The organism is Dermabacter sp. HSID17554 (assembly GCF_003989295.1).
In the GTDB taxonomy this organism is placed as follows: domain Bacteria; phylum Actinomycetota; class Actinomycetes; order Actinomycetales; family Dermabacteraceae; genus Dermabacter; species Dermabacter vaginalis.
In genome coordinates, this window is the sequence record NZ_RBLW01000005.1 from 1 (window position 1) to 115,343 (window position 115,343).

General features: G+C 63.0%; 96 protein-coding genes, 2 tRNA genes and 1 other RNA gene. 50 read left to right on the plus strand and 49 right to left on the minus strand.

Annotated elements, in window-relative coordinates:
- A partial coding sequence (locus tag D8M36_RS10490; protein ID WP_126848193.1) for an LPXTG cell wall anchor domain-containing protein occupies positions 1-113 on the plus strand: 113 nt, incomplete at its 5' end.
- Positions 114-201: 88 nt separating this feature from the next.
- Entirely contained in the window at positions 202-1,050 is an 849-nt protein-coding gene (locus tag D8M36_RS08360) for a GNAT family N-acetyltransferase (protein WP_126848195.1), read from the plus strand.
- A 78-nt stretch (positions 1,051-1,128) separates the two neighbouring features.
- On the opposite strand, the gene groL is transcribed toward D8M36_RS08360, so the two are convergent.
- The 3 genes from groL to D8M36_RS08375 all read right to left on the minus strand — a co-directional run bounded on the left by groL (position 1,129) and on the right by D8M36_RS08375 (position 4,029).
- Entirely contained in the window at positions 1,129-2,763 is a 1,635-nt protein-coding gene (gene groL, locus D8M36_RS08365; RefSeq protein ID WP_126848197.1) for a chaperonin GroEL, read from the minus strand.
- A gap of 281 nt (positions 2,764-3,044) precedes the next feature.
- Entirely contained in the window at positions 3,045-3,704 is a 660-nt protein-coding gene (locus D8M36_RS08370; protein WP_126848199.1) for a LytR C-terminal domain-containing protein, read from the minus strand.
- Positions 3,705-3,777: 73 nt separating this feature from the next.
- Positions 3,778-4,029 (minus strand): DUF3263 domain-containing protein, encoded by a 252-nt coding sequence (locus D8M36_RS08375; protein WP_126848201.1) that lies wholly within the window; start codon positions 4,027-4,029, stop codon positions 3,778-3,780.
- Between the two features lie 36 nt (positions 4,030-4,065).
- Between D8M36_RS08375 and D8M36_RS08380 the strand changes: the two genes are divergently transcribed.
- Both D8M36_RS08380 and D8M36_RS08385 read left to right on the plus strand, forming a co-directional pair.
- On the plus strand, positions 4,066-4,758 hold the full coding sequence (locus D8M36_RS08380; protein ID WP_126848203.1) for a uracil-DNA glycosylase: 693 nt from the start codon (positions 4,066-4,068) through the stop codon (positions 4,756-4,758).
- 250 nt (positions 4,759-5,008) lie between these two features.
- Positions 5,009-5,728 carry a TetR/AcrR family transcriptional regulator gene (locus D8M36_RS08385; protein ID WP_161970241.1) on the plus strand — a complete coding sequence of 240 codons (720 nt, stop codon included), beginning with the start codon at positions 5,009-5,011 and terminating at the stop codon, positions 5,726-5,728.
- Positions 5,729-6,028: 300 nt separating this feature from the next.
- Here the strand turns inward: D8M36_RS08385 and D8M36_RS10100 are convergent, their stop codons facing one another.
- The 5 genes from D8M36_RS10100 to D8M36_RS08410 form a co-directional block, all read right to left on the minus strand.
- On the minus strand, positions 6,029-6,403 hold the full coding sequence (locus D8M36_RS10100; RefSeq protein ID WP_161970242.1) for an endonuclease domain-containing protein: 375 nt from the start codon (positions 6,401-6,403) through the stop codon (positions 6,029-6,031).
- Positions 6,404-7,247: 844 nt separating this feature from the next.
- Positions 7,248-9,212 (minus strand): NAD(P)/FAD-dependent oxidoreductase, encoded by a 1,965-nt coding sequence (locus D8M36_RS08395; protein WP_126848209.1) that lies wholly within the window; start codon positions 9,210-9,212, stop codon positions 7,248-7,250.
- Between the two features lie 199 nt (positions 9,213-9,411).
- A tRNA-Thr gene (locus D8M36_RS08400) sits at positions 9,412-9,487 on the minus strand.
- Positions 9,488-9,525: 38 nt separating this feature from the next.
- Positions 9,526-10,338, minus strand: a complete 813-nt coding sequence (locus D8M36_RS08405; protein ID WP_126848211.1) for a DsbA family protein — start codon at positions 10,336-10,338, stop codon at positions 9,526-9,528.
- Between the two features lie 81 nt (positions 10,339-10,419).
- Entirely contained in the window at positions 10,420-12,513 is a 2,094-nt protein-coding gene (locus D8M36_RS08410) for a protein kinase domain-containing protein (protein ID WP_161970243.1), read from the minus strand.
- A gap of 146 nt (positions 12,514-12,659) precedes the next feature.
- On the opposite strand from D8M36_RS08410, the gene D8M36_RS08415 reads away from it, so the two are divergent.
- The 4 genes from D8M36_RS08415 (at position 12,660) to D8M36_RS08430 (ending at position 17,697) form a co-directional block, all read left to right on the plus strand.
- Positions 12,660-12,881: a heavy-metal-associated domain-containing protein gene (locus D8M36_RS08415; protein WP_016663815.1), complete on the plus strand. Its 222-nt coding sequence runs from the start codon at positions 12,660-12,662 to the stop codon at positions 12,879-12,881.
- Between the two features lie 47 nt (positions 12,882-12,928).
- Positions 12,929-15,262, plus strand: coding sequence for a heavy metal translocating P-type ATPase (locus D8M36_RS08420; protein ID WP_126848215.1), 2,334 nt, complete (start codon positions 12,929-12,931; stop codon positions 15,260-15,262).
- 61 nt (positions 15,263-15,323) lie between these two features.
- Positions 15,324-15,989, plus strand: coding sequence for an AIM24 family protein (locus D8M36_RS08425; RefSeq protein ID WP_126848216.1), 666 nt, complete (start codon positions 15,324-15,326; stop codon positions 15,987-15,989).
- A gap of 256 nt (positions 15,990-16,245) precedes the next feature.
- On the plus strand, positions 16,246-17,697 hold the full coding sequence (locus D8M36_RS08430) for an FAD-dependent oxidoreductase (RefSeq protein WP_126848218.1): 1,452 nt from the start codon (positions 16,246-16,248) through the stop codon (positions 17,695-17,697).
- A 29-nt stretch (positions 17,698-17,726) separates the two neighbouring features.
- Here D8M36_RS08430 and D8M36_RS08435 read toward each other — a convergent pair whose 3' ends face one another.
- A complete protein-coding gene (locus D8M36_RS08435; protein ID WP_126848220.1) occupies positions 17,727-18,938 on the minus strand; it encodes a pyridoxal phosphate-dependent aminotransferase in 1,212 nt (403 codons plus the stop codon).
- A gap of 211 nt (positions 18,939-19,149) precedes the next feature.
- Between D8M36_RS08435 and D8M36_RS08440 the strand changes: the two genes are divergently transcribed.
- Both D8M36_RS08440 and D8M36_RS08445 read left to right on the plus strand, forming a co-directional pair.
- Positions 19,150-21,468 (plus strand): alpha-galactosidase, encoded by a 2,319-nt coding sequence (locus tag D8M36_RS08440; protein ID WP_126848222.1) that lies wholly within the window; start codon positions 19,150-19,152, stop codon positions 21,466-21,468.
- 122 nt (positions 21,469-21,590) lie between these two features.
- Positions 21,591-23,636, plus strand: coding sequence for a M3 family metallopeptidase (locus D8M36_RS08445; protein WP_126848224.1), 2,046 nt, complete (start codon positions 21,591-21,593; stop codon positions 23,634-23,636).
- 3 nt (positions 23,637-23,639) lie between these two features.
- On the opposite strand, the gene D8M36_RS08450 is transcribed toward D8M36_RS08445, so the two are convergent.
- Positions 23,640-24,248 carry a DUF4126 domain-containing protein gene (locus tag D8M36_RS08450; RefSeq protein WP_126848225.1) on the minus strand — a complete coding sequence of 203 codons (609 nt, stop codon included), beginning with the start codon at positions 24,246-24,248 and terminating at the stop codon, positions 23,640-23,642.
- Positions 24,249-24,360: 112 nt separating this feature from the next.
- Here D8M36_RS08450 and D8M36_RS08455 point away from each other — a divergent pair, with 112 nt between their 5' ends.
- The 6 genes from D8M36_RS08455 (at position 24,361) to D8M36_RS08480 (ending at position 31,096) form a co-directional block, all read left to right on the plus strand.
- Positions 24,361-25,008: a hypothetical protein gene (locus D8M36_RS08455; RefSeq protein ID WP_126848227.1), complete on the plus strand. Its 648-nt coding sequence runs from the start codon at positions 24,361-24,363 to the stop codon at positions 25,006-25,008.
- A gap of 247 nt (positions 25,009-25,255) precedes the next feature.
- Entirely contained in the window at positions 25,256-25,885 is a 630-nt protein-coding gene (locus tag D8M36_RS08460; protein ID WP_126848229.1) for a DUF47 domain-containing protein, read from the plus strand.
- Entirely contained in the window at positions 25,885-26,952 is a 1,068-nt protein-coding gene (locus D8M36_RS08465) for an inorganic phosphate transporter (RefSeq protein ID WP_126848231.1), read from the plus strand. Before D8M36_RS08460 ends, D8M36_RS08465 begins: the two co-directional genes overlap by 1 nt.
- A gap of 118 nt (positions 26,953-27,070) precedes the next feature.
- Entirely contained in the window at positions 27,071-27,916 is an 846-nt protein-coding gene (locus D8M36_RS08470; protein ID WP_126848233.1) for a hypothetical protein, read from the plus strand.
- Positions 27,917-27,954: 38 nt separating this feature from the next.
- Positions 27,955-29,595: a phosphoglucomutase (alpha-D-glucose-1,6-bisphosphate-dependent) gene (gene pgm / locus D8M36_RS08475; protein WP_126848235.1), complete on the plus strand. Its 1,641-nt coding sequence runs from the start codon at positions 27,955-27,957 to the stop codon at positions 29,593-29,595.
- Between the two features lie 229 nt (positions 29,596-29,824).
- A complete protein-coding gene (locus tag D8M36_RS08480) occupies positions 29,825-31,096 on the plus strand; it encodes a hypothetical protein (RefSeq protein ID WP_126848237.1) in 1,272 nt (423 codons plus the stop codon).
- Positions 31,097-31,113: 17 nt separating this feature from the next.
- Here D8M36_RS08480 and D8M36_RS08485 read toward each other — a convergent pair whose 3' ends face one another.
- Entirely contained in the window at positions 31,114-31,641 is a 528-nt protein-coding gene (locus D8M36_RS08485) for an arsenate reductase/protein-tyrosine-phosphatase family protein (protein WP_223845720.1), read from the minus strand.
- A 224-nt stretch (positions 31,642-31,865) separates the two neighbouring features.
- Between D8M36_RS08485 and D8M36_RS08490 the strand changes: the two genes are divergently transcribed.
- From D8M36_RS08490 to D8M36_RS08500, 3 genes are all read left to right on the plus strand, one after another.
- Positions 31,866-33,032, plus strand: a complete 1,167-nt coding sequence (locus D8M36_RS08490) for an App1 family protein (protein ID WP_238638433.1) — start codon at positions 31,866-31,868, stop codon at positions 33,030-33,032.
- A gap of 62 nt (positions 33,033-33,094) precedes the next feature.
- Positions 33,095-33,694 (plus strand): hypothetical protein, encoded by a 600-nt coding sequence (locus D8M36_RS08495; protein ID WP_126848240.1) that lies wholly within the window; start codon positions 33,095-33,097, stop codon positions 33,692-33,694.
- Between the two features lie 95 nt (positions 33,695-33,789).
- The gene (locus D8M36_RS08500; RefSeq protein ID WP_126848242.1) at positions 33,790-34,575 is read left to right on the plus strand and encodes a hypothetical protein; all 786 of its coding nucleotides are present in this window, start codon (positions 33,790-33,792) and stop codon (positions 34,573-34,575) included.
- Here the strand turns inward: D8M36_RS08500 and D8M36_RS08505 are convergent.
- The 3 genes from D8M36_RS08505 to D8M36_RS08515 are packed head-to-tail and all read right to left on the minus strand — an operon-like array spanning position 34,572 to position 37,317.
- Positions 34,572-35,348: an amino acid ABC transporter ATP-binding protein gene (locus tag D8M36_RS08505; RefSeq protein WP_148110247.1), complete on the minus strand. Its 777-nt coding sequence runs from the start codon at positions 35,346-35,348 to the stop codon at positions 34,572-34,574. The genes D8M36_RS08500 and D8M36_RS08505 overlap by 4 nt on opposite strands.
- A 56-nt stretch (positions 35,349-35,404) precedes the next feature.
- Positions 35,405-36,358, minus strand: a complete 954-nt coding sequence (locus D8M36_RS08510; protein ID WP_074298892.1) for an amino acid ABC transporter permease — start codon at positions 36,356-36,358, stop codon at positions 35,405-35,407.
- Positions 36,355-37,317 carry an ABC transporter substrate-binding protein gene (locus D8M36_RS08515; protein WP_126848244.1) on the minus strand — a complete coding sequence of 321 codons (963 nt, stop codon included), beginning with the start codon at positions 37,315-37,317 and terminating at the stop codon, positions 36,355-36,357. Before D8M36_RS08515 ends, D8M36_RS08510 begins: the two co-directional genes overlap by 4 nt.
- 126 nt (positions 37,318-37,443) lie before the next feature.
- On the opposite strand from D8M36_RS08515, the gene D8M36_RS08520 reads away from it, so the two are divergent.
- A complete protein-coding gene (locus D8M36_RS08520) occupies positions 37,444-38,565 on the plus strand; it encodes an aldo/keto reductase (protein ID WP_126848245.1) in 1,122 nt (373 codons plus the stop codon).
- On the opposite strand, the gene D8M36_RS08525 is transcribed toward D8M36_RS08520, so the two are convergent.
- A complete protein-coding gene (locus D8M36_RS08525; RefSeq protein ID WP_126848247.1) occupies positions 38,562-40,565 on the minus strand; it encodes an ABC transporter ATP-binding protein in 2,004 nt (667 codons plus the stop codon). The genes D8M36_RS08520 and D8M36_RS08525 overlap by 4 nt on opposite strands.
- A complete protein-coding gene (locus D8M36_RS08530; RefSeq protein ID WP_126848249.1) occupies positions 40,562-42,331 on the minus strand; it encodes an ABC transporter ATP-binding protein in 1,770 nt (589 codons plus the stop codon). The genes D8M36_RS08525 and D8M36_RS08530 overlap by 4 nt, the downstream gene beginning before the upstream one ends.
- A gap of 162 nt (positions 42,332-42,493) precedes the next feature.
- Here D8M36_RS08530 and D8M36_RS08535 point away from each other — a divergent pair, with 162 nt between their 5' ends.
- A complete protein-coding gene (locus tag D8M36_RS08535; RefSeq protein ID WP_126848251.1) occupies positions 42,494-43,123 on the plus strand; it encodes a DUF6318 family protein in 630 nt (209 codons plus the stop codon).
- A gap of 9 nt (positions 43,124-43,132) precedes the next feature.
- Here the strand turns inward: D8M36_RS08535 and D8M36_RS08540 are convergent, their stop codons facing one another.
- Positions 43,133-43,972, minus strand: coding sequence for a class I SAM-dependent methyltransferase (locus tag D8M36_RS08540; protein WP_126848253.1), 840 nt, complete (start codon positions 43,970-43,972; stop codon positions 43,133-43,135).
- 124 nt (positions 43,973-44,096) lie between these two features.
- On the minus strand, positions 44,097-44,462 hold the full coding sequence (locus tag D8M36_RS08545) for a VOC family protein (protein ID WP_065247172.1): 366 nt from the start codon (positions 44,460-44,462) through the stop codon (positions 44,097-44,099).
- Between the two features lie 106 nt (positions 44,463-44,568).
- Between D8M36_RS08545 and D8M36_RS08550 the strand changes: the two genes are divergently transcribed.
- The gene (locus D8M36_RS08550; protein ID WP_274542648.1) at positions 44,569-45,534 is read left to right on the plus strand and encodes a helix-turn-helix transcriptional regulator; all 966 of its coding nucleotides are present in this window, start codon (positions 44,569-44,571) and stop codon (positions 45,532-45,534) included.
- On the opposite strand, the gene D8M36_RS08555 is transcribed toward D8M36_RS08550, so the two are convergent.
- The 3 genes from D8M36_RS08555 to D8M36_RS08565 form a co-directional block, all read right to left on the minus strand.
- Positions 45,531-46,037, minus strand: coding sequence for a DUF456 domain-containing protein (locus D8M36_RS08555; RefSeq protein WP_126848256.1), 507 nt, complete (start codon positions 46,035-46,037; stop codon positions 45,531-45,533). The two genes, D8M36_RS08550 and D8M36_RS08555, sit on opposite strands and share 4 nt — an antisense overlap.
- Before the next feature lie 63 nt (positions 46,038-46,100).
- Positions 46,101-49,241, minus strand: coding sequence for an AAA family ATPase (locus tag D8M36_RS08560; protein ID WP_161970244.1), 3,141 nt, complete (start codon positions 49,239-49,241; stop codon positions 46,101-46,103).
- 4 nt (positions 49,242-49,245) lie between these two features.
- Positions 49,246-50,439 (minus strand): exonuclease SbcCD subunit D, encoded by a 1,194-nt coding sequence (locus D8M36_RS08565; protein WP_126848260.1) that lies wholly within the window; start codon positions 50,437-50,439, stop codon positions 49,246-49,248.
- A 42-nt stretch (positions 50,440-50,481) separates the two neighbouring features.
- On the opposite strand from D8M36_RS08565, the gene D8M36_RS08570 reads away from it, so the two are divergent.
- Positions 50,482-50,952 (plus strand): VanZ family protein, encoded by a 471-nt coding sequence (locus tag D8M36_RS08570; RefSeq protein ID WP_126848262.1) that lies wholly within the window; start codon positions 50,482-50,484, stop codon positions 50,950-50,952.
- 67 nt (positions 50,953-51,019) lie between these two features.
- Here D8M36_RS08570 and D8M36_RS08575 read toward each other — a convergent pair whose 3' ends face one another.
- Positions 51,020-53,269, minus strand: coding sequence for a 5'-nucleotidase C-terminal domain-containing protein (locus tag D8M36_RS08575; protein WP_126848264.1), 2,250 nt, complete (start codon positions 53,267-53,269; stop codon positions 51,020-51,022).
- 260 nt (positions 53,270-53,529) lie between these two features.
- On the opposite strand from D8M36_RS08575, the gene D8M36_RS08580 reads away from it, so the two are divergent.
- Positions 53,530-54,939, plus strand: coding sequence for an NAD(P)/FAD-dependent oxidoreductase (locus D8M36_RS08580; RefSeq protein ID WP_126848266.1), 1,410 nt, complete (start codon positions 53,530-53,532; stop codon positions 54,937-54,939).
- Positions 54,940-55,072: 133 nt separating this feature from the next.
- Complete coding sequence (locus tag D8M36_RS08585; protein ID WP_126848268.1) at positions 55,073-56,353, plus strand: hypothetical protein; 1,281 nt, start codon at positions 55,073-55,075, stop codon at positions 56,351-56,353.
- Here D8M36_RS08585 and D8M36_RS08590 read toward each other — a convergent pair.
- The 9 genes from D8M36_RS08590 to recR all read right to left on the minus strand — a co-directional run bounded on the left by D8M36_RS08590 (position 56,350) and on the right by recR (position 65,935).
- Complete coding sequence (locus D8M36_RS08590) at positions 56,350-57,255, minus strand: SDR family oxidoreductase (protein WP_238638435.1); 906 nt, start codon at positions 57,253-57,255, stop codon at positions 56,350-56,352. The two genes, D8M36_RS08585 and D8M36_RS08590, sit on opposite strands and share 4 nt — an antisense overlap.
- 9 nt (positions 57,256-57,264) lie before the next feature.
- Complete coding sequence (rfbB, locus tag D8M36_RS08595) at positions 57,265-58,281, minus strand: dTDP-glucose 4,6-dehydratase (protein WP_126848272.1); 1,017 nt, start codon at positions 58,279-58,281, stop codon at positions 57,265-57,267.
- Positions 58,282-58,317: 36 nt separating this feature from the next.
- Entirely contained in the window at positions 58,318-59,652 is a 1,335-nt protein-coding gene (locus D8M36_RS08600) for a UDP-glucose dehydrogenase family protein (protein WP_126848274.1), read from the minus strand.
- Positions 59,653-59,845: 193 nt separating this feature from the next.
- On the minus strand, positions 59,846-60,190 hold the full coding sequence (locus D8M36_RS08605) for a PRC-barrel domain-containing protein (protein WP_065247160.1): 345 nt from the start codon (positions 60,188-60,190) through the stop codon (positions 59,846-59,848).
- A gap of 5 nt (positions 60,191-60,195) precedes the next feature.
- Positions 60,196-60,864, minus strand: a complete 669-nt coding sequence (locus tag D8M36_RS08610; protein ID WP_126848276.1) for a TetR/AcrR family transcriptional regulator — start codon at positions 60,862-60,864, stop codon at positions 60,196-60,198.
- A gap of 187 nt (positions 60,865-61,051) precedes the next feature.
- A complete protein-coding gene (locus D8M36_RS08615) occupies positions 61,052-62,122 on the minus strand; it encodes an aspartate-semialdehyde dehydrogenase (RefSeq protein WP_126848278.1) in 1,071 nt (356 codons plus the stop codon).
- Positions 62,123-62,144: 22 nt separating this feature from the next.
- Positions 62,145-63,509, minus strand: coding sequence for an aspartate kinase (locus tag D8M36_RS08620; RefSeq protein ID WP_126848280.1), 1,365 nt, complete (start codon positions 63,507-63,509; stop codon positions 62,145-62,147).
- A gap of 112 nt (positions 63,510-63,621) precedes the next feature.
- Positions 63,622-65,229 (minus strand): hypothetical protein, encoded by a 1,608-nt coding sequence (locus tag D8M36_RS08625; RefSeq protein WP_126848282.1) that lies wholly within the window; start codon positions 65,227-65,229, stop codon positions 63,622-63,624.
- 112 nt (positions 65,230-65,341) lie between these two features.
- A complete protein-coding gene (recR, locus tag D8M36_RS08630) occupies positions 65,342-65,935 on the minus strand; it encodes a recombination mediator RecR (protein WP_126848284.1) in 594 nt (197 codons plus the stop codon).
- A gap of 78 nt (positions 65,936-66,013) precedes the next feature.
- Between recR and D8M36_RS08635 the strand changes: the two genes are divergently transcribed.
- Complete coding sequence (locus tag D8M36_RS08635; protein ID WP_126848286.1) at positions 66,014-66,589, plus strand: hypothetical protein; 576 nt, start codon at positions 66,014-66,016, stop codon at positions 66,587-66,589.
- A 7-nt stretch (positions 66,590-66,596) separates the two neighbouring features.
- Positions 66,597-68,102: an amidase gene (locus tag D8M36_RS08640; RefSeq protein WP_126848288.1), complete on the plus strand. Its 1,506-nt coding sequence runs from the start codon at positions 66,597-66,599 to the stop codon at positions 68,100-68,102.
- A gap of 207 nt (positions 68,103-68,309) precedes the next feature.
- Here D8M36_RS08640 and D8M36_RS08645 read toward each other — a convergent pair whose 3' ends face one another.
- Positions 68,310-71,213 carry a DNA polymerase III subunit gamma and tau gene (locus D8M36_RS08645; RefSeq protein ID WP_126848290.1) on the minus strand — a complete coding sequence of 968 codons (2,904 nt, stop codon included), beginning with the start codon at positions 71,211-71,213 and terminating at the stop codon, positions 68,310-68,312.
- Between the two features lie 59 nt (positions 71,214-71,272).
- On the opposite strand from D8M36_RS08645, the gene D8M36_RS08650 reads away from it, so the two are divergent.
- A complete protein-coding gene (locus D8M36_RS08650; RefSeq protein WP_126848292.1) occupies positions 71,273-71,863 on the plus strand; it encodes a DUF421 domain-containing protein in 591 nt (196 codons plus the stop codon).
- Positions 71,864-71,882: 19 nt separating this feature from the next.
- Here D8M36_RS08650 and ffs read toward each other — a convergent pair.
- An RNA gene (ffs, locus tag D8M36_RS08655) (signal recognition particle sRNA small type) lies at positions 71,883-71,978 on the minus strand.
- Positions 71,979-72,155: 177 nt separating this feature from the next.
- Here ffs and D8M36_RS08660 point away from each other — a divergent pair.
- From D8M36_RS08660 to D8M36_RS08695, 8 genes are all read left to right on the plus strand, one after another.
- On the plus strand, positions 72,156-73,946 hold the full coding sequence (locus D8M36_RS08660; protein ID WP_126848294.1) for a sodium-dependent transporter: 1,791 nt from the start codon (positions 72,156-72,158) through the stop codon (positions 73,944-73,946).
- Positions 73,943-74,059: a methionine/alanine import family NSS transporter small subunit gene (locus tag D8M36_RS08665; RefSeq protein ID WP_074298932.1), complete on the plus strand. Its 117-nt coding sequence runs from the start codon at positions 73,943-73,945 to the stop codon at positions 74,057-74,059. Before D8M36_RS08660 ends, D8M36_RS08665 begins: the two co-directional genes overlap by 4 nt.
- A 125-nt stretch (positions 74,060-74,184) precedes the next feature.
- Positions 74,185-74,269 (plus strand) — tRNA-Ser (locus D8M36_RS08670).
- Positions 74,270-74,421: 152 nt separating this feature from the next.
- Positions 74,422-75,594 (plus strand): hypothetical protein, encoded by a 1,173-nt coding sequence (locus D8M36_RS08675; protein WP_126848296.1) that lies wholly within the window; start codon positions 74,422-74,424, stop codon positions 75,592-75,594.
- 528 nt (positions 75,595-76,122) lie between these two features.
- Positions 76,123-77,064 carry a metal ABC transporter substrate-binding protein gene (locus D8M36_RS08680; RefSeq protein ID WP_126848297.1) on the plus strand — a complete coding sequence of 314 codons (942 nt, stop codon included), beginning with the start codon at positions 76,123-76,125 and terminating at the stop codon, positions 77,062-77,064.
- A 53-nt stretch (positions 77,065-77,117) separates the two neighbouring features.
- Positions 77,118-77,846: a metal ABC transporter ATP-binding protein gene (locus D8M36_RS08685; protein ID WP_051120618.1), complete on the plus strand. Its 729-nt coding sequence runs from the start codon at positions 77,118-77,120 to the stop codon at positions 77,844-77,846.
- Positions 77,843-78,775: a metal ABC transporter permease gene (locus D8M36_RS08690; RefSeq protein WP_055088895.1), complete on the plus strand. Its 933-nt coding sequence runs from the start codon at positions 77,843-77,845 to the stop codon at positions 78,773-78,775. The genes D8M36_RS08685 and D8M36_RS08690 overlap by 4 nt, the downstream gene beginning before the upstream one ends.
- On the plus strand, positions 78,772-79,638 hold the full coding sequence (locus tag D8M36_RS08695; RefSeq protein ID WP_065247147.1) for a metal ABC transporter permease: 867 nt from the start codon (positions 78,772-78,774) through the stop codon (positions 79,636-79,638). Before D8M36_RS08690 ends, D8M36_RS08695 begins: the two co-directional genes overlap by 4 nt.
- On the opposite strand, the gene D8M36_RS08700 is transcribed toward D8M36_RS08695, so the two are convergent.
- Genes D8M36_RS08700 through D8M36_RS08720 form a run of 5 tightly spaced genes read right to left on the minus strand, consistent with a single transcriptional unit; the run spans position 79,622 to position 86,793 of the window.
- Positions 79,622-80,299: a metal-dependent transcriptional regulator gene (locus tag D8M36_RS08700; protein WP_065247146.1), complete on the minus strand. Its 678-nt coding sequence runs from the start codon at positions 80,297-80,299 to the stop codon at positions 79,622-79,624. The genes D8M36_RS08695 and D8M36_RS08700 overlap by 17 nt on opposite strands.
- 59 nt (positions 80,300-80,358) lie before the next feature.
- A complete protein-coding gene (locus D8M36_RS08705; RefSeq protein ID WP_082991013.1) occupies positions 80,359-81,882 on the minus strand; it encodes a beta-N-acetylhexosaminidase in 1,524 nt (507 codons plus the stop codon).
- Positions 81,879-82,553, minus strand: a complete 675-nt coding sequence (locus tag D8M36_RS08710) for an HAD family hydrolase (protein ID WP_126848299.1) — start codon at positions 82,551-82,553, stop codon at positions 81,879-81,881. Before D8M36_RS08710 ends, D8M36_RS08705 begins: the two co-directional genes overlap by 4 nt.
- The gene (locus D8M36_RS08715; protein ID WP_126848301.1) at positions 82,550-83,605 is read right to left on the minus strand and encodes an alkaline phosphatase family protein; all 1,056 of its coding nucleotides are present in this window, start codon (positions 83,603-83,605) and stop codon (positions 82,550-82,552) included. The genes D8M36_RS08710 and D8M36_RS08715 overlap by 4 nt, the downstream gene beginning before the upstream one ends.
- Positions 83,602-86,793 carry an alpha-mannosidase gene (locus tag D8M36_RS08720; RefSeq protein WP_126848302.1) on the minus strand — a complete coding sequence of 1,064 codons (3,192 nt, stop codon included), beginning with the start codon at positions 86,791-86,793 and terminating at the stop codon, positions 83,602-83,604. The genes D8M36_RS08715 and D8M36_RS08720 overlap by 4 nt, the downstream gene beginning before the upstream one ends.
- 393 nt (positions 86,794-87,186) lie before the next feature.
- On the opposite strand from D8M36_RS08720, the gene D8M36_RS08725 reads away from it, so the two are divergent.
- Genes D8M36_RS08725 through D8M36_RS08735 form a run of 3 tightly spaced genes read left to right on the plus strand, consistent with a single transcriptional unit; the run spans position 87,187 to position 90,287 of the window.
- Positions 87,187-88,473: an ABC transporter substrate-binding protein gene (locus D8M36_RS08725; RefSeq protein WP_126848304.1), complete on the plus strand. Its 1,287-nt coding sequence runs from the start codon at positions 87,187-87,189 to the stop codon at positions 88,471-88,473.
- Positions 88,474-88,478: 5 nt separating this feature from the next.
- Positions 88,479-89,399, plus strand: coding sequence for a carbohydrate ABC transporter permease (locus D8M36_RS08730; protein WP_202974885.1), 921 nt, complete (start codon positions 88,479-88,481; stop codon positions 89,397-89,399).
- 12 nt (positions 89,400-89,411) lie between these two features.
- Positions 89,412-90,287: a carbohydrate ABC transporter permease gene (locus D8M36_RS08735; protein WP_082738837.1), complete on the plus strand. Its 876-nt coding sequence runs from the start codon at positions 89,412-89,414 to the stop codon at positions 90,285-90,287.
- Positions 90,288-90,387: 100 nt separating this feature from the next.
- On the opposite strand, the gene D8M36_RS08740 is transcribed toward D8M36_RS08735, so the two are convergent.
- Positions 90,388-90,897, minus strand: a complete 510-nt coding sequence (locus tag D8M36_RS08740) for an NUDIX domain-containing protein (RefSeq protein WP_223845724.1) — start codon at positions 90,895-90,897, stop codon at positions 90,388-90,390.
- 377 nt (positions 90,898-91,274) lie between these two features.
- On the opposite strand from D8M36_RS08740, the gene D8M36_RS08745 reads away from it, so the two are divergent.
- From D8M36_RS08745 to D8M36_RS08755, 3 genes are read left to right on the plus strand one after another with little or no spacing between them, the layout of a single operon-like run.
- The gene (locus D8M36_RS08745) at positions 91,275-92,573 is read left to right on the plus strand and encodes an extracellular solute-binding protein (RefSeq protein WP_126848306.1); all 1,299 of its coding nucleotides are present in this window, start codon (positions 91,275-91,277) and stop codon (positions 92,571-92,573) included.
- A 5-nt stretch (positions 92,574-92,578) separates the two neighbouring features.
- Positions 92,579-93,499 (plus strand): carbohydrate ABC transporter permease, encoded by a 921-nt coding sequence (locus tag D8M36_RS08750; protein ID WP_202974886.1) that lies wholly within the window; start codon positions 92,579-92,581, stop codon positions 93,497-93,499.
- A gap of 13 nt (positions 93,500-93,512) precedes the next feature.
- Positions 93,513-94,379 (plus strand): carbohydrate ABC transporter permease, encoded by an 867-nt coding sequence (locus D8M36_RS08755; RefSeq protein ID WP_126848307.1) that lies wholly within the window; start codon positions 93,513-93,515, stop codon positions 94,377-94,379.
- Positions 94,380-94,419: 40 nt separating this feature from the next.
- On the opposite strand, the gene D8M36_RS08760 is transcribed toward D8M36_RS08755, so the two are convergent.
- From D8M36_RS08760 to D8M36_RS08785, 6 genes are all read right to left on the minus strand, one after another.
- Positions 94,420-95,808 carry an extracellular solute-binding protein gene (locus D8M36_RS08760; protein ID WP_126848309.1) on the minus strand — a complete coding sequence of 463 codons (1,389 nt, stop codon included), beginning with the start codon at positions 95,806-95,808 and terminating at the stop codon, positions 94,420-94,422.
- A 150-nt stretch (positions 95,809-95,958) separates the two neighbouring features.
- Positions 95,959-96,900: a carbohydrate ABC transporter permease gene (locus tag D8M36_RS08765; protein WP_126848311.1), complete on the minus strand. Its 942-nt coding sequence runs from the start codon at positions 96,898-96,900 to the stop codon at positions 95,959-95,961.
- A gap of 13 nt (positions 96,901-96,913) precedes the next feature.
- Complete coding sequence (locus D8M36_RS08770; protein ID WP_126848313.1) at positions 96,914-97,798, minus strand: carbohydrate ABC transporter permease; 885 nt, start codon at positions 97,796-97,798, stop codon at positions 96,914-96,916.
- A 76-nt stretch (positions 97,799-97,874) separates the two neighbouring features.
- Entirely contained in the window at positions 97,875-99,155 is a 1,281-nt protein-coding gene (locus D8M36_RS08775; protein WP_126848315.1) for an ABC transporter substrate-binding protein, read from the minus strand.
- A gap of 166 nt (positions 99,156-99,321) precedes the next feature.
- Positions 99,322-102,381, minus strand: a complete 3,060-nt coding sequence (locus tag D8M36_RS08780) for an alpha-mannosidase (RefSeq protein WP_126848317.1) — start codon at positions 102,379-102,381, stop codon at positions 99,322-99,324.
- 89 nt (positions 102,382-102,470) lie between these two features.
- Entirely contained in the window at positions 102,471-103,661 is a 1,191-nt protein-coding gene (locus tag D8M36_RS08785; protein ID WP_126848319.1) for a glycoside hydrolase 5 family protein, read from the minus strand.
- A gap of 71 nt (positions 103,662-103,732) precedes the next feature.
- On the opposite strand from D8M36_RS08785, the gene D8M36_RS08790 reads away from it, so the two are divergent.
- Positions 103,733-104,752, plus strand: a complete 1,020-nt coding sequence (locus D8M36_RS08790) for a LacI family DNA-binding transcriptional regulator (RefSeq protein WP_126848321.1) — start codon at positions 103,733-103,735, stop codon at positions 104,750-104,752.
- Here D8M36_RS08790 and D8M36_RS08795 read toward each other — a convergent pair.
- Entirely contained in the window at positions 104,749-106,128 is a 1,380-nt protein-coding gene (locus tag D8M36_RS08795) for a glycoside hydrolase family 125 protein (RefSeq protein WP_126848322.1), read from the minus strand. The genes D8M36_RS08790 and D8M36_RS08795 overlap by 4 nt on opposite strands.
- A gap of 210 nt (positions 106,129-106,338) precedes the next feature.
- Between D8M36_RS08795 and D8M36_RS08800 the strand changes: the two genes are divergently transcribed.
- Genes D8M36_RS08800 through D8M36_RS08815 form a run of 4 tightly spaced genes read left to right on the plus strand, consistent with a single transcriptional unit; the run spans position 106,339 to position 110,495 of the window.
- Positions 106,339-107,271, plus strand: coding sequence for an endo-beta-N-acetylglucosaminidase H (locus D8M36_RS08800; RefSeq protein ID WP_074297902.1), 933 nt, complete (start codon positions 106,339-106,341; stop codon positions 107,269-107,271).
- A gap of 13 nt (positions 107,272-107,284) precedes the next feature.
- Positions 107,285-108,673 carry an extracellular solute-binding protein gene (locus tag D8M36_RS08805; protein ID WP_126848324.1) on the plus strand — a complete coding sequence of 463 codons (1,389 nt, stop codon included), beginning with the start codon at positions 107,285-107,287 and terminating at the stop codon, positions 108,671-108,673.
- Positions 108,670-109,614: a carbohydrate ABC transporter permease gene (locus D8M36_RS08810; protein WP_126848326.1), complete on the plus strand. Its 945-nt coding sequence runs from the start codon at positions 108,670-108,672 to the stop codon at positions 109,612-109,614. The genes D8M36_RS08805 and D8M36_RS08810 overlap by 4 nt, the downstream gene beginning before the upstream one ends.
- The gene (locus tag D8M36_RS08815; protein WP_126848328.1) at positions 109,611-110,495 is read left to right on the plus strand and encodes a carbohydrate ABC transporter permease; all 885 of its coding nucleotides are present in this window, start codon (positions 109,611-109,613) and stop codon (positions 110,493-110,495) included. Before D8M36_RS08810 ends, D8M36_RS08815 begins: the two co-directional genes overlap by 4 nt.
- Before the next feature lie 94 nt (positions 110,496-110,589).
- Here the strand turns inward: D8M36_RS08815 and D8M36_RS08820 are convergent, their stop codons facing one another.
- Entirely contained in the window at positions 110,590-110,970 is a 381-nt protein-coding gene (locus tag D8M36_RS08820) for a hypothetical protein (RefSeq protein ID WP_065247128.1), read from the minus strand.
- A gap of 70 nt (positions 110,971-111,040) precedes the next feature.
- Entirely contained in the window at positions 111,041-111,913 is an 873-nt protein-coding gene (fdhD, locus tag D8M36_RS08825; protein ID WP_126848330.1) for a formate dehydrogenase accessory sulfurtransferase FdhD, read from the minus strand.
- Positions 111,914-111,966: 53 nt separating this feature from the next.
- Between fdhD and D8M36_RS08830 the strand changes: the two genes are divergently transcribed.
- The 3 genes from D8M36_RS08830 (at position 111,967) to D8M36_RS08840 (ending at position 113,444) form a co-directional block, all read left to right on the plus strand.
- On the plus strand, positions 111,967-112,452 hold the full coding sequence (locus tag D8M36_RS08830) for a GtrA family protein (RefSeq protein WP_126848332.1): 486 nt from the start codon (positions 111,967-111,969) through the stop codon (positions 112,450-112,452).
- Between the two features lie 35 nt (positions 112,453-112,487).
- Complete coding sequence (locus D8M36_RS08835; protein WP_074297938.1) at positions 112,488-113,048, plus strand: PTS sugar transporter subunit IIA; 561 nt, start codon at positions 112,488-112,490, stop codon at positions 113,046-113,048.
- 123 nt (positions 113,049-113,171) lie between these two features.
- Positions 113,172-113,444 carry an HPr family phosphocarrier protein gene (locus D8M36_RS08840; protein WP_065247125.1) on the plus strand — a complete coding sequence of 91 codons (273 nt, stop codon included), beginning with the start codon at positions 113,172-113,174 and terminating at the stop codon, positions 113,442-113,444.
- A gap of 76 nt (positions 113,445-113,520) precedes the next feature.
- On the opposite strand, the gene ptsP is transcribed toward D8M36_RS08840, so the two are convergent.
- Positions 113,521-115,239 carry a phosphoenolpyruvate--protein phosphotransferase gene (gene ptsP / locus D8M36_RS08845; RefSeq protein ID WP_074297940.1) on the minus strand — a complete coding sequence of 573 codons (1,719 nt, stop codon included), beginning with the start codon at positions 115,237-115,239 and terminating at the stop codon, positions 113,521-113,523.
- Positions 115,240-115,343: the final 104 nt, after the last annotated feature.

The following is a 115,343-nucleotide window of genomic DNA, read 5'->3' on the forward strand; positions in this document are numbered from 1 at the left end:
GGCACGCCCTCCCGCGCACCGGTGCTGAGACCGGCGGCCTCCTCGCCGCTGCGGCCTCGCTCCTCGCTGGTGGTGCGGCTCTCGTGACCCGCCGCCGCAAGAACGAGCAGTGAGCTCACACCTCACCAGCGTTCAGTAGCTAAAAAACGGTGTGGCCCCCGCTCCTTCGGGAGTGGGGGCCACCCCCGTTAACATCGAAATATGAGCGAACAAGTGCGCATCATCCGGGCCCGCTACGACGACCCGCGCGTCACGGCGCTCCACGCCGAGAAAGACGCCGAACTCGAACCTCGTTACAGCGCCTACTACGCTGCTCATCCCGAATACCAGGGCCGCAGCGATGAAGCCTTCGACCCGGAAACCATTCTCACCGTACTCCTCGCTGTCCACGGCAACACTGCCGTCGGTACAGTCATGCTTCGCGCACTACCGGACCGTCTCGAGGTCAAACGACTTATCGTCGGAAAAAAATACCGAGGCCGCGGCATCGCCACAGCACTCATGCAGCACATCGAACGGGACGCCGCCGCCCGTGGCGCAACCGAGCTCTACCTCCACACCGGCAGCCTCCAACACGATGCCATCGCGCTCTACGAGAAAACCGGATGGCACCGCCTCCCCTACCTCTTCGCCCCCTACAAAGACGACGGTGTCTCCCAGTGCTACGTCAAACACTCATGCCACACTAAAGCCATGAATATTAACGCCGCTCCCGAAGAGCACACCCCCGAACAAAAGGCCGCCCTCGAACGCCTTTCCGTGGCTCAAGAGAACCTTGTAAAATCCCGCGAAGCCTACGAAAAAGCCGTTGAAGGGCTCGAAGCCATTAAGGCGTACAACGAGGCTATGAAGCCCCTCATGGCGTACTACGACAACGGCTGGCTCGCCGACGTCACCACGACCGAATCGATCTACGAGCGCCCCGAAGCAGCCGGCGAAGATGAAATCTGGGATATGCACGGCGGCCAATTTGAACTCATGCGCGAACTCCTCGCGATCTCCTCAGAGTTCTTCACCCGCGTGCCAGGCGAAGAGGAGCAGGAAGGCTAACTATCCCACCGAGGCATAAAGGAACCCTCGCACCACCCGAAAAGGTCGGTGCGAGGGTTCTCTTCCGTTAGGGGGCGATCACATCATGCCGCCCATGCCTCCCATGGCGTCCATGTCGCCACCGGCAGGAGCCTTCACCGGCTCCGGCTTATCGGCAACAACGGCCTCCGTGGTGAGGAACAGGCCCGCGATCGACGCGGCGTTCTGAAGAGCCGAGCGGGTCACCTTGACCGGGTCGAGCACGCCAGCCTCGATGAGGTTCTGGTACTCGCCGCTTGCAGCGTTGAGGCCCTCGCCCACGGGGAGCTGCTTGACCTTCGATGCCACAACGCCGCCCTCGAGGCCAGCGTTCGAGGCGATCTGCTTGAGCGGAGCCTCAATCGCGACCTGCACGATCGATGCGCCGGTCGCCTCGTCGCCCTCGAGGGAAAGCGACGCGAACGCGTCCTTGCCGGCCTGGATCAGAGCCACGCCGCCACCGGCGACGATGCCCTCTTCGACGGCAGCCTTCGCGTTGCGCACGGCATCCTCGATGCGGTGCTTGCGCTCGTTGAGCTCAACCTCGGTTGCGGCACCCGCCTTGATGACAGCCACGCCGCCGGCGAGCTTCGCGAGGCGCTCCTGGAGCTTCTCGCGGTCGTAATCCGAATCTGAAACTTCGATTTCGCTGCGGATCTGCTTGACGCGACCGGCGATCTGGTCGCCGTCGCCAGCGCCCTCAACGATGGTCGTCTCATCCTTCGTGACAACAACCTTGCGGGCACGGCCGAGCACGTTGAGGTCAGCGGTCTCGAGCGACAGGCCAACCTCTTCCGAGATCACGGTGCCGCCGGTGAGGATCGCCATGTCCTGGAGCATGGCCTTGCGGCGATCGCCGAAGCCGGGGGCCTTCACGGCAACCGACTTGAACACGCCGCGCAGCTTGTTGACGACGAGCGCGGGAAGCGCCTCACCGTCGACGTCCTCGGCGATGATCACGAGCGGCTTGTTCGCCTGGATGACCTTGTCGAGAAGCGGCAGCAGGTCCTTGAGCTGCGACACCTTCGACGAGGTGAGCAGGATGTACGGGTCCTCAAGAACAGCTTCCTGGCGCTCCGGATCGGTCACAAAGTAGGGCGAGATGAAGCCCTTGTCGAAACGCATGCCCTCGGTGAGCTCGAGCTCGAGGCCAGTCGTGTTCGACTCCTCAACCGTGATGACGCCTTCCTTGCCGACCTTGTCGAGAGCCTCGGCAATGAGTTCGCCGATTGCCGGGTCAGCGGCGGAGATCGCGGCGGTGTTCGCGATCTGCTCCTTGGACTCGATCTCGACGGCCTGCGCGATGAGCTTCTCGCTCACGGCGGCAACAGCCTTGTCGATGCCGCGCTTGAGGGCGATCGGGTTGGCGCCCGCGGCAACGTTGCGGAGGCCTTCCTTCACGAGGGCCTGCGCGAGAACGGTTGCGGTGGTCGTGCCGTCGCCGGCAACGTCGTCTGTCTTCTTCGCGACCTCTTTGACGAGTTCCGCGCCGATCTTCTCGTACGGATCCTCGAGTTCAATTTCCTTCGCGATCGACACGCCATCGTTGGTGATGGTCGGTGCGCCCCAGGACTTTTCGAGGACGACGTTGCGTCCCTTCGGTCCAAGGGTCACCTTCACGGCGTCAGCGAGCTGGTTCATGCCCCGCTCGAGGCCGCGGCGTGCTTCTTCGTCAAATGCGATGAGCTTTGCCATGAGTGGTAACTCCCAAAGTGTATGAGTGTGCTCCAGCCAGGTGCCCGCGACGGACGAGCCTTGCCCTCCCCTTCACGTCTGGGTTGGTGGGGCTCTCACCTCACTGAAATGCTCGCGGCGGCGCGGGTGGCGGTGGGTCCGACGGTTGCCGGAATCCGTTGTCACTCACGCCATGCGAGTGCTAAACCATCATAAGCACTCTGAGGCGAAGAGTGCTAACGCTCGCTGGGAATTTCTCTGGGAGCGTGACGGCCTGCGCGGCGGGGCCGTCACGGAGGGCGCTATTCGCCGTCGTCGCCCTCGTGATCCTCGCCTTCAATCTCGGCAAGGTCGCCCGGCTCGTCGATGATGACCACCGTGATGTTCGCCTTGTACTTATCGGTCTTTTCGGCTTCAACACCCACGTACTTCGCGAGAGCTTCGGCGGTGGCCTGATCCTCGTCGTTCTTGTAGTACACGCCGGCGTTCTTCGAGCGCTTACCGGTGTCGGTATCGATCTTGGTCCAGCCCTGCTCTTCGAGGGCCTTCTGCCAGCGGCCAGCCATGCCCTGCACGCGCTTACCGTTGAGCACGAGCACGGGGGCTTCTTTATTGACCTCGGGGGCGGGCTCCTCGGAGGGCTCCTCGCTCGCCTCTTCGATGGGCTGCTCACCTTCGTCGGTGCTCTCACTGCTCGGAGCACGAGCGCTTTCACTGGAATCTGCCGGCGCAGAAGTGGAGGATTCCGCCGGGGCAGGGGCGTTCTCGCTCCCCTTACCGAGACCCGAAACAGCCCAGAGCACGAGCGCAAGCGCCACAAGTGCCGCGACGATCACGATGATCGTCGAAAGATTCCGCTTGAAGAACGGCTCCTCAGCACGGTGCGCGCCGTGGGCGCCCACCTGATCGGCCTCGCGGTCAAACTGGTCCGGTTCGTACGGGTACGTGCTCTGATCTGCCACGAGAACATGCTATCGGCAGTAGCGCACCGAACGCGCGATTGCGCCCGCGGCGCGCCGCACTCCGGTCATCACGTCAGGAACGCGTACGCCCCAGCAAGCGTCGGACCACACCGGGTGCATACCGCACCGCTGCCGGATCCCGCATGAGCCGCACGAGCCGCGTATGATAGCGGGCCGGCGTAAGGCCCGTGAGACGCAAGATGTCGCGCTCCTTCGCTCCCACACTGCGATAGACACGCGCCTCGAGGTCGAGGATCGCGCGATCGGTTTCGCTTAGCTGCGGTTCATCGGTCAGCGACTCATCGGTTAGCGACTCATCGGTCATGGGTTCAAGTCTAGGCACACCCCTTACCCTGGGGGCATGAACGAGACCGCGCCACCTCCCCTGACCGACGTTATGGCCGCCGACTGGGCCGAGGCCCTCGCGGGCGTCGAGCCGAATATCCGCGCCATGGGGGCTTTCTTGCGCGCCGAACTCGCCGCGGGGCGCCACTACCTCCCCTCCGGCGATCGCATCTTTCGCGCCTTCGAAACGCCGCTTGCCGACGTTCGCGTGCTGATCGTTGGCCAAGATCCCTACCCCACACCGGGTCACCCCATCGGGTTGAGCTTCGCCGTCGAACGCCACGTGCGCCCGCTGCCGCGGTCACTTCAAAACATTTATCTCGAGCGCGAGGCTGACCTCGGCATCCCGCCGAGCGAACACGGGGACCTTTCGGCGTGGCAAAGCCAGGGCGTCATGCTCCTCAACAGAGCACTCACAGTTGCACCGGGGGCTCCCGCCTCGCATCGTGGCAAAGGCTGGGAGCAGATCACGATGCGGGCGATCAACGCACTCATCGAGCGTGGCGGTCCACTCGTCGCAATTCTGTGGGGGCGCGACGCTCGTTCTCTTGCGCCAATGCTCAATGCGGGTGGCGTGGGCACTGTCGAGTCGGCACACCCTTCGCCACTGTCGGCGCGCCGCGGGTTCTTTGGGTCACGGCCGTTCTCGCGCGCGAACGCGCTGCTCGCCGACCGTGGCGCCGAGCCTGTGGACTGGAGCACGCCGTAACCATCACTACAGGACTCAAACCCGACCCTCGAGAGTGACATCCGTCACCCTCGCACGGGTCTAGACTTCTACGAAACTGCACCAACCATTAAAGTTTTGGCAAAACCCCAGGTTAAAGCTCTTAAATGACTGCGCTACGCGTGCCGTACGCCGGGACTTTCGGGGTTGCATTCATGGAATTAAGGCCTATAGTTACGAAGTCGTTACAAACCGGACCCGCCAACACCGCACCCGATTGGAGTCCATGGGCATGAATACTCCCCGCCACCACGACGAAGAACTGCGCGCCGAACTCATCGCAGAAGCGTCGAAGGCACTCGCCAAAGGCGGCCCCACAGCGGTCTCCCTTCGCGACATCTCCGCCGCATGCAATACCTCCACCACCGCCGTCTACTCCCTCTTTGGCGGGAAAAAGCAGCTCCTCAACTCAGTTGTCGTCACCTCCGCTGGCGACCTCGCGAAGCACCTCACCGAAGTTGACCGCGACCAGGATCCGGAAAACTACCTCATCGCCCTCGCGACCGCCCTCCACGACTGGGCTGTGAACAACCCCGAACTGTTCGACGTCATCTTCACCCAAGCCAACCAAGTCCCCGGCCGGGCAGCACAGGCCAATGGGGCCCCGGGTGCGGCAGGCGCCACCGAGTCCGACGCCACCTCCGGCTCTACTGGGTCCGGTCTTTCGCGTCGCGACAACCACCTGCTCACCGCATTCCGTGAACTCGGCACCAACGTTGACGAATTCGAAGCAATCGCCAAGCATCTTTCGAAGGCCATGACCGAGGGCCGCTCGAAATACGGTGCAAGTGGCGAAATTTCTCCCGAGGATGCCACGACGCTTCTGCGCGCAGTGTGGGCAAGCGCCCACGGTTGGACCCACCTTGAAATCCAGGGTTTCATCGACGCGGCCGGTTTCCACGACTTCGTGAACGCGATGGTCAAGGCGGCGCTCAAGGCGAGCCGCGAGTAAAGAGGCCCAGCCTCGGCCACGCGCCCACCCCTACGTCAGCCTCCGCCCCAGCACTTGCTACGCAGCCGAGCCTCAAATACATCAGTGCTCAGCCGTGGACCAACAGTGCTTACCTCTGGGCCACCAGTGCTCAGCTCTGGGCCGCCAAGCTACAACCTATTCTTAGCCCGCCGCGAGGGTGAATTCCGAATCCGATTCCCACTTTGCGTAAGTGGTGAAAAACAGCCACCACGCGATCAGATCGCGATCTTTTCGGCAATTTTTCACCACTTTTAACGCTTGCTTCCTCGCGGGCTCATATCACCACGCCCGCACAGGGCGCTTGTGCAACCTTCGCTTGATGTATCCCCTGAGCAACGCCTCATATTTCTGCCAATCGAAAAACACATGAGCATAGGCAAGGCGCACAACCGTATACCCGCGGGCAATGAGAACCGCGTCTCTCTCACGGTCTCGGTGATAGGCCTTTCGGTCGGCTTGATGATGCTGCCATGAGTCCAGCTCGATGACGAGCGATTGGCCCACAAGGATGTCAACCCTACCCACGTCACGAATCCACACCTGCTGCTCGAATTCGAGTTTGAGCTTCCGTAAGCGAAAGGCGAGAGCGGATTCCGAACCCGAATCGGACCGGGAGCCGGGCACTCCAATTTTCCGCGCCTTCTTCTTACTCACGTGCGTAAGAATTTCGCGAACTTCGTCCCGAGTGGCAACCCCGAGTTTTAGGGCCGATTCAAGGACGATGAAGGCCTGCTCAGGCGTGCCGCACTTGACAGCCGCTATCAGCGCGTCCTTGGGACTCACAACAAGGCCGCCCCGAACTGGGCGATTCAAACGGCGATGTTTTCCCAAGTCAGATGCGCGTGCACGGCCGGTCTCAAGTCGCCGCCACGTCGTCGTGAGGTGCGGCCTTATATCCATCGGCGGGACCCAGAGCCCATAGAGCTTGAGCGCCGAGAAGCACGTCACCCAGCAGCCACTTCTTGCGGCAACGCGGACCGACTCGGGCGTTGACTTTCGCATCGGAAGAAATCTTCCGCGTGAAACTTCGAGGAGGTCCCCACGTTCCGCACACTCCTTTATGCGAGCGCGCGTCCACCCCTGCTCGCGAAGCTGCGACGTTGAAAACAGGGGTGCTGGTTGGCGAGGCGTCATGCCTCCACTTTGGTGCGCTAGAACTCCCCGCACCAGGAGCAAGCCGCACTCGTGGATAGCCGGCGAATGTGGAGCACGAGTCGGGGCCCCGGCTTCCCTGCCGCCACTTTCCGCAAGTGGTGAAAAACAGCCGCCTCACGGCAAGGCTCAATGATCTCACGCGGTTATTCACCACTTTCGCGAGTCAGAGAGGGGGAGGAAGGAGGGCAGAGAGGGGGAGGAAGGAGGGCAGGGAGGATAAGGGAGGGAGGGTGAGGAGGGAGGGTGAGGAGGGAGGGCAGGGAGGATAAGGGAGGGAGGGTGAGGAGGGTGAGGAGGAAAGAAAAGGGGGATGCTGCCGTGGCAGCAGCCCCCTCAGCTAATTTCAGGCCTCGAGCCCTACGCGGTAGCCCGTAGCCACCGCCTGCGCAACCTTGGCGACCTTCGACACGTCGCCCGCGGTACGGAAGTCGATTCCCGCATCCTTGAGCTCAGACGCGAGCGTGTTCTCGCTGCGCATACCGATCGCGAGTACCACGGTCTCGGCCTCGACGTTCACCGAGGAACCGTCGGCCTCGAATACCGCACCCGAATCGTTCACCTCCACGAGGCGATGCCCCGTAAGCATGGGCACGCCAGCCTTCTTGAGCTTCGAGGTGACCGAGATGAGGTTCATGTGGAACGCGCCTGCGCCAAGCTGCGGCGCCATCTCGTAAACGGCAACTTCGCCGCCGTTCGCAGCAATGAGCTCTGCGGTTTCGAGGCCCGTCATGCCGGAGCCCACGACGATGGCGCGGCCGCGTACCTCGCGCGTGCCGCCAAGCACGTCAATCGCGTCCACCACGTGATCGCCGTCGATGCCCGGGATTGGTGGCACAACCGGCACGGCACCCGTTGCGACGATGACCGCGTCAGCACCAAAGTCTCGCACCTCGTCGGCGCTGAAGCGCGTCGAGAGTCGCACCTCGACGCCGGCCTGCTCGAGTCGATGCGTGTAGCTCTCGACGAGCCAACCCATGGGATCCTTACCAGGGGGGTTCGTGCCGGGCACGACCTGGCCGCCGAGGGTATCCTCAGCTTCCACGAGCGTCACCTTGGCGCCTCGCTTCGCGAGCGTTTCCGCAGCTTCACAGCCCGCAGGGCCGCCGCCGATCACGAGGGCCGTGCGACCTTCAGCATTGCGTTCGGGCTCAAGCGGAAACTCCGATTCGAAGCCACAACGCGGGTTGACGGCACATTCGACGTGCCCGCCCGAGAAGAGCGCTTCGAAGCAGTACATGCAGCCGATGCAGCGAGTGATATCGGCGTCGCGGCCTTCGATGGCCTTGATGCCCCACTGCGGGTCGGCGAGCCACGAGCGCCCCATGGCGATGAGGTCCACGAGACCGTCGTTGAGCATCTTTTCGGCCTGCTCGGGCTCGCGGATGATCGATACGCCCATGACGGGAATGCTCACGGCGTCGCGCACGGCGCGAATCATCGGGTCGCGCCAGTTGCGCGGAGTGTTGACGGGCTCGATGACCGTCACACCGGTCTCATAGGTGCCCGACGACACCGAGATGAGGTCAGCACCGTGCTCCTCACACAGCTTCGCGATACGCACGCCGTCGGCGACCTCGTTACCTTCGCCGGGCATGCCGATCAGGTCGTAGCACTGCGAGATCGAGAGACGCACCGAAATCGGGAAGTCGGGGCCCACAACCTCACGAACGCCGTCGAGAATCTCCACGAGGAAGCGGCACCGGTTCTCAAACGAGCCGCCGTACTCGTCCTCGCGCTTGTTGGTGTGCGGCGAGAGGAATTCGTCGATGAGGTAGCCGTGGGCGCCGTGGATCTCCACGCCGTCCGCACCGGCTTCCTTCGCGCGGCGCGCGCCGTTGATGAAGTCCTGCACGAGGCTCTTCACTTCCTCGTTTTCAAGGGCGCGCACGGGAGCCTTGGTGAGCTGGGATTGAACGGCGGAAGGCCCGACGGTGACCTGCCCCTTATTGAGCTGGGGAATGCCCTGGTTGCCGGGGTGTTGGAGCTGGAGGAAAATCTTCGTGCCTCGCGCGTGAACGGCCTCGATCGCTTCGGCGAGCTGCGGGACGAGTTCATCGCGGGTCACGGAGAGCTGCTTTGGGGTGCCGGCGCCGTGCTCGTCGTTCACGCGGGTGATTTCGGTGATGAGCAGGCCGCAGCCGCCTTCGGCGCGCTCGAGCCAGTACTTGAGCAATCGCGGGCCGACGGTGCCGTCGGCGTTTGCGAGGTCGCTGCCCATCGGGGTCATGACGAGACGGTTGGGAATTTCAACGGTGTTGATCGTGAAGGGTGTGGCGAGAGTGCGCTGGGTCTGCGTGGTCGCAGTCATAGGGATGTCCTTATCGTGTGTCGGTTGCCACTAGTCACTTGTGACTCACACTACGCCCCTACGTCGCTAGAGGAGGGGACTTGCGGTGCATGACGCCTCCCCCGCGCGTGTCTCCGGCCGAATCACGATCGTGATCGGCCAACGCACCTAAAGAAAGCCCAGGCCTTACGATGTCATGTCGTAAGACCTGGGCTTTTATTGGAGCTGAAGATGGGGCTCGAACCCACGACCTGCTGTTTACAAGACAGCTGCTCTACCAACTGAGCTACTTCAGCATTGCGGCGCTCGCACCAGTGTAGCGTGCGCCGCGAGTTTAGTTACCGGAATCGCTTGCGCCACCAGCATCGCTCGCGCCGGGAGTACCCGAGGAGGCCACGGCTTCCTTCAGGGCACCGGGCTTCTGCCAGGCGCCGTCGGCCCCCCATTCCTTGCCGTTGATGAACACGGCGGGTGTGGCGGGCGAGAGTTTCGCGCCAACGGGCTCGAGCACGTCGACCGCGTAGCGGCGGAACTTTTGGTCCTTGATGCACGAGAGCGTTTCCTCACTCGCGCCTGCATCCTTCGCGTAGGTTTCGAGTTCTTTGTCGCTCAGGCCGGGGCCGCCCTCGGCCGGCTGGTTCGCGAAGAGCTGCTCGTGGAATTTGAGGAACACTTCGGGCGAATCCTCGTAGGTGCACACGGCGGCGCCGCCCGCGCGAGCCGAGTATTCCGTGGTGGACATCTTCGAGGAGAGGAAGGTGCGCACATGGAAGTTCACGGTCGCCTCGCCGTTGTCGATCATTTCGTTGATGTCCGCATTATTGACCTGTTCGAAAGCGCCGCAGAACGGGCACATGTAGTCGAACACGACGTCAACGACGGGCTTTGTGTCGTCGGCCTTGAACGCGAGCGTAGGCTCGTCCTTGCTGATCGAAGTTGGCTGGTTCAGTTCGAGTTCCGGTTCGGGAGCATTCGCCTGATAAATGAGGTAGCCGAGGCCCGCCACCACCGCGAGCGCGACCACAACGATCGCCGCGATGACGGCGGTGCGCACGCGCTTTTGGCGGTTCAGCTCCTTTTCGCGTTGCTTGCGGAGCTCCACGCGCTGCGCTTCGCGCACGTCTTGAGCTGAGGGCTTCTCGGCCATGAATCCTCCGGAAGGGTCAAAGATGAACGGTGAGCGGGGCTTTCGCCGCGTGCCATCCTAACGGATGCCTTCGCGGGCGCATCAGCGTCGCCAGGGCGAGATATCTTCGAGGCGGAACTCCCCCACGTACGGGAAGTAATCGATCGTGCCTCCGCGCGAGGCGAGAGTGAAGCCCACCGCGACGATGAGCAGGATGAGCAGCGCCGCGATGATCACCGTCCATAGCCCGCTAGGGGCTGCCGCATGCACGAGCCTGTGGCCGCCGTAGCGTGTGGTGCGCGCGCCGATTCCCCACCACAGCGACAGGGTCGTGACACCCACGAGCACACCGGCGTAGATCGCGTAGTGCAGCTCGAAGTTGGTGAGCCACACGATCGCGGCATCGATCGCGAGGAGCACACCCGCCGTCACGATCACGGGGATGAGTGCCTGAAGGATCGCCTCGAGGAGAGCGAGTATCAGGCGCGGCACGGCGAGGAGCACCGCCGCTGTCGTGATGCTTCCTGAGCTTCTTCCCTTGTCAGTCCCCTTTTCCGATGCAATCCACGAGCGTTGCCACGTGCGTGCGAGCGCCGTCATCAGTACGAGCAAAATCAGCGCGGCGAGAGGCACGAGCGCGCCGAATGCTGTAAAGAGCACCATGCCAAGCAGCACGAGTACGGTACGCCGCTCGGGCTCACGCAAGTGGTACGGCACGGGTGGCGGCATAAATCCCTGTGGCGGCATCCCATAGTTTTGCGCGCCGTAGGGCTGCGGTGCGAGGGGCGCTTGCTGGTAGGGGCTTTGCGGAGCGGGTGTGGGGGCGGGCGGCTGCGGCATGTGGTCCGACGCTTGCCACCCCTGCGTCGCTCCCTCGTAGTGGGGAGTGGGCGGGGCCGCGGGGGTCGAGATGGGGGCGAATTTCGCGGTCGGTGTTTCGTCGAGGACGGGCATGACTTGGGTGGGATCTTCGTTGGAGACATCCCACTCATCGGTGTCGTCCAATTCATCAGTGGCGTCGCGCATTGCCCCCGTGCTCTCCTCCTCTCCCCCTCCGGGACTCAGTGGGCTATGCGTCAGTGGGCTATGCGGAGGTATCGACGCAGTCGCCTCAGCTGCGCGAGCTGCTGCATCCGTAGATTCCGCGGCACCCAAACCCGACGCTCCGGCGCCGATTGGACCACCCGGTGTGCCGCGTTCACCCGCCTCAATCCGAGAGGTGGGGAGCTCGGCGGAGGTGGAAGGGGAAGACGGGGACGAGGAGGTTGGATCGTAGTTCCCATACACCCATGCATCCACATCGTGCTCGAGTGCCTCCATGAGCTTCTCCGGCGGCGTGCGATCGGCGGGCTCAGGGGCAAATGCCCCCTTGAACCATTCGACGCACGGCTCCGGCAACCCCTCGAGGTCGGGTCCGCCCATCGTGGCGAGGTTGTAGACCGTGCCGAGTCGCCCCTTACCGAAGGGCGGGAAGCCGGTCGCAGCGTGGGCGAGCATTGCGGCCCAGGCCCACCAGTCGGCAGCGGCGTCGACGATGTTGTTGCTGATCACCTCGGGGGCAAGATAGGAGATCGTGCCCATCATGAGCCCCGTCGAGGTCATGCGGGACTCTTCGGCGGCTTGGGCGATGCCGAAATCGATAATGACCGGATCGACTGGATCGATGTCGAAGTCGAAGTGCGAGCCATGACCGGTGCGGAGCATGATGTTGCTTGGTTTGAGGTCGCGGTGCACGATCCCCTTCTCGTGAACGTCAAGAAGGGCCTTGCCGAGCGGCAAGCCGATTTCGCGTACGCATCGCAGCGGAAGGTGCCCCCAGTCGTCAATGACTTTCTGGAACGTGGGGCCCGAGATGTACTCGGTGACGAGGAAGGCGACGTCGAGGTCGAATTCGGCGTCGAGAACGCGAGAGACGTTCGGGTGGTTGACGCGCTGCAGGGCGCGCATCTCGCGGCTGAGGCGGGCACGGGCGCGCTCGTCGCCGGCAATTTCGGGGCGAAGCACCTTGAGGGCGACGTCGAGTCCGGCCGCATCGGTTGCGCGATAGACGATCCCCATTCCCCCACTGCCGAGGCGTTCATGAATGGCATAGCCCGAGTCGGCGAGCATTTCGCGAAGGTGCGATTCATAGAAACTGGGGCGGCGCTGGGGCGTGCGCGCGCCGACGTTGCCGCCTGGATTCGTGGGGGTACTCATGCGCCCCATGCTACCGATCCGCCTCCTCATTGCTCTGAAGTCGCCACACCCCCTTGAAGTCGATACCCCTAGGGGGTATGTTGGATACCGGGCCACCAACCGCGCCCACACGAACTAGGACCATCACAAACATCAAGGAGCACACCATGACCACCTCGACCTTCAAGATCACGGGCCTCACGTGCGGCCACTGCGTCAATGCCGTCAAGGAAGAAGTTGGCGAGCTCGCTGGCGTTGAGAGCGCCGAGGTCGAACTCGTCAAGGGCGGCGAATCGACCCTCACGATCCAGGCAGATCGCGCCCTCACCAAGGCCGACATCGCCCCCGCAATCGAGGAAGCCGGCGAAAGCTACGCCATCGTCGGATAACTCCTCCCCCATCCCGAACCCGGCCGCACCACACCCCGAAGGACCCCATGAGCAGCACTGAAACCCACACCGCACCGCGCACCGTCACCCTCGACGTCACCGGCATGACGTGCGCGAGCTGCGTCGCGCGTGTGGAGAAGAAGCTGCGGCGCGTGGGCGATGTCGACGCGGTCGTCAACCTCGCACTCGAACGCGCGAGCGTGCAGGTGAGCGACCCGTCGATCACCGATGCGCAGCTCGTCGAAGCCGTCGAAAAGGGCGGCTATGGGGCGCACGTGCGGGAGGCGGCAGCCGGGGCCACCGAAGCGGCCAACGTTGACACGGGCGCCGAGGAGCGCGCCGCGCGCGACAAGCGCGACACGCTAATCCGCATGGTCCTCGCAGCCATCCTCTCGGCGCCAATTTTCCTCATCTCAATGATCCCGGCGTTGCAGTTCCCCGGCTGGCAGTGGGCGATGCTCATTCTCGCGACGCCGGTCGTGTTCTACTGCGGCGCACCCTTCCACCGTGCGACCTGGGTGAACATCAAGCACGGCGGCTTCACGATGGACACCCTCGTCACGATGGGAACGTTTGCCGCGTACCTGTGGTCGATCTGGGCCCTTCTCTTCGGCGGCGCAGGCGAAATCGGCATGACGATGGACATGAGCCTCGGCGCCGCTTTCAGCCGGAACCACCACGGTGCGCACGAAATCTACTTCGAATCGGCAGCGGTCATCACGACCCTCGTGCTCGCGGGGCGCTATGCGCAGGCCCGCGCCATCCACCAGTCGAGCGCAGCCATCCGTTCACTGCTTGACCTCGGCGCGAAGAATGCCACCATCGTGGAGCTTCAGTCCGACGGCAGCACCGCCGAAGTTGAGGTTCCCATCGGCGCGGTGCAGGTCGGCGATGTTTTCGTCGTGAGGCCCGGGGAGAAGGTCGCGACAGACGGCGTGGTCCTCGAGGGTACCTCCGCCATCGACCGCTCGATGCTCACGGGAGAAAGTATCCCCGAGGACGTCGCGCCCGGAACCGAGGTCACGGGCGCAACCGTCAACACCACGGGCCGGCTCCTTGTGCGCGCTACGCGCGTGGGCGCCGATACCGAGCTCGCCCACATCGCGAAAATGGTCGAGGATGCGCAAGCTTCCAAAGCTCCCGTGCAGCAGCTCGTCGACAAGGTCTCGAGCATCTTCGTGCCCATCGTCATCGCGCTCGCAGTCCTCACGCTCGTGGTGTGGCTCGCACTCGGTGGCACCACGGAACAGGCGTTCACCGCGGCCGTCGCCGTTCTGATCATCGCGTGCCCATGTGCGCTCGGCCTCGCAACCCCCACGGCCATCATGGTGGGCACGGGCCGTGGCGCCGAACTCGGTATCCTCATTCGCTCGGCAAGTACGCTCGAGAGCTCTCGCGACATCGCAACGATCGTTCTCGACAAGACCGGCACCCTCACGAGCGGCGCGATGCGTGTGCACTCCGTGACACCCGTCGAAGGCTGGAGCGAAGCAAACATCCGCGCGCTCGCGGGCGCCGCCGAATCCGGTTCGGAACACCCCATCGCGCGGGCCATCGTGGAAGCGGCCGGCGGCAGCAGCGATGCCCTCACACTCGAGGATGCGCGGGCTCACGTCGGCCGAGGCCTCACGGCGCGCGTGAGCGGGTCGCTCGGTGAGAACAAGGGGCCGTGGGAGGTGGAGATTACCGCGGCATCCGACGCTGGCCAGGCAAGCGTCGGAACCGAAAATCCCACCGTGCCCAGCCTGCCCGCCCCTCTCGCCGCTTCCCTCCGCGAAGCCGAGCAGGCGGGTCACACGACCTCCCTCGTGCGCGTCAACGGCGAGATTGCGGGGCTCGTGCGCGTGAGCGACACCGTGAAGCCCGAAGCGACGAAGGTCGTTGAGGAGATTCGCGCGCTCGGCATCGAGCCCGTCATGGCGACCGGCGACAACCCTGCCGCGGCCGCGCACATTGCGCGCGAAGTCGGCATCGAGAAGGTTCACGCCTCGCTCACCCCCGCGGCAAAACTCGACCTCGTGAAGTCCCTTCGCGGCGAAGGCTCGAGCGTCGCGATGGTTGGCGATGGCATTAATGACACGGCGGCCCTCGCCGAAGCCGATCTTGGCTTCGCGATGGGCACCGGCACCGACGCCGCGATGAACTCGGGCGACATCGTGCTCACGGGCGGCGATATCGCACAGATTCCCACCGCGATCCGCCTCTCGCGGGCGAGCGTGCGCACGATCCGCTGGAACCTCTTCTGGGCATTCATCTATAACGTGATCGCGATCCCGCTCGCGATGCTCGGGCTTCTTGGCCCCGTGATCGCGGCCGCGGCGATGGCGTTTTCAAGCGTTTTCGTGGTGAGCAATTCGCTACGGCTCAAGCGGTTCCAATAACAATCGTTCTTTTCTCATGATCTCCAGGAAGATAGGAGCTAGCTCACTCTAGGGTGAAGCCATGAGATCTGAACTCTTTTCACCAGAACACCAGGAAGTCCAAACCAACGACCGCTGGGCCCTCCAGTCCAAGCGAATGCTGCGCTGCCGCCTCAATCCCGGCGCACCCGAGATCGTTTCCTCCTCGGGCGCCATGGTTGCCTACCAGGGCGAGATGAAATTCAAGTACCAGGGCTCAGGCGGCGGCATGAAGCTCGTCAAGAAGCTGGCCACAGGTGAGGGCGCCAACATGATGCGCACCACCGGCAACGGCGAAATCTTCTTCGCCAAGAATGGCTCGCAGATCTTCCTCATCCAGCTCGAAGGCGAAGCCCTCTCCCTCAACACCTCGAAGATGCTCGCTTTCGACTCGAGCATCGAGTGGGACATCAAGATGATCGGCGGCGGCCTCGGCGCGGGTCTCGTCGCGGGCGGCTTCACGAACCTGTTCCTCCAGGGACACGGCATGGTCGCGATCACCTCGCACGGTGAGCCGCTCCTGCTCGACTGCTCGCAGCAGCCCACGTACGTGGATCCGCAGGCCGTCGTGTGCTGGTCGGCGAACCTCCAGCCGCAGATCAAGAACGACTTTAACGCCGGTGCACTTATTGGCCGCGGCTCGGGCGAAGCTTTCCAGCTCGCTTTCCACGGCCCCGGCTTCGTGGTGGTGCAGCCGGCCGAGTACTAAACTCATTCCCCACTTGTGAGGGTGGAGAAAAAGACCAGGAATGCCCCACATGAGGGGTGCGAGGTCGTTTTCTCCGCCCTCAGCCATGCGCTCACGGCCAGAGTGGATGCCGGGTAGCCGGCTCACCGCCCGCTACTCGTCTCTCCCTGCTCACACTCCCCTCGCCCGGTCCGACCTTTAACGCTAGGCTCGAGTATCGAAAAGCTGCGGCGCACTAGGCGCGCCGCACGCGTACCCGCCGAGCACAAGGACCTCCGTGAGCAGCACCTTCACCGACATCCCGTTCCGTATCGCCGTGATTGGTTCCGGCCCGGCCGGCGTGTATGCGGCGGAGACGTTCAACAAAACACCGCACGTCAAAAAGGGACGCCTGAAAATCGAGGTCGATATTTTCGACGCGCTCCCCACGCCGTTCGGCCTCATTCGCTACGGGGTCGCGCCCGACCACCCGCGCATTAAGGGCATCACCACTGCGCTCCACCGCATCCTCAACCGTCGCGACATGCGCTTCTTCGGCAACGTCGCCTTCGGGAAGGACCTGAGCCTCGAAGACCTGCGCGAGCGCTACGACGCGATTATCTTCGCCACCGGCGCACTCAAAGACGCCCAGCTCGACATCCCCGGGATCGACCTCGAAGGAAGTTACGGCGCTGCCGATTTCGTCGCGTGGTACGACTCAAACCCTGACTACCCGCGCGAGTGGAACCTCGACGCCGAATCCGTCGCGGTGATCGGCAACGGCAACGTTGCGCTCGACGTCTCACGCATGCTCGCCAAGAGTGCCGACGAGCTCCTTGCCACCGAGATCGCCGACAACGTCTACGAAGGGTTCGAGGCTTCGCGTATCACCGACGTGCACGTCTTTGGCCGCCGCGGCCCCGCCCAGGCGAAATTCTCCCCGCTCGAGACCCGCGAGCTCGCTCATCCGAAGGGCGTGCAGGTGATCCTTGACGAGCGCGATTTCGCGCAGATCAGCGACGAGGAATGGGAGCGCATCCGGGCAGATAAACGCATCGATCAGGTCGTCAGCACATTCGAGGGCTGGCTCGAGGAGCAGAAGGAACGTGAGGAGAGCGGCGCTGAGCCCACCGACCGTGATGGTGGCGAGGTCAAGCGTCGGCTCCACCTTCATTTCTGGCACCGTCCCGTGGAGGTGCTCGGCGAGGACGGCCGCGTGACCGGCATGAGGTTTGAGCGCACGCGCCTCGCGGCGGACGGCTCGCTCGAAGGCACGGGCGAGATGGTCGAGTACGACGTTCAGCAGGTCTACCGTGCCGTGGGCTATTTCGGCTCCGAGCTGCCGGGCGTGCCGTACGATCCGAAGCGCGGCGTGATCCACAACAACGAAGGCCGCGTCACGACAGCCGAGGGCGAGGTCGTGCCCGCGTGCTACGCGAATGGCTGGATCAAGCGCGGCCCCGTGGGCCTCATCGGTGCCACGAAATCCGACGCGATCGAAACCGTGACCCACTTGATCGAGGACATCGAGGGCGGCGTGCTCGAGCCGTGCCCGGACCGCGACCCCGATTCGATCATGCACCTGCTCGACGAGCGCGGCATCCGCTATGTCGACTGGGACGGGTGGCTGCGCCTGCACGAGCACGAAATTCAGGAGGGGGCGAAGCGGCAGGATTCCGACGGCAGCCCCCGACCATCGCTCAAGCAGATCGATCGCGAGCAGATGATTCGGATCGCGCGAGGCGAATAACCCACCGCCGCCGGGTTCTTGCGGCGCGCCTAGCGGCGGATTCCCTCGAGGTAGTCGGCGATACGGTCGATCGCGTTTTCGAGCACGTCCACGTCCGGCAGGGTCACGACTCGAAAGTGATCGTGCGTGGGGATGTTGAATCCCGTGCCTTTTGTGATGAGAATTTTCTTCTGGCGAAGCAGGCCGAGCGCGAATTCCTCGTCGTCCTCGATCTTGTACATGTCGAGGTCGAGCTTCGGGAACATGTATAGGGCGCCCTTGGCTTTATTCACGCTCACGCCGGGGATCCGTGCGAGGGATTCGTAGGCGACGTCGCGCTGCTCGCGCAGGCGCCCGCCCGGGGCCACGAGGTCGTTGATCGTTTGATAGCCGCCGAGCGCCGTGGGGATCACGTGCTGAGCGGGGGCGTTTGCGCAAAGGCGCATGTTCGAGAGCATGTCGAGACCCTCGATGAAGCCTTTGGCGTGCTCTTTCGGTCCGTACAGCACCATCCAGCCCGCGCGGAAGCCCGCGACGCGGTAGGCCTTGGAGAGGCCGTTGTAGGTGATCGTGAAGAGGTCAGGGGCGAGTGAGGCGATCGAAGTGTGGGTCGCGTCGTCGTAGAGGATCTTGTCGTAGATCTCGTCGGCGAGGATCATGAGCCCGTGCTTACGGGCGATGTCCACGATCCCCTGAAGGTTCTCTTTCGTGTACACCGCACCCGTGGGGTTATTCGGGTTGATCACGACGATGGCCTTGGTGCGCGGCGTGACCTTATCGGCAATATCGGTAAGGTCGGGAAGCCACTCGTCGTCTTCATCGAGGCGGTAGTGCACGGGGGTGCCACCCGCGAGGGTGACGCATGCCGTCCACAGCGGGTAGTCGGGCATCGGGATGAGGACCTCGTCGCCGTCGTTCACGAGGGCCTGCGCGGTGAGCTGGATCAGCTCACTCACACCGTTGCCGAGGTAGATGTCGTCAAGCCTCAGCCCCGGCAGGCCTCGGGTTTGGTAGTGCTGGGCGACGGCGCGGCGGGCCGCAACGATGCCTTTGGAGTCGGTGTAGCCCTGGGAGACGTGCGCCTGGCGGATGAAGTCCACGAGGATCTCGTCGGGCGTCTCGAAGCCGAACGGCGCGGGGTTGCCGATGTTGAGCTTGAGAATGCGGTGGCCCTCGTTTTCCATGCGCGCGGCCTCGTCGAGGACCGGCCCGCGGATGTCGTAGAGGACGTTCTGTAGCTTCGCCGCCTGCGTGAATTCCATGGGCCGAGTGTAGCGCCTCCCCGGCCTTCGCGGTCGACGTGAGAAGGCCTTGGCACTCACGGTGGAGAAAACGGACCGCTCATATCCGAGTCCGCCGCCGTACTTCGTTTCTCTCCCCCTTGAAGGAGAAGGTGGACGCTAATTTATTTTGGTGCAAAAATAAGTGGGTCACGGACGACCCCGAGCCCGCACGAGCACAAAGGACTTCCTCATGTCTCTCGCCCGCACCGCCCACTCCCCCGCCGCCTCGCGCTCCTTCCGCGCCTTCCGCACCTGTGAAAACCGCGCCCTCGAAACCGAAAGCGCCCTCTACCTGAGCCGCGCGGGAGTCGGCATCGTCCTCGACCTCACCGAGGGGCGCATGCCCGCCGTCGCCTACTGGGGCTCCGACCTCGGCGAACTCACACGTAGCGAACTCGACCTCATCCTCGAGGCCGCCACGGTCGCCCCCAACCAAAATGCCCTCGACATCCCACCCCGCACTGGCCTTCTTCCCCAGGACGCCGACGGCTGGCTCGGCGAGCCAGGCCTCCTCGGCGGGCGCGATAACGGCGCCGGCTTCGCCCCACGGCTTGGCCTCACGGCACATACGCTCGAGCAGAACGTGTCCGACGGTTCCGGCGAAAAAGACTCTCTTACTCTCACGCTCGAAGACGCCACGCTCGGCCTCGAAGTCACGCTCACCCTCGAACTTCTGAATTCGGGCCTCGTGCGCATGCGCGGCACACTCACGAATCGAGGAGAAGGCAACTACCGGCTGCAATCGTTCACGATGGCGCTCCCGGTGCCGTCGGAAGCAAACGAGATCCTTGACTTTGCCGGCCGCTGGACCCGCGAGCGCGAACCCCAGCGCCTGCCGGTGCGCGTAGGCCAGCACCTGCGCGAGAATCGCCGTGGGCGCACGGGTGCCGATTCCGCATTCCTCATGCACGTGGGCGAGCGCGGGTTCACCTATTCCTCGGGCGAGGTATGGGCGCTACACACGGGCTTTTCCGGCCAACACCGACACCTCGTCGAGCACACGAGCGCGGGCGAAACGATCCTCGCGGGCGGCGAAGGGCTTTTCGCGGGCGAGGTCGTTCTCGCCGAGAACGAAAGCTATGAATCGCCGTTCGTGTACGCGAGTCACGGCGTGGGACTCGACGAGGTCGCGCAGCGCTTCCACGCGTGGCTGCGCTCGCGCGAGAACCACGTGGATACGCAGCGCCCCGTGACGCTCAATGTGTGGGAGGCCGTGTATTTCGATCACGATCTCGAGCGGCTCAAGGACCTCGCGGATCGTGCTGCCGAACTCGGTGTTGAGCGCTACGTTCTCGACGATGGCTGGTTCGGCGATCGCCGCGATGACTACGCGGGCCTCGGCGATTGGGTTGTAAGCGAGGACGTGTGGCCAAACGGCCTCACGCCACTCATCGAACATGTCAAGGGCCTCGGCATGCAATTTGGCCTGTGGTTCGAGCCCGAGATGGTGAATGAGGATTCGAACGTGGCGCGCGAACACCCCGAATGGATCATGGGCACCACGATGGAGCGTTTGCCCGAGCAATCCCGCCACCAGCAGGTTCTCAATCTCGCGATTCCCGAAGCATACGCGCACGTGCGCGATCAAATGGTCGAGATCCTCGAGAACAACGACATCGACTACCTCAAGTGGGACCACAATCGTGACCTCATCGAGGCAGGCTTCCGCGAGACCGGCCAGCCAGCGACTCACGCGCAAACCCTTGCCGCGTACCGCCTCTTCGACGAGCTCAAGGAGCGCTTCCCGGGCCTCGAAATCGAATCGTGTTCTTCGGGCGGCGCACGTGTGGACCTCGGTGTTCTCGAGCGCACGGATCGAGTGTGGGTATCGGACTGCATCGACCCGCTCGAGCGGCAAATGATGAACCGCTGGACGAATCAGCTCATCCCCCTTGAACTCATGGGCTCGCACGTGGCTTCCGGCGCCTCGCACACAACGGGCCGCCTCCACTCGATCGGCTACCGTGCCGCAACAGCCCTGTTCGGTCACCTCGGCATCGAATGGGACTTGCGCCTCGCAACCGCGGAGGAAATGGCGGAGCTACGCGAGTGGGTGCAGCTCTATAAGGACGTGCGCGAGCTGCTCTTCACGGGCGACCGGGTGCGCGTGGACCTCGGCGACGACTCGGTTGCGCTACACGGCGTGGTGGCGTCCGACGCTTCCAAGGCCCTCTTTGCCTTCACCGCGCTTTCGAGGAGCGACGCCAACCAGACGGGCCGCCTCTATTTCCCGGGACTCGACGACGAGGCGCGGTACAAGCTCGAGGTTCTCATGCCGGGAGCGAAGCCCTCGGGCTACGTGCCTTCGCCCGTCATCAGCAACGCTTCGGGCTTCCTCGCACCGACGCCAGGCAATGCGCGCGAGTACGAGCGCCTCAACGCCGAGCTTCACGAGCGTGGCATCACGGACCAGGTGCTGAGCGGTAGGGCGTGGGCAAACGTCGGAATCACCACCCCGATCCTGAACCCCGAAAACACCGTGCTTTTCCAGCTCACGCGCGTGAACTGACCCCGCAAGACCGCGCGTTCCAGGTCCGTCCCCCCCGGGTTTTATCCGGCGGGGCGGACGTCAGGCGTTTTGGACTCTGGTACACCGGTGCGCACGGGATCGGCGTTCGGTACGGTTGCCGCATGAGTGAAGAAGTAACAGTGACGTCAAATCCGCTCCTTGAGGCCTCAGCCCTCCCCTACAACCTTCCCGACTTCGCCGCGATCCGCGACGAGCACTACCTGCCCGCGATCGAGCGCGGCATTCGTGAAGCACGCGAGGCCTACGCCTCGATTGCAAATGACACCTCGGAACCAACCTTCGAGAATGTCGTGGCCGTGCTTGACCAACCGAGCCGCACCCTGAACCGTGCCGCGACCGTGTTTTACAACGTCGCGAGCGCTGATGGCACCGAGCCTTTGCTCGAAATCGAGTCGAAGGTTTCCGAGCTGCTCACCGAGCTCGACAACGAGCTCCACCTCAACCCGCAGATCTTCGAGCGCCTCAATGCGGTGTACGAGAATCGCAATTCAGCCGGGCTCGATGCCGAGCAAGTGCGCCTCACCGAGAAGTTCCACCAGCGCTTCACACTCGCGGGCGCGGCCCTGAGCGAGGAGCAGCGCGAGGATCTCGCAAAACTCAACCTCAAGATCTCGAAGGCGCAAACGGAATTCAGCCAGCAGGTCACGCGCGACATGAACGCCGCGGCCCTCCACCTGACCAGCGAGGACGAGCTCGCGGGCTTGAGTGAGGATTCCAAGGCCGCTGCCGCCCGCGCCGCGAAGGAGGCCGGCCGAGAAGGGTGGCTGCTCACCTTCATCCTCCCCACGAACCAGCCGGCGCTCAGCTCGCTCACGAACCGCGAGGTTCGCAAGCGCTTGTACGAGGCGAGCACCGAACGCGGCGATCGCACGTGGCAAATGGCCGCCGAAATCGCTGCTCTGCGCGCCCGCAAGGCGGCGATGCTCGGCTTCGAGGATTTCGCCTCGCTCGCCGTTGCCGATCGCACGGCCCGCACCACCGCCGCGGTCGATGAGCTGTTCGCCAAAACCAGCGAGCCCGCGATGACGAACGCCGACCGGGAAGCCGAAAAAATCGCGGCCCGCGCGAAGCGCGACGGCATCGAGACTCTCGAGCCGTGGGACTGGGCCTTCTACAGCGACAAGGTCAAGGCCGAAGAGTTCAGCGTGGACACCGCGGCTCTGCGCCCCTACTTCGCGCTTGATCGCGTGGTCGAGGACGGCGTGTTCTATGCCGCTGAGAAGCTCTATGGCATCACCTTTAAGCGCCGCGAAGACCTCGTGGGTTATCACCCCGAGGTCAAAGTGTGGGAGGTCTTTGACGCGAACGGTGAAGGCCTCGGCCTGTTCCTCGGCGACTACTTCACGCGCGACACGAAGCGCGGCGGCGCATGGATGAACAACATCGTCGATCAATCGCTCGCGGAGGGCACGAAGCCGGTCGTGGTCAACAACCTCAACATCAGCGCTCCCGCCGATGGCGATGTCGCGCTCGTCTCGCTCGACGAGGTGAGCACCCTCTTCCACGAGTTCGGCCACGCTCTCCACGGCCTCTTCTCGAATGTCACGTACGAAACCCTCTCGGGTCTCAGCGTCGAACGCGACATCGTCGAGTACCCGAGCCAGGTCAACGAGATGTGGATGTTCCACCCGGAGATCCTGCCGAACTACGCGAAGCACGTTGAGACCGGTGAGGTCGTTCCGCAAAAACTCATCGATGCCGTGACCGCCTCGCAGCAGTGGGGCGAAGGCTTCGGCACCGTCGAGTACCTGCGGGCGGCAGCCCTCGACTGGGCGTGGCACCGCCTCCCCGCCTCTCTCGAGGCCGAGCCGATCGAGGATCCGGTCGTGTTCGAGCAGGCCTCGCTCGAAGACGCGGGACTCATGCACCCGCTCGTCGAGTCGCGCTACCGCACGAGCTATCTCAACCACACGTTCTCGGGTGGGTACGCGGCCGGCTACTACTCCTACCTGTGGGCCGAGGTCTTCGATGCCGACACGGTTGCGTGGTACGAGGAGAACGGCGGGCTGACGCGCGAAAACGGCGACAAGTTCCGCACACACGTGCTCTCGATCGGCGCAACGCGCCCGATCCCCGAGGCGTTCAAGGAGATGACGGGCCGCGAGGCCCAGTACGAGCCGCTCCTCAAGCGACGCGGACTGATCTGATCCTCACCTGAGCGTTGGGGCGGTGCCTTCGGGTACCGCCCCATTTTGCACGTCCCGCCGCGCGCGCCACTTTCGCACAAACCGCACGAGCACAACGATCGCGACGATCGCCCCGATGAGAATGAACACCGCGGCGATTCCCGCGAGGATCGGAAGCAGCACTGCGAGAATCGCGAGAAGCGCCGCACCGATATCTTCAATGACACTTACGAGCACGTTCGAGACCGGCTCGGGCGAAATGTTGACCGCGGCGCGCGTCGCGGCTTTCGCCCCGTGCGTGCCGAGCGCCGCAGCGGTGCCCACGGCGGCGTAGATCACCGCGGTCGTCGTATCCGTTTCACCGCCGAGCAGGAAGCCAATCGCGCCGCCGGCAACGGGGCGCACAACCGTGTTGATGGCATCCCACACCGAATCGAGGAACTGCACCTTATCCGCGAGGAAATCGACGACCACGAGGATTGCGGCGATCACGAGCACGTCGGTGCGCTGCATGACCTGCGGAATCTCCTGCACCTCGAGCAGCCGCCCAGCAAGGCCCAGCACGAACAGCATGAAGTAAGGGCGCACGCCGCTCACCACGCCGGAAGTCAGGGTCATCATGAAGGCTTCCACGGTGGTCTCCTTTGGGTGAGGGCGGGAAAACTGAGGGGCCGACGCTTGCCGGGCAACCGTCGGAACTACCGTACCCAAAGGCGCTCGGGCCGTCACGAGTAGGGTTATAAACATGGCACAGTTCAGGCGTCCAGCATCACTTTCTCCCCAGCGTCAAGAAGCGATCGAGGGAGGTGTCGATCCCGCTCTCAAAAATGAGGCGGCGCACGAGAGTGCCGCGGCGCTCCTTCGCGAGACGCGCGAGAATGCGCGACCCGAGGTTGTTGAGCGGGTGCTCAGACTCGTGGAACGCGAAGGGCTCGAGGACCTCGCGGCGCTGTGGTCGGGCGCGGAAGCAGCATCGCTTCCCGGCGCCCTGTGGCGGCTGTATGTGCTTCATACGTGGGTTCAGCGCGATACCGACGAGGTGCGGCGACTCTTCGAACTCGGCCGCTCCACGGCGCCGGGGCTCACCTATCTCGTGGGCTTTAGCGACCCACCCACGATCGATTCGATGCGCGTGACACTCGACGCGATCCTTTCGGGCGCATTCACGGGCGATCTTTCGGTGGCACTCTCGCGCGCGGGAGCCGTCGCGATGCTCGCCGCTTACGGCTCTGCCCACGCCGCTGATTCCCCTGAGGCTCGCGCGGAGCTCGCCACGACCCTTGGAAAACCCGCCACTCCCGAAGAGCTCACGGCGCGCGCCGAACGACTTCTCCACACGGGCGAAGCACTCAGCGAGGCCGCCACCTCGGCCGCGGCGGGCACTCTCGCCTAACCACGAAGACCTGCGGATGCTGTTTGTTTACTCACCCGCCTGCGAGCTTGAAGCGCACACGCCGCGCACTGCTAGGCTTGAACGCGCGCCGGGCCGCGGTGGCCCCGGGCTCCAACATTTGCCGCTACGAGCGGCCTTCGCGCCGACAGGCGCCCCCGGTCCGGCGCCTCATTCTTCTTTTCTGCGCGTGAGATGATCGACGCTCCGCACGCCCGATTTGGTGAGTTTCGGGCGGTACTCTGAGCGCATGCCGCTGTTTTCCCTCCCTCGCGAGAAGTCCGTGTATCACATCTTCACGGACCTCGCGCAGTGCGTGCAGGCAAGCTCCGAGACCCTCGCGGAAGCTCTCGCGCTTGAGGGCCAAGCGCGACAAGAGGCGTTCGAGCGCCTCCAGGCGCACGCCATCGATGCCGCCGAACTCAATCACAGGATCGCGAACAGGCTCTCCACTAGCCTCATCACTCCGTTTCAGGCCGATGCCCTTCACGGTGTCGCCTCCGCCATGAAACTTTGCGTCACTGAAATGGAGCGTACGGCCGACCTCACCGTGCGGCTCAACCTCGGCATGCTCCCCAATCGCCTTCTCGAGATCCTCTCGGTCATCGAGCGCGCCGCGGAACTCGTGGTGCAGTGCGCGTGGAAGCTCGAGAACCCGAAGCAGCTCTCGGCATTTGATGAGGACATGCGACGCCTCGCGACCCACGCCTCTGAGCATTCCCGCACGGCGATTGCCGAGCTGTGGGAGAACTACACGCAGCCGTCTGACTTCCCCGTTGCGGCCCGCACACGCGAGGTGATCGGTGCGCTTGAGTGTGTGCAGCTTGCTTTCCAGAACCTTTCGCGCTGCGTCGATTTGCTGCGCGTCAAGGACATCTGATGCTCGCGTGGAGCATCGTTGCTCTTGCGGTGGTGTGGGCCTTCGCGAACGGCGCCCAGGACGCCCCGAACGCGGTCACGACGACGATCGTCACACGTGTTCTCCCCGAGCGGCTCGCCCTCACCTACGCGGCCATCATGAATGGTGCGGGCGCAATGTTCGGCCTCGTGAGCATGGTGTTTTTGCATTTTTCACTCGTGCGGGTTGTGGGCGTTCCCGAGGCACTCCTTTCTGAACCTCGCGCCCTTGGCCTCGCGCTCGTGTGCGGCCTATCGACCGCGATCGCATGCCTATTCATAGGCTGGTGGCGGGGCGTTCCCCTCTCAGGTTGGGTGACGACGCTCGCGGCCTTCGCGGGGGCGTTCGCTGGTGCCCTCGGCGACATACGCCAGCTTGGCGACATCGCTGTGCTGTTTCTCCTCGTCCTCATCGGCCCCCTCCTCGGCTTTGCCCTCAGCTTCGCTCTCACCCGGGCCGTAAGCCGCTCACAAGCCAAGCGCCGCCTCACAACCGAGACGGTGCGATGGACGCAGACCCTCACCGCGGGGCTCGTGGCCTTCGGGCATGGGCTTAGCAATATCCGCCTCCCGCTCGGGATCGTAGTTGTCGCGCTCGCAGCCCTCGGTGGGTCGGGCACGCCCGTTTCGCAGCTGCACGGATTGGAGTCCGACGGTCCCCTCGGCCACCTTCTTTCCGCGCATGCGGGAATGTCCACCCTGCCACTATGGATTGCGTTGCTTCTTGCGGGAGCGATGGCGCTCGGGACTTTCGTGGGGGGCCGCGAGATCGTGCGCACTCTTGGCCGGCGCCTCACCGACCTCACGGTGAGCCAGGGCCTCGCTGCGGAAACATCAACCGCGGTGCTCCTGTATGGCGCGAGTGTGTGGCTCGGCTTCCCCGTCTCGTCGTCGTTCACGATCGTCGGTTCAATCGTCGGCTCCTCCCTCGCGGTATCGAGGAAGTCGGTCGCGTGGAATCTGCTCGGGCGCATCGCCCTGTGGTGGGTGCTCACGCCGCTCGCGTGTGCGGGGATCGCGTGGGGTGCCGTTCTTCTTGTGCTCTCCTAGAGATCGGCGCGTGGAAACGGTACGCATTTTCACGCGGGCCTCAAGGGCAACCTTGTAGGCTTGGCGTGCAGAGCGTCACGCCCGTGATCGCGGTCCCCGAACTTTTATGGAGGCACACGTGTCCGATTCCTTCAACGGCAACGATCGCCCGCGCCCTACCTACGGCCAAAGCGCCAACGAAGCCCCCGGCCAGTACTCGCCTTATGGCCAGCCGAGCGCCCCTGAGGCAGCGGGTTCGAACCAGTATCAGGGCTCGCCGCAGTACTCGCAGGGCCAGCAATACCAGCAGCAGAATCAGCAGTACTCGCAGCCCCAGTACGCGCCTCAGGGTCAGCAGGGCGCTTTTGGCGGCTACGGCACTCCTTACAACTACGGTGGTGCGGCGGCGAAGCCGAAGCAGAAGCCTATTGGCATCGCTCTCACACTTATCGGTGTGGTGTTCATGATTATTGCCGCGATCCTGTTCGGCGTCGCCGCATGGCGCACCGGTGCCGGTTTCATGGACGAGATGGGTGGTCTCGAAAACTTCGAAAAGTCCAACAGCAAGTTTGAGAGCGGTAAGGCCACCTACGACTTCGAGGTCGACGGCATTGAAATGATGATCGTCTACATTCCGAAAGTCGACGCTGAGAATGCCACGTGCAAGGCCGTTCTCGAGGACGGAACCGAGCTTCAAGCCGAGGCGGAGTCGTCGGACTCCGAGCCCCTCACCATTGACGGGCAGGAGTACGTCCCCTACAAGGACTCGTTTGTAGCGAACAACGTCGAGGGCAAAGGCACGCTCACGTGTGAAGGTGTGAGTGCACCCGTGTCTGTCATCGGCCCGATCAATCCGTTCAACATGCTCGGCGGCGGCTTCGGCTGGGGTATTGCCTCGCTCGTGTGCGGCCTCCTCGGCGGCTTCCTGTTCTTCGTGGGCGTCATCGTCATGATCGTGCGCGCGATCGGCCGTAGCAGGAATTAAAAAGCCCGCGAGGGCACGAAGGTTTTGAGGAGTTTTCCATGGTTCACGAACGGGCGGGGAAACTCCCGCTTCCTTCCGATCTGATCGACCCGTCCAAGGTCATCGACGCCTATTATTCGCTGCGCCCGGACCCCGAGAATCCAGACCAGGCCGTGAGCTTTGGGACCTCGGGGCACCGCGGCAGCTCGCTCGATACGGCATTCAACGAGGGCCACATCGCCGCCACAACGCAGGCGATCGTGGAGTACCGCGCTGGGCAGGGCATTCGTGGCCCGCTGTTCATGGGGCGCGATACGCACGTGCTGAGCAAGCCCGCGTTCGACACGGCCCTCGAGGTACTCGTGGGCAACGGCGTCACCGTGCTCATTGACTCGGGTGATGGCTACACGCCCACGCCCGCGGTCTCGCACGCGATCCTCGTCCACAATCGCGGCAAGGGCGCGAGCGATGATTCGCGTGCCGACGGCATTGTTGTCACGCCAAGCCACAACCCCCCGCGCGATGGCGGCTTCAAGTACAACCCCCCTCACGGCGGGCCTGCCGATACCGATGCGACCTCCTGGATCGCGAATCGTGCGAACGAGATCCTCGCTGGCGGACTTCGCGAGGTGCGCCGCGTCAGCACCGCGAAAGCGGTCGAGGGCGCCGGGCGCTACGACTTCACGAAGACTTACGTCGAGGATCTTCCTTCCGTTATCAACATGGAGGCGATCGCGAAAGCCGGCGTGAAGATTGGCGCCGATCCTCTCGGCGGCGCCGCCGTCGAGTATTGGGGTCGCATCGCCGAGCGCCACGGACTCGACCTCACTGTCGTCAACCCCGAGGTTGATCCGACCTTCTCGTTCATGACTCTCGACGCCGACGGCATCATCCGCATGGACTGCTCGAGCCCGTGGGCGATGGCTTCGGTTCTCGAGCAGCGCGAAAAGTTTGATATTGCCACGGGTAACGATACGGATTCAGATCGCCACGGCATCGTCACGCCACAGGGCGGTCTCATGAATCCCAACCACTACCTCGCGGTTGCCATCACCTACCTGTTCAATCACCGCCCCGAATGGCCGAGCAACGCCAAGATCGGTAAGACCCTCGTGTCGAGCTCACTCATCGACCGCGTCGGCGCAAAGATTGGCCGAGACGTTCTCGAAGTCCCCGTGGGCTTCAAGTGGTTCGTGCCAGGTCTCCTCGATTCTTCGGTGGGATTCGGCGGGGAGGAAAGCGCGGGAGCATCGTTCCTGCGCATGAACGGCGATGTGTGGACGACGGACAAGGACGGCATCATTCTCGCGCTGCTCGCGTCAGAAATCACCGCGGTCACGGGGAAGAATCCCCACGAGCATCTCGAGGATCTCGTTGGCGAGTTTGGGGCGAGTGCGTATGCGCGCATTTCCGCTCCCGCGGATCGCGAGGCCAAGGCGAAGCTCAAGAACCTCTCCCCCGAGTCCGTGACGGCCACGAGCGTTGCGGGTGAAGAAATCACGGCGATCATGACGAACGCCCCTTCGGGTGATCCGATCGGCGGCCTCAAGGTCACGACTGAGAACGCATGGTTCGCGGCGCGCCCTTCGGGGACCGAGGACATCTACAAGATCTACGCCGAATCGTTCAAGGGCGAAGATCACCTTACGAGCGTCCAGGCAGCCGCCAAGGATGTCGTAGATGCAGCCTTGAGCAAATAACCGCTGTTCACAGCCGCTTTCAACGCATCATCGGGGGTGTCCGCGCGAACGGATACCCCCGATTTCCTCTCCTGTCGGTGACGATTTGTGCACTAAACGGTACTGTTTTTATTACAAAACGATAACTGAGGTGACAGGCACGCTTACCCGCGCGTAGTCTTGACCCGTCGTGCCTTATCATTTTAGGAAAAATAGGCTTCTATAAATTTTCTTGGCCTCGGGAGACTGCATGTTCACTTCACACCCCGGCGTGCGCCATGCGGCGCATCACACGCCGGCACGCAGTCTGCCCTCACGACATCGCCCGCTCGCCAAACGCATTGGCGCCATCGCGCTCGCCTTCTCGATCCTTGGCGTGCCGGCGGCGCCTCTTGCTTTCGCGGCCGAAGAATCTACGCCGGCATTGCCCCAGGTCGCCGCAGCGCAGCCTGCGAATGACTCCCCGATCGAGGCCCATGAACCGTCGGCTCCAGAGACCCCCGATTGCGTGGTTCCCGGCGAGGAGTATTTCTTCATCGCGGGTTTTCGCTGGGTCAAGTGGTGGATCGAGCACCCGGGCGAAGAGCCGTGCCTCGGGGATCGCCCTGCCCCCGAACCTGACCCCACCGAGGAACCGACACCCGAACCGGAGCCCACCGAGGAGCCGGCACCCGAACCGGAGCCCACCCTCGAGCCTGAGCCCACCGTCGAACCCTCGCATGAGCCGCCGCCCACACCCGAACCTTCACCGGAACCCACGAACGAGCCGGCACCAGAGCCTACGGAAGAGCCCGAGCCGGCACCCGAACCTTCACCAGAGCCCGAGCCTTCACCGGAGCCCGAGCCGGCACCTGAACCTGCGCCCGAACCCGAACCAGCCCCCACGCCGTCTGAAGCACCACAACCCGCCCCCTCAGATGAGCCTTCACCCGAGGCCCCAGGCTCAGGCCCCATTCTCACCATCGGTGAGGACGATTCACCGATTCCCGCAGAACCGGCCGCTGCCCCCGCACCTGAAAAGCGCCTCGAAACCCCGGAGCCAGAGCCTGAAGCGGAGCCGGAGCCGGAAGCGGAACCAGAGCCGGAAGCGGAGCCCTCGCGCGAAGCCCAGCCCTCACCCCAGGTAGAGCCCACGCCGGAGGCTCAGGCTGAGCCCGAACCCGAAGATGACCCCCTTCCCCCCGTTCCTACTCCTGAAGCCGATCCCCTGGTGAACCCGGAGAATGACATCACCGACATTCCCGCACTCACCGTTCCTCAAGAAGAGCCGCAGACCGCTCCCCCGGGCGTTCGACTGAACCCCACTGAGGCCCCCACGGATGGCTCAACACCTCCCGCGAATGAGATTCGCGGTGAAGAGGACGAGGAAAAGGTCGACACCATCCTTTCGGTGTGGACCAATCCCGATGGAAGTGCGCTCGGCACGCTCAAAACCATCCTTGCGACTACGGTCGCGGTAGGCGTCGGTGTCGCCGGAGGTCTCGGTGCCCTGACGCTCAGGGCACGCGCGAAGAAGCCGTAATCCGCCGCGCGCTACGGTTAGGCGATGTCGCCGCGATCTCGAAGGCGCGACTTGATGAACAGCAGGATCGACGGAACCGCGCGCTCCATCTTGAGCACGGTGCGATCAAAAAATTTCTGCCCCTCGTAGAACGGGTCGGGAACCTCGAGGTCTTCGGGTTCGGCAACGGCTGGCTTCGCGGGATCGAACTCTCCCCACATGTGAAGCGTGGGCGGTTCCACGCCTTCGGGAATCGCCTCAAGTTTGCGGCTCATTTCCGCGAGGTGCTTGGTGCTCATCGTGAGAACGAGGTCCCATTCGCCGAGCTGGTGGACAAGAACGGTGCGTGCCGCGTGCGCCTCGGGGCTGTACCCGGCACGCTCGAGGGCGAGGACGATGCGGTCGTCCATGGGGAAACCCTCCGACTCGTACGTGGTTCCCGCACTCTCGACCTCGACGAGTTCCTCGAGCCCCGCCTGTTCGAGGCCGGTTTTGAGCATGACGGCGGCGGCAGGCGAACGGCAGATGTTCGCCGTGCACACGGTCAATACTCGATATTTGCTCACGCCACTATCTTGCCGCATTTTCAGCGCGCGCGTTAAGGCTCCCGTGCGGCGCGTCCACTAGGATAGACAAGCTCCCACCGGGGGCCTTTGCCGCGATCCGAGGTACAGGGAGGTGTGCGTTGGGCTCACATTCGTTTTCGCGCCCCGACCGACCCCATTGGTCGGCCCGCCTCGAGGATAAGAAAAACACGGCGACTGCCCGGCTCCTTCGAGCTCTCGGCTTCGTGGCCCGAATCCAGCCGTACACGGCGTACGGCTCGCGCACACGACTACGTGTGCTCGGGCGGGTTCTTTTCGCGGGGGCCGGGACGAAGCCCGATCATTTCGATCAGCCCGTGTACGACATGCGTTCTCTCGCACGGCGCGGATTTCGTAATTTCACGTCGCAAATCGACCCGCACGTACGGGTCGAAGTCACGGTGAGCACCTCCGAGGGGCCGCGGATTTTTGAGACGTACGCGGATCGCTCGGGCATCATCGACGACGTCATTGCCGTCGAACTCGAACCTGGACTCCACAGCATCACCCTCAGTACCGATGGCAGCAATACCGTCACGGCGAACGCCCACGTGTTTGACGATGAAGCTCAGGAAATCGCGGTCGTGAGCGACATCGACGATACGGTACTCATCACGCTTTTGCCTCGGCCTCTCATCGCGGGATGGAACGCCTTCGTGATCTCGCAGGCCTCGCGCCGCATCGTTCCCGGCATGGCCGTGTTCTACCAGCAGCTTCGCCGCCACTACGGCGAGAATACGCCGTTCATTTACCTTTCAACGGGCGCGTGGAATGTGGCCCCGGTGCTCGAACGCTTCCTGTTCAAGAACGGCTACCCCGCGGGTCCGCTTCTCCTCACCGACTGGGGCCCCACGAACACGGGCTTCTTCCGCTCCGGCACGCGCCACAAACTCACCACCCTCGCCTCGCTGCGCGAGATGTTCCCGAACACGCGCTGGCTCCTCGTGGGTGACGACGGCCAACACGATCCCTCGATCTACGGCAATGTTGTTGATCAACACCCGGAGTCGGTCGCAGCGGTCGCGATCCGCGAACTCACCGACGATGAGCAGGACCTCGCCCACGGCGCCGAACGCCCCCTCGCGTCGATCGGCGCCCTCGGGCGCGCTCTCGTGGGTGCCGTGCCAAAGGTGTGGCGCAGCACGGTAGGGAGAAAAGAGTCCGACGATCGCCCGGCCACCGTCGGACCTTCCTCACACGGCGAGACCCGCACGCCAGCGGATCCTGCACACGAGCGCGCTCACGAGAGTGTGCACGAGCACCACGGCGTGCCGTGGATGAGTGCGCCCGATGGCTTCGGCTTGATCAGGGCGGCGCGCGCGATCGGAATCCTCGGCAGCCGCAAAATTCAGGGTGTAAAAAAGAGAGGGTAGCCTCAAGTCAGGGCTCGTCGCGCGTTGATCCTCACCCTGAAGGGGAAAAGAGAGGGGGAGGCATGGACGAAAACGCCTTTACCGTGCGCTACGACGAAGGCGGCCTCGCAAGCGCCGCGAGTCCGCGCGAGGCGCGCGCACGCCGCTACCTGCAGGCCCTCACGGCGCTGTGTCGACGGCACCTCGGCACCCTCATTGCGCTTCTCATTGCGGGCATTCTCGCCGATATTTTCTTGAAGAAAACCTTCGGCATCCACATCTTCTTCATTTCCTTCGTGATCTCGGGAACCGTGTTCGCACTTCTCGGCTACGCGTTCTACCGCAGGGGCCGCGTACTCTACGAACAAGTGTTCCTCGACCACCGCAAGAACCCGCCAGCTGCTCCCCCAGCCGCGACGGGCAGCGACGCGCTCGAATGGGCCTACTCGATCGACGGTGTTGGGCTGTGGCTCGGCGAGGACTTCCTCGGCCTCGTACCGGATGCGGATCACTACGAAACCTACCCGTGGAGCGAGGTTCGCCTTGAGGAGACAGCGCTCACGCGCATCGGCAAGAAGGACCTCATCGTGCATTTGCCCCACCGACACTTGCGCTATAGCGGTGACAAACTCGGGCTGAGTGCCGCGGAAATTATCGCGCGCGCGCAAAGCCTTCGCGCCTAACCCAATTTCACTGTTACAGCAGGTGATTGCGTGACTTTTCACGTCACGCTCGCGTAAAATCAAAGTGGAACCCACGGGAGCGAGAGGGGCTTCGCTTGGATCAGATGTGCGTCGGTTACGAGGACAACGGCCTCCCGGATACGCGAGAGAAGCTCGGGGCACTTGCGAAGATGCCCTTCGAGTCCCTCGGGGGTTCTCGCGAGGAGATGCACGACTCCCTCCGCAAAGACGTCCCCCATCTCATGAGTGAAGTTCTTCGCGTCGCGGGCGCCTTCCTTGCGATTGGGATCGCGGGGAGCGTGACCCTCTCGCTCCTCAATAGCGACGTTCTTCCGGCTAAACTAAAGTTCTTTGTTCCCTTGATCATGGGGTTCGTGCTCCTTGTCGTCTTGCCGTTCATTCTTCGCATCGTGCAGCGCGCGCGTGTACGCCGGGAACAGCGTCGTGCTGAAAGGGAAGCCGCGAGCGCGTATCACAACGCCCCCATCGAGGGCGTCTATACCCTCGATGAACGCGGGTTTTCGGTGCCGAAAGAGGCACGCTTCAGCGACGCGTTCACGTCAAGTTTTCAGGAGATCCGCGCCAGTGCGAGCAAGATCGTCGCGGCCCCCACGGATCGGACCATCAAGTGGGGTCGCTCGAAAAACGGCAAGGGGCTGTGGCTCGACCGAGAAGGCCTCGCCCTCCTCGAAAAGGGAGGCGAGCGCAGAACCTACCCGTGGCACGATGTGAGCCTCTCGGTCAGGAAGGCCTCACCAAGGGGCGATACGAATCTCGTGGTGCACCTTCCCCACACCAACGTGGTGTATTTCGGGATGTACCTCGACGTTCCGCCAAGCGAGATTATCGCCGCAGCAGAACGGTTCCGATCCGGCCGCTAGAGCACACTCGCGAGGAACTCCTTGAGGCGGCCCGAGCGGGGATTATCGAGGATCTCGCTCGGCGGCCCAGCCTCGACGGCCTGACCGCCGTCCATGAACACGACGTGATCGGCAACTTCGCGCGCGAAGGCAATCTCGTGCGTCACGACGACCATGGTTTGCCCTTCGGCCGCGAGATCCTTGAGCACCTGGAGCACTTCGGCGACGAGCTCGGGGTCAAGGGCTGAGGTTGGCTCGTCAAAAAGCATGATCTCGGGCTCCATCGCGAGCGCCCGCGCGATCGCGACCCGCTGCTGCTGGCCGCCCGAGAGTTCACTCGGGTAGTGGTCGGCGCGGTCGCCGAGCCCCACGCGTTTGAGAAGTTCGAGAGCTTGCGCACGAGCTTCCATTTTCGGAACGCCGCGCACGTGGATCGGCGCCTCACATACGTTTTCGAGTGCGGTCATGTGCGGGAAGAGGTTGAAGCGCTGGAACACCATCGAGATGCGCGAGCGCTGCGCCGCGATCTCTTTCTCGGAGAGTTTCTGCCAGCGACCGTCGGCGAGCGGCTTCGGGCTGTATCCCTGCAATTCGCCGTCGATGAGGATCTTCCCGCCCGTGGGCTCCTCGAGCTGGTTGATGCAGCGAAGGAGCGTGGATTTACCCGAGCCGGAGGGGCCGATGAGCACGCACACTTCGCCTTCGCCGACCTCGAGGTCGACTCCACGCAGAACGTGCAGGTTCCCGAAGGCCTTGTGGATGTTCTCAAGCCGCACCTTGGGCGCCGCCACCATGGACATGTTCTTTTCCTTGCCGTTGTCGTGTGCCGATGTCGCTACCGAGCTCGTACTCACAGCTCCACCTCCGGAAGCGGATCCTTCGGGGTCGTGCCCGAGGCGTTGACGGATGCCTGTCGCGAGGCGCGCGATCCGGGACGCACGGCGGGGCGGTCATCGAAGCCGCGGCCGAAGTATCGCTCAATGTAGTACTGCCCCACCATGAGCACGCTCGTCACGGCGAGGTACCACAGTGCCGCGACGATGAGCATCGGTACGGGCTTGAACAGGAGGTTCGCGATCGAATTCGAGGCATAGGTGAGATCGAGCGTGAACGGCACGGCGAGCACGAGCGAGGTCGTCTTGAGCATGCCGATCGTTTCGTTGCCGAGCGGCGGGATGATGACGCGCATAGCCTGAGGGATCACGATCCTGCGCAGAATGAGCGAGTTCTTCATGCCGAGAGATTTTGCGGCTTCGCTCTGGCCGCGCTCCACGCTCGTCAGCCCGGCACGCATGATCTCCGCAAGGTAGGCACCTTCGTTGAGGCCGAGCGCCACGGTTGCCGCCCAGAATGCCGTGAAGTACTCACGGGTGGAGAAGCTCACGAGCTCGGGGCCGAAGGGCACGCCGATCACGATCTTTGGAACAATCACGGTGATGAGACCCCAGAACACGAGCTGCGTGTAGACGGGGACACCGCGGAACACGAAGATGTAGGCCCATGAGACACCCCGCAGAACGGGGTTGGAGCTGAGCCGCATGATCGCGGCAGTCAGGGCGATCACCGTGCCAATCACCATCGACACGAGCGTGAGAAGCAGGGTCCAACCAACGCCTTTAATGACCTTGACGTCGAACAGGTAGGTTCCTACGACTTTCCATTCGAAGACCTCGTTGCCCGCGGCGAAGGCGATGAGCCACACGCTGAGCAGTGCAACGATGACCGCGGCGATCCACGTGCCCGGCCTCGGCGCCCGTTTGGCGCGAATCCGGTTCGGAATCGGGGTGTCGATACTCGTATTCATGCCTTCTTGACCTCTGCTTTCTCGATCAGCCCTGCATCGTTGCCCCACGCGCCCATGATCGTGCGCAAGGCGCCGGTGTCGATGAGATGCTGCACAGCCGCGCACAGCGCTTCGGCGAGTTGGTCCTCGCCTTTCTTGACCACGATCCCGTTGAGTGCCGATTCCTCGACGTCGCCGACCTGTTCGAGGCTTCCACGCGAACGCGCGATCGCGTAGCTCGTGACGGGCGAGTCGGCAATGAGCACGTCAGCCTTACCGCCTGCAACGTTCGTGACGGCATCGGAGTTGTTGGCGTAGGCGAGGACGTCTACGGAGCGCCTTCCTTCGGCGCGGCACTGTTCATTGGCGGCGAGGGCGATCTCTTCCTGGTAGGAGCCAACCTGCACCGCGGGACGTTTGCCGCACAGGTCGTGCGGGTCGATCCCATAGGGGTTGCCTTTCTTGACCGCATAAGAGATACCGGCCTCGAAGTAACTCACCATGGTCACGGTTTCTAGTCGCTCGTCGTTGATCGTGAAGCCTGAGATTCCCACGTCGTATTTGCTGCCCACGGCAGGGATGATTTGGGAAAACACGGCGGATTCGGTGCGAGTGTCGAGCCCGAGCACAATGCCGAGGGCGGTGAGGAGATCGATGTCGTAGCCCACCGCTTTACCGTTATTGAGGAACTCGCCGGGCGCGTAGCTCAGCTCGGCACCATTCACGAGTTCGCCTCGCGCACGGATTTCTTCGGGCAGGAGTGCGGCAATGTCGTCCTGGTACTCGATCCCGCTGAAATCGACCTCGGGGATGAGACTCGCCTCGGCTGCGAGGGTTTCGGAGGCGCGGGTGCACGCCCCAAGGCTGGGGGCGAGAGCGCCTGCCGCGAGGGCGGCGGGGATCGCGCGGAGGAACGCGCGCCTGGGGGTTCCGACGGCTGCCTGGCGAGCGTCGGACCGACATTCACTAACGTGCATCATTTTGCAATCGTATGCATGATTATTCCTGCGGCGCAAGGCGCCGCACTGTGACCTGCCCCGAGGCCAAAAGACTTGGTGATGAGCATTACACTGGGATTACAGGCATTACCCGGCAAGGAGGCCACCATGAACGAGAGCACCCCCACAAGCCGCGCCACCATGGATGAGGCGAGCTACGCACACTTCCGCCGCCTTGGAACCTCGGGGCTCATGCTCCCGCCAATTTCCCTCGGTTTCTGGCACAACTTCGGGCGAGAACGCTTCGAAGGCGGCTTCGAACACGAGGTTCGTGAACGCCCCAAAGCAGACTTCTCGCGCCAACGCGAGATCGTGCACTACGCCTTCGACCACGGCATCACCCACTTCGACCTCGCCAACAACTACGGCCCGCCCGCCGGCAGCGCCGAAGAAACCTTCGGGGAAATCTTCCGCAAAGACCTCGCAGGCCACCGCGACGAGGTCCTCGTGACCACGAAGGCAGGCTTTCGCATGTGGCCCGGGCCGTACGGCGACGGCGGCAGCAGGAAGTACCTGCTTGCCTCGCTCGACCAGTCACTCACGCGCCTCGGCCTCGACTACGTCGACATCTTCTACCACCATCGCCAGGACGACTCGACTCCGCTCGAAGAGTCCATGGGGGCACTTGCAAGCGCCGTCAAGAGCGGCAAGGCACTCTACGCGGGCATCTCGAACTACTCCCCCGAGAAGACCCGCGAAGCCGCGACGATGCTGCGCACCATGGGTGTGCCGCTCGTCGTGAATCAGGCGAGCTACTCGATGCTCACCCGTACGCCCGAAGAGAGTGCGAGCGGGCACGCGGAAGATTCGCTCCTTGGTGTATGCGAGCGGCTCGGCATCGGGGTCGTCGCCTTTTCGCCGCTCTCGCAAGGGCTACTCACGAACCGCTACCTCACGGGCATCCCCGAGAGATCACGCGCCGCACAAAACGTGTTCCTCGGGGAGGACGTCGCGAAGGACCCCCGCTACCTCGAGAAGGTGCGCGCGCTCAGTCGCGTAGCCGAGGAGCGCGGGCAGAGCCTCGCGCAAATGGCCCTCGCATGGGTGCTGCGCAAGCCCGTCGTGACGTCCGCGATCGTGGGAGCGTCGAGCGTGCAGCAGCTGCGCGCGAACATTGCCGCCGCACGAACCATCGTGCGCGCGGGCGAGAGCGTTCCGGCCACACACTTCAGCGACGAGGAGATCTCGAGGATCGAGGCGATCCTCGCCGATCCCGTCCTTGAGGACTAAAACATTGGCGAATCCTGGGCGGGAGCGACCGGCTCCTGCTCGGGAGCGTCCGCAATCTCGCTACTTGCGCCCTCGAACTGCGAACGGTACAGCCGCGCGTAGGCGCCGCCTGCCTCGAGAAGCTCGTCGTGGGTGCCCTGCTCGACGATGTCACCGTGTTCCATCACGAGAATCAGATCGGCGTCGCGGATCGTCGAAAGCCTGTGGGCAATCACAAATGACGTGCGCCCCTCGCGCAGGGTATTCATCGCCTTCTGCACGAGCACCTCGGTGCGCGTATCCACGCTCGAGGTCGCCTCGTCGAGAATGAGCAGTTCGGGCCGCGCGAGGAAGGCACGCGCGATTGTGAGAAGCTGCTTTTCGCCCGCCGACACGCTCGAGCCTTCGTCGTCGATGATCGTGTCGTACCCCTCTGGAAGGTGCTGCACGAAGTCGTGCACGTGGGTCGCCTTCGCTGCCTCGAGAACCTCCTCGTCGCTCGCATCGAGGCGACCGTAGCGAATGTTCTCGCGGATCGTGCCTTTGAACAGCCACGTATCCTGCAGCACCATCCCGGTGCGGCTGCGGAGTTCCTCGCGCGTCATGTCGCGCGTATCCACACCGTCAATCGTGATCGTGCCACCGTCAATCTCGTAAAAGCGCATGATGAGGTTGACGAGCGTCGTTTTACCCGCCCCCGTGGGGCCCACGATCGCAACCGTCATCCCGGGGCTCGCCACGAGCGACAAATCCGAAATGAGAGGCTTTTCGGGCGAGTAGGAAAAGCGCACGTGGTCGAACCGCACCTCGCCACGACCGGGCGATGTGGCCTCGGCTTTGGTGCGGCAAGCGTCGGACCCCTGCCCCGAGCTCTCCCGGGCCTGCTCTTCGGCATCCAAAAACTCGAAAATGCGCTCCGCTGAAGCGACACCCGACTGAAGCTGCGTGACCATCGAGGCCAGGTGCGAAACAGGCTGCGTAAACTGGCGCGAATACTGAATAAAGGCCTGCACATCACCGAGCGTGAGCTGACCCGACACAACTTTGAGCCCACCCACGAGGGCCACCGCCGCATAGGAAATATTCCCCGCAAACATCATGAACGGCATGATGAGCGAGCTGACAAATTGCGCACCGAAGCTCGCGCGATACATCTCGGCATTCTTCTTCTCGAAATTCGCGCGCGCATCCTTCTCACGCCCGAAAACCGTCACGATCTCGTGTCCGGAGAATGCCTCCTCGACCTCAGAGTTCACTTCACCCGTGGCATCCCACTGCTCTCCGAAGAGCTTCTGGGCGCGCTTGCCGATCACCGCGGTAATCACGAGCGCAAGCGGGATCACGATCAATGCGACGAGAGTGAGAATCGGCGAAATCACGAGCATCATGATGATCGTGCCGACAACGGTCAGGGCATCGCTGATGATGCCGCCGAGCGTGTTGTTGAGGGTGTTTTGCAGGTTATCCACGTCGTTGGTCACGCGCGAGAGGAGGTCGCCGCGCCGCCGAGAATCGAAGTAACTCAGAGGCACGCGGTGCAGTTTCTCCTCGACATCGCGGCGGAGCCGGTAGATGCTGCGGTACACCACGCGCAAGAGCATCCGGGTTTGCAGCCACGCGAAAAATGCCGCGACCACATACAGCACCGTGACGGTGAGCAGAACCGTGTTGAGGGCACCGAAGTCGATCCCGTGACCGGGATTCAGATCCATGCCCGAGACCATATCCGCAAGCTGCTCTTGGCCACTCGCGCGCATTCCGGCGACAACCTGGTCCTTCGTGACGCCCGCGGGCATGCGTTTCGAGACGACGCCGTTGAAGATAATGTCGGTCGCCCGACCGAGAATCTTCGGTCCGATCACGCTCAGAATGACCGAAATAATCCCGATTCCGAGGGCGCTGAAAAGCAGGGTGCGCTCAGCCATGAGGAAGCCCATGAGCCGTGTGAAGGACGGCCCGAAGTTTTGGGCTTTCTGCCCGGGACGCACGCCTCGCTCGCTATGCTTCTTTTCCTCGCTCATCGCGCCGCTCCTTCCTCATATTCTTCCGCCGTGCCTTGCGAAGCCACGATCTCCTGATACGTCTCATTCGACTGCAAGAGCTCCTCGTGGGTGCCGCGCCCGACGACTCGGCCGTGATCGAGCACGAGGATCAGGTCGGCGCTCGTGATGGTCGAGATTCGCTGCGCGACGATCACCACGAGCGCGTCACGAGTTTCGGGAGCAAGAGCCGCGCGCAACCGCGCATCGGTCTGCAGGTCGAGCGCGCTAAAGGAGTCGTCGAAAAGGTAGATGTCGGGCTTTGCCAAAAGCGCCCGCGCGATCGAGAGGCGCTGGCGTTGACCGCCCGACACGTTCGTGCCGCCCTGAGCGATAGGCGACTCGAGCCCGTCGGGCATCTCGGCAACAAAATCGCGGGCTTGCGCAATCGTGAGCGCATGCCACACCTCCGTTTCACTCGCCTCGGGCCTTCCGAACTTCACGTTCGAGGCAACCGTGCCGCTAAACAGATAGGGCCGCTGCGGCACGTAACCGAGAGTGCCGTGAAGCATCTCCGGGGCCGCCTCGCGTACGTCCACACCGTTGACCTTGACCGCGCCCTCCGTGACGTCGAACTGGCGCGAGATGAGCCCGAGTAGCGTGGTTTTACCCGAGCCGGTTCCGCCGATGATCGCCACCGTTTGCCCCGCGTGGGCCTTGAATGAAATGCCTTCGAGCACGGGGCGTTCCGCTCCCGGATACGCGAACGTGACGTCGTCGAATTCGAGCTCGGCGCGCTCACTGACACGCGGATCCCCCGGCTGGACGGCGACCTCAGGAGAAGGAAACACCACCGAACTGTGCGTATCGAGCACCTCCGTAATGCGCTCGGCGGAAACCATCGCGCGCGGAACCATCATCGTCATGAACGTCGCCATCATGACCGCGATGAGGATCTGGATCAGGTAGGCGATGAATGCCGTAATCGACCCCACCTGCATCTCGCCGCGGTCAATCGGTCCCGCGGCCACGAGCAGCACGAGCACAGAACTGAACGACAGAAGGAACATCACGATCGGATTGAGAAACGCAATGAGGTGCCCAATGCTGCGGTTGATGCTCGTGAGACGCCTATTCGACGTATCAAAGCGATCCCGCTCGAAGGGCTCGCGCACGAAAGCCCTGACCACGCGAATGCCCGTGATTTGTTCTCGAAGCACGAGGTTCAGATCGTCGATCCGCTCCTGCATCTCGCGAAAAAGCGGGGACGCCTTCCACATGACGAGCGCGATCGCCACGAGCATGAGCGGCACCATGACCGCGATGAGCCATGCGAGCTGTGCCTCTTGCTTGAGCGCAAGCACCACTCCGCCGATGCCCGTAATTGGCGCTGACACAAGGAACATGAGCCCAAAGAACGAGAGATTCTGAAGCTGCTGCACATCGTTCGTGTTGCGCGTGATAAGCGAGGCGGGCGTGAAGTGGCTGATCTCCTTCGCGCTGTACGACTGGACTTGCGAGAAAACGTCCGAGCGAAGGTCCCTCGCGAGCCTCATGGCAACGCGTCCCGAAAAATAATTCGCAGCCACGAGCGCGGCGATGTTTGCGAGGCTCACGACGAGCATCCACCCCGCGAGACGCCAGATCGTAGTGATATTCCCCTGCGCGATGCCATCGTCGATGATGTCGGCATTAAGCGTGGGGAGGTAAAGCGCGGCGAGCTGCGCCGCGACTTGGAACACCACGACGAGCACGAGCGAGAACCACGATGGTTTCGCGTAATTCCACAGGAGTCTCAGGAGGGTCACGGGAGAAAAGAGCCTTTCGTGCTCGTGTGGACAAGGGGAGGCCGACGCCTGCCACGCCCGGAGTGACGACGACATCAGAATATCGCCGCTCGCCACTCCCGCGATAGCGGCCCAGAAACGGTCGACGCGGCCTCGCATGACACGCTGTATTAGCCTTGAACGGTGAGTAAAACGACCCAGCGCATCGTCGTCTTGATCTTTGCCCTAGCCCTCGTCATCCCCGCGGGACTCGTGGGACTCGGGCAGTTCTCGCAGAACAATCAGGGCGAGCAGCAGGTGGCCGATTCCGCGCAAGACACCCGCAAAAAGGTGGATCCGGCGAGCCAGCCGACACCCACGAACACGACTGCGCCCTCGCGCGCCGACGTCCCGAGTATCGACGAGGAAAGCGAAGCCGGTGCGAAGGCCACCGCCCAGTACCTGTTCGCCGTGTACGCCTACATGATCGGCACTGGTGACACGAGCGCGTGGCGCGAGCTCATGGACCCGTCGTGCGAGGAATGCATGCGCTTCGCCGACAACGCCGAGCAGCTTCACGCCGCGGGAGGCTGGATCGTGGGCGGCGACATCACCCTTAGCGACGAGAAGGTGACGCTCGCGAAGGGCGACGGCGCGAGTGATGGCGCCTCGACGACCGCGAAGGTCGACGCGACATTCCACGAGGCACCCGCGCAGCTCATCGACGACCCCACACGCGAACCCGCGACGCGCGGGGCTTCACAGGGGAAGTTTTCCGTAGGTCTCCGTTTCGTTGACGGCCACTGGCGCGTGGCATCGATGGCGGTCGGTTAAGACAGCCGGCTAGGCGGGCCTGTACAGAAAGAGGTCCGTGCGGTACGGCATCGAGATTCGGCTGCCGGGCGCGTGCCCGAGGTGCTCGTGGAGGTACCAGTCGAGATTGTCGAGCACCTTCGCGCGGGTCTTTTCGTGAGCCGTGAGGTAGTAGCTGCGGGTCGTCGCAAGGCGCACAAAATCCCAGGTGGAGCGCTCATCCTCCCAGTGCTCGACGTGCCGCGTCACAAGCTCGAGCCCCTCACCCACATCGGGGAGAAAACCTTCGCGTTGCACGTCACCCGCGTGCGCAATCCGCGAATACCTGTGCACCCACGGCACGCTCACGTCGAGCGTGTTCCACACGAGAGCGAGCACACCGCCTGGCGCGAGAATCCTGCGAACTTCGGCGCTCACCGCATCCCGCTCGAACCAGTGCCACGCTTGCGCGGCAGTCACGAGATCCGCGCTTCCCGCCTCAAGAGTGGTGGCCTCTGCCGGCGCCACGCACGCCTCGAACCGCTGCGCCATTTGGCCCGCGATCGCTTGCGTGCGCGCCACTTCAAGCATCGACTCGCTCGTATCAAGCGCCGTCACGTGGCAACCGCGACCGGCAAGGGCAAGCGCGAGTTTCCCTGTTCCGGCGCCGAGATCCACCACACGCGGGCGGGCAGCGGTGCCGACGGCTGCCAGCATCACGTCGAGCACTCCGTTTGGGTAACCAGGCCGCACTTCGTCATAGCCGGCGCCCTCGCCTAAAAATCCCTTCGCGAGTTCTTCTTTGCGCTCCCGCGAGCCATAGCGCGGTTCATCGCGACCCGAAATATTCGGAATCGGGCCGGGAACGCTGCGCCTGTCGTCAGTACTCACGAAAGCCCACCTTAGCGGGGCTCTTGATGCTCCGCGTAATGGTCTGCAGATTTAGCAAGGTTAACGGCACAAGCGCCACGCGGCGGCGAGCTTGCGCCCGCCGCCGATGGAACCGCTATTGGGGCTAGTCAACGGGGCTGACCCGTACGAGGTTGTGGTCGGGGTCGGCTATCACGAAGGTGCGACCGAAGACGTCGTCGTGCGGTTCCTCGATCACGTGCACTCCTTTCGCGACCCATTCCTCGTAGACGTCGTCGATGGCAGAGGAGGGACCGGGAATCATGAGTCCGATTTCGTTCGTGCGCGGTGTTGCTGATGTGAGATCTTCGTTGTGCCCAGTCCAGATTGCGAAAAGCACACCGGGCGCAACCTCAAAAGCGACGTACCGCGGGCTGGTGAAGGTGGGTTCGATGTCGAACAGGCGACTATAGAAATCGGTGGATCGCTCGACATCGCTGACGTAGGTCAGAAACAGATTCGGGACCGGCATGGGTCTCTCCTTAAGTCAGTGGATCAGGGAGCCCCATATAATCAGGCAAAGACGACACCTACTGTCATATTTTCTAAAGGGATTGGGAATGAAGTCGTCCCGGTTGATGTCGATCCTGCTTCTACTGCAAACCCATGAACGAATGACCAGTCAAGAACTGGCTCGCCGCCTCGAGGTATCTTCACGCACGATCTTGCGTGATATTACGGCGTTGTCGGCTGCTGGGGTGCCGATCTACACCGAGCGAGGCCGGGGTGGAGCCATCGTGCTGGACCATCGGGCCCGGCTCGACGTCTCACGCCTCAATCCACATGAACTGCAGCTGCTTTCCGTCGCAGGACTAGATGAGGGCCTTCTCGAACAGATCGGGCTCCATGCCGTACATGTCAGAACCCAGCAGAAGCTGACTGCTGTTGCGGCGCGTGAGCAACCTTCCGCCACTCTGCCCTTGCCCGAGGTGCTCCACGTCGATCCCTCTGGATGGTTCACGGCCGAGCAGGAACTCGACGTGGCCGACCTTCTCACCGCTGCACGAAATAGACAACGCATCCGCCTCCGATATCGACGCAGCGGCGAGAGCAGCGGGAAGTGGGTTGTCGCGGACCCTTACGGTCTCGTGAACAAAGCCGGATCTTGGTATCTAGTGGCTGACGTCGACTCACAACCCCGCATGTTTAACACCAGCCGCATTGAGACCCGCGAGCTGCTTACGGATTCCGCAGTGCTGCGACCGGACTGCGATCTGCGCTCAGTGTGGCAGGAATTGCTGACCAGTTTTCAGTCGGCGCCTGGTATCGAGGTGCACGCACAGCTGCGCTCGACCCGCCTAGACCTGGCCCGCCGAATCCTTAGAGGGCGAATGGTCAGTAGCACCGGCCCCGAGGACGAGTGGACTCATATTGTCGTCCGCTATCCCGACATTGAATCGGTTCGACAACTCCTCCAATTCGGAGACCACATTCGGATCTTAAAACCAGCGGCAGCGGTGGTTCGATTCCGCGACATCGCGGCGCAGATCGTGCAGTTTCACTCAGCACAAAGCACTGCCGATCATCGCCGCCACGATCGCTAACCAGCCCTCGAAAAGAGGTGGATGCCAAGCGCGACGATGAACACTGTTCCGCTCGCCATCGCGAGCAGGAGTTCTACGAGAATGCCGATCCCGAGGGTTTTCAAGGTGGAGAGCGTCGAGTTGAGGGCCTCGTGGAATTCGCGCTTGCGGCTCAGCTCAACGAGGAAGAAGCCGAGAATAAACCCGATGAGGAGGCCCGGGCCGGGGATAAGGAACAGACCGAGGACCGCGCAGCCGATCGCCACGAGGATCGCCCATGTGGGAACTTCGCTCTGCTTGAGTTTGCGGCCGGTGAGCACGTAGCTACTGGTCATGCCTGCGATCGAGAAGACGGCGACAAGCGCGAAGGCAATCCAGCCCGTCCACCCGCCGATCCCGATAGCCCACACGAGCATCCCGAGGAGGATGAGGAAGGATCCGGGGATCACGGGCAGCACGATGCCCGTGATCCCCACCGCGAAGCACAGCGCGGCGATGATGGTGACGATGATGTCCACGGGCACGATGTTCTCCTCGGTGCGGGGCGGTCAAGGGTCCGGATGCTCGTCGTGAGTAGAAACTTCAGTCTAGGAGAATTGCGGAAGCTGCGTGGGCTGTGCACTCACGCTGATACGTGAGGTGCCGTCGGACTTTCTTTCAACGTGCACTTTTTCCGCAATTTGCGATTTGAGTTCGGCAACGTGGGAGATGATCCCGACTGTGCGACCGTGGGCAGCGAGTTCCCTGATCTCGGCGATGACACCGTCGAGCTTCTCGGGGTCAAGCGTGCCAAAGCCCTCGTCGATAAAAAGGGTGTTCATCTGCACGCCGCCGTTTTCCCCACTCACGATGTCGGCGAGGCCGAGAGCTAGAGCGAGCGACACGTAGAACGTTTCACCGCCTGAAAGAGTCGAGGGTGACCGGGACGAGTCGTGACGCAGGTCGACCATCTCGAGATCGAGGCCGACCTGCTTACGGCCAATCTTCTCTGGATGCGCGAGGCGAATCTCGTAGATCCCGCCGGAAAGAGCACCAAGGCGCACATTTGCCGCCTCGATGACTTTCTCGAAGCGGCGCATGACCGCGAAGGTTGAGAGTGTGAGTCGCGCCTTCGCGTCGCTCGAATTGCCCGTGGCAACATTCGCGAGGTGCAACACTTCGCTCTGACGAGCCGAGCGTTTCTCGTGCGCGGCGGCGCGGGCCGTGAAATCGGCGCGTGCACGCTTCACGCGCTCAAGTATCTTGGCGCGGGTGGCGTGGAGACCCGCGGCCGCGGTGTGCTCATCGCGTTTCACACGCACGCGCGCCTGCGTCACTTCAAGGGCCTCGGTAGCCACTTCAAGGGCGGAAGCATTCGCCTCGATCTGGGCGAGGCGTTCGTCCTTTTTAGCCTCCTCGATTACTGCCCTGAGTGACGAGTATTCGCGCACGGTGTTCTCGTAGGTGTGTTTTCGTTCGGTCGAAAGACGCGCGTGCACCACTTCCTCGACGTTGTCGAAGCCGCTCGCCGCGAGTGCTTCGGCGAGGCGAGTTTTCGCGCGCTCATGCACGCCCCGCGCTTCGAGGCATTTGTCAAGAAGGCGCGCGTGTGCGCGTGCGGCCTCCCCCACCGAAAGAAGCGACAAACGAAGCTCTGCGAGAGTCTCGTGAGTAGCGTTATGGGCCTTCAATTCGGCGGCAATCGCCTGGCGGGTTTCCGTAAGGTTCTTCGCAAGGTGCTGGGAGTCGACAGCTGCACGCTCCGCGGTCAAGGCACTTTCATGCGCCTCGCGCTCGAGGGCGCTCGTGCGCTCATCGAACTTCGCGATTTCCGTGCTTACATGTTCACGCTCGACTTCAGCTTCCTGCGCAGCGTGTTCTTCTCTCGCGAGTGCGGCGCCTTCGTTGTCGAGGCGCTCGATGAGTGCTGGCAACTCTTCCTGAAATCGGACGAGATCTTCGTTCACGCTCTCGCCCCACGCACGCTCGAGCGCGTCAATGTGGAGGGCCTTGGTCGCCGCAGCTGCCGAGCGCGCTTCACTCAGACACTGCTCTGCCGTCACCCGTGCATGTTCCGCCTGGGCGATGCGTTCTTGGCTTACGAGCTCATCCTCGGTATGCGCAGGGGCCGGGTGCTCGCACGCACCGCACACGGGGCATGCCTCGCCTTGCACAAGATTCGCGGCGAGCTCGAACGCGATCGCGTCGATTCTCTTGCGGCGAAGGAGCGACTCTTCCTCGCTCGCGCGCTTGAGCTCTGCGAGCGTGTCACACTCGCGCTGCGTCTGGGTGCGGTAAGTGTCGAGGCTTATGCGCGCCTCCGCAGCGACGCGCACGCGAGCGGCGTGGGCTTCGCGTTTTTCTTTGAGTGCGACGAGCTTCGCGGCCTGCTCGCTAAACTCACGATGTTTCTCGATGAGCTTCTCGCGTTCCGCCGGACGCTCCTTCAGCAGGGTGGCCTTTTTCTGCGACTCCGCCTCCGCGCGTTCAGCCCGCTGCGCCGCCTTCTTCACCTCCTGCTCTCGGCGCGGGAGCGCAGCCTCCTCTTTTTCGAGCCCCGCGAGCGCGGCAGCCATGCGCAGCGCACTTTCGCCGCGCTCACTTTCCTCCTGACCTCGCGCTTCCCACTGCGGCGATTCCTCACGCTCGGCCTCCGGCAGTTCTCGAGCGGCGGCGTGCAGTGCTTCGGCCGCGCTCTTTTCCTGCTCGTGGGCATAAAACGGCTTCTCGGCGCGCTCGTGGCCGGCAAGGTGTTCACGCGCCTCACGCACCGCCTCATCAAGCCCCGCGCGTTTCTTTTCGTGGGCGTCGAGCTGACTTTTCCGCACGAGCAGATCGTGGCGTTCGGCGGCATCCTTCGCCGCTTCTTCCGCTTCGTTTGACGCAACTGACGCCATCTCCCGCATGCGCGTGGCCTCACCAAGAGCTTCCTCGGCCGCTTCCTCGAGTTCCGCGCCAATTTCACGTGCGCGCTCGAGGCCTGCGGGCGTGAAGCCTCTCGTATCGGCAAGTGCCTGGGCTCGTTGGTCCTCGCTTGCCGAGGCCGCTTCGAGAACACGTTCGAGGGTTGCGCCGAGCTCCGCTTTCGAGGCATCGACATCTCGCTGGGCCTCGCGCCTGAGCTCGCCAAAGGACTGCTCGATCTGTTCATAGAACTGAGTCTGGAAGATCCGCTCCAGCACAATCTTGCGTTCACTCGTGTCGGCTTTGAGGAAGCGTGCGAACTCACCCTGGGGAAGAACAACGGTTTGCGTGAACTGCGCGTGTGTGAGGCCAAGGAGCTCGCGAACCTCCGCGCCAACATCCTGGGGGCGGTTCGCGATCGGTTCGATGTCGTTGGCGCGTTCGGTTCCGTGAATGGCCTCGGCGAGTGCCTCCGGCGAACTGAGCTTCCACAGCTTCGCGGTTTGATTCTCATGCACGGGCGCACCTGTGCCGCGAAGTCGCGCGCGTTCGTAGGCGGGAGTACGACGCACACGATAGATGCCCCGCGGCACTTCAAAGAAGAGGTCCACGACGCTCGGTCGCGTGTTCGGCATAAAATCGCTGCGCACACGGGCATCACTCGAACCGCCGCCTGCAACGTTGCCGTAGAGCGCGAACACAATCGCATCGATGATGGTCGATTTCCCCGAGCCCGTGGCTCCTTCGAGAAGGAACAGCCCGCTCGCGCCGAGCGCATCAAAGTCGAGATCGACCCGATCTTTGAATGGACCGATGCCCTCGAAGCTGAGATGGTGAAGCTTCATGCGTCTAGGAGACCTTCCTTTTCGCGTGCGATTCGGTGAGATCGGCGCGGGCGCGCGCATCGGTAAGAACTTGCTCGATGATCTCGCGCTGTGCGGCGTTCGGCTCGGCACCCGTGAGGTAGTCGAAGAATTCTGAGACGACTTCGGCGGGCGAGGCTTCCTGAGTCACCACCGGTGCCTCGGTGCTCACCTGCGCGCGTGTCGAGTGAAACTCCGTGAAGAGGAGGTGCTCGAAGGCTGCGCGAAGGGTCTGTTGGAGGTGTGCGGGGCGTGATTCCTCCCTCACGATCGCGTGGATCCAATCCTCGCCGTGCTCTTCTTTGTGCGCAAGAATGCTCGCGAGGCTTCCCTCGAGTTCCACGAGCCTTCGGCGCACGGGGGTGGGGAGGCGTTCGACCTCGACCGCCCCAGATTCGTTCATCTCCACGAGAAGAACGGCCTTCGTGTGGTGGCGCTCCGAGAATGAGAATGCGAGGGGGCTTCCCGAGTACCACGCGACGGGCCGCTCCCCCGGCACGAGGGCGCTCATGTTTTGGCAGCCGTGGAGGTGGCCGAGGGCAACGTAATCGACACCTTCAAACACACTGCCGGGAACAGACGCGACGCCCCCCACGCTCAGATCACGTTCCGAATCCGAGCCATCGCCACCCGCGACAAAGGTGTGGGCAAGCACGACACTTCGCGGGTTCCCGAGCACCTCGAGTTTCGCGCGCACGCGATCCATCGCGTTCGCTGTGACGCTTTCGTGAGAACGCGGCAACGGCACTGCGCCCTTCGGCGCGAGACTGTAGCGCGCGAGATCCGGGTCGAGGAAGGGCAGGCCGAAAAAGAGCACCTCACCGTGCTCATCGGCCACCGAAACCGGATGCTCAATGCCTTCGATATTCGCAAGAATGTGGATGCCGGGCCGCATAAGTTTTGCGCCGAAGCCAAGACGCACCGCCGAATCGTGGTTTCCAGGCGTGAGGATCACCGTGGTTTCCTCCGCAAGCGCCGCAAGCGATGCGTGGAGAAGCTCGACCGCCTCGACGGGCGGCACCGAGCGATCGTAAATATCCCCCGCGATCACGAGCGCGTGGGCGCGCGTCTCGCGAACCTTCGCGAGGAGGAACTCCTGAAAAGTTCGCTGCTCTTCGTGCAGGTTTTCGCCGTGAAGGGTGCGCCCGAGGTGCCAATCCGACGTGTGAAGAATTTTCATGCTTTCACTCTAAAAGGAGGGTGGGACATTTAAACTCACCTCATGAATTCCGCACCTTTTCTCGCCCTCGTGGCGGCGCTCGCCAACGCCGTGTTTTTCATGCCGAAGATTCCGAACGCCGCCGAGCCCGTCATGAGCCTCCCCGGCGCCGATAAGATCGGTCACACTCTCATCTTTGCCTTCACAACCTGGGCTTTTGCGAGGCTCCTGACACTTCAGGATCAAAGCGTTCTCGCGTGGTCCTCCGCGCCAGCGCACGGCGCCCACGAAAGGGGTCACGCGCAGCTCGGTTCGGTGTTCGGGTCCGTGCGGGTCCGACGCTTGCTCGCCGTCATCGCGGCCCTCATTCTTTGGGGCGCCGCAATCGAGATCCTGCAGTCGTTCATGCCGGCGCGCTCGGCTGACTTCACCGACCTCCTTGCAGATGCCTGCGGAATCGCTCTCGGCGTCGGAGCCCTGTGGATCGAACTCGCGCTCGCCCAGCGTTCTCGCTCACGCCTCTCCACAAACTGAGGGGGCGCCCCGCACCCGGGCTCGATGGTCCGGTGCAAGGCGCCCCGCGCTCATGAAGTGCGCACATCTATGCGCGACGGCGATGCACAAGCACGCTCGCACCCGCAATCATGGCAACAGCGGAAAGGGCGACAAGGCTGGTGATTTCTGCACCTGTTCGCGGAAGGCTCGACACAGAAGGTGTGCGAGCGTCGTGCTCCGTCGACGGCTGCGATTCTGGCGTGCCGGCGTCGGAATCCTCGCCATCGCCCCGGTCACTGCCCTCACCCGAGCCATCTTCGGTGCTGCCACCCTCATCGGTGCCACCCTCGTCAGTGCCGCCCTCGGAGCAGTTCGCGGGGACGTCACCCGTGCGGGTCACCTTCAGTGGAAGGGTGATGGCTGTGCCGGTCTCGGGAACAGCCGTGACGGTTGCGTCGTACTCGCCAGCCTCAAGACACTCATGCGGGAAGAGGTCCACGGTTGCGGCCCACTCGCCGAGCGTCTCGTCAAACGCGTAGTCGGTCTCGTACGTGTGACCACCGATCGTCACGATTGCTTTCGTAATCTTCGGTGCCCCGAGTGAAGTCGAGTGGAGCTTCGTGATCCGCACACGCAGCGGGTTGTCCTTCGTGCCGGCAGACGCAGGATCCTCGTTGAGGAACTCGATGCCCGCGCCGCGCTGGCTGTAATCGGGTGCGAGGGGGGAATTCTTCGCGATGTAGTCCATCCACGTATCGCGATCGAGAAGACCCGTATCGACGTGGTTCTTGCCCTCCTTGAAGACGCTGAACTCGTCACCACCGTCGAGCAGGAAGCTCTGGCCGACGACCGTGTAGAGCTTCTCGGTGTCGGTAAGGTCGATCTGCTTTCCGTTGAGCCAGATGCCCGTGATGTGCTCGCCCTTCTCGGCGCTCGGATCGAACGTGTAGCTCACATTGTTCGATAGCCCCAGCTGGAGGTAGGGGCGATCAGCGTTATCGCGCCACTGCTGTTCAAGCATGGTTTTGAGCTGCGCGCCCGTCAGGTCGACCGTGTGCACGTTGTTAGCGAACGGCATGACGTCGTTTGCGTTCTTGACGCTCACCGTTCCATCCTCGTTGTAATAGAGCTCGGCGCGCATCGAACCGGGGCCCATGACGCCAAGATCGGGCTTCTTACCCGGGTAGGAATCGCGGTTCAGCGCCCACACCTGGGATTCAGCGGCGATATTGGAGATTGCCGAACTGGACGAACGGTCATCGCCCTTCTTGCTCTCATCACCGGCCTTGCGGCTCCACGTATCGTTCTTGTACTCGGCCTTTGAGCCGTCCCACGCGGTCGTAATGTCACCCGTGACCTCGCCGATCTTCTTCGAGCCGAGCTCGTCGCCCTTCGCAATCGCAGCGTCGGCGATCTTCGCAGCCTCGACGTACCGCGGGTAGTTCGCGCAGCCTTCCCCCTCAGACTTACCTTTGGTGGGCACGAGTGTCGGTTCCCCGGCGCTCCAATTGCCCTCGGCATCCTTCGTGAAGGAAACGGCGCCAAGATTCTGCCCGTACTCGCCGGTCTGGATGATCGAACGACCGTTGTGCACGTACAGATAGGACTTGTGGGTGTGGCCGGTGAAGATAGCGTTCACCTTTGGGGAGGTGTCCTCCGCGAGGCGCGCGAGAAGCGCGTCGTCGATCGTCGAACCAGCCTCGGCGCTCTTTGCACCGCCCGCGTGGTACTCAGCCACGAGGAAGTCGTACTCGACGCCCTCAGCCTCCATTTCCTGGACGACCTTATTAACCTCGTCTACGGCATCGGTGAACTCGACACCTTCGATTCCCGCGGGGGACACGAGGTCACGAGTTTGCTCGGTTACAACACCGATCACGGCAACCTTGAAACCGTCGTGCTCCTCAATCGAGTAGGCCGGCAGCGCCCGCCTTCCGTCCTTGTACACGTTCGCACCGAGGATCTCGAAATGCGAGTTCTTCGCAATGCGTCCAGTGAGGTCGTCAAATCCCTGATCGAACTCGTGGTTACCGACGGCGCTAGCCTCGAGGCCGAGTGCATTGAGGTAGTCGATCGTCGGCTGATCCTGCTGGATGAACGATTCGAACTCGCTCGCGCCGACGTTATCGCCAGCCGAAAGGAAGAACGAAGGGCCGTCGACCTTCGCGCGTTCTTCTTCGAGCGTGCAGGCGAGGTCCTTCGCCGAAGCGTTGATGCGGCCGTGGAAGTCGTTGATATTGAAAAGAGTAAGGGTGTCTTGCTGTTCCTCGGCGAAGGCCGGGGATGCGGCCACCAGCGGGGCCGTCACGAATGCCGCGGCGAGGAGTGCACCGGCGCGGCGCAGGGAGAGAGCCATGTTTTTCCTTGAGGAGTCGTGCGCGGGCACGGGGAAGACCGCGCGGGTCTAAAAGGGTTCCCCTTTATTGCACACGAGAGAGTTCGCGCGCGTGCGTGAGTTTGACGCAACTGGGACACAAAATTCACGGCGCGTTCATTTTGCGTCGTTCTCGTGCTCCCCCTCAGCGCTACCACGATGTGGAGCTTTCTTTCACACTTCTCGCCTTAACCTTGTGGGCGGCCGTAGCCAAGTTGCATTACCGAAGGAACAGATCGTTCATGCCCCTGCTCCCCGCGTTCTACCGCAAAACCGTGCCCGCCAAAGACGGTGCAAGCTGGCCCCATGTCGTGATCGTGGGCGGCGGATTCGCCGGCGCCCACCTCGTACTCGCCCTTCGCGACGTGCGTGTGCGCGTGACCCTCATCGATCGGAACGTCTACAAGACCTTCCAGCCCCTTCTCTACCAGGTGGCCACCGCCGGCCTGAACTCCGGCGATGTCACGATGTTCCTGCGCGGGCTCTCCCTCCACGCCCCCAACATGCGCTTCCGCCAGGGCGAGGTCACCGGGGTCGACACCGACGAGCAGGTTGTGAAACTTTCCGACGGCGGCTCGGTGCGCTATGACCACCTCGTTTTGGCAAGTGGCGCCACCACGAACTATTTCGGTACGCCGGGCGCGGAGGAATTCGCGATGCCGATGTACACCCGCTCGCAGGCCCTTGAGATCCGTGAGCGAATTTTCGCGGAGCTCGAGCGCGCAACTCAGCTCAAGGAGATGAGCTTCACCGACCGTCTCGCGATTTCGATCGTGGGTGGCGGCCCCACGGGTGTGGAGATTGCGGGTGCGCTTGCCGATTTCCGCATCAGCGAGCTCGATGTGCTCTACCCGGAGGTGGATCCAGGCACCCTCGAGATCTCCCTCATTCAACGCGGCGATGAACTCCTCAAAGCCTTCGAGCCTCAGCACCGCGAGTATGCGGCGCGCGAGCTCAAAAAACGTGGCGTGACGCTTCGTCTCGGCCAGGGCGTTGAAGAGGTCGGTTACGACTTTGTGCGCCTCGCCGATGGCTCCTACGTCGAATCAGACATCACGATCTGGGCCGCGGGCGTGAGCGTGTCAACGTCAGTCAACGAGTGGGGCCTTCCGCAGGGACGCGGCGGGCGCATCGACGTCGATCCCACGCTGCGCGTCAAGGGTTTCGACAACGTGTGGGCCGCGGGCGATATCGCCGGCGGTGACAACCCTCAGCCGCAGCTCGCCCAGCCAGCAGTCCAAATGGGCCAGCACGTGGCGCGCGCCATCAGGGCGCTCGTCGAAGGTGATGAAGCCGCAGCGGAGAAGCCGTTTAAGTACAACGACCTGGGGGCGATGGCCACGATCGGCCGACGTGCCGCTATCGCGGAACTCCCCGGTGGGGTCAATCTACAAGGGTCGGTCGGTTGGCTCGCGTGGCTCGGCGTACACGTCTCGAAGCTTCTCGGCACACGCAACCGCCGCTCGGTCGCGGCGAATCTTCTTTACCTCTACAACGGCACGGGGATGTCGCGCGTACCGAACCCGGTCGTGGGCGATGTGGACTCGTTCGAGGCACGACGAGCCTTCCGTGAGAACGCTCCGATCCGACGCTTCGGCTACCAGGCGGGCAAGCGCTTCAAGGATCCGGGCAAGCCGCGCACGCGCCGCTAGGGCATGCCCCGGGTTTTACACGGGTTTTAAGCGCGTTAAACGCTTTACGGTTGTTCCGTCACCTATGGTGAATCGTGCGTGACAATTTCGCCGCGCTGCTCACCACCGCTCGCCAACCCCGTGAGGACACTGCATGGCACAGCACCGGAACACCGCGCTTCGGCGCCGCCTCGGCGGTGCCGTCGTGGGCGCGAGCGTTCTGGCCTCAAGCCTTGCGCTTTCGTCACCGGTCTCGTTTCACCCCGTGGCGGCGTTCGCTGCCGACACTACCTGCACGCCCGGCGCCGCTACCCTTTCCGCGAAGAAGGTGGAAAAAGCCAAGGAGTTCACCGCTCTCGTGTGCGGCCTCAAGGAAGGGCAGCGCGTGCGCGGCGAGTATCGACATGCTTCGCCGTCCGGCTCGGGTGATGCCGCGCCCGCTCCCGTCGAGGGAATTCCCGAGGGCACCGCACCGCTCGGTTATTCGCGCGAGATTGCTGCGGTAGGCGCTGATGGGCGCGCAACGGTGACCTTCGTGATCGCCGAACCCGGAACCTACGCGATCAGCGTGGCACCACTCGAGGAGGGAACCGCCTCGATGGCGACGGTCGAGATCACCGATCAGGCTCCGCCCCCGACGACGCCGGCTGAACCGTCGGACCCGGCACCGAGCCCCACGCCCTCCGCGAGCCCCTCCCCTACGCCAGCGCCGACGCCGAAGCCCACTGCGGAGCCATCCCCGGAACCCACCACGGAGCCTTCCCCCGAGCCATCCCGGGAGCCGACCACCGAGCCGACACCGAAGCCAACCTCGGAGCCGACACCGAAGCCCACGCCCTCCCCTTCCCCAACGCCATCAAAAGAGCCCAAGCCAAGCCCCACGGAGTCTCCCTCCGAGGAACCGGAACCCACGGAACGCCCCACAGCGGCGCCTTCAGAACCGGCCGTGCCTTCACCATCGGCAGCTCCTTCGCCTCTTCCCAACTCAGGCGAGCCCTCGCACGCACATCCGAGTGAGGCTCCCGGTGACACCGACCAGGCCCCCGGGCTCGACACCGACGGCGAAGCTGGAAACTCCTCAACCGAGGCTGCTGGCTCCGACTTCGTTCGCCCTCGAGCCCCGCACATGTCACGTATCCCCGCGCGAAATGGTCACGGCCGTTCGGCCGATTTCGGCGCTGTAGGAAGCGACTATTCAAAACTCGCGGGCCATGGCCAGGGCAGTGATGGCGTTGACAGGCCCGGTCCCACGCCGGGCAGCTTCCCCGCAAAGCCTGACGACGAGTCGAACGAAGGCTCGACCCAGCTCATTACCGATCCCTCTCGCCAACCGCTCGGGCTCTCGGTCGCATGGCTCATCGGGGGCGTAATTGCGGGCCTTGGCCTTGCGGCAACGGGCGCAATCGTGCTCATGCGCCGCAACTTCGATCGCTAGGCGAGGTACGCCGCGAGAGCCTCGAAATGTTCACGCGGGCGAAAACCCGCTTCGGTGATCTTGCTCAGATCAAGCGCCGAATTGATGGGGCGCAGAGCGATGCCCTTGTGCGAATCGAGGTACTCCGCACTCGACACGCTTTGGACCATGTTGGGATCGTGGCCCGTGAGCTCGAAAACCTTTTGAGCGATGTCAAACCACGACGCGGGATCGCCGGAATTCGACACGTTGTAGGTGCCAAACGGCGCGTGTTCACGCAACACGAAGTCAATCGCGCGGGCGATTTCCTCGGTGAAGGTCAAGCGCCCGAACTGGTCGTTCACAACGGAGGGCGATTCGCCGTTTCGTGCGTGCTCGCGCATCGTCGCCACAAAGTTCTTGCCCTCGCCTACAACCCAGCTCGTGCGGAGAATGTAATGCGCCGCGAGGGTCGAGACCGCCGCGTCTCCAGCGGCCTTTGTTTGACCGTAAACGCCAAGCGGCGCAAAGCCCTCTTCTTCGGTATGGAACGCTTCCGAGCCATCGAACACGTAGTCGCTTGAGATGTGCACAAGAACGGCGCCCGCTTCGCGCGCGGCCGACACGAGTAGCGCCACGCCCTGGGCGTTCACGGCCCACGCCTCACGGCGGCCCTCGGCGCTCTCCGCGCCATCCTTGTCGGTATATCCCGCAGCGTTGACGATCACCGAGTAGGGCGAAAAATCAAAGGCCTCAATCGAGGCATGCGCGCCAATATCGAGAACCTCGCGCTCGAGGAAATCCACGTCGTCGCGGCCAAGCCACAAACCCTGGAGGGCGCGACCAAGCTGCCCGCCGGCGCCCACCACAAGGGTCCGCTCGGGGGTTTCGGTGGCCTGCTGCCATGCACTCTCCACAGGCGAGGTTGCAAAATCGTGGGACACGGGCATTCCTTACTGTTCGTTTTTCGCGTATGTCGCCTCGGTCGCGGCCTTCGAGGCCCGCCACCACTGCTCGTTGTCGCGGTACCAGCGTACGGTCTCACGGATACCGGCTGTGAAGTCGCGGTGGCGCGGGCGCCACCCAAGTTCCTGCTCGAGTTTGCGGGCATCGAGTGCGTAGCGCACGTCGTGCCCGGGCCGGTCGGCCACGAAGTCGATCTCGCCGGCCTCGCGCCCACATACCTTAAGGATAATTTCGGCGACCTCGCGGTTGCTTTTCTCGCACCCGGCGCCAACCAGGTAGGTTTCACCGATGCGTCCGCGCTCGAGAATAGCAAGAACGGCCGACGAATGATCGTCAACGTGGATCCAATCGCGCACGTGCGCGCCATCGCCGAAGACGCGCGGGCGCACGCCGTCGATAAGGTTCGTAATTTGCCGGGGAATGAACTTCTCGACGTGCTGGCGGGGGCCGTAGTTATTCGAGCATGTCGAAATCGTGGCTCTCACGCCGAAGCTGCGCACCCACGCGCCCACGAGGAGATCACTCGACGCTTTCGATGCGCTATAGGGCGAACTGGGCCGGTAGGCAGACCCCTCCGTAAAGCGCTCTTCGGTATTGAGAGCGAGGTCCCCGTACACTTCGTCGGTCGAGACATGATGCAGGCGCACACCATACTCGCGCACCGCCTCCAAGAGCGCGAACGTCCCCACGATGTTGGAGTGCACGAACACGGAGGGATCGGCAAGGGCATTGTCGTTGTGGGATTCGGCGGCGAAGTGCACCACGGCATCACGCTCGGGGTCGAGGCTTCCCACGAGCGTACGCGTCACCTCACGATCGGCAACGTCCCCGACGACGAGACGCACGCGGTGCTCGGGAAGATCCGCAAGGTTTTCTTCGCATCCGGCATACGTGAGCTTGTCGAGCACTGTCACCGAATAATCCGCGTGTGTAACGACGTGGCGCACGAAGTTCGAACCAATGAACCCCGCGCCACCCGTCACAATCAACTGAGCTGCACCCATAGCCGCTAGTGTGCCACGGCACGGCACTCGAGACAGCTAGGCGAGCCTCCCGGCCCGATCACCACGACCGAGCGCCATGATCTCGAATCCCGCCTTGCGCCAGCGAGCAAGGTCGAACACGCCACGGCCGTCGATCACCACCCGTTCCGCCACGAGCTCAGCAACGCGCTCGGGATCAAGATCGCGGTAGATCTGCCACTCCGTCGCGAGGATCAGCAGGCGCGCACCGCTCATCGCTTCTTCGAGGTTGTCCACGAGGGTCAGCTCTTCGTAGCGACCCCGCACAACGTCGAGGGCTTGCGGATCGGTGATGCGCACATCGGCGCCGTGACGCGCGAGCGAGAGCGCAATGTCGATGGCCGGCGAATCGCGTACGTCGTCACTATAGGGCTTGAATGCCGCACCAAGAACGGTGATGGGCACGCCCGCGAGGTTGCCGCCGAAGTGTTCGAGAGCGAGCTGAACGGGGCGTGCACGGCGCTTTTGGTTAATCCGGTCGACGTTGCGGAGAAACTCGAAGGAATCCCCCACGCCGTGCTCCTCGGCGCTCGCGATGAACGCACGCACATCCTTCGGGAGGCACCCGCCGCCGAAACCGATACCGGCCTTGAGGAAGCGGCGTCCAATGCGTTCGTCGAGACCGATGGCCTCGGCGACTTCGACGACATCCGCACCCGTCGCTTCGCACATTTCCGCGACTGCATTGACGAAGCTGATCTTCGTCGCGAGGAACGCGTTTGCGCTCACCTTCACGAGTTCGGCGCTCTCATAGCCATACACGAGTCGGGGCGTACCGGCTTCGAGGATGGGGGCGTACACCGCGTCAAGGTGCGCGATTGAAAACTGCTGATCCTCGTGCACGCCGTATACCAGGCGATCGGGACCGAGCGTGTCCTTCACCGCGTATCCCTCGCGCAGGAATTCCGGATTCCAGGCGAGTTCAATGTTTGGCAATTCGGCGAAGGCCTCGCTCAGGCCACGCGCCGTGCCCACTGGCACGGTCGATTTGCCCACCACGAGAACTTTTTCGCGAGTGGAATCAGCGAGGACCTTCTGAAGACCTTCGCGAACGGCGTGAAGCGCACCGAGGTCGGCGGAACCGTCGGACCCCTGCGGCGTGCCCACGCACACGAAGTGCACATCGCACTCGCGTACATCCGAAAGGTCTGCTGAAAACCGGAGTGTTCCGCGCTCGAGTGCCGCGGAGAGTTTTTCGGGGAAATCAGGCTCAAAGAAGGGCGCTTCGCCGCGCTCAAGTTTGGCGATCCTCTCGGTGTCAACATCGATCCCCACGACATCGTGCCCCAGTTCTGCCATGCAGACTGCATGAACCGCGCCAAGATATCCGAGCCCAACCACCGAGATTTTCATATATACCCTCGTGCCGAATCAGTAAACTATTATCCAGTGGCGAAAAAATGCCATTGATTCGACTCTATCGACCGCGCACGTGCGCGCCCGCCAGGGTCACCGAGAGTTCACCGGGTACTTTCGGGCGTTCACGCGCCCGTTAACAAGGTCTGATTTTCCGACGGTTGCCGCGCCCCATCGAAGCTTCGGCGGATCAGAACTTCGGGGTGGAGTGCGGATCGACCACGACGGCCGACTCGTAGTAGGCACGCAGTTGTTCTTCTTGCGTGAACGTCAAATGACCCAGCCCGTTAGCGCGGGGGGCAGCCTCGAGTATTTCGCGACAGAGAGAGGTTTTGGGGCCTTCATTATCGAGGTCGATATATTCGTAGGGAATATAGACTTCTCGCATCCCAAAAGGGCCGAGTGCGATGGTGACAAATGAGATTTTTTGCGTGCGATCATTGAGGAAAATTTCGCACACCTTTCCGAGGCGCGCGCCTGATGACTCCCGAACGGTAGCGTTGCGGAGCCGGTCGAGCTCAACCTCGGTCGCCATAGGCCCTACTTTCTATCCTTCGGGGGAAACGGGTCAGCTTCGCGCAGGGGGATCACGAACATGCGCAGGAAGATCGAGAGGTCATGATCATAGAGGCCATCACCCAGGAGTGCATCGCGCATGAACACTCCGGTCCACATCGCGACGATCGATCGGGCGATCCACTCTGGAGCCGCGCCTTCCTCAAGCCACCCTTTTTCCTCGTACATCTCGAAAAGTGCGGTGAGTTTTTCTTCGGCCATCGTTTGCATACCCACGATGGCTTCGTGCCCCGGGTGGTCCTTTTCGACAGCCTCGGCCCGCACCACGGCGAACATCACCGACTGGTACTGGCGAACGGCATCCCACTCGCGGACGGCCGCCGGCTCTTGTGCCGTTTTCACGAAGTCGTCAATGAGGGCCTCGAAGTGCTCGGCGACGCGCTCAAGAACGGCCTGGAGCAGGGCTTCCTTGCGGGAGAAGTGATGAAGCATGCCGGGGTGGGAAATGCCCACCCGTTCGGAAATGTCGCGAAGCGACGTGCCGCGGTAGCCATACGAGGAGAACAGGAGCGTGGCCTCTTCAAGGATGACCTCGCGCGTGCGTTCACCTCGCGCGCGGGTGAGGTTGACTCGTGCGCCGGGCTCACGCGAGGGTTCGACCGTGAGACGAGAGGTGCGGCGATCGGGGGTCATGTGTCAACACTCCTAGGCTTTTTCAACGGTGCTTTCGAGTGACTGCCGCGTACGTACGATTCGAACCACACCTTCGAGGCTCGACCTGCGCGTGCGGTAAGTTACCGTGATGCTGGTGGGGGAAAATTCACGGACGAATACCAATATTTACAGCAGTTACCACCAGTATTGCACAGCTTGAGAGTTTTCACCTCACGAGGCGCTCGCAGATTTGCACCGCGTTGAGGGCCGCGCCTTTACGCAGGTTATCCGAGGACACGAAGAAGATGAGTCCACGACCGTCAGGGACCGCCTGATCACGGCGGAAGCGCCCCACGAACGTGCCGTCGCACCCGGCCGCGAGGCGCGACGTGGGCAGATCAACGAGGTTGACGCCTGCCTGGGCTCGCACTGCTTCCTGCGCTTCTTCCACGCTGATCGGCCGCTCGAACTCAGCGTGAATGCTGAGCGAGTGCCCCGTGAACGCACCGATGCGCACGCACGTTCCGGAGACGCGTAGCTCCGGAAGCTCAAGAATGCGCCGTGACTCGTGACGAAGCTTTTGCTCCTCATCTGTCTCAAGAGAGCCATCCTCCACAAGAGCGCCCGCAAACGGCACGGCGTTGAAGGCAATCGGTGCGGGATACACACTCGGGGCCGGCTCGGCCTCGAGGCTACCGTCAAGGGAAAGCTCTTCGAGGGTGGCCGACAGTGCCCGGGCCTGGCTCGCGAGTTCCTCTACCCCCTTGACGCCGCTTCCCGAGACGGCCTGATAGGTCGCCACCGTGAGCCGCTCAAGTCCCGCGCGCTCGTGGAGCGCCTTGAGCGCCGGCATCGCCGCCATGGTCGTACAGTTAGGGTTCGCGATGATCCCCTTCGGGGTGTTCTCCGCGCACTGGCCGTTGACCTCGGCAACGACAAGGGGAACCTCCGGATCTTTGCGCCACGCGGAGCTGTTATCGATCACGGTCGCCCCCGCGGCCGCGAACACGGGCGCGAGTTTCTTGGACGTCGCACCGCCCGCGCTCATCAACGCGATGTCCACACGGTTACCCTCGCCCTCGAGCTCCGCTTTCTCGGCATTTTCCACCACGAGGTCCTCACCGTTCACGCGAAGACGCGAACCCGCAGAACGCTCGGAGGCGAACACACGAATCCTCGAGTGGCGAACGCGCCGTTCCTCGAGGAGCGCGAGCATCACGCGGCCGACCTGACCCGTGGCTCCCACGACTGCAATGACGGGCCCCGAAGGGTCCTTGTCCATAACCTTCTCGCCCATGGCCTTCTCCTTCCGTCCGCTCTCAGCGGCCCGTTCCGGCGTAAACCTTAGCTTCGCCCTCACCGTCGAGGCCGAAAGCCGTGTGCAATTCGCGTACGGCCTGATCGAGTTGATCGGCGCGCGTCACGATACTGATGCGAATCTCCGAGGTGGAGATCATCGAAATGTTGATTCCTGCGTTAGCGAGCGCACGAAATGCCATCGCTGAAACCCCAGGGTTAGACTTCATGCCCGCACCGATCACCGACACTTTCCCGATCTGGTCCGTGTAGCGCAGCTCGCGGTAGCCAATGTCCTTCTTTGCCGCCTCGAGGGCGCGCGTGGCCGCTTCAGCGTGGGCCTCCGGGATCGTGAACGAGATGGCGACCGTCCCGTCAACAGTCGACACATTTTGCACAATCATGTCGACGTGAGCCCCGACCGAGGCAACGAGCTCGAACACCGCAGCGGCCTTACCGGGGGTATCGGGGACCTCAACGAGGGTCACCTTCCCCTCGCTTCGATCGTGGGCAATACCCGTAATCAGCGGAGCCTCGTGGCTCCCCTCTGTCTGGAACGCCACGGGGGCCTCCTCATTCGTGGGTGAAACGGCGTGGGCGGCCTTGAGGGCGCCGTGCCTCGTCATATCGGGGTCGATGGGAAAATCGCGTTCGGGATCCTCGCAAATCACGGTGCCGATCCGGCCGCTGTAGCTCGAGCGCACGTGGAGCGGCACCTCAAAGCGCCGAGCGTACTCCACGCACCGCAGCGCGAGGATCTTGGCACCTCCCGCGGCCATTTCGAGCATTTCCTCCGAGCTGATTTCGGGAATGCGACACGCGCTCGGCACGATGCGCGGATCCGCTGTGAAAACACCGTCCACATCGCTGTAAATCTCGCACACGTCCGACTCAAGCGCTGCCGCGAGGGCAACCGCGGTCGTGTCACTTCCGCCTCGCCCAAGAGTCGTGATCTCCTTCGTGGTTCGCGAAACGCCCTGGAATCCCGCAACGATGGCGACATGGCCGTTATCGAGTGCAGTGCGAATTCGCCCCGGTGTCACATCGATGATGTGGGCGCCGCCGTGAAGCTCATCGGTGATCATCCCGGCCTGCGACCCGGTGTAGGCGCGGGCACTCACGCCATTCGCATTGAGCGCCATCGACAACACGGCCATAGAGATGCGCTCGCCGGCCGTGAGCAGCATGTCGAGTTCGCGGGCAGGCGGCTGAGCCGTGACCTCATGGGCGAGATCGATGAGCTCGTCGGTCATGTCCCCCATTGCTGAGACGACGACAACGACCTCGTGCCCCGCTTTGGCGTACATCGAGATGCGTGAGGCGACGCGCTTGATCGCAGCGGCATCCTCGACGGACGATCCGCCAAACTTTTGAACGACAAGCGCCATGGGCGAGTTTCCCTTTCATGCGCGGTTTCCCGCGAAGGTGGCATGAATATTAATGCTCATGTCATTGTGGCAGGCCGACGCGCAGGTGCGAGCGCAGCACGCCCGGCGAGGCTCACAGTGTGAGGCGTCCCGCGTGGAGTTCCTCGAGAGTTTCCGGAATATCGTGTTCGCCTTTCACTTTTGGCGGCTCGATGGTCGCGGGGACCATCTGTTGCTCACCGAGCCCGAAATCGGGGAGGACCCCAGTGCGCGAGGCAATTTTCGCGATCTGCTCGAGGCTCGCATTTTTTGGTAGGCCAAGGGCCATCGCTTGGCGCTCTCGCAGGGCCGCCCTCACGCGCGGGTCGTCGGCCATGTCTGCTCTGGTTCCTCGCTTTGGAGCGATCGCCGCAAAGGGAACTTCGCGGCGCGCGTACCAGCCCGCGGGGCCGTACACGATCGTGCGCAGGTCAATCGCGATCGCGCGATACGTGGCGATCATGCCGAGCGCACTCGCGCTGAACCCGGCAAACACAAGGGCCATGATGTGCACGCTGCCCGCCCCGCCCGCATCACCGGAAGCGTTCAACACGATCAGGAACACGAGGAGACACGTGGCCTCGATCGCCGCGAGGCCAAGGGTCGTCACCCACACGACTCCGCGTTCCCAGCGGTTCACGGCGAGTCGCTCGGTGATCGTGGGGTACGTGCGCTGATCGCGAACTCCTCGCTTTGACGAGGGAATGAGGTGGAAGAGCGAGAGCACGAGAGGCGGAAGCCACGCGAAGGCACTCCCCCACGCGATCACGAGAAGAACAAAGGCGAGACGCGTCACGAGGGAGAAATCGGTCGCGTCGCTCACCTGCTTCAGATCGTCAATGTTGCTGAAAAGCTGGGCGATATCGGAGAGGAAGTAGAACGGGGCGAGGAGAGCGGCAAAAAGCACGATCTGCCACGCGCGGTAGCGAAGAATCGTCCAGAACGATTCGAGAAACATGCGCGAGTTCACTACAAGTTTGTTGCGCGGCAAATGCCGGCGATCCTGCGCAAACATCACGCGCGTGTACTGGGCAAACTTGGGTGTGCCCACAGCCGCTTGCCGCTTTCCTTCAAGTGCGTTGTACCCCGGGAGCCCGAGAGGGTTCGCCGCGCGGGCACACCCGCCCGCGACCGGCACACTCACGATCGCTACGGCGAGCATCGAAAGATAGCCCGCGACAACGATGTAGGAGAAATCGGCGAGCATAAAACTATTGCCAGGAAGGGCCGTGAGCAGCATTGAAAGCCCGAGCACCGCGAGCTGCGGCCATAAAAGCCACTTCGCAAACGACCAACCAATCGCCCGCCGAAACAGCTGCTCCGTGAGGTACTCACGGGGGCGAAGCCTCGCGGCGGAACGCAAACCAAGTGCCGCCGCGCCGAGGCCCGCGAGCGCGCCAAAAGGCGCCGATCCCAAAGCCACGACCAGCACTTCCCACAGGGAAACCCCGAGGCCGCTCAAAAGCGAGGTGACGAAGCCAGGCACCGCAAGAGCGAAAAGAGGAAGGAACATGAACAGGGGCGTGAGCGAGCCAAGAAAAACCATGCCGAGGGTTCCCCACGACGCGGCCCCGACGAGGGCCATCCACACCCAGATCTTCCAGCGAGCCTTCGTGCGCATCACTTGCGCTGATTCGAAAAGAACCTCTTCCGGAAGATCGACCACTTGATCCCCCGTGGGCAGCTTTTCCGGCTCAGGCAAGCCGAGCAGTGGAGGAAGTGGCTGCGCGGTGAGCCCAGGAGGCGTCGGACCCCCGACTCCCCCCTGTGGCGCCGCACCCGGTTGAACGACCTGCACCATCGAATCGATCCCCCTAGAACGCCCGGCGCCCCGCGAACGCGCGCCCGAGTGTCATTTCGTCCGCATAATCAAGATCCCCGCCAACCGGCAACCCCGAGGCGAGGCGAGTGACCTCGACTCCGGAATCAGCAAGCGTGCGCGCGATGTACGTGCTCGTGGCCTCGCCCTGAACGTTCGGGTCCAACGCAAGGATGACTTCGGTGATGCCTCCCTGTGAGACGCGATCCTGAAGCTCCTGAATGCGCAGATCCGCCGGGCCAACCCCGCCGATGGGGTCGATCGCCCCACCGAGCACGTGGTAGCGGCCCCGGTACTCGCGAAGACGCTCGATCGCGAATACATCGCGCGGCTCCTCCACAACGCACAGAAGCTCACCGTTGCGGCGCTCGTCGAGGCAGATCGCGCAACGCTCTTCTTCCGCGATGTTGCCGCACACCTCGCAAAAGCGGATGCGCCTTTTCACCTCGGTGAGGGTCGAGGCCAGCCGCTCGATCGACGCGCTTTCCGCACCGAGCACGTAAAACGCGATGCGCTGCGCCGACTTGGGGCCCACCCCGGGAAGCATCCCGAGTTCGTCGATCAGATCCTGCACGATTCCCTGAAACACACCTAAACTCTATGGCACGGGTGAGACAAATAAACTCGTAAACTCGCCCCACGCCTATTCTCAACGCGAAAGCACACCATGACCATCCACACGACTCCCGGCGGAAGCGATGTTGAAAACGGCCGCGGCTACTCGACACTGACCGTGCTCGACCAGCCCTCCGTGCCTCTCGCCGCCGTCCGCGTCAACGATCTCGCGATGGACGCTCTCGCAGAATGTGCACGCGTGGTTGCCGAGGCCCTTCCCCCGGCCCTCGAACGCGAAGGGGCCGCGATCACGGGGCATCTCGTCGTCGTGTTCTACCGCGTGGGCGGCATCGATAGCGCACACGCCAAAAGCGATGTGGCGATCGGCTTCCCTATCGAAACGCCGCTCGAGGAGGAAATCGCGGTGGAGTCCGACGCCACCTCAGCCTTCACCGACCTTGCGGCGCGCACCGCTACCCTGCCCGAGGGGCGCATCGCGGCTCTTTCCCACAACGGCCCCTACAGCACGCGCGACGACTCGTGGAATGCCCTGCTGACAACACTGACCGACCGTGGGCTCGAGCCCACGCCTCCGTTTTGGGAAGTGTCGGTCCCGGTGGGCGAGAACGATACGGTCGTGATGACCTCGCGCACCGACCTTTTCGCGCCTCTCGCCCCGCTGAACTAAGAGGTTGATGATGGTGAGCGCCGGCACTCAAGAAGACCCGCTCGATTTCAGCGCATTGCGCCTCGCGCGCGCCTATCGCGACGGGGAGCTCACGCCGAGCGTCCACATTGAGCGTGTGCTTGAGCGCGCCCACGAACGAGGAGAGAAGCTCGGAGCTTTTTCGTGCTTTGCCGATGATCTCTCAAGGAGGCAGGCCGAGCGCGCCGAGGAGATGCTCCGTGCGGGAAACGACCTCAAGGCGCCGCTTCTCGCGGGCATTCCCGTACCGCTCAAGGACCTCGTCGAGGTCGAGGGTCTCCCCTTCGAGGCCGGTTCTCCAGCTCTCGCCGGGAACGTCTCGACACACACCGATGGCGTGGCCCAGGACATCATGGATGCCGGGACACTCACGATCGGGAAAACGACCACGAGCGAATTCGGCATGAGTGTGTTCAGCGAATCGCCGCTTGGGGCAGCGCGCAGCCCGTGGGATACGCGGCGCACCGCCGGTGGTTCGAGTGGCGGTGCCGGAGCAGCTGTCGCGAGCGGTATCGCGCCGCTCGCTCACGGCAATGATGCCGGCGGGAGCGTGCGTGTGCCCGCGGCGTGCAATGGCGTACTCGGCATGGTGACCTCGCGCGGCACGGTGAGCTCCGGCCCGCATGGGCTCGATGGGCCGGGTCTTGCGCGTCACGGGATGCTCGCGCGAACGGTCGCTGATGTTGCGCTCGGAATTGACCTCATTGCGAGGACACGGCCCGGCGATGCGTATGCCGGCGCTCGAGCATTGGACACTCGCGGTTGCGGCGCGCTCTCGGCGGTCGAACATACTCTCGTCGCGCTTGAGGCCCGCGAGGTGCCGCCGCTCCGGATCGGGCTCATCACTGAGCCGATGGTCGCGAACGTGGAGCTCGCAGCGTCTTCTTTCGAGGCTCTCGAGCGAGCACGGGCGCTACTCGACGCTCTCGGGCACACGGTCGTGGAGATCCCCGCTCCCATGACGCCCGAGGATTGGCAAACGTTTATGCCCGTGTGGACGGTGGGCGCCGCCTCATTGCCGTTGCCCTTCGGTCCGGCCGGAAGTGCCGATGCTCGTGTCGGAGAGAAAGCCGCGGGGGTGGGAGCGCTGACACGCTGGTTACGCGGCATCGGCGCCGGCGTGAGCGGGGTCGAATACGCCGCTGCCCTCGCGCGAATTCAAGAGTTGACGAGGCGCATGGCCGAGGCGTGGCAGGACTTCGAGGCGATCCTCACGCCGATGCTCTCCGAGCCTCCCGTGCTCGCCAACCGGATTCCCCCCGATCCGCACGAGGACTTCGACTTCCAGTCGCGCTTCACGCCGTTTACGAGTGTGTGGAACATGAACGGCTTTGCCGCGATGAGTGTGCCGATTCACCGCACCGTGGTGGAGGGAGTCACGCTCCCCGTGGGCGTCCACCTCGGGGGAACGCGCCCCGGAGCCGAGGGAGTGCTGCTGAGCATCGCCGCCCAGCTTGAAGCCCTCGACCCCTGGCCCACGCTGATCACCCCCTGAGCCTCGCCAAATTCCCCGCTCGCACCGGCCCCGGCACTGCCCCGCCGCAGTTTCCAGTTCCGACCCTGGCTCTCGCGCCGTCACACTTTGCCGCTCCTACCGACTCTGGCTTCTTCGCCGCCACACTTCATGAAAAAACTACCGGCACAACCCCCCAACCAGGCCCCTGACCCGAACTTTCTTCATCATCCGTAGCGGCAGAAGAGCTCAGGGCTGCTCGTCGATAACCTCGAGCACCTCGCCGCCGAGAAATTCCTCGACGATGTCGCGCCCAGGGCGACGCTGCGATCCCACGGACGAAGCGTCCTCATCATCGAGCGACGCTCCCTGGAACGGGTCGTCGTAGCCTTGCGGTTCGGCGGCGGGCGCTTCTTGCGCCGACGACGCGCTTGAGTTCTCCCCGTAGCTGCGACCACTGCCCGAGTGGCGATTGGCCTGTGCTTCATGGAGTGCCTGGCGTGCGAGTGCGGCGCCCGTGAGGCGGGGCGCACCGGCTGGCCCTAGTCCCGGGCCGCGCTTGAGCTCGCGTTTCTCGGCGGCAGGTTCGACCTTCTCCCCCGTCGCTTCGCCCAGCCCCCAGCCGTCGTCTCCCGCCGGAGCGGGCGATGCTGATCCGGACCACGCATCCGCGTGCTCCGCCTCGACCTCCGCCTGGGCTTTCTCGAGAGCAGGGTCTTTCTCGTGCCCCGCCGGCACGTTGGCCTCGGGTTCTTCCACGAGGGTCGCTGCCGGCTCGAAGCCCTCACCGAAGGCTTGCCGCATCGCGCGTTCGAGAGCCTGCTGGCCGTGCGTGCGAGGCTCACCTTCGCCGGGTTGCGCCGGAATCCGCACCGGCTCCGTCACGCCGCGCGGCATTTCACGGGCGCCTCGCGGGTTTTCCGGCGTCGCAATTTCCGAAGCGGGCGATTCGGGAGCCTTGGGTTCCGGTGCTGGCGTCCAGTCCTCTGGCGGTGCGTCTTCGTCGAATGGCGGTTCGTCGTCCACAAACGGCGGCGCATCATCGAGGGCGCCTCGCCCACCGCGAGAGTTCTCCACGCCCCGCGCGGGCGCATTCTTCGCTTCCGCTTCGTGCACCCGGCTCGGCGCCGACGTGTTGAGCGCATCGCCCCACCGCTCGCTCTGAGCCGAGCTCGACGACGCACCCGGTGCGGGCCCTCCCTGACTGGGCTGCCCACTCGGCCGCCCTCCATTCGCAGGAGCGCCGTTCGGCATCCCGCCGCTGGGCGCGCCACCGCGGGAAGGGCCACCGCCGCCGGTGCTTTGGCCGCCGCTCGGCGGCGCCTCACCGGAAGTAGCTTCGACCGTCACGTCCACACGCATGATGCGGCGCAGAGCTTCGGCCATATTCGGCGCGTGCTGGCCTCGATAGAACGCGTTCACGAGCCCCTGGCTGCGGAAACTCAACACGAGGGTTGACCCATCAAACGAGTGAAGGCCCGCGTTTTGGGCGATGAGCGCCCAGGACGCACGCTTGAGCGTCTGAAGCGTATCCATAAGCGCCGACCAGTGCCCCTCGACATCGCTCACGCTCACTCCCGACTTCGCCGACGCGGCCTGCGGGGTTGGGGCGCTCTGCGCGGAAGGTGCCGGTGGCGCGGTGGCGGGGGCGGGCTTGAGGGAGTCCGACGGTTGCGTCGCCACGAGGTCGCCCCACGAATCGTCGTTGCTGCTCGCTGCCTCCCGCCGTGGCTGAGGCTTTTCCAGCTGTGACTGAGGCTGCGGCGACTGTGGTTGAGGCTGCGGCGATTGCGACTGGGGTTGCGCCGACTGCGACTGGGGTTGCGCCGACGCGGTCTCCTCGGCTTTCGGCGATTGCGACTCTCGATCGCTGTCGCGACCCGCTGCCGCCGCCGCTTGTTCGCGTGCCACCTGCACGGCGCGCTGACGTGGCGAGAGTGTTTGCCGGGAAGCGTCGGACTGAGTAGCCCCACCCGGCGCACCACCGCGAGCCGAGCCGCCGGTGCCGCTCGCGTTCGTGTGTGCCCCGCTCATTGCAGCGCCGGTGCCTGCAGATGAGCCAAGGATGAGGCGGGCGGCGAGAAGCTCGAGGTGCAGACGCGGCGACGTGGCGCCCACCATGGAGTTGAGGGCCTCGCTCACGATCTGCGCCAAGTCCGTAAGAGTGCGCGGTTCGAAGCGCTCGGCCTGGGTGCTCAACCGGTCGAGCTGATCGAGCGGCACATCGGGAAGAAGGTCGCGGGCACGCTCCGGAGCGGCAACCAGAACGATCAAGTCGCGGAAGCGTTCGAGCAGATCCTCAACGAAACGTCGAGGCTCGTGGCCTGAACCGATCACCTCGTCAAGCACACCGAACAGGGTCGCGGCATCGTGCTCAGCGATCGCCTCAACCGCGCGATTGAGCAGCTCCACATCGGTGAATCCCAGCAGGTTGGTCGCAACCTCCAGTTCAACGCCGCGTTCATCGGAACCCGCGATCAACTGGTCGAGCACGCTCAAGGTGTCTCGGGCAGAGCCGCCGCCAGCGCGCACGGCGAGAGAGAGGACTCCATCCTCCACGGCGACGCCCTCCTGCGCACAGATCTCTTCGAGATAGGGAAGGAGCACCTGCGGCGGGATGAGGCGGAACGGATAGTGGTGTGTACGCGACCGGATCGTGCCGATCACCTTGTCCGGTTCGGTCGTCGCAAACACAAACTTGACGTGCTCGGGCGGTTCCTCGACGAGTTTCAGGAGCGCGTTGAAGCCGGCCGAGGTGACCATGTGGGCCTCGTCGATGATGAAGACCTTGAAGCGGTCGCGGACCGGAGCGAAAACTGCACGTTCACGCAGGTCACGAGCATCGTCAACGCCACCGTGGCTCGCCGCGTCAATCTCGACGACATCGAGGCTGCCCGCCCCATCTCGCGCGAGATCGCGGCACGAATCGCACGTGCCGCACGGCGTATCGGTGGGGCCTTCAGCGCAGTTAAGACAACGGGCGAGGATGCGCGCCGAGGTGGTCTTGCCGCAGCCGCGGGGGCCGGAGAACAAATAGGCGTGCCCGATGCGGCCCGACTTCAATGCGCGCCGGATCGGCTCGGTGACGTGGTCCTGGCCGATCACTTCGGCGAAGGACTCGGGGCGATAACGACGGTAAAGAGCTGTAGCCACGACACCAGCCTAATGGAGGCGAGCACCGCGGCTCTCGTCGGGTGGCCTAGGCTTGAGGCATGACGATTGAGGAGTGGACCGCGGCATTGATCTCAGCGATCGGCATCGAATGGTGGCGAATCCCCATCGTGATCCTCTCCGCCGTGGTCATCTACCTCGTTTTCTACCTGCTCATCCACATTTTTGGGCCGCGCATTCTCACGGGCTCCACGAGCTTCGACGCGGCGGTCATCATCATGCTCGGTGCGGTCGCAGGTCGCGTCGTGATCGGGCATCCACCGACACTCGCCGCAGGTGTGATCGGGCTCGTCACCCTCGTGCTCATGGAAGTGATCTTTGGAGCGCTGAACACGGCGCTGTCACGATCGACGAAATATCCCGCGCTTGGCCTCAACAAACGCCCCGTCGTCGTCTTCGCGCACGGTAAGAAAATCGAGCACTATGCGCGGCGGGCCCGCGTCACGGACCAGGACCTCGCATTCGCGTTCCGTCGCTCCGGCATCGCTACCCGGAACCAGGTTCAGTGCGCGATTATGGAGCCGAACGGCTTCATTAGCGTCATCCGCGAGGGAGAAACTATTGACCCCCTCCTCATCACGGGAGTCGTGGGCCAGGAATTTGTTCTTCCCGAAGACGATTCGCTCGACTAGCCCCCGCACACTGACGGCATAAAACGACTCCCCGCGCACCTGCCAGAGCCTTCGTACCCTTGCTGCCGTCAAGCCCTGGGGGATTCCGATGGATAACACCACACGGGGAGTCGTCCACAACGATACAGCCTCACCGGATTTTTCGCACAGTCACCGTCGGCCTCTGTGACATAGCCGAGCCTCACCGACCGACCCGGCCATTATGCGGACGACGGTGGACAGAGGCGCTCCCTTTCTCCAGACTGTGAAGTCTGATCTCGCCACGCGAGCGAAAAACCAAGGAAAGAACACCATGACCGAGCATTCCCACCATTTGGGAGCGGAACCGTCGGCCCCGAGCACGAGCCGGCCCGCGGGCGTGCAGTCGACCGCCCACGCTGCGCCCGAGCAGCAGCAACGAGCAAACCGAGGGGCGTTCTCCGGCAGGAGCGCCTTCATTTTCGCGGCAATCGGTTCAGCGGTGGGGCTTGGCAACATTTGGCGCTTCCCCTACACCGCCTACGAAAACGGCGGCGGCGCGTTCATGATCCCCTACCTGATCGCGCTGCTCACAGCCGGGGTCCCCCTTCTTTTTATCGACTATGCGATTGGGCACCGGTGGCGCAGCTCCGCGCCGCTCGCGTGGCGCCGCATGAACCGCAAAGTTGAGGCCATCGGCTGGTGGCAGGTCATGATCTGCGTCGTCATCGCGGCGTACTATGCGGCGATTCTCGCGTGGTCAGCGTGGTACTTCATCTTCAGCTTCACAAAGGCCTGGGGTGAGGATCCAGGCTCATTCTTCGGGTCCTTCACCGCATCCGTCCCGGCGGAAACCACCGGCATCGGCTTCGACTTCGTACCGAAAATCCTGATCGCCATGATCATCGTGTGGGTCGCGAGCGTCGCCGTCCTCGCGCTCGGCGTGCAAGGAGGCATCGCCCGCTCAAGCACGATCTTCATCCCGCTGCTCATCGTGATGTTCCTGATTCTCGTGCTCCGTGCCGTGACACTCCCCAACGCGGGCTTCGGCCTCGATGCACTCTTCACGCCCGACTGGGGCGCACTCACGAACGGATCGGTGTGGATCGCCGCTTACGGGCAGATCTTCTATTCGCTCTCGGTGGCGTTCGGCATCATGCTCACCTACTCCTCCTACCTCAAGAAGAAGACCGACCTCACGGGCTCGGGGCTCGTCGTCGCCTTCTCCAACTCGGGCTTTGAACTCCTCGCGGGCATCGGTGTCTTCGCGGCACTTGGCTTCATGGCGGCCTCCACGGGCCAGCAGGTCACCGACGTTGCCACCGACGGCATCGGGCTCGCCTTCATCGCCTTCCCGGCGATCATCAACGAGGCACCGCTCGGGGTGCTCATCGGGGTGCTGTTCTTTGGCTCGCTTCTGCTTGCGGGCTTCACATCACTCATCTCGATCCTCGAGGTCATCATCGCGGCTGTGCAAGACAAACTCGGCCTGAGCCGCACCAAGGGCACGCTCGCCGTGGGTATTCCCATGGCGATCCTCTCGACCCTCGCTTTTTCCACGACGACGGGCCTGAATCTGCTCGATGTTTCCGATAAATTCGTCAACTCGTTCGGCATCGTGGTCGCGGCCCTCGCTGGCACACTCATCCTCGCCTACGTCGTTCGAGGCATTCCCGCTCTGCGCGACCACCTCAACATGTACGGCTCGTTCAAGGTCGGCGATTTCTGGTACGTCATGGTGTCGGTCGTCATTCCCGTGATTCTCGCTATCACCCTCGTTTTGGATGCACGTGAAATCCTCACGAACGGCTACGGCGGCATGCCCTCGTGGTTCGTCAACACATTCGGATGGGGCATGGCGGCCGCGCTCGTTGCTCTCGCCCTCATCATGAGCCGGATCCCGTGGCCGAAAGCCTCCAATGTCGGCAAGCTCGATTCCGATGGCGACCCGATCGCCCAAGGGGTCGTGCGCGGCAAGCCCCTCGAGGTCCCCGCGCCCGACACCCAGTTCCCACACGAGCTGCGAGCAGATGACGACCCCGCGCGCGCCGGCCTCTTCACGCGCCTCTTCACGAAGGGAAAGAACCTCTTCACGCGCCTCTTCACGAAGGGAAAGAACCGATGAATGCCTCTGCGATCACTCTGCTCATCGTCTCGATGCTCATGCTGTGGGGAGGGCTTGGCGCCGCGATCATCAACCTCGTTCGCCACCCCGACCTCTCCGCCGAAGACGACTAGGCCGTGTGACCTTCGCCCCCTCTATGCCGACTGCCGCCAATCTCCGCATGCGCCACCCAGGGCTTTTTGGGTACACTGGAGTGCGTTGCCTTGTGCACGCGAGTTTTTCGCGGCCGGCAGCCACTGGAGGATTCGCCTAGCGGCCTATGGCGCACGCCTGGAACGCGTGTTGGGTTCACGCCCTCAGGGGTTCAAATCCCCTATCCTCCGCTGATTGAGCGGGCACCGCCTCAGCCTTCATGGTTGGGCCGGTGCCCGTTTTTCGCGCTGGGGCTCTCGCAGTTCCACCAGAACCGGTACGTAAACTCGGTGCGCGCCCCTATCAATCACGACGAAGCGACGACCGGCACCCGGAGTCCCGCATGTGGCACATTACCCCGCTCGACAAGATTCAACAGTGCACCGCACAGAGCGCAGAGGCGTGCTCGCAGGAGCCGCCCGAACACCACTTCCCCACGAAGATTGCTGCAAGCCTCTATCTCGATGAGTTGCGCTCCGAGAGTGTCATCGACCACATTTCGGGTTTCCACATTCGTGAGCTGAGGCGTGTGCGGCCGAGGAGCGGGGCTCCCGATCGCTTCCTTCGGTCCCTCAAAGATGACCTCGACGAGAAATTTGAGGGGAGCGAGCCGGGCGAAATTAAGGGTGTAAACATGGTGACCACGGCGACGAGTCGGGTTTTACCGGTTTCGTATGGGATCTTTCGTAACGTAAGGAGCGACGGAAGCGGTACGTGGAAGCTCGTGTTTGCCGATCGCGCGGATAAGCACGTTAGGCATCGGTTTTCGACGAAAGATTCCGGTGAAGGGGATCCACGCGTGACGGGCGAAATCGACGAAGCCGTTGATGCTTTCCGCGCCCTGATTTACAAGGAATACGGAAGTGCAACGTGGGAGTTCCGCCCCGAAAGTACGGAAGAGTTCGATCGGGCCATTGCCGCCGACATGGCCGCCATCCTTTCGTGCGTGTACTACGTCGAGGAGTACCTCTCTCCGTTAACCTCCGGCAGCGACCGCCTGTACATCGGGAGCGCGAGTTACCTCTTCAATCACCTGATTCAGTCCGACGGTTCCCTTGCAGGACAGGTTCCCTACTTTTCCGGATTCGACGCGCGGGACATTAGCCGTCTCTTCCGCTGCTCGCCCGCCGTGCGCAATCGGTATGCGCGTATCGACATCACCGTGGCCGAGGAACCCGATGCGTACCTGCGCAGGGAGATTGGCGACCGGGCCCCCGCGTGGGCGCTTCGGAACGCTCAGGGGCGCTGGCTGTACGACGAAATCGAGAACGGTGAGAGCGTCACGCATGCTCTCGCCTCCCCCGATGATGCCTTCGCGAAGGTCATGGAACACTTTGAGAGGCTCGAGAACGTGCAGGGGTTTGCTACTTCCGGGGACAAGGTTCAGCGCAGTCAGTACCGACGTGCGGCCACGAGACGAGCGGAGTGGGCACGAGATTTCATGCGTACCACCGATGCCTTTGCCCTCGCACATGATGCGGCACGTGCACAGGCCGCGAAGAACACGCAAGGCTAAATGTTGGGCTGGCGTAGCGGGGAGCCTGGGCCTGGCGGCGTCAGCTCTTGATGTGGTTCCGACGGTTGCCTGGCTACCGTCGGAATCGCACACCCCGAGGTGCTTCACTCCCCCGCCGGGGATTTCACCCCGTTTGACCGGATCGCGAGGAAACTCTCTGGCGCCTAAGCCGCAAGCTCCGCCTCCTGTACACGGATTATCCAACGAAGCTCCCCTCGGGAACTATGTCGGCGTCGAACACGACGCGGACCCCCTTCGATGCTCCATACGTAGCGCTCCAGGACACCCGGCTGATCGAGAGAAATCGACCCACGGTTAAATCGAGGCGCGAGGGAGCATAACGATGCATCTTCCTTGCTCGACCGCGCTCTCGTGACACACAACACTCACGGTTTTAGGTTGCCCTAACTTCGTTATTAGGGCATCCTGGTTTTCTCGCGTCATAGGGCGCGAGAGACGGGTCGACGCCCGATGTGCACGGATGCACGCCTGCTCGGCACGTCTTCACTCCAGCATCAAAGGGATAACGTGAACCTTCGAAAGTCAGCACGCGCTGCCGTCGTTGCCTTCGCTGCCATGGCGCTCGCACTCACAGGCTGCTCAGGCCAAACCGCACGCCAAGACGACGGCAAGAAACTCTCCGTGTACGCGACGACGGGCTACCTCGCCGATGCCGTCGCGAACATCGCCCCAGACGCCGAGATCACGACGATGGTGGGTCCCGGAGGGGATCCCCACACCTACCAGCCCTCCACCCAAGACATCGAAAAAATGCGAAGCGCCGACCTCGTTTTCTGGAACGGCTTGAACCTCGAGGCCCACATGACCTCTCAGCTCGAAAGCTTCGGCGATCGTCAACTCGCTGTCGGCTCGAAGATCCCCGAGAAGCTTCTCCTGCCGTGGCCAGAAAAGGACGACAAAGGGCGCCCGCTCCATGACCCGCACATCTGGAACAGCCCTGAAGCATGGCTCATCGCCGTTGACTCGGTTGCCGACAAGATCGCCGAGGCCGACCCCAAAAACGAAAAAACCTATCGCGCGAACGCCGAGAAATACAAGGAAAAAATTCGCGCAGCAGTGAGTGAGGCCGACGCAAAACTCGCAAAGATCGATGCGCCCCGCATCCTCGTGACGGGACACGACGCCTTCAACTATTTCGGAAAGCATTTCGATCTCGAGGTTCACGCGACCGATTTCATCTCGACGGAAGCCAAGCGGAGCGCAAAGGAAATCGACGAGCTTGCAGCCCTCATCGCCTCGAAGAAAGTTCCCACGATCTTCCTCGACAACCAGGCCAACCCGCAGGCCATCAAGAGTCTCCAAGAAGCCGTGCACGCGAAAGGGTGGGACGTCAAGATCTCGGATGCCAAGCTGTACGCGGATTCCCTTGGAGCGGAACCCGGGGTCGACACGTACCTGGGAGCTTTCACCCACAACGTTGACGCTGTCGCGGAGGCGCTTGCGAAGTGACGGCGCAACCCCCTGCTAAGAGTGTCGCCGCGCCCGCGTGTCGCGTCACCGACATGACAGTCGCCTACCGCGAAAATATCGTCCTCAAAGGTGTCACGCTCGAGGTGGCACGCGGCGCCTGCATGGCAATCGTCGGGCCCAACGGGGCGGGAAAATCCACTCTGCTCAAAGCCATGCTTGGGCTCGTTCCACCCCTCACGGGCACGGCCGAGTTTTTCGGACAAAGCCTCCGCGTGGCGCGTTCGCGAGTGGGGTACATGCCGCAATCTCTGAGCGTCGATTGGGACTTTCCCGCGACCACGCTCACCGTTGTGACAATGGGGACCTACGGCACTCTCGGGTGGTTTCGCCGGCCGGGGCGCCGCGAGCGTGAGCGTGCGCTCGCGGCGCTTCGCCAGGTCGGCCTCGAGGATCTGAGCACACGCCACATTAATGAGCTCTCGGGTGGTCAGCGCCAACGCGTCTTTCTCGCCCGCGCCCTCGTACAAGAGCCAGACCTCCTCATCCTCGACGAAGCATTCCAAGGGGTCGATGCGCGAAGCGAGCGTGCAATCTTTGATGTTCTTGCCGACTTCCGGTCGAAAGGGCGCACCGTTGTGCTCGTTCATCACAATCTTGCGACTGTTCGGGAGTTTTGCTCTGACGTTGCGATTCTCAATACTGAACTCATCGCGTCGGGCCCCGTGGAACGCACCCTCACAGACGTGGCTATTCGGCGCGCGTATGACCTCGATGGATGTCTCTCGCGCGCCCTCGTCTCTCGCGAAGAAGGTCACTCGTGAGCATCGTCGATTTTCTTTCGGTCTACACCTACCGCAGCGTCCTTGTGGGGACGAGCCTCATCGGGGCTATCGCTGGGGCGCTCGGCTGCTTCGCCTATGTGCGCCACCAGTCGCTTGCGAGCGACGTCATCTCGCATTCAGCCCTCCCCGGGGTTCTCCTCGCCTTCCTTTTTTCAACGCTTGGTCCGGGCGCCTTCATACATTCGCCACTTCTACTCGTCATAGGAGCGGCGGTCACCGGAACGGCAGCGCATCTCGTCGCGAACATCGTCGCGTCTCGCACACCGCTCACGATCGATGCAGCGATGGCCACGACGCTCTCGCTCTTTTTCGGCACCGGTATGCTGCTCCTTCAGTTCATCAGTAAAAGTTCCCTCCCCGGTAAGGGTGGGATCGGTGCGTTTCTTTTCGGTAACGCCTCAACGCTCACGAAAGCCGACATCACCTCGAGCGCGATAGTCGGCGGGTGCGCAATCCTCGTGACGCTCGCCCTGTGGAAAGAGTTTTCGCTGCGCGCGTTCGATCCGGAGTTTTGCACGGTACTCGGACTGAACGGCAAGGCGATCGATGCGGCCATGTTCGCCATGCTCGCGATCGCCACGGTCGCGGGAGTAAAAGCCGTCGGGCTCGTGCTCATGGTGGCTTTCGTTGTGACCCCTCCGGCGGTCGCACGCCAGTGGACCCGCGAGCTTTCCTCCATGACACTTTGCTCCGCTCTCGTTGGTGCGGGCGCAAGCAGCCTCGGCGCCTATGCATCTGTCGCGCTCGGGGAACTGCCGAGCGGACCCGTGACCGTTCTCGTGCTCGTCGGGGCTCTCGTCGTGTCACTCCTGTGCGCCCCTCGACGTGGAATCCTTGCGCGCATGGTCGCGTCTTCGACGACGCGCCGCACTTTTCGATCGTCACCCGGGCAAGGGAGGAAACCGTGAACTTCATCCTTGGTACGTGTGCCCTAGCCGTCACGACGGCACTCGCTACTGCCCTTCCCGGAGTTTTCGTCGTACTTCGCAAGAGTTCGATGATGGTCGATGGTATGAGCCATGCGGTTCTTCCGGGAGTCGTGATCGGCTATGCGCTGACGCACTCGCTTACCTCTCCCCTGCTCATCGTCGGCGCCGCAGGCGCGGGGCTCCTCGTCGTGCTCGGAAGCGAAGCACTCTCACGCACGCGTTTGCTCGCGGGAGATGCGTCGCAGGGCCTTGTGTTTCCCGCTCTTTTCAGCGCCGGCGTTCTTCTCATCTCGATCGATTTCGGCAATGTCCACCTTGACGAGCACGCGGTTCTAGTGGGCGATGTCAATCTCGCCGCGTGGACCCCTCTCACTATCGGCGGCATCGACGTTGGACCGCAATACCTCTACGTCATGCTCGCGGTTCTCGCCCTTAACATCGGCGTAATCGCCGCGTTGTTCCCACGATTGACCGTCACGACCTACGATCCAGCATTCGCCCAATCAATCGGCGTGCGCACGGGAGCCATCAATGTGGTCTTCATGTTTCTCACATCGCTCACCGTGACGGCCGCTTTCCACGCAGCTGGAGCCGTCCTCGTGCTTGCCCTCGTCGTGGTTCCCGCGGCGACCGCGAGGCTGTGGTGCAGAAGCATTCGAGAAATGATCATCGGAAGCGCTCTCGTCGCAACGCTCGGCACACTTGTGGGTTTTTGGCTCGCCTACGTTCTCGGCGCGGCGACGAGTGCGGGCATGGCAGTGGTCTATGGCCTCATCTTTTTCTGCGTACTCGCCGTCCGAAAGGCGCTTTCTCGGGGTCGCCCTCCTATTCGAGAACAGTGACCCACACAGCGTCGGTCGCAGTCTTGCCGAGCGTCGCTATCCCCTTCACGCCGTCGACCTCAAGGTCGAGCGTCTCGGAGAAAGGCTCCGATTCGCGCGCACGCACGATCGACCCAAAGGTGAGCCCTTTCCCCGCGAGGAACTGCAAAAGCGCTGGATCAGCATCCGACACTCGCTCCACCCGTGCCGACTCCCCAGCCGCAAGTTTTGTGAGCTGGAACGCGGGGATCGTTTCAAGTTTTCCGTCGGGCCCTGGAATCGGATCACCGTGCGGGTCTCGCGTGGGGTGCGCCAGAGCGGCGTCGATTCTCTCCACCATGAGGTCGGAAACCGCATGCTCAAGCACTTCTGCTTCGGCATGCACCTCCTCCCACCCGTAGCCAAGCTTTTCAACAAGGAAGGTCTCGATGAGTCTATGTCGGCGCACCATAGCGAGGGCGAGGCAGCGTCCTTCTTCCGTGAGCGTGATTGCCCCGTAAGGTGAATGCTCCACGAGCGCCTGTGCGGCCAGTTTCTTAATGGTCTCTGATGCCGTTGCCGGTCGAACTCCCACGCGCGCGGCAATCTTCGAGGTCGTCACGGGTTCGTTCGACCATTCGCCTAGAACCCACACAGCCTTGAGGTAATCCTGCACGCTACCGGAGAGCTTCTCTACTGACACGCCACCACAGTAGCAACACAGCACTCTCATGAGCGGCTCACGGCTGAGCCGATCAAAGGCTATTCAGCCGTGCGGCACCAGTTGAGGCCGCGTGCCGTGAGGCGCGAAAGATGCTCCTCCATGGTCGCGAGCTCGCGAGCGTTGCCGGCCGAGCCGGACCACAGCTGCTGCGCAACGGAACACCCGCGCGGCCACAGCAGGTATTCGGCCTTCGCCCAATCGTGCACGTATTCGCTCCACAGCTGGAACTGTGCGCCGAGCAAGGCCCCCTCACCCTCGCCACCCACGGCATCGAGGAGGTCGCTGAGGCCCGCGACCTTGCTGAGCGGGAGGTTCCCACCGATCGTGAGCGGATGATCCTCGCCCGCATGCTGGCGGTAGTCGAAATAGGTGAATTCGGTCGGGGCGGCGATCGCATCGTGACCCGCGCGCAGTGCCTCTTCGACCGCCTCGGACTTTCGCCACACCATGACGGTCGTTCCCTGCGGGACGCCACCCTCAAGAACTTCGTCCCACGCGATCACGCGGCGGTCCATGTCGAGAACGTGAGTACAAATTTCATTCTCGAACCAGGCCTGCGCCTCGGCGGGGGTCGTAGCGCCAATGCGCTCCATTGTTGCGCGCGAAGCCTCATGTTCGACCCATTCCTTGCCCGGGCATTCGTCGCCACCGACGTGGATCGGCGAGCCCGGGAAAAGGGTGGCGACATCCGTGAGCACGGCGCGGCAGAACTCGACGGCTTCGTCAGTGAGAGCGAGGACGTGCTCGGAGATGCCCCAGCACGTGCGCGGATGCTCGATCGGCACGCAGCCGAGCTCGGGGTAGGCAGCGACGACCGATTCCATGTGACCGGGCATGTCGATCTCGGGGACCACCTGGATGCCGAGCATCCCCGCGCGTTCCACCAGAGCGGTGATCTCCTCGCGCGTGTAGTAACCGCCGCATTCGATGCCGTCATGCTCGGCAACATCGTCGCAGTCGTTTTCGTCGGGAGGCGGCTGATGCCCCGCGAGGGTCCCGGGGCGCGTGGATCCCTTCTCGATGAGCTTCGGGAAGCCCTCGATGGGGATTCGCCAACCCTGGTCGTCGGTGAGGTGGAGATGCACAACGTTGAGCTTGTGCATCGCCATCATCTCGAGGTGCCTGTAGAGGCCCTCGAGCGGAAGGAAGTTGCGGGCCACGTCGATGTGGGAGCCACGCCAGTGGTAGCGCGGGGCATCCTCGATCTCGACACACGGCACCACCAACGACGTGGGTTCCATGGGTCCGGCCGAATAAATCGCTGGAGGCAGAAGCTGAAGCAGGGTCTGCACCGCCCATCCGGCACCTCGCTCGTCGGCGCTTTCGATGCGGATGCCCTCGGTGCTCACACGCATGCGGTAAGCCTCTTCGCCGAGCGAGGGATCGTGGGCAAACTCGATGCCTCCAGAACCTTCGCTCACGCGCACGCCCGCGGCACGACCAAGGCGCTCGGCAAGGTACGCCGCGGCGTTCCCACCACCCGCGATCGGGAGGGGCGAAGGAAGGGCAAACTCGCCGCCCATTTCGCGCACGGTGGTCGGTTCGGGGATGAGTGTTCTCATGTCAGCTTCTCCGGTGTCCACGAGGTGATCAGGTCGTGTTCAAGCGTATCGACCGCCGCTGAGCCAATTCCGCGCGCAGCCTCGCCAATCGTCACGACAAAGGCGCCCGCGGCGACCGCGGCACGGGCACCCGTGGGCGAGTCCTCAAAGATGACGCAGTCGCGTGGATCGACGCCGAGACGCCTTGCAGCTTCGACGTAGAGGTCGGGGGCCGGCTTCGGGTTCATGCCCTCATTGACACCGAGAGCAGCTTTGAAACGGTCTTGCCAGCCAATCGCGCTCACACATTGCTCAACGATCACCTGCGGCGAGTTGGAGCCGATCGCGAGCGGCACGACATTCGCGAGGCGCGACGTGAGGGCGTCGGCTCCGGGCATGGGCTCGAGGTCGACGTCGAGCCGCTCGCGAATCGAGGCCTCGAGCCGTGCACAGACCTCTTTCATCCGGTCCTCGCGCGCGCCCTCGAACCCGAATTCGTCGAGGTAGTCATTGGCGACATCCTCGACGGTGCCGCCGCGATCATCGTGGCCGCGGAAAACCCCACCGGCCTCGCGCCAGAGAGCCGCGGCCGCCTCGTGCCACGCTTTTTCGGAATCAAAAAGCGTGTCGTCCATGTCGAAAATGACGCCGGCAACCTTGCCCGGAAGTGCCTCCACCACGGTCGCTTTCACCACTCGAAGGCGAGGTTGCGCGTGGGGCCCACCTGCTCGATGTCGCGGAGCACCCCCACGTTTTCGGCGTCGTAGCTGCCCTGGCTCACGCCCATGGCATCGAGGAGATCCCACATGACCTGTTCGCTATGGAGCACGTCTCGCGAGGTCAGCACCTCGGGCAGAGGCGCACCAAAACGGTGCGTGATGAGGAAGCTGCGACGCACCTCGACCTCATCCTCGCCGTGTCCGCCCTCGGGTTTGTGGCCGTGATCGGTCGTGACGGCGACGAGCCAGTCCTCGCCGAGCTGTTCATAACGCTCGGCGACAGCCTTGACGAGATGGCGCGTGAGCTCGTCAACGTGCCGAATCGCCTCGCGATACTGATCCGATTCCGCGCCATGCGCGTGACCCGCACCGTCGACACCTTCGAAGTACACGACGGCCGCATCGGGACCTTCGTGCAGGAGCTTCCACGTCGCCCAGTGCGCAACGTCATCGTCTGCGCTGTCCAGACCGTCGTTGAGGTCGGGGTGGAACGTCTGGTGCTGGCCCGTGCGCTGCTGGTCCATGCGGTGCTGAAGAAGCGGCCCAAGCCCGTGAGGGGCGCAAAATGCCTCCCACGTAGCCGCAGCGAGTGTGCGCGCGGCAGGGTTCGCAAAGTACACGCGCGAGAGGATGTCGGGGTGACGCGCGAGGTCATGCCCCACGAACTCGTTCCACCACACGTTGCATTCCTCGTGAGTGGAACCCGTGAGGATCGACGACCACCCGGGCGCGGAATCCGTGGGCGGGGTCATCCACATGGGCGTGATGCGCCCGCCCGAGTGGTCGTCCCCGCGTGCAAGCCGGGCGAGCGTGGGCGCGAGGTTCTTCGGGGCCTCCTCGAGCGGGAGGGTGCGGTCGAGCGGGGGGTCGTTCGGTCCGACGGCAGGCTCACCCGCATCGTTCACGGCACGGAATCGGGGATCCGCGTCATGATCGGGCTTCGCGAAGTGCGGATCGGCCGCCACGAATTCGGGAAGGGCCACATCGGCCCTCACACCATCGAGGCAAATAAGCAGGAGTTTCATGCGTGTGCCACCCTCAAGGTCACAATCTGGAATTCGTGCATCGATACTTCGTAGAGCGAGGAATCCTCGCTGCATGCTGTGAGGCCTGGCGCGGCCTCAGGTGTGTCGGTTTCGCGGAGGTTCGTTGCATGAACCTCGCGTGGCGCGGTGGCGAAGCGCACGTGGGCTGTGCCCGCGCGCCCCTCGGCTTCGTGCAGGCGCACGATGAGGTCCCCCGAGCCATCGTCGGCGGGCTTCACGGCGTCAATGAAGGCGAGCGTGTCGCCCTCGTGGCGGTCGATACTTGCGACGGGCGAGACTTCGAAACCGGGCGTTGCTTCGCGAAGCGGCTGCGTGAGGCGCAGGCCCGCGGTGTTCGCCTCCTCGAGGCCCGCGTCGCACACAAGGCTGTAGCGAAGCGTATGTTCACCGAGATCGACCTCGGGATCGGGCGCCGTAGCGGAGCGCAAGAGCGTGTAGCCGAACGCCACGCCGCCGCGCCTCTCAGCGCCGGGCGCATCGAGTACGCGCACGTCATGACCGTAGGTCTGCGAGTTCGCGAATGCGACCGCGTAGCCGGGCTCCTCGAGGAGCGCCCAGCGGTGGCCGCTTACCTCGAACTGCGCCTCCTGCCACGACGTGTTCTTCGCAATTGCACGATCGATATGCCCGAACTGGATCTCCGAACGATCCGTGCGGGCATTGAGCGCAAGCGGGAAGCCCACGCGGAGAACGCGATGCTTCTCGCGCCAATCGACGTGCACCTCGAAATCGACCGCGCGCGAATCGGCCTCGAGAGTGATCCGCTGCGTGAACGTAGAATCACCGTGCGCGCGGCGCACCTCGACGCATGACGTGCAAGGCGTGTCGCGTACGACCTTCACCTCGAGTGCCTCGCTCAGCACGGTCTCGCTTCGCTTGTACTGGTGCTGGAGCTCCCACGCATCGAAGCAGCTCGGGAAGTCCGGGTGGATGCTGAGCGCGTTCGCCTTCGCTTCCGGAGCAAGCAACTCCCGGCCGCCTACCTCGAGGTCGCGAAGGGACGACACGAGACCGCTCTCGTCGATCACAACCTCCACGAGGCCGTTGGCAAGCACAATGTCACCCCCGCGCTCCTCACAGGTCACGGGGTTCTCCGGCTCCACCTCAACCGAGGAGAGAGGTGCAGCGGAAAATGGAGCAACCTCGATAAGCGAGCAGCCGTCGGAATGCTCCCACACCTCGCGGCGAACCACGGGCGAGGGATTGAGAACGGTGGGTTCGGAGCCCGCGAGCCCAGCGGCCTGACCGTGGCCGCCCTCGCGCACCTCGACCTGACTCTTGTGCTCACCTGCGAGGGAGGTGAAGAGCGAGTCGATGAGGCGTTCGATGTCGGTGCGCAGCGCCTCGTACTCGGCGCGTGCCTCACGGTTGACCCAGTGGATCGACGAGCCGGGCAGAATGTCGTGGAACTGGAGAAGGAGGGCGCGCTGCCACAGCTCTTCGACCTCGTCGAGCGGGTAGTCGATTCCGCGCTCGGTCGCGAGGGCTCCGAGCCATTCGAGAACGGCGAGCTTCGCTTCAACTTCGCGATTGCCGCGCTTGAGCTCGGCGCTCGACGTGTACACGCCGCGATGGAACTCGAGGTACATTTCGCCACTCCACACGGGAGCGTTCGGGTACTCTTCGCGCGCCTTGTCGAAGAAGCCGTCGGGCGAATCGAACTCGAGGCGCGGCGCCCCTTCCATATCGGCGAAACGCCGTGCGCGCTCGACCATCTCCGCGACGGGACCGCCGCCACCATCGCCGTAGCCGTATGGGAGGAGTGAACGCTTCGCGCGCCCCTTCTCCTTGAAGTTGCGTCCGGCCTTGTAGACCTCTTCGGGACTCACGATCGAGTCGTAGCAGTCCACGGGCGGGAAGTGCGTGAAGATGCGGGTGCCGTCGATCCCCTCCCACCAGAAGGTGTGGTGCGGGAGCGTGTTCGTTTGGCTCCAATTGAGCTTTTGCGTGAAGAACGTGGTCATGCCACTGAGGCGCGCAATCTGCGGGAGCGCCCCCGTGTAGCCGAAGGAGTCGGGAAGCCACGTGCACGTGGGGGCAACGCCGAGCTCGCGCTCCATCCAGTTCAGTCCCACGGTGAACTGTCGAACGAGGGCTTCGCCACCGGGGAGGTTGGTGTCGGATTCGACCCACATGCCGCCCGCGGGGTGCCACTGGCCCTTCGCGATCGAGTCCTTCACGCGTTCAAAAAGGGCCGGCGCTCCACTCTTGAGCCACGCGTAATGCTGCGCCGACGTGCACGCAAACGTGAACTCGGGGTAGTCCTCGGCAAGGGCAAGGACGTTCGAGAAGGTGCGTGCGACCTTGCGGCGCGTTTCACGCAAGGGCCACAGCCACGCGGAATCGATATGAGCGTGCCCCACGGCGCTCATCACCTGGGCGGAGGCTCCGGCACCACTCGCGATCACGGGCGCGAGGTGGGCGCGGGCGGCGTCGGCACCCTCGTGGATACCCTCGGCATCGACGATGTCAGCCGCCTCTTCGAGCGTGCGCAGTAAGGTCGCGCGGAGAGTCGAGTCTTTGGGCTGCTCTTTGAGGGTGCCCCAGAGCACTTCGATGTCGAGCCACAGGTGCCACACGCTCTCGTTGCGCACCACGAGGTCAGCACCACCGAACGTCCACACGGGTTTATCGGGGCGAGTCGAGAGATCCCCGAGATCGGTGGGGTTGTTCATGTAGTCACCCATATTGGGGTTCGCGCCCGCCTCAATGAGCAGCTCGACGTTGCCGCCCTCATCGAGAAGGCGCTCGCCCGCCTTCGCGATCGTTTCGGGAAGACCCTTGCCCGTGAGTGGGATGAGGCGATTCATGGGGTTGACGCCCTTGAGCGGCGTGCCAGAGGTGGTGTAGGCGAGGCCTTCGGACTGATTGCCAGCCCAATCCCCCTCGAAGCCGAGGTCCACGCGCAGCTGCACGCGCTCAGATTTCACCTCGGTGGGAACCGTGCCCGAAAGCTTGAACCACCACGTGCTCCACGCCGGCCCCCAGCGATCCCCCGAGGCAATCGGGGTATAGCTCGCGCCCGCCGCCGTTGCAAAGTCAACGGGCTCACCCGGCGCCTTCCACGCGGTGACGTGAACGGGCGCGAGAACCCTGAAGAGCTCCTTGCCCAGCCTCTCGTGGAGACGCTCGATGCGGTCCTCCACAAGCGTTGAATCGTCAAACATTCCACCCTCCAGAACATCGCCCTCGTTTCACGGCCAGCACCATAGCTAAACCGCGCACGCAGCGAGCTTATCAGCCACAAAAACACCTCGTGTAACTAAACACACACTTAATGACCTTTTACCCCTGGGAAGAAACCACGCTTTCGATGAGGCACGACCGGGCATCTCACGCACCGACCCAGAAAAACCCCCATGACAGGGGAAAACACGCCGTCGGCCTAGCTCGAAGAAAGTGCACTCTTCGGTCGGCGCAAACCGCATCGATAAAAGTTTACTTACGTCATCATTTTCCATTTACTTGGCGTTAACCGCACGGGTATTGACTGGCACGGCAACGCGGCCGTACAGGAATCATCCACGGCGCATCCCACCGAGGCTTACTTGGAGTTTTCAATGAATATTTCCCGTCGTTCATTCCTCGGAGCCAGCGCGCTCACGCTTGGCCCACTGGCTCTCGTCGGTTGCTCGACGAGCAACTCCGGGTCAAGCGCCGGCGACGGCAACGAGTTCATCCTGTGGATGTGGCCCGAGGGCTACGGTGACGACGTTCTCAACGCCGTCAAAGAAAAATTTTCTGACATTTCGCTCCGCCAGGACGTGATCGGCGGCGACTTCAAGCAGAAGCTCACGACGACCTTCAGCGCAGGCTCCGGCCTTCCCGACATCACCGGCGTCAAGGGCGAAGACATCGCCTTCTTCCTCTCGAAGACCGACTACTTCGAGGATCTCAACGAGCTCGGCGCGAAAGACATCAAGGGCGACTACCTCGACTGGAAGTGGCAGCAGGCCACCTCGAAAGACGGCAAACAGCTCGGTATCCCGATCGACATCGGCCCCACCGCCCTCTTCTACCGCTTCGATGTGTTTGAAGAGGCGGGCCTCCCCTCCGATCCCACGGAGCTCGAGAACGCGATCCGCTCGTGGGATGAGTACTTCGAACTCGGCAAGGAACTCATTGCGAAGAAGCCCGGTACCTTCCTCATTCGCAACACGGCCAGCGTGTTCGGCACGGCTTGGCGTCAGGCCGGTAAGGGCTTCATCGACGAAAACGGCGCGTTCATCGGCGACCAGGAGCACATCCGTGCCGCGTGGGATCTCGCGGTCAAGGCTAACGCTGCCGGCATCAACGGCGCGCTCGCCGCACAGACCACCGACTCGGCGGCAGCAGTGAGCGGGGGACGCCTTCCGGCCGACTTCGGAGCTTCATGGCATCTCGCCGATCTCATGTCGGACGCTCCCGAGACCTCCGGCAAGTGGCACGTGTGCAAGCACCCGGGTGAGGCCGTGAACAAGGGCGGCTCGTTCCTGACAATCCCGAAGGGCGCCAAGGATCCGAAGAAATCGTTCGAGGTCCTCTCCTTCATGCTCAACGCCAAGAACCAGGCACTCGAGTACAAGCACAGCGGAAACTTCCCCGCAGCCACCGAGGCTCACGCCATGCCTGAAGTTGACGGTGAGGTCGAATTCCTCGGTGGTCAGAAGGCCGCGGAGGTCTTCAGCGCTGCCGCCGAAACCGTGCGCCCGCTCTACGAGGATCCGAACTCGGAAGCAGTGACCGCCCCCTTCTCCGCGGAACTCGAGCAGGTGGAATCGACAAAGAAGGACCCCGAAAAGGCGTGGAGCGATGCAGTCACGGCTGCCAAGCGCATCGCTGAACAATCCGGCATCAAGGTGAACTGACCACAATGATCGAGCCGAAGGCCCGACCACTCGGGACGCGCATCAAACAGGCACTGCCGCAATACCTCGCCATCTCGCCGTACTTTTTCTTCTTCTTCGTGTTCGGCGCGATGCCCGTGGTGTTTACGATGGGGCTCGCGTTCACGAACTGGTCGGGCCTCGGCGATTTCGACCTGATCGGCCTGACGAACTTCAAATACCTCGTCACTGATCCACTTTTCTATAAATCCCTCGTCAACACCTTGATCTTGTGGGTGATGGGCACGGTTCCTACCCTCGTGTTGGCAACGATCCTGGCGCTTATGCTCAACTCAACGCTCAGGTTCTCGACGACCTACAAGGTCATCTACCTCATCCCGAACATCACCTCGATGGTCGCGATGGGCATGCTCTTCAGCTCAATCTTCTCCAGCCAGTTCGGCATCGCCAACGTTCTCATCAACCTGGTGGGGTTCGACAACATCGCCTGGCTGCAAAACGAATGGGGCATCAAAATTGCGATCTCATGCCTCACCACCTGGGCGTTCGTGGGATATAACGCTCTGCTGATCTTGGCTGGGCTTCAAGCGATCGATAAGTCCCTCTACGAAGCCGCGGCGCTCGACGGGGCGAACTCTTGGCAAATCTTCTTCCGCATCACGCTCCCGCAGTTGCGGCCCATCGTGCTGTTCGTGACTCTCATGTCCACGATCGGCTCCCTTCAAAGTTTCACCGAATCGCAAGTTCTGACGTCCTCCAATAATTCAGGGGCAGCAAATTCCGGCGGCGTCAACAACTCGGGCCTCACGATGGTCATGTACTTCTATTCGGTGGCATTCCAAGAAAACCGCTACGGCTACGGCGCCGCAATCGCGTGGGGAGTCTTCATCGTGGTCATGTTCTTCTCGATCATCAACTGGCTCGTCACGCGCGAGAAAAAGGACTAGGGGAGCAACGTCATGAGTTCGACCACGCAAGCAAAGCCCCTCGCGAACGCGGTTCCACGCAGGCGAAAGCCCATTCGCCTTTCGACCGTGCTGAAATACGTCGCCCTCACGATCGGCGCGCTCATTTCGCTGTTCCCGTTCTACTGGATGTTCATCCTCGCGACACACCCTTCATCTGCGATCTTCAAGTTTCCGCCAGATGTTCTCCCCGGCGATCGACTCGGCCAAAACATCGGCACGATCACCTCGAAGATCAACATCTGGGCAGCGATGGGCAACACGCTTGTCGTAGCAGTGTCCGTAACGGTCCTCGCCCTCATCATCGCGTCCCTCACCGCGTTTACGTTTGCGAAGTTTGATTTCCCGGGTAAGCGTGGCCTGTTCCTCATCGTCATGGCGACGTTCCTCTTGCCGAGCCAGCTCGCGAGCATCCCGCAGTTCCTCTTTATGAGCAAACTCGGCTGGACCGGCGATCTCAAAGCCCTCGTGTTCCCCTCACTCGCGAGTGCCTTCGGCGTGTTCTGGCTTCGGCAATACGCGACTAATTCCATCCCCACCGAGCTGCTCGAAGCAGCCCGCATGGATGGCTGCGGGTTCTTCCGCCAGTACCTTCACGTGTGCCTGCCCATCATCAAACCGGCACTCGCGTTCCTCGGGATGTTCACCTTCATCGGCGCGTGGAACGACTTCATGTGGCCCCTCATCGTGCTCACCGACCCCAGCAAGCTCACCCTTCAGGTCGCGCTGAGCCAGCTCAAGACCGCCCACGGCAGCGACTACGGCATGCTCATGGCCTCGGCTCTCATCGCCGTTGTTCCACTCATCATCGTGTTCATCATCGGCGCAAAGCAGTTCATCGCCGGCATCGCCGAGGGCGCCCTGAAGTAGCGTCTCGCTCGAGCACACCCCTCCACCAAAGCCCTCACCGTAAGCGCGGCAACCGTCGGAATTTCCGACGCCCGCCCATCTCGCGGCGCTCCTGAGGTCTTTACGGTGCTTCCGCGTTCCCGCCCTTCTTGACCGAGAAGAGATCGACCTCCGAGCGGCCTTCGAGAACGTCGAGAGCATGCCACACGCGCTCGGCGCCCCACGGCGAGAGAATCGCGGCGTCCCGTGGGTCGATGAGATCCCACGCCTCCAGCTCCTCCTCCTGCAGATGTACTCGATCGCGAAGCTCCGCCTCGGGAACCACCCCGGCATCGAACACGAAATGAACCCCCATCGGGGCGCCGTAAGCGGCGCTCGACGGCACCCAGCTCACCGAAAGGAGCCGGCCGACCGGAAGATCGAGGTTGAGTTCTTCGCGCAGCTCCCGAGCGGTCGCCTCTCGCGCATCCTCGCCGGCATCCACGCCTCCGCCCGGCAAGAGCCAGTGGTCTCGATAGTTCGGCTTTTCCACGAGGATTCGACCGTGCTCGTCGCGGATCACGGCCGCACCCGAGCTGAAGAGGGTAGGCAGTTGCTGGTAGAAGTAGGGGTTCGGGAGGAGGTCGCTCATGCCTCCACGGTAGCGAGGCGGCCTGAGCCCGGTCAGGGTCGGAGGGCGCCTGCATTTTACGTCGATGCTCGTCGAGGTCGCCTCGCCCGGTGTGCCACTCCCGCGCCGCACCACGCACGGCGCGCGGGCGAAAGTCCCCCGCTCGCGCGCTATACTCGAACGGGCAGCGGAGCCAGCGAAATGGGGCACTGCCGCCCTCCCTGCCACCGTCGGCGGGGCGCACATATTTCATCACCCCACACGTGTGGATAGCTTTATATCCCCGCGGATTTTCACATCATCAATACCCGGAAGTAAGGTTCGGTGCTCTGTGTTCGCGACGGCTGCGGACTCAGGAGCTCCCATAACCTCGCGCTTTCCGAATTACGGAGTTTTCCATGGATATCTCACGCCGTTCGCTTCTGGGCGCCAGCGCGCTCACCCTCGGCCCCATCGCTCTCGCCCTCACGGGCTGCTCCACCGGTAAATCCGGCTCCGCTTCGGGCGGAGGCAGCGACAAGGACTTCACTCTGTGGACCTGGCCCGAAGGCTTCAGTGAGGACACCCTCAAGGCCGTCAAAGAACAGTTCCCCGACATCAACTTCCGCCAAAATGTCATCGGCGGCGACTTCAAGCAGAAGCTCACGACGACCTTCAGCGCCGGTTCCGGCCTTCCCGACATCACCGGCGTCAAGGGCGAGGACATCGCCTTCTTCCTCTCGAAGACCGACTACTTCGAGGATCTCAACGAACTCGGCGCGAAAGACATCAAGGGCAACTACCTCGACTGGAAGTGGCAGCAGGCCACCTCGAAAGACGGCAAACAGCTCGGTATCCCGATCGACATCGGCCCCACCGCCCTCTTCTACCGCATCGACGTTTTCGAAGAAGCGGGCCTCCCCTCCGAACCCGCTGAACTCGAAGCCGCGATTCGCGAATGGGGCGCCTACTTCGAACTCGGCAAGGAACTCATTGCGAAGAAGCCCGGCACTTACCTGATCCGTAACAGCTCCGGCATTTTCAGCACCGCGTACCGTCAAAGCGGCAAGGGCTTTATCGACGAGAACCAGATGTTCATCGGCGATCAGGACCACATCCGCAAGGCCTGGGATCTCTCGGTCAAGGCGAATGCTGCCGGTATCAATGCCGCCCTTGACTCGCAGAGCGCTGACTCCGCGGCAGCCGTCAACGAGGGGCGCCTCCCCGCCGACTTCGGCGCGTCCTGGCACCTCGCCGACATGAAAGTCGACGCCCCCGAAACTGCCGGCAAGTGGCGCGTGTGCAAGCACCCCGGTGAGGCCGTCAACCAGGGCGGTTCGTTCCTGACAATCCCGAAGGGCGCCAAGGATCCGAAGAAGTCGTTCGAGCTCATCTCCTTCATCCTCAACGCGAAGAACCAGGCAGTCGAGTACACCTTCAGCGGAAACTTCCCCGCTGCACCCGAGGCGCACTCGATGCCCGAAGTCGACGGTGCCGTTGAATTCCTCGGCGGCCAAAAAGCCGCGGAGGTCTTCAGCGCCGCCGCCGAAACCGTTCGCCCGCTGTATGAAGACCCGAACTCCGAATCGGTCATCGCACCGTTCACTGCAGAGCTCGAACAAATCGAATCGACTGGCAAGGATCCTGAAAAGGCGTGGAAGGACGCGGTCACGGCCGCTAAGCGCATCGCCGAACAGGCCGGCATCAAGGTGAAGTAACAGATATGAGCAATCCCCAACCCCGGCCACTCGGGACGCGCATCAAAAAGGCGCTGCCGCAATACCTGGCCATCTCGCCGTACTTTTTCTTCTTTTTCGTGTTCGGTGCGATGCCGGTCGTTTTCACGATGGCGCTTGCGTTCACGAACTGGTCGGGGTTGGGCGACTTCGACTTGATCGGCTTCACCAATTTCAAGTACCTGATCTCCGATCCCCTCTTCTACAAGTCCCTCGTCAACACCCTGATCCTGTGGGTCATGGGCACTGTGCCCACCCTCGTTCTCGCGACGATCCTCGCGCTCATGCTCAACTCGACCCTCAGGTTCTCGACGACCTACAAGGTCATCTACCTGATCCCAAACATCACGTCGATGGTCGCGATGGGTATGCTGTTCAGCTCGATCTTCTCGAGCCAATTCGGTATCGCGAACGCCATCATCAACGTGTTCGGTTTCGAGAACATCGCGTGGCTTCAAACCGAATGGGGCATCAAGATTGCGATCTCATGCCTCACGACCTGGGCGTTCGTTGGCTACAACGCGCTGCTCATCCTCGCCGGCCTCCAGGCGATCGACAAATCCCTCTACGAAGCCGCCGCCCTCGACGGCGCAAACTCGTGGCAGATCTTCTTCCGCATCACCCTGCCCCAGCTGCGGCCGATCATCCTGTTTGTGACGCTTATGTCCACGATCGGCTCACTCCAAAGCTTCACCGAATCGCAGGTGCTGACCTCCTCGAACTCCGGAGGCGCAGCAAGCGCGGGCGGCATCAACAACTCCGGTCTCACCATGGTGATGTACTTCTACTCGGTGGCCTTCCAAGAGAACCGCTACGGCTACGGCGCCGCGATTGCGTGGGGCGTTTTCGTTGTCGTCATGTTCTTCTCGATCATCAACTGGCTCGTGACCCGCGAGCGCAAGGACTAAGGGGCGCCTCGACATGACAGCTCAGACTCATACGGACACGATTGTGCGCCGCCGCAAACCGATCCGGATCACCACGATCCTCAAATACATTGCGCTCACGGCGGGTGCGCTCGTCTCGTTGTTCCCGTTCTACTGGATGTTCATTCTCGCGACCCACCCGTCGTCCGCGATCTTCAAGTTCCCGCCGGATGTGCTTCCCGGCGATCGTCTCGGCACCAACATCGAGACCATCACCTCGAAGATCAACATTTGGGCGGCGATGGGCAACACCCTGGTCGTGGCCCTGTCCGTGACGGTGCTCGGACTTTTCATCTCGTCGATCACCGCATTCACCTTCGCGAAGTTCGAGTTCCCCGGCAAAAAAGGCCTCTTCCTCATCATCATGGCCACGTTCCTGCTGCCGGCCCAGCTCGCGAGCATCCCGCAGTTTCTGTTCATGAGCAAGCTCGGTTGGACCGGCGACCTCAAGGCCCTGATCTTCCCGTCGCTCGCGAGTGCGTTCGGCGTGTTCTGGCTTCGGCAGTACGCCACGAACTCCATCTCAACGGAGCTTCTCGAGGCCGCGCGCATCGACGGTTGTGGCTTCCTGCGTCAATACCGCCACGTGTGCCTCCCGCTCATCAGGCCAGCCCTCGCGTTCCTTGGAATGTTCACCTTCATCGGTGCGTGGAACGACTTCATGTGGCCCCTCATCGTGCTCACGAACCCGGATAAGCTCACGCTCCAGGTCGCATTGAGCCAGCTCAAGACGGCCCACGGAAGCGACTACGGCATGCTCATGGCCTCCGCCCTGATCGCGGTCGTGCCGCTCATCATCGTGTTCATCATTGGCGCGAAGCAGTTCATCGCGGGGATCGCCGAGGGCGCGGTGAAGTCCTAGCCCACTCCCTCATGAGCGGCGGCGACTACTCCCTCGGCGCTCAGGCTTTGCGGGTTTCGACGTTCGCGTCGCCAACGAGTTCGGCAAGTTTCGCATCGTACCAGGCCGCAGCCTCCTCGGGGGTTTTGTCGCCCACCATCACGGTGTCCATCGCGTCCTGCAGGGCCGATGACACCTCGGGATAAACCGCGAACGCCGGGCGGTAGTACGCAGATTCGAGCATGTCGGTGAAGAATCCGACGGTCGGCGAATATGACCTGTACTCCTCGTTCATCGCGACGTCCCTTCTCGTGGTGAGAGTGCCGCCGGAGATATTCCGCTGCACCTGATTCTCGAGTGAGCACAGCTCTTTAATGAGCTCGAACGACATGTCGCGGTCGCGCGCGTGGGTGGGGATCGTCCAGCCCCAGCCACCAGAAAGCGTCGTGGAGCCCGGGGTTTCGCCGTGCTGGGTGGGCATGGCGGCAACACCGACGTCCTCGGGCCACGTGGGCCACGGTGCGAGACTCCCTTCGGCCCAGAGGAAAGAAATCCACGAGCCGTCCACGAGAATGCCGAGTTCTCCCTCGGGGAACATTGTGGCTTGCACGGCATCCATGAGGTTGGGGTCGAAGTGGCGGGCAACGGGCAGCGTAAGGCCCTCATCAAATTGCCGCTTGAAGAACGCGAGAGAATCGATGAAGCCTTGCGAGCCCGCGACCCATTTTTGTGTGTCGGGGTTGTAGAGCGTGTCCTTCGTACCGTAGAGAAGCATCTCGAACCCCTGCATCGAGGCCGTCTCCCCCTGGGCCTTTCCGCAGAACATAAACATGCCTGTGGCACCGATGTTCGCGTCGCGGATCACTGCGGCGGTTTCGGCAATGTCGTCCCACGTGGTCGGCTGCCACTCGGTGGGAAGCCCCGCTTTCTCAAACACTCTCTTGTTGTAGTAGATGCCGCGCGTATCCGTCTCCGTAGGAATGAAGTGCACGCGCCCCTCGGGGTCCTTGGCAGCCTCCTTGGAGGCCGGGTAGAAGCTATCCCAGGCGTCCCACGCTTCAACGAGGTCATCGATCGGTTGGAGGTAGCCCGCGGCGATGTCGGATTGGAGAATGAAGGAATCTTCGAAGACAACGTCGGGACAGCTGCGCGGCGAGGCCATGAGCAGCTCGTTTTTCGTGAAGTAGTCATTCGTCGCGGCAACGATCGGCACGAGCTCAACGCTCATTCCCTCGTGCTTCGCGGTAAAGGCCTCGGCTACGCTCGTCAGCCATCGCTGGAGGTTCGTGTCGGACCCGAACTGCTGGAAAGCTATCCGCAGTGTCGAGGCGTCGCGCTCAGTTCCGCAGCCCGCGAGCATCCCGAGTGGAAGCGCCGCCGTCACACCGCCAGCGACCTTGAGGAAGGCCCGGCGTGGAATTCCGCTCGCGACCGTCACGGGTGGGTGCATGGACGCAGTCCTCTCGCTCGTGGGTCAGCCACTTACTCGGCTGGATCTGCCCCGCTATCCGGGCGTGGCCCCGGCGAGGTCTCCCTTAGCTTACCGAGTACGGCACCGCTCGCGATGGCGTGCGTGCACCCACGTGCAACACCGAGGTTGCTATCCCTTGACGGCGCCGTCCTCCACTCCTTTGAAGAAGAAACGCTGGAACACGGCGAAGAAGATAATGATCGGCACAAGCGCAATCATCGTGCCCGCGGCGATCACTCGCGGGTTCGAACCGAAGTTCGAGTTGAGGTACTGCATGCCCACGGTGAGCGTGTACTTATCGGGGTCACTCAACACGAGCAGCGGCCACAGGAAGTCATCCCACCCGCCGATGAACGCGAAGATGGCGACGACGCTCGCCATACCGCGAACGTTCGGCCACACCACGCGCGTGATGATCTGCCAGGTGCTCGCACCGTCGATCACGGCAGCGTCGAGCAGCGCCGGCGGAATTGAGCGGCACGCCGCCATCATGAGCAGAACGTTGACCGCGCCGATCAGGCCGGGAAGCACAACGCCCGCGAGCGAGTCGGCGAGGCCCAGCGATTTGATCGTGAGGAACTGGCTCATAAGCGTCACTTCGCCGGGCAAAAGGAGCGTGGAAAAGAGGATCCCCAGAGCAATCTTCTTACCCTTGAATTTGAGACACCCGAGGGCATAACCCGCGAGGGTCGAGAACACGACATTCGCGATCGCCAGCGTCACGGCAACGATGAGCGAATGCCAAGCGTAGCCAAGAATCGGAACAGTGTTGGCAACCTCCACATAGTTGTGGAGCGTGAAATCGCTGGGGATGAGCGACGGCGGGAACTGGTAGATCGGGTCTCTCGGGCCTTTGAAGCTCGTGCTGAGTTGCCACAGGAACGGCCCCACCGACACGAGGAAAACCACCACGAGCAAAACGTAGCGCACGATCAAACCGGCAAGCGTCGGCTTATTAAACCCCCCTGACTCCTTGCTGCGCCACGGGCGGTTCGTGTTGCGATAGGTGCGAGTCGAGGTTCCGACGGCTTCCTGGTTCACGGTGCCGGCCCCGGTTTCAAGAGTAGACATGCTCTTCAATTCCTTAGCGCGCGTTCGAATCTGGCCGGTTGTTGAGGTAAGCCACGAGGATGAGCGGCCCCACCGTGAAGAGGAACAGCAGCACGGAGAGCGCTGACGCGTATCCGAGCCTGCCGTTGAGGCCCGAGCCGACCTGCTGGACGAGCATGACGAGCGAAGACGCTTCACCGCCAGGACCGCCAGACCCTTTCGAGAGCACGTACAGTTCGGAGAACACGCGCATGCCGCTCACGGTGATGAGGGCGCTCACGAGGAACATGGCGCCGCGCACACCGGGCACGGTCACCGACCAGAAGCGGCGCCAGGCGCTCGCGCCGTCCATGGCGGCGGCCTCGTGGAGCTCGTTGCCGACGTTGGCAAGTGCCGCGAGGTACACAACCATGTAGTACCCGAGACCCTTCCACACGGTGAGGACGACGGCCGTGAAGATGAGGCCCCACCTCGAGGCCAGGAACGGCAGTGGCCCCTGGACAAGGCCGAGGAACTGCAAGGTTTCGTTGATCACGCCGCGCGAGTCGAAGAGCCACTGGAAGATCAGGGCCACGACGACGACCGACGCGATCACCGGGAAATAGAACGTCGTGCGGAAGAACGAGATGCCGGGAATGACGCGGTGGACGAGGAGGGCGAGCAAGAGCGGCAAGAAGGTGAGGAGGGGGACGCACGCGATGGTGAAGATGAGCGTTGTCCCAAGTGATGTCCACACGCGCGGATCACTAAAGAGCGCTGCATAGTTGTCGAAAGCGACGAAGGTTCCGCCCGTGAGCGGGCGCGCATTCGTGAAACTCAAGACCACAGTATTGACGAACGGCCAGAGAGCAAACACGGCGACCCACAGGACCGCGGGTCCCACGAGGAGCCACGGCACGTACCACTTGTATGAATGCACGCTACTTCTTCCCTTCCAACGATGAGGCGTGAAAAGGTCGGGCGAAGCCCCCTTGAGCTTCGCCCGACCTTTGGTCTCAGCTGAGCTGATCGTTGCCGTACTTCACGGCGGCGTCGAGCGCCTCTTTCGCCGTGACGTCGCCACGCATCGCGAGCGCCATTTGCTGGCCCATGTTCGTCTTCATGTCTTCGGTCCACATGACATTCGTGGGGTCGACTGCGGTCTTCATCGACTCCGCGGCGAGCTCAACAGCCTTGTTCTGCAGCTCAATGTCGGATTTTTCGGCGAACTTGCTGGGATCCGCCGCGGCCTCCTTTGTGCCGGGCAAGAAGCCCTGTGCGAGCTTGACGAATTCGATCTGGTTCTCGGTGTTCGTCGCAAACTTCGCGAAGGCGAGCGCCGCGGCAGGAGCCTTCGATTTCGCCGATACGGCAATGCCCTGCACGAAGAGTGGCGGCTCCCCCATGCGCTTCGTCACGACAGTCTTGTCGATGAGGCCGGGGTTATCGGTCTTGAGCTCGGTGGGGTAGCTCGAGGTCGCGGTCGTCCAGAGGACTTTCTCCTGCTTATACAGCTGAGCGTTGCCCGTGTAGTTATCGCTGAGCACCTCGACAGGCATGGCCTTGGCCTTGTACAGCTCCACGTATTTCTGGAGGAAGTCGACGTTTTCGTCGGTATTGAAGTTGAACTTGCCATCGTCACCGGAGGTGATGATGATTTCCGGAAGCGAGGAGATGATCGGAGCGGATCCTCCTTGCTTGGCGGCTTCCATGGCCAGGTCGTAGAGCTCGTCGAAGCTCGTGGGCAGCGAATCTTCGCTCACGCCGAACTTGCTCAGCGCATCGATGTTCCACCAGGACATGTCGGTGCCGAGGTACCAGGGATAGCCATAGCTGCCGTCGATTCCCGGCATTTCGTAGGCCTTAACGCCGCCCTCGACGTACACGTCTTTGAGCTTCTCGTCGGCCTTCGCGAGGTCGAGGAGCATGCCGTTCTTCGCGAGCGAGTACGCGAAGTTCGGCGGAACGTTGACGACGTCTGGGAGTGCATCGGAGTTTGCCTGCCCAAGAAGCTTGTCCTCGTAGCCTTCGCCCGGCTGATCCATCCACTTGACCTTGACGCCCGGGTTTTCTTTCTCGAACTTCGCGACGAGGTCCTCAAAGTAGGGGGTGAACTTTTCGTTCTTGAGCGACCAGGTTTGGAACGAAATCTCGCCCTCAACCTTGCCCTCTTTGGCTTCCTTGGCGGCGTTATCCTGCTCGGCGCTGCCGCCACCACCGCTCAGACCGCATCCCGCGAGGGTGAGCCCCATGAGCCCCACGCCCGCACCGAGAACCGCGCGACGAGTTGTTTTCATTGCCGTGTACCTCTTCCTTGAGATGTCGTGAGCGGCACCGAACCGGTGATAACTAAACCGCTAAAGTTGAGTGTACACGCCTCATTCGCCGCACGAAAGACTGAAGGCCCGCGGGCAGATCTCTCCACCCGCGGGCCCAAACCCCCACACCCCCTATGGAATCCAGTTAAAAACGCGCGCGGAGCGTCACAATCTGGAACGGCCGCGCCGCAACCTCGATCTGCTCCCCCTCGGCGCGCTGCGCCTGGTAGTGCAGCACCGATTCCTCGGTGAGCTCACGCTCGAGGAGGTCCACGGCAACGATGTCCTTCGCGCCTGGAACCACGACGGTACCTTCGCCGCGCACACCCTCGGACTCGTACAGGCGCACGATCACGTCGCCCGACTGATCCTCGGCAAGCTTGAGCGTCTGGATTCGCAGTGACGTGCCCTCGCCCTCGAGGCGCGCAAGCGCCTCACCAACAAGGTCCTCGTCGACATCGCGCGGCACCTGATTGAGGCGCACACCTTCGTCGATCGCTTCGGCGATCGACGCACCGGGCACGAGTGAGTACCGCATCCGATACTCGCCTTCTTCGGCGCGCGGATCAGGGAACTCGGCGGCGCGGATCACGGTCGCGCGCACGATCGTCGTCGTTCCACCGTCGTTCTCACGCAGGGAGCGACGCACATCGTGTCCGTACGACGAGTCGTTCGACAGGGACACGGCAGCACCGGCTTGCCCCCCCTCGTGGATGCGCACCCAGCGGTGCGCACACGTCTCGAACCGACCGAAGTCATCGATCGTATTCACAGGGATGGGGCGCTCAATGTGCCCGAATTGAATTTCGCTCGCCATGTGCGATGCACGCAGATCGAACGGGAACGCGAGCTTGAGAACCTTCTTGCGCTCGTGCCAGTCGACGTCGAGCACAATCTCGAGGCCCTTAGCGCCGGGGGCGAGCACATACGTGAGCGTGATCCGCGAGCCGGCACCGTTCGAGGGAACGCCGGGGTACGGCTGCTCCTCGGTGCGCACGCCCTCGGTCCGGGTCTCGTAGGTGGCGCTCACGTGCACCGCCTCGCCTTCGCGCTCAACGTTCACGGATCCGACGGTTGCCAGGTCCCTACCGATGCGCCGATAAAACTCGTCGATATCCCACGAATCCCACGCGTTGGGGGTATCGCGGTGAAGCTGGAGCAGCGCGCCCTTCGCGCCGGGAGCGAGAAGTTCGCGGCTATTCTCGCCGGATCGAAGGCTCACGAGGTGGCCTTCGCTGTCAATCCGCGCGAAAACGTGACCGTTACTGAGGGCGAAGCAGCCGTCGGACTCCTCGCACGCGACCGCATCATCGCTCGCGCCTGTGCTCTCGCCCGCACCCGCATTGCCGTGAGCGCGCGAGATCGCCTCGAGTGCCTTTTCCACGAGCGCCTCGCCGCGCTCGGCGATTCCTTCGTAGTTGTGCTCGGTTTCCCTGTGCACCCACGCGATTGCACTGCCGGGGAGGATGTCGTGGAACTGGAGGAGCAGCACCTTTTCCCACAGCTCGTTGATCTCGTCGTAGGGGTACTCAAAGCTCTCGTCGAGGCGTGCCGCGAGCGCGCTCCACTTCTCAACGTCGTGCATGAGCGCCTCGCTTCGGCGATTGCCCTGCTTGCCGCGGATCTGCGAGGAGTAGGTGCCGCGGTGAAGCTCGAGGTACAGCTCACCGTTCCATCGGGGCGCATCAGCGTATTCGGCGCGGCTGCGCTCAAAGAATGTGGTGGGGCTCGAGAACTCTACTTTGGGCGACCCCTCGAGGTTCGCGGCCCTGCGACCCGCCGCGAGCTGCTCGCGCGTGGGGCCACCACCGCCGTCGCCCCAGCCGGTCGGGCTGAGCGCGATGTGGCTGCGGCCTTTGTCCTTGTAGTTCTTCTCGACGTAGGCGAGTTCCTTGCCGGTGAGCTGGCAGTTGTAGGTGTCGGCGGGTGGGAAGTGCGTGTACTGGGTCGTGCCGTCGATCCCCTCCCACCAGAACGTGTGGTGCGGGAACACCGAGTACTGGTTCCAGCTGACCTTTTGGGTGAGGAAGTTGGTGTTGCCGGCGGCCGCGCAGATCTGCGGGAGAGCGCCCGAATAGCCGAACGAATCAGGAAGCCAGGTGTCTCGCGTTTCGAGCCCAAATTCGCGAAGGAAGAAGCTCTTGCCCTGAATGAACTGGCGGGCCATCGCTTCGGAGCCGGGCATGTTCGTGTCGGACTCGACCCACATGCCACCCACGGGAATGAAACGGCCGCTCGCGACGTGCGTCTTGATGCGCTCAAACAGTTCGGGGTAGAAATCTCGGATCCACTGGTACTGCTGCGCCGATGAACACGAGAACGTGAGGTCGTCGTAATGCTCGAGGAGCCAGCACACGTTGGAGAAGGTACGGGCGCACTTGCGCACGGTCTCGCGCACGGGCCACAGCCACGCGGAGTCGATGTGGGCGTGGCCGGTCGCGATCACGGTCATCGCGGAGGCATTGGCGGGCTTGTCGAGTTCGCGACGCAGTACCTCGCGCGCGTCGTGAGCCGTCGCGTGCAGATCGTCCGGATCGGCGGCGTCAAGGGCATCGTCGAGGCAGCGGAGGATGTCCTGACGGCGGGTGCTGTCCTCGGGCAGCTCATGCATGAGACCGCTGAGGGCAACGACGTCCTGCTCGAGTTCCCAGATGGTTGTCGAGCGCCACGCGAGGCGAAGTTCGGTGAGGTCGTAGATCGGGTCGTCCCCCGCGCTCTCCCACTCACCGAGCGTCGTCGGGGCAAATGTCCAGTCGCCGGCGACATTGGGGTTGGCAGCGAGTTCGAGGTAGTACTCGAAGCTCGTGGTGCCGGGTTCGAGCGTGAGGTACTGGTTGTAAGGGTTGATCGCCTTGACGGTGGTGCCGTCGGTGTTCCAGATCAGCGCTTCGGCTTGGAAACCCGGCATGTTCGTGAAGGACAGGTTGAGCTGGAGTTCGATGTCGCGTTCGTCGTCGCTCACCCACTCCTCGGGGACCTCACCCGTGACGTGCAGCCACAGGGTTGACCAGGGGCGGCCCCAGCGCGCACCGACCTCGATGGGGCTATAGTTTTGCGTTTTCGCTTCGGCGAAGGGCACGGGTTCACCGGGCACCTCCCACGCTTCGATCGTGACGGGCGCGGTATCGAGGTAGCGCCTCGCGGGGAGTTGTTCGGCGAGGAACCGTCGGACTCGATCCTCACTGTGCGCGCGATTGTTGAACATCGGGTGGCCTTTCGTCGAGGGTGTGCGGCGCGATCGGGTAGGAAGCGGGCACGGCCGTGATCGGCACTGAGCGATGGGCGGTGCTCGCGTTATCCGAGCTCAAGGCTTCGGTACTCTCCACGGCGAGCGAAGTCCATCCACTCGCCAAAAACATCGGATTCGGTATTGGTAAAGGACCGGTTCGAGCCATCGGGCCTGAGCCCCTCCACGACCACGCTCGTCGTCGAGGTCGGCGTCGCGGAAAGCTCGCCGGCTTTCTCGAGAGAAATGAGGTCCCGCAAGCGCTCACCCGCGGGCTTCACTTCGCCGTTGGAGTCGATGAGACCCAGGCTATATTCCAGATCTGGGAAGTCGGCAAGCGATCGCGAAACATCATGCGAGCACCACCAGGTGATGCCCGAGAGGTTCCGGTACCCGAGAGCGGCGCGCACGGTTCCTTCAAGGAAATCCGCGGCGTTGTGCGGGCTCACCCAAGGGGTGGGGGCGCCCACCTCCTGGAGCCACACGGGACGGTCCGACGGTTGCCCGCTCACCCTGTGCCACAAATCGGCAACCTCGAGCAGGTAACGGGCGAAATGGGGAAGCTCGGGGGCGTCGATGCCGTAGCGTTGCGCCGCGCCGCCGAAAATCCACGAATGCACGGTTGTGGAATCACCGAGTTCCACCGCAGCGCGCGGGGTGAACGGGTGAGCATCCACAAACCACGTGTCGTCATCAAAGCAGTGGTGGTGGGATCCTCGGGGGAAGGCTGCGCGCACCTCGGCGAGCATGCCGTCAAGCCACTCGTAGGCTTCGTGCGAGGTGATCTCGTGGCGCTCGGGGTGCCGTGGGGCCGCAAACTGCCCGATTTCGTTGCCAAGGGTGAGACCCGAAACGTGTGTGCGGGTAGCGAGTTCGCTGGCGAGGGTGCGGGCGAGCGTGTGCTGGCCGCTCACGACGTCGGGGTCCGTGAAGATGTTGCGGCGGTGCCACGTACTCACCCAGGCGGGCAGGAAGTCGAAGCTCGAGAGGTGTCCTTGGAGGAGATCAACGGAGACAGTGAGGCCCACGCTTCCGGCGGCGTCGGTGACGGCCAGAACATCGTCGATCGCTTTCGTGTCGATAAAGGTGCGGTTGGGATGCAAGAGCGGCCACAGGGGGAAAATGCGCACGTGGTCGAGGCCGAGATCGGCAAGCGTGGCAAAGTCGTTTTCGACCGAGCCGAGGTCGAGGTTCGCCCAGGAGTGGAACCATCCCTTTCGGGGGGTGTAGTTCGCGCCCCATGCATGCTGTTGATTCACCGCGTCACCTCGTTGTCACTGATGCTCACACGCTATCTAAAGCGCTTTAGCTCAAAAGGTATCATGAACGCATGTCCCGCCCCACTATCGCCGATATCGCTCGCGCAGCCGGCGTCTCAAACACCGCCGTCTCGTTCGCGCTCAACGGGCGACCGGGAGTCGCCGAGCCTACGCGCGAAAAAATCATGGCGATCGCCCACGACATGGGCTGGACCCCCAACAGGGCAGCACGGGCGCTCTCAACCTCGCGCGTTGACGCGCTCGGGCTCATCATCACCGCCCCCTACGCCGAACTTGCACGCGACGCGTTCTTTCTCCAGCTCATCGCGGGGGTTGAGCGCAAGCTCGCCGGAAGCCCCGTCGCTCTCGTCCTCAAGATCGTCGAAGGCTTCGCGGATGAACTCGCAGCCATCCGCCAATGGCACGGCGAGTCCCGTGTCGACGGACTCATCCTCGTCAATCCACGCCCCGAGGACCCCCGGCCGGAGCTCACGAACCAGCTCGGAATTCCCACCGTGTTTATTGGCAAACCAGGCACAAACGAGCCATTCTCTTCGGTGTTCATCGACGATGCCCTCGTCATGGACACGCTCATCGAGGACCTCGCCGCCCGTGGAACCAGGCGCGTCGCCTACCTCCACTCGCACGCCCATTACAGCCACGGCGAAGCACGCCTTGCCACCCTCGGGCGACACCGCGAGGGACTCACCGCGATCGACCATGGCGTCCCCTCGAACAGCATCACCGAGGCGCACGCCGCGATCCGCGATTTCGTTTCGATGCTCGACCTCACGCCCACAACGACCTTCGTGTGCGAAAGCGAGGACCTCACGCTCGCAACCCTGCGCGCGCTCCAAGACCTCGAGATCAACGTTCCCGCAGATGCAGGCGTGGTGTCATGGGAATCGTCGCCCGGCCTCACGCTGCGCAGCCCCGCGGTTTCGACACTCGAGCGAAGCCCCGCCGACATGGGCGAAGCAGCCGTCGACCTCCTCCGCGACATGCGCGACAATCCGGGGCCGCGCACGCGCGAACTCGAGTGCCCGCGCCTGAACGCGCGCGACACACTCCCCGCGAATACTCAGGGCTAAAGCAGTGGCTCGCGAATAAGCGCGGGCCTCTCCACTCCCGCGACGTCGAGGGCCAATTCGCAAAACATCGCGTTGGACCACGAGAACCATTCGCGCGTGAACTGTGCGGGGTCGTTGCAATCAACCCCCTCGTGCATGTAGCCGGTCCCACCGGTCGTGGCGAGCAGTAGCTCGAGGATCGCACGCTTCTCGTTGATGTCTGTCGACGTCAGGCCTTCGACGGATTTCGCGATGGGCCACACATACCCCTCGGGCGTGTGCGGGGAGCCCACGCCCGCGAGCGCCGACCCCTCGTAGTAGTAGGGGTTCTTTTCGCTCAGCACCCCCGCGCGAGTCGCGAGATAAAGCGGGTCGCGCGCATCAATCACGCCGAGATACGGAAGCGAGAGCAGTGAGGGCACGTTCGCATCGTCCATGAAAAGCGATTCCCCGGCGCCGTCGACCTCGTACCAGAGCCGAGTAGCACCCTCATCCCGCATGATTCCATGCGCCTCAACCCCCTTGAGGATTCCCTCGCGCAGATCTTCGGCACGGCGCGAAAGAGGCAGGCGTCGGACCCCATCACCCTGCTCCCCCGGCGCCTCGCTAAACCCGGCCTTCGCGCATGCCTCCACAAGTGCGGGCACCGCGCGCAGCGCCGACGCCATGAAGAGGTTCCCCGGGATATTGAAGCCGAGCGTGCACGCATCGTCGCTCGGGCGAAAACCCTGCCACACGAGCCCACAGGGCGTGGTGAGGCGCCCGCGTCCCTCCCGCACGAGGGTGTCCTGCGAGGGGCAATCGGTGCGGCGGAAAAAGTATTCTGAGCGCTCCTCGTGAGCGGTTTCGGTTTCAAGCACCGTGAGAACGGCATCGAGGGCAGGAAGCGTCTCGGCGGTAATCCAGGAGGTATTGCCGGTCGAGAGCAGACGCGCAGCGAGGTCGATGGGGTAGGCGAGCGAGTCGATCTCGAACTTGCGCTCCCACACCCACGGCCCCTGCGCGGGTTCGTCGTCGTCCCAACGCTTGCCGTTCGGCTCCTCGTTGAACGCGTTCGCGTACGGGTCAATGAGGATCATGCGCCAGTGCGTCGCGAGCAGGCCGCCGATCAGGTCACCGAGAGTTTCGTCTTCGCTGACCAGGCGAAGGACTGGCGAAAGTTGTGCGCACGAGTCCCGCAACCACATCGCGGGGATGTCACCCGTCATCACGAACGTGTCCCCTCTACCGCGGCGACGAACCGTCGTGCGGGCGGTGTTGTCGAGAAAGCGCACCACTGCCTCGGCAACGTCGTCGCCGGCCGCTTCGCGCACGCGGGCAGTCACTTTTTCGAGGAGGTCGGGGGCAAGCTCAACGCCCTGGGGATGGGGGGTTCCGACGGTCGCAAAGCGGGTCACTTTTCGCTCATTTCGCTCGGGGTATTCGGCCGCCACCAACGGCGGTTACTTAACTGAGACGCCTCTACTTTCTCGCATGTCTCACCATCAAGGCAACACGCCCCGCGCCCGCTTCGCGCCTTTACATTCCCAGGTAGGCGCTCTAGTCTCGAACGTGAATCGCGCCATAGATGAGCGATTGGCATAGACACGTCTACAACGGAGTGAGACATGAATCGCCCTTTTTCTCGCCGCACCCTTCTTCGCGGAAGTGCCGCCTTTGCCGCCGCCACAGGTGCGCTGTCGCTGGCGTCACCTGCACTTGCACACCCGCATCGCCCCGGACGCGGTTCGAGGATTGCCTCGGTCGCCTATATCGAGGTCAACAGTAATTCGATTCTGAACGTTGGCAATTATGTCCTTGCCGACGGCTCACCGGCATTCGATTACGTCGTGATTTTCGCAGCAAATATCAACTACGATGGCGAAAAAGCCTACCTTCACATGAACGACAATGTTCAACGAGTCCTCGACAATGCAGAGACCACGATCCGCCCTCTCCAGCAGCGCGGCATCAAGGTCCTCCTTTCCGTCCTCGGCAACCACGAGGGCGCTGGCTTCGCGAACTTCCCGAACCGCAAGGCAGCCGACGACTTCGCGAAACAGGTCTCGCGTACCGTTCGCCGCTACGGTCTCGACGGCGTCGATCTCGACGACGAATGGGTCGAATACGGCAAGAATGACACGGGCGAACCGAATGATTTCTCGTTCCTTGCGATGCTGTCGTCGCTGCGCAAGCGTCTCCCCAACCGAGTGATCTCGTTCTACTTCATCGGTCCAAGCTCCGAGCACGCGGAGTACCGGGGTCTCACCGCGGGGCACCTCGTCGATTACGCGTGGAACCCGTACTACAACCAGTACAACGTCTTCGACGTCCCGGGGCTGCCGAAGGAGCGCTACGGCGCGGCCGCGATCGACCTTTCGAAGGCGAGCGGGATCTCCCTCGGCGGAATTGAAAAGACTGCGCGGCGCACTGTCGACGACGGTTTCGGAGCCTTCGTGACGTACGAGCTTCAACCCGGCGATCAGTCCGCGAAGGTCAGCGCCTTCACGCGTGCGCTGTATGGAAGCGAAGCCACCTATACGGGCGAATTCGTCCTATGAAAGGAGGCGCGCGATGCGTCCATCAGTCAAGGTGACGGAGCGATCCTCACGGCGGACCTTCCTGAAGCTGACCGGAGGAATCGCGAGCACACTCCCCCTCGCGATGCTCGCAGGCTGCTCTAGTGAGCGTGATTCGTCTACGCTCAGGGTCGCCTATCAGCAGTTTGGTTCGGGTACGACCCTCAAGCAGTGGCTCACGAAGATCATCGCGGAGTTCACGAAGAAACACCCCGGCGTGAGCGTCGAGCTCGTGCCGATCGTGGCCGCGGAGAATGACTACTTCACGAAGAACGAACTACTCATGTCCTCGCCGCGAAGCTGCCCCGATCTCGTTTTCGAAGATACGTTCATTCTTCTCTCGGATGTTGCAGCCGGCTATATCCAGCCGATCGACGACCTCGTGAAGGGGTGGGAAGGTTGGGAGAACCTCTATCCCGCCTCGCAAGCCGCGGCCGTCGACCCCGAGGGACTCGTGCACTGCGTGCCGACCGAGACCGATACACGCGGCATCTACTACAACAAGAAGGTTTTCGAGAAGGCGGGGCTTCCCACCGATTGGCAGCCGAGTACGTGGGACGAGATCGCACAGACGGCCGCGGCGGTTCGCGACGCGAACATCGACGCAACCGGCATGTTCATGTATTGCGGCAAAACCCAGGGTGAGAAAGCCTCGATGCAAGGCTTCGAGATGCTGCTCTACGGCACGAAGGACACGCTCTACAACCCCGAGACGAAGAAGTGGGTCGCGGGGTCACAAGGCTTCATCGATGCGCTCACGTTTTACAAACGCCAGTTCGACGAAAAACTCACGCTTCCCGTCTCCCAGCACCTCGACCCAAATATCGCCGAGGCGATCCAATCGACGGTATTCCCCTCAGGCAAGCTCGGGATCCTCATCGACGGCTCGTGGATTTCCAATCAGTGGGCTGAAGACGGCCCCGCGCCGTGGCCCACCTGGCAGGACGACGTAGGCCTCGCACAGATGCCCACGCAAAACGGGGAAGACCCGGGCTCCACGACCCTCGCTGGCGGCTGGGGTTGGACGATCCCCACGCACGCGCGCGATCGCGAGCTTTCCTTCGAGCTCATTAAGGAACTGTGCACACTCGAGAGCCTCGTCTACCGCAACAAAAGTGCCGCCAACCTCACGACAAGGAAAGACGTCGCGAAAAATGAGGAGTACCGGACCTATTCGCCAACCGTCGGATTTTTCACCGACATTTTCGAGACCGCTTTTTACCGACCCGCGTTCGCGATTTACCCTGAAGTGTCCTCCGCCCTCCAAGATGCGATGGACACCGTGATGGTGGGCGATAAAACGCCCGAGCAGGCCGCAGCCTGGTACGACTCCAAGCTCACCGAGCTTGTAGGCAAGGAAAACATCGAGGTGCGTAAGGCATGAGTACTTCAGTCGATACCGTGACCACTCCCCCGCCACACGCAGCACCGCAGCGTAAGCAAGGCCCGCTCGGCAACCGCCTCACAGCCCGCCGCGGCCTCCTCATGGTTCCCGCGTTCGTGCTCATCGCGATTTTCATGCTCGGCCCGATCGTCTATTCGATCTATCTCGCGTTTACGAATAAAGCCGTGCGCGGCGAGAACGCGAAATCCGTGGAGTTCGTCGCGCTGGACAACTTCATCACGGCCTTCAGCGACGATCGGTTCTGGAACGCCGTCATCCTCACCCTGATTTTCACCCTGATATCCGCGGTGATCGGCCAAAATCTCCTCGGCATGGTTCTCGCACTCCTCATGGAGAAGGCCAATCGCATCGTGACGTTCATCGGCACGTCGGTCGTGATTCTCGCGTGGATCCTCCCAGAAGTCGTCGCGGGCTACCTCCTGTACACGTTCTTCGCTGATCAGGGCTCCCTCAACACGCTCCTCACGAGCATCGGGCTTCCCGGGCAGGATTGGCTCTTTAGCGCGCCGATCCTCGCGGTGTCATTCGCGAATATTTGGCGCGGAACAGCGTTCACGATGCTCATCTACTCGGCGGCTCTCACGTCGATTCCGAAGGACGTATACGAATCAGCGGAAATTGACGGCGCCGGGGCGTTCACGCGGCTTATGCGCATCACCATTCCGCTCATGCGCACCGCGATCGCCACGAACCTCATGCTCATTACGCTGCAGACCCTTTCCGTTTTCGGTTTGATCTTCATCATGACCGGTGGTGGGCCTTCCGGTCGCAGCCAAACTCTTCCCCTGTACATGTATGAGCAGGCGTTCTCGTACGGCCAGCTCGGCTACGGCACTGCCATCGCCCTCATCTTGCTCGCGATCGGGGCGATCGCCTCACTCATCTATCTGAAGCTTCTGCCCGAGGAGGACAAGCGATGACCACCGCAGCCCCTACGAAGACTCGCGCGCAGAACGACCGCCTCGACAAGCCGCACACGGCGCGCGGGCGCCTCGCATCCGTTCTCTCATCCATCGTCATCGCATTGATCAGCGTGAGCTTCGCGATCCCGATTCTGTGGGTCGTGCTCGCGTCCTTCGACACTGAGGCGACTCTCGCCGTCAAGGCTCCAAAGACGTGGAGCCTCGGCAACTACCAGGCAATCTGGAACGAACAGACGACGTTCCGCCCGCTTCTCAATTCGCTCGTGCTGTGCGGCTTTGCCACGATTATCACGATGACGGTCGCGGTTCTGTGCGCGTACGCGTTCTCGCGTTACCGCTTCCGTGCCCGCCGCCCGCTTCTCATGGGCATCCTGTTCTCCACTGGCCTGCCGATCACGGCGATTATGATCCCCGTGTATTCGATGTTTGTGCAGGTCAATCTCGTTGACTCGATGCCCGCCGCGATTCTGTTCCTTGCCACGTCGTCCCTTCCCTACGCCATCTTCCTCACGAAAGGGTTCATCGATTCGGTCCCCGTCGAGATTGAGGAAAGCGCGTGGACGGAAGGTGCGGGTGTGGTGCGCACGATCCTCTCGGTCGTTCTTCCACTCATGAAGTCCGGCCTCGCCGTCGCCACGATCTTCACGTTCGTGGGCATGTGGGGCAACTTCTTCGTGCCGTTCATGCTTTTGCTCAGCCCCGAGAAGCTCCCCGCGGCCGTGACCCTGTACACGTTCTCGTCCCAGTACGGCCAGGTGGCCTACGGTCAGCTCGCGGCGTTCTCGATCTTCTACTCCGCCCCGATCGTCGTGCTGTATTTGGCGCTCGGTCGCAGCCTCGGCACCGGGTTCGCTGCGGCGGGCGGCGTCAAGGGCTAGGTGGTCCGACGGTTGCTTTAACCTGAAGAGCGCTCCCGGCCTCGATGGCCGGGAGCGCTCTTCATATATGCGGTGGTGGGTGCCGCGAGGCGAGTTACTTCGCCTCGTGCACCTCGGCGTCGCCGCCGGCCACACTCGAGTCGCTCGAGGTGTCTGTGGCCTTCACCTTCGGGGTATCGGCCTTGTGCGAGGCGCGAACCTCATTCGCCTTATCTTTCGCGGTCGAGGCGGCACCCTTCGCGGCGGTCTTCGCCTGCTCGGCAACCTCGGGGGCCTTATCCTTCACCGTCTCGGCCGCGTCCTTCGCCACCTTCGACACGGTCTCGCGCGCCTGGCCAACCTTCTCCTGCACGCGCGGATCATCAACATACTGCTTAGCGGTGGCCTCGAGCTTCTCGTAGGGCTCACGGCCCATCTTCGAGCCGATCACGAAACCGATGGCGATGCCAGTCGCAAGAATGAGCTTGTTCTTCATGGTTCCTCCTCCAAGGGGATGTCTATGGACACGCCCATCGTGGCACTCGGTGCTGGAGAGAACCCGACTGTCAGCTCCCGCTTCCCGAAAGGTCGATGCGCTCGATCCCGCAGTACACGTTGAAACGCCCGTCGATGTCGTCTTCACCGCGCACAAATCCGCACAGGGTGATGCCGAGGCGTGCGGCAGTGTCGATCGCGAGGGAGGAGGGGGCGCTCACGCACGCGATGAGGCCGATGCCGGCCATCGCGGCCTTCTGCACGATCTCGAACGACGCGCGAGAGCTCACAAGGAGCACGGTATCGCTGAGTGGAAGGCGATCTTCGAGGAGGGCCCAGCCGATGACCTTGTCGACGGCGTTATGGCGGCCCACATCTTCGCGCAGCACTAGACGCTCCCCCTCCGGGGTCAAGAGAGCAGCGGCGTGAACACCGCCGGTTTTCGAGAACGCCGCCTGGCCATCCCCGAGCTCGCGCTGCGCGCGAAGAAGGCGCGATGGCTGCATGGCAAACGTCGGAACGAATTCGTGCCGCACTCGTTTCGTGACCTGGTCAATCGAAGCGGACCCGCACACGCCGCACGCGCTCGACGTGAGAAAAGGTTTCGTGATCACCGGGGCTGTGGTGATGGTGCGGGTGGTGAAGTCCATGACGTTATAGGTGTTGCGTTCGAAGCCGGAGTCGTCTTCAACGACGGCGCCGTCGCAGTAGCGAGCTTCACGCACGTCCTCGCGGTTCGTGATGTAGCCCTCGGCGTGAAGGAAGCCGTGGATGAGTTCAACATCGTGGCCAGGGGTGCGCATCGTCATGGAGAGCTGTTGGCCGTTGAGACGAATGTCGAGAGGCTCTTCAACGGCGACGGTGTCGGGCCGCTCGGAGTGATAGAGCTTGCCGTCCCGGATTCGTACGCGCGTTAGTCGCGTCGATGCTGTCACTCGTCCCATAAGCCCACCCTAGCCGCATTCTCTCACTCCGGCACGGCCTGTACCCTTGCTTCGTGACCGTGAAGGATTCCCCGTCGAGAACTGCTGCCCTCGCCCATGCGTTGCGGGGCTCGAAGTTTCTCATCGTGGGCGGCCTCGTCTTCTTTTTTGATGCGGCGATGTATAACGTCCTCGTGTTTTGGAGCCCGACGCACGGCTGGGGCGAGGGCCTCATGCATGGCCAGCCGATCCTCGCGAAGATCGTGACGATTGCCGCGGCCAGCTGCCTCACCTATCTTGGAAATCGCTTTTGGACGTACGGGGATCGCGACAAGCCGCACACGGCGAAATCGATTGTCGCGTTCATCATCGTGAATGTGATCGCGAGCGCGCTGCAGCTCGGTTGCCTGGGATTCTCACGCTACATCCTTGGGCTCGATTCGGCCCTCGCGGATAACGTGAGCGGCACGTTCATCGGTCAGGTGGTGTCCACGGCGTTCCGGTACTTCACGTATGGCCGGTTCGTTTTTCCGGAGGTAAACGAGCCCGACGCCACCTAAACTTGAGGTGAAGCATCTTTTGAAAGGCGTGGATCATGAACATTTCACACAGTCGTGACGGGTCAGAGCACGCTGCACCGCGGTGGGCATGCGATGTCACGCGCGATCTCGGGAAGGGCTCCCCCTCGGCCTCTGGCGAGGCGGTGATCCTATCGCCGAATGCCATTCGGGTTCCGGGCCTTGCGCGCACTCAGAGCGAAGCGATCGAGGAGGCGGGCGATCTTCTCGTCGAGCTTGAGGCGATTGATCCTGCATACGTCGAGGCAATGCATGAGCGCGAGGGCGAGGTTTCGACGTTCATGGGCCACGGCGTCGCGGTGCCTCACGCAACGAGCGAGGCGAAGCGCAGCATTCACCGCACGGCGATGAGCGTCGTGAAGTACGACGAGCCAATCACATGGGGCGAAAAAGGCGAGGAAAAGGTTTCCTATGTCGTGGCGATTGCGGGCATCGGCGATGACCATCTCATGCTCCTTCAGGCAATCTCGCAGGTCTTCGCCGAGGAGGATCGCCGCCGGGCACTAGCTGAGGCGGAGGCTCCTCTTGAGGTCCTCGCGGTTTTCGATCCTGACTTCGAGGAGATCCGCGGGCTGTGAGTGTGGCCCGCTCTTGACATTTCCGACAAGCTCACCCGCAGCGTCATTCGGTAGGGTGGCCTCACTCAACTTTTTCCGCTGGTGCTTGCCCGTGCGGCATCCCGGCTCGTCGAAAGGCACATCATGGCAGAACGCACCGTTAAGATTGCGGCCGCTTCCGGGCTCCATGCCCGCCCCGCCGCTATTTTCTCGAAGGCCGCGGGTGAGCAGCCCGCAAAGGTGACGATCGAGAAGGTCGGCGGTGCGCCGATCGATGCTTCCTCGATCCTTATGCTCATGACACTCGGAGCTGGCCACGGCGACGAGGTCGTGCTCCGCGCCGAGGGTGATGGCGCTGAGGAGTCAATCAATGCTCTTGCAGAGCTCCTCGAGACGGATCTCGACGCGCAGGCCTAAGCGCCCACTACCACCTCTGTTGGATGATGAAGGGGGCATGCCGCACGGCATGCCCCCTTCGCTTACATTCAGCCCGTTAGAGTCCGAGTTCCTCAATGATGGGAAGTTTCGCACGCACGGCCCGCTTACCTTCGGCGGCGGTCGGTGCGCACACCGCGAGACGAGCGAGTTCGCGCGCATCCGCCAGCGACACGGTCGAAAGAACCTTCGCGACCGCGGGCAGGGAACGCGGCGTCATCGATAGCGAGTTCACGCCGAGCCCCACGAGAACAACCGCGAGCGCGGGATCGCCCGCAGCTTCGCCACATACGCCTACGGGTTTGTTCGCACCGTCGCCAAACGCTTCGGGGTCGCCGCCCGCGACCCGCGCGCCCGCCGCCGTTGCCCCCACGAGTGCGAGAACAGCGGGCTGCCACGGGTCATTGAGCTTCGCGAGTGAGCCGAGCATGCGATCGGCGGCCATCGTGTATTGCGTGAGGTCGTTCGTGCCAATCGAGGCGAAGTCCGCCACGGCCATAAGGTGATCGCTCGTGAGGGCCGCGCTCGGGGTTTCCACCATGATGCCGGCGCGCTTAACGCCCGCCTCTTGCGCCATCGCCACGAAATCCTCGGTGTCCTCGAGCGTCGAGATCATGGGGGCCATCACCCACGGTTCCGCATCGGCCATGGCGCTCGCCTGAGCGATTGCCTTCAACTGATTCTCGAGTACTGAGCGCTTCTCCCACGACGTGCGGTAGGCGCGCACACCGAGTGCAGGGTTCGGCTCTTCGGCGTCCGTGAGAAACGGCAGGGGCTTATCGGCTCCCGCGTCGAGCGTGCGGATCACGACTTTTTTGCCGGGGAACTCACGAAGCACCCCCGCATACGCCTCAGCCTGCTCGTCAATGCTCGGCTCCTCATCGCGGTCGAGGAAGCAAAATTCGGTACGGAAAAGCCCCACGCCATCGGCGTTGGCCTCGGCGGCGAAGGCGGCGTCCTTCTCACCTCCCACGTTGGCAAGCAGTGGAACGCGAGTACCGTCGGAAAGCTCCGCTCCCCCACCTTCGTAGGTGAGCGGGTTTTTCACGAGCTCGCACCACGCTGCGGAAAGTTCCCGCTCGCGCTCGCCAAACTCACTTGTGACGATTCCGGCGGCGCCATCGACGTACACGACAGTTCCCGGCTCGATCTCATTGACCCCCTTCGCGGCGACCACGGCGGGAATGCCGAGCTGGCGCGCGAGGATTGCCGTGTGGGACTGCGGGCCACCGTCGGCAGTGACGAGAGCGGACACGATGTTCGGGTCGAGCATCGCAGTGTCGGCGGGGGCGAGGTCGTGCGCTACGAGAACAAAGCGGTCCTTGGAGAGAGGAACGCCGGGGGCTTCGACGCCGCGAAGCTGCGCAACAATGCGTGCGCGCACGTCCCTGACGTCATTCGCGCGCTCGGCCATGTAGCCGCCCAGGCTTTCGAGCATCGCCGAGACCTGGTCACCGGCCTCCCACACGGCTCGCTCGGCACTGAGGCCCTGGCCGCGTACGAGCTGCTCGGCACCCGTGGTCAAAGTTGGGTCTGCCGCCATTTGTGCCGTTGCTTCGAGAACGGCCTTGGCATCGCCGCTCGCACGTGCGGCACGGGCCTCGAGATCAGCCTTCACCGCGGCAGCTGCTTCGGTAATGCGGGAAGCCTCCAACTCGCGGGGCTCGCCTTCGGCAATCGCCGCACCGCGTTCCGGCTCCGACACGGGAGGAGCCATGACCTTGACCGGGTCGATGACGCGGCCGGCGCTTACGGCAACACCTCGGTATGTCGTCACGCTCTCTCCCTCTTGCGCCCTAGGCGGACGCGGTGTCTGTTCTCTACTGACGATGCCACCTCATCGTAATCACGCCGATGCGCCGCGCCCGTGCGGGACCGGCA

What these genes read in the sequence shown, in the direction of transcription:
- D8M36_RS08360 (WP_126848195.1), top strand. Translation starts at nt 202, where the DNA reads ATGAGCGAACAAGTGCGCATCATCCGGGCCCGCTACGACGACCCGCGC.
- groL (WP_126848197.1), bottom strand. Translation starts at nt 2,763, where the DNA reads ATGGCAAAGCTCATCGCATTTGACGAAGAAGCACGCCGCGGCCTCGAG.
- D8M36_RS08375 (WP_126848201.1), bottom strand. Translation starts at nt 4,029, where the DNA reads ATGACCGATGAGTCGCTAACCGATGAGTCGCTGACCGATGAACCGCAG.
- D8M36_RS08380 (WP_126848203.1), top strand. Translation starts at nt 4,066, where the DNA reads ATGAACGAGACCGCGCCACCTCCCCTGACCGACGTTATGGCCGCCGAC.
- D8M36_RS08385 (WP_161970241.1), top strand. Translation starts at nt 5,009, where the DNA reads ATGAATACTCCCCGCCACCACGACGAAGAACTGCGCGCCGAACTCATC.
- D8M36_RS08395 (WP_126848209.1), bottom strand. Translation starts at nt 9,212, where the DNA reads ATGACTGCGACCACGCAGACCCAGCGCACTCTCGCCACACCCTTCACG.
- D8M36_RS08405 (WP_126848211.1), bottom strand. Translation starts at nt 10,338, where the DNA reads ATGGCCGAGAAGCCCTCAGCTCAAGACGTGCGCGAAGCGCAGCGCGTG.
- D8M36_RS08410 (WP_161970243.1), bottom strand. Translation starts at nt 12,513, where the DNA reads ATGAGTACCCCCACGAATCCAGGCGGCAACGTCGGCGCGCGCACGCCC.
- D8M36_RS08415 (WP_016663815.1), top strand. Translation starts at nt 12,660, where the DNA reads ATGACCACCTCGACCTTCAAGATCACGGGCCTCACGTGCGGCCACTGC.
- D8M36_RS08420 (WP_126848215.1), top strand. Translation starts at nt 12,929, where the DNA reads ATGAGCAGCACTGAAACCCACACCGCACCGCGCACCGTCACCCTCGAC.
- D8M36_RS08425 (WP_126848216.1), top strand. Translation starts at nt 15,324, where the DNA reads ATGAGATCTGAACTCTTTTCACCAGAACACCAGGAAGTCCAAACCAAC.
- D8M36_RS08435 (WP_126848220.1), bottom strand. Translation starts at nt 18,938, where the DNA reads ATGGAATTCACGCAGGCGGCGAAGCTACAGAACGTCCTCTACGACATC.
- D8M36_RS08440 (WP_126848222.1), top strand. Translation starts at nt 19,150, where the DNA reads ATGTCTCTCGCCCGCACCGCCCACTCCCCCGCCGCCTCGCGCTCCTTC.
- D8M36_RS08445 (WP_126848224.1), top strand. Translation starts at nt 21,591, where the DNA reads ATGAGTGAAGAAGTAACAGTGACGTCAAATCCGCTCCTTGAGGCCTCA.
- D8M36_RS08455 (WP_126848227.1), top strand. Translation starts at nt 24,361, where the DNA reads ATGGCACAGTTCAGGCGTCCAGCATCACTTTCTCCCCAGCGTCAAGAA.
- D8M36_RS08460 (WP_126848229.1), top strand. Translation starts at nt 25,256, where the DNA reads ATGCCGCTGTTTTCCCTCCCTCGCGAGAAGTCCGTGTATCACATCTTC.
- D8M36_RS08465 (WP_126848231.1), top strand. Translation starts at nt 25,885, where the DNA reads ATGCTCGCGTGGAGCATCGTTGCTCTTGCGGTGGTGTGGGCCTTCGCG.
- pgm (WP_126848235.1), top strand. Translation starts at nt 27,955, where the DNA reads ATGGTTCACGAACGGGCGGGGAAACTCCCGCTTCCTTCCGATCTGATC.
- D8M36_RS08480 (WP_126848237.1), top strand. Translation starts at nt 29,825, where the DNA reads ATGTTCACTTCACACCCCGGCGTGCGCCATGCGGCGCATCACACGCCG.
- D8M36_RS08495 (WP_126848240.1), top strand. Translation starts at nt 33,095, where the DNA reads ATGGACGAAAACGCCTTTACCGTGCGCTACGACGAAGGCGGCCTCGCA.
- D8M36_RS08505 (WP_148110247.1), bottom strand. Translation starts at nt 35,348, where the DNA reads ATGGTGGCGGCGCCCAAGGTGCGGCTTGAGAACATCCACAAGGCCTTC.
- D8M36_RS08510 (WP_074298892.1), bottom strand. Translation starts at nt 36,358, where the DNA reads ATGAATACGAGTATCGACACCCCGATTCCGAACCGGATTCGCGCCAAA.
- D8M36_RS08515 (WP_126848244.1), bottom strand. Translation starts at nt 37,317, where the DNA reads ATGATGCACGTTAGTGAATGTCGGTCCGACGCTCGCCAGGCAGCCGTC.
- D8M36_RS08520 (WP_126848245.1), top strand. Translation starts at nt 37,444, where the DNA reads ATGAACGAGAGCACCCCCACAAGCCGCGCCACCATGGATGAGGCGAGC.
- D8M36_RS08525 (WP_126848247.1), bottom strand. Translation starts at nt 40,565, where the DNA reads ATGAGCGAGGAAAAGAAGCATAGCGAGCGAGGCGTGCGTCCCGGGCAG.
- D8M36_RS08545 (WP_065247172.1), bottom strand. Translation starts at nt 44,462, where the DNA reads ATGCCGGTCCCGAATCTGTTTCTGACCTACGTCAGCGATGTCGAGCGA.
- D8M36_RS08550 (WP_274542648.1), top strand. Translation starts at nt 44,569, where the DNA reads ATGTCGATCCTGCTTCTACTGCAAACCCATGAACGAATGACCAGTCAA.
- D8M36_RS08560 (WP_161970244.1), bottom strand. Translation starts at nt 49,241, where the DNA reads ATGAAGCTTCACCATCTCAGCTTCGAGGGCATCGGTCCATTCAAAGAT.
- D8M36_RS08565 (WP_126848260.1), bottom strand. Translation starts at nt 50,439, where the DNA reads ATGAAAATTCTTCACACGTCGGATTGGCACCTCGGGCGCACCCTTCAC.
- D8M36_RS08570 (WP_126848262.1), top strand. Translation starts at nt 50,482, where the DNA reads ATGAATTCCGCACCTTTTCTCGCCCTCGTGGCGGCGCTCGCCAACGCC.
- D8M36_RS08575 (WP_126848264.1), bottom strand. Translation starts at nt 53,269, where the DNA reads ATGGCTCTCTCCCTGCGCCGCGCCGGTGCACTCCTCGCCGCGGCATTC.
- D8M36_RS08580 (WP_126848266.1), top strand. Translation starts at nt 53,530, where the DNA reads ATGCCCCTGCTCCCCGCGTTCTACCGCAAAACCGTGCCCGCCAAAGAC.
- D8M36_RS08585 (WP_126848268.1), top strand. Translation starts at nt 55,073, where the DNA reads ATGGCACAGCACCGGAACACCGCGCTTCGGCGCCGCCTCGGCGGTGCC.
- rfbB (WP_126848272.1), bottom strand. Translation starts at nt 58,281, where the DNA reads ATGGGTGCAGCTCAGTTGATTGTGACGGGTGGCGCGGGGTTCATTGGT.
- D8M36_RS08600 (WP_126848274.1), bottom strand. Translation starts at nt 59,652, where the DNA reads ATGAAAATCTCGGTGGTTGGGCTCGGATATCTTGGCGCGGTTCATGCA.
- D8M36_RS08605 (WP_065247160.1), bottom strand. Translation starts at nt 60,190, where the DNA reads ATGGCGACCGAGGTTGAGCTCGACCGGCTCCGCAACGCTACCGTTCGG.
- D8M36_RS08610 (WP_126848276.1), bottom strand. Translation starts at nt 60,864, where the DNA reads ATGACCCCCGATCGCCGCACCTCTCGTCTCACGGTCGAACCCTCGCGT.
- D8M36_RS08615 (WP_126848278.1), bottom strand. Translation starts at nt 62,122, where the DNA reads ATGGGCGAGAAGGTTATGGACAAGGACCCTTCGGGGCCCGTCATTGCA.
- D8M36_RS08620 (WP_126848280.1), bottom strand. Translation starts at nt 63,509, where the DNA reads ATGGCGCTTGTCGTTCAAAAGTTTGGCGGATCGTCCGTCGAGGATGCC.
- D8M36_RS08635 (WP_126848286.1), top strand. Translation starts at nt 66,014, where the DNA reads ATGACCATCCACACGACTCCCGGCGGAAGCGATGTTGAAAACGGCCGC.
- D8M36_RS08640 (WP_126848288.1), top strand. Translation starts at nt 66,597, where the DNA reads ATGATGGTGAGCGCCGGCACTCAAGAAGACCCGCTCGATTTCAGCGCA.
- D8M36_RS08650 (WP_126848292.1), top strand. Translation starts at nt 71,273, where the DNA reads ATGACGATTGAGGAGTGGACCGCGGCATTGATCTCAGCGATCGGCATC.
- D8M36_RS08660 (WP_126848294.1), top strand. Translation starts at nt 72,156, where the DNA reads ATGACCGAGCATTCCCACCATTTGGGAGCGGAACCGTCGGCCCCGAGC.
- D8M36_RS08665 (WP_074298932.1), top strand. Translation starts at nt 73,943, where the DNA reads ATGAATGCCTCTGCGATCACTCTGCTCATCGTCTCGATGCTCATGCTG.
- D8M36_RS08675 (WP_126848296.1), top strand. Translation starts at nt 74,422, where the DNA reads ATGTGGCACATTACCCCGCTCGACAAGATTCAACAGTGCACCGCACAG.
- D8M36_RS08685 (WP_051120618.1), top strand. Translation starts at nt 77,118, where the DNA reads ATGACAGTCGCCTACCGCGAAAATATCGTCCTCAAAGGTGTCACGCTC.
- D8M36_RS08705 (WP_082991013.1), bottom strand. Translation starts at nt 81,882, where the DNA reads ATGAGAACACTCATCCCCGAACCGACCACCGTGCGCGAAATGGGCGGC.
- D8M36_RS08715 (WP_126848301.1), bottom strand. Translation starts at nt 83,605, where the DNA reads ATGAAACTCCTGCTTATTTGCCTCGATGGTGTGAGGGCCGATGTGGCC.
- D8M36_RS08720 (WP_126848302.1), bottom strand. Translation starts at nt 86,793, where the DNA reads ATGTTTGACGATTCAACGCTTGTGGAGGACCGCATCGAGCGTCTCCAC.
- D8M36_RS08725 (WP_126848304.1), top strand. Translation starts at nt 87,187, where the DNA reads ATGAATATTTCCCGTCGTTCATTCCTCGGAGCCAGCGCGCTCACGCTT.
- D8M36_RS08730 (WP_202974885.1), top strand. Translation starts at nt 88,479, where the DNA reads ATGATCGAGCCGAAGGCCCGACCACTCGGGACGCGCATCAAACAGGCA.
- D8M36_RS08735 (WP_082738837.1), top strand. Translation starts at nt 89,412, where the DNA reads ATGAGTTCGACCACGCAAGCAAAGCCCCTCGCGAACGCGGTTCCACGC.
- D8M36_RS08740 (WP_223845724.1), bottom strand. Translation starts at nt 90,897, where the DNA reads ATGAGCGACCTCCTCCCGAACCCCTACTTCTACCAGCAACTGCCTACC.
- D8M36_RS08745 (WP_126848306.1), top strand. Translation starts at nt 91,275, where the DNA reads ATGGATATCTCACGCCGTTCGCTTCTGGGCGCCAGCGCGCTCACCCTC.
- D8M36_RS08750 (WP_202974886.1), top strand. Translation starts at nt 92,579, where the DNA reads ATGAGCAATCCCCAACCCCGGCCACTCGGGACGCGCATCAAAAAGGCG.
- D8M36_RS08755 (WP_126848307.1), top strand. Translation starts at nt 93,513, where the DNA reads ATGACAGCTCAGACTCATACGGACACGATTGTGCGCCGCCGCAAACCG.
- D8M36_RS08760 (WP_126848309.1), bottom strand. Translation starts at nt 95,808, where the DNA reads ATGCACCCACCCGTGACGGTCGCGAGCGGAATTCCACGCCGGGCCTTC.
- D8M36_RS08765 (WP_126848311.1), bottom strand. Translation starts at nt 96,900, where the DNA reads ATGTCTACTCTTGAAACCGGGGCCGGCACCGTGAACCAGGAAGCCGTC.
- D8M36_RS08775 (WP_126848315.1), bottom strand. Translation starts at nt 99,155, where the DNA reads ATGAAAACAACTCGTCGCGCGGTTCTCGGTGCGGGCGTGGGGCTCATG.
- D8M36_RS08780 (WP_126848317.1), bottom strand. Translation starts at nt 102,381, where the DNA reads ATGTTCAACAATCGCGCGCACAGTGAGGATCGAGTCCGACGGTTCCTC.
- D8M36_RS08790 (WP_126848321.1), top strand. Translation starts at nt 103,733, where the DNA reads ATGTCCCGCCCCACTATCGCCGATATCGCTCGCGCAGCCGGCGTCTCA.
- D8M36_RS08800 (WP_074297902.1), top strand. Translation starts at nt 106,339, where the DNA reads ATGAATCGCCCTTTTTCTCGCCGCACCCTTCTTCGCGGAAGTGCCGCC.
- D8M36_RS08805 (WP_126848324.1), top strand. Translation starts at nt 107,285, where the DNA reads ATGCGTCCATCAGTCAAGGTGACGGAGCGATCCTCACGGCGGACCTTC.
- D8M36_RS08810 (WP_126848326.1), top strand. Translation starts at nt 108,670, where the DNA reads ATGAGTACTTCAGTCGATACCGTGACCACTCCCCCGCCACACGCAGCA.
- D8M36_RS08815 (WP_126848328.1), top strand. Translation starts at nt 109,611, where the DNA reads ATGACCACCGCAGCCCCTACGAAGACTCGCGCGCAGAACGACCGCCTC.
- D8M36_RS08820 (WP_065247128.1), bottom strand. Translation starts at nt 110,970, where the DNA reads ATGAAGAACAAGCTCATTCTTGCGACTGGCATCGCCATCGGTTTCGTG.
- fdhD (WP_126848330.1), bottom strand. Translation starts at nt 111,913, where the DNA reads ATGGGACGAGTGACAGCATCGACGCGACTAACGCGCGTACGAATCCGG.
- D8M36_RS08835 (WP_074297938.1), top strand. Translation starts at nt 112,488, where the DNA reads ATGAACATTTCACACAGTCGTGACGGGTCAGAGCACGCTGCACCGCGG.
- D8M36_RS08840 (WP_065247125.1), top strand. Translation starts at nt 113,172, where the DNA reads ATGGCAGAACGCACCGTTAAGATTGCGGCCGCTTCCGGGCTCCATGCC.